Here is a 115343-nt window from a genome sequence, read left to right as displayed (position 1 = left end):
TCGACTGTATATCGTTCGATTATTGAACAGCCTTCCATCGCCGGAATCGAATTTGAAGCACTCCGCCTTCCTGAAAAAGATTTGTATAAACATACTATGATTGAGCCAGTAACAATGATGAAACAAGATCGACAATGGGTTGAAATGGCTGGCTATATGGTTGCCTGGTTTGATCCTTCTGGCAGCGGATCCAGACTGTTTTTCTTAAAAGAAGCAGATTTGCCCCTTTCGCAACAGCAAGCATGAAGAACAAAAAAGCAGTGAACCCGAATTGGATTCACTGCTTTTTCATTATATATTTGTTTCTTCAATACCCTTTTGCGGGCCTTTACTGCGGGCGACTAAGTAACCACCCACCGCGAGAACGATTAAGACAACCCAAAAGACCGTTTTCCACGGTGTTGATTCCGGGAAATGCTCATCGAGTACGGCAAGTGAAGGATGCGAGAGTGTAAAGACGGCAAGCTTTACTCCTACCCAGCCAACAATCAAAAACGCTGTTGTTTCAAGTGTCGGATATTTTTGCAGCAACTGGACAAACCATGTTGCTGCAAAACGCATAATGACAACACCAATGAAACCACCAGCAAACATAACAAGGAATTGACCTGAATCAATACCGCCAATGTGCCCCCATCCTGTTTCAGGAAGTGTAACAGCGAGTGCAACCGCTGCAAGCATTGAGTCAATGGCAAAAGCGATGTCCGCAACTTCAACTTTCAAGACCGTCATCCAGAAAGAAGAACCTTTGCTTTCTTTTTCGATTCCATGACCTTCAATACCTTCATCTTCGCCTTTTTCTTTCCACTTTTTATACAAGTGGTTAAAACAGATGAAGAACAAGTAAAGTGCACCAATGGCCTGTACTTGCCACACTTTGACGAGAAATGAAATGAGGAACAAGGCACCAAGACGGAACACCAATGCCCCCAATAATCCGTAAAACAATGCTTTTTTCTGTTGTACTTTCGGTAAATGCTTCACCATCACGGCCATAACGATCGCATTATCAGCAGCTAAAATCCCCTCAAGAACAATGAGGACACCGAGTACCCAGGCGTATTCAAGTAATAATACTGTATCCATTTTCCCTCTCCTTCTGGTAATCACGTACCCATTTAAACTGAAACAAGAACGTGCATCAAAGAACACAAAAAGCGAGACCTTTGCCTTTTATTAGGCAAAGGTCTCGCTGAGCATGTCTCGTCTTCATGCCAACAAAGCCGGTGAAATACTATCCACGAATTGACGACTTTGTTTTAGGTTTACACCTAACGCTACTCCCCTTCGACTTGCGTCAAAAGAAAATTCAATTTTTATACTCTTTTATTATAACGAATTATCATTTGTTTGTAAACCATTTTTTTTGCGCGTATCGCGGTCAAAAAAGCTGTATACAACAGGAATGACGAAGAGGGTCAAAAATGTACTTGAAAAAAGGCCTCCTATCACGACAACACTCATCGGTTGATTGATTTCGGTTCCATCACCGATACCCGAAGCAAGAGGGATTAAACCTAAAATCGCAGTCAAAGCTGTCATTAAAATCGGTCGTACCCGATCTTTCACGGACTGCACAATGGCCTCTGAACCGACGTAACCAGAACGTTTTCTTAGCAAGATGGAATCAACCATAAGAATCGCATTTGTTACTACAATACCAATCAGAATCAATATACCGATGATTGCCGGTATACTGATCGGTAAATTCGTGACAATGAGTGATAGCGTAACACCTATAATCGCGAGCGGTACTGTAAACATAATGACAAATGGGTATATAAAAGATTCATACTGAGCTGCCATGACAATATAAACGAGCACAATTGCCAGTACCATGGCAAGGATCATATCTCCCTTTGAATTTTCAAGAAGTTCCTGTTCTCCACTGTAGGATATTTCTGTTTCATCAGACAAGTTAAGTTCGGCTATTTCTTTATCCACTTGAGATGAAATATCACCAAGATTCGAATCAGCGGAATAATTGAGCGTAAATTGAACAGCATCTTGACCGCTAATGCGCCGAACGTTGACAGGACCATCTTGTATTTCAACATCGGCAATATCTTCAAGTTTTATGAAATTGCCGGCTGGTGTCTTTACAAGCATAGCACGAAGACCATCAACATTTTCCGTTACGTCTTCATCATACTTCACATATACCCTTTTTACTTCCGATGTATTTTCATCCAAGAGCTGTGTCGAAAAAACACCACGCATTGCATCCGTTATGATTTTCGCTACTTGAGCAGGAGCCATCCCGGCTTTTAATGCTGCTTCACGGTTAACAGTCATTTGAATTTCTTGCACTGTTTCATCAAGATTGGTCGACACTGCTGTGACATTGTCAATTGTTGCTGCCGACTTCTCAATATCCCGAACAGCTTCGTCAAGACGCTGTTTATTTGCGTCCCGTACACTAAACGTGAGAGTCTGTGGTGCCGTTCCAGAAGCGGATTGAAGGTTGAAGTCTACTTCTGCTGTTCCATTGACATTCTGGGCAGCTGCTTCCGTTCTTTCCTTGACATCATCAACGAATTCAAAAATAGTACGGTCGCGTTCCTCCTTCATTTTCACATACATTTCCGCAGTATTGGATTCACCGGTGCCACGAAACGAATCTTCCTGCGTTGATCCAATTAAACTGACGTATACTTTTACATCTTTTTCATCTGCCAAAACATCTTCAACCGCCTGTACAACGCGGTTTGTCTCTTTAAATGGTGTTCCGTTCTTCGTTTCTATTCGAACACTGACAAATCCTTCATCTGTTGGCGGCAAAAATTGTGTACCTACTTTAGTCAAACCGAATATACCTACAGCAAGCAGAACAAGCGCAATAGATAATACTTTCAACCTATTCCGAAGTGACCATCTAACCGCTTTTTCAAATATCCGGAGACTACGTGAATTTTGACGTTTCAATTCTATATCAGACGGTACAGCTTCCAGCCAGCGACTCGCCATCATCGGAATAACCGTTAGTGCCACGACGAGCGATGCAACCATGCTGAATCCGATGGTCAACGCGAACTCTTTAAAAATTTGCCCGAGGATACCGGAAATAAAGATCACTGGCAAAAAGACGACAACGGTCGTAAGTGTCGAAGCAATAATGGCGGCACTGACTTCTTTCGTCCCATCGTATGAAGCTTGCTTCGGTTTTTTCCCCATCGATAAATGCCGGTAAATATTTTCAATAACAACAATGGCATTATCAACAAGCATGCCGATTCCGAGTGCAAGTGCCCCGAGTGTCATAATATTCAAATCGAACCCGGCAAAAAACATAAGCACGAATGTCATCACGACGGAATATGGAATCGCTACCCCGATGATCAGTGTGCTTTTTATATTTTTTAAAAAGAGAAAAAGAACAGCCATCGCAAGCGCGCCGCCAACAACAAGAGAATTTCCGATATTGCCGATTGCAAGGCGTATATAATCTCCCTGGTCAAATAAAATATCCGCTTTCACGCCTTCGTATTGATCTTTTGACAATGCCTCATTCATTTTTTCTTGAAACTGCTCTGAAACATTCGCTGTATTGGCATCTGATTCCTGCAAAATACTAAGCAGGACTGCCGGATTTTCATTTGCCCGAGTGATTGTATTTTCATTAAGCGGTTTCATTTCAATAGACGCAACTTCTTTTATACTTACCTCATCTCCGGTGAGCGGATTGACAGTAATCATTAAGTCACCGATGTCTTCTAGTGAAGTAAGCTGACTTGAAACACGGGTAGTGAGCGTTTTCCCTTCCGATTCAACCGTACTCCCCGGCATCGATATATTATTTGCCTGAATTAACTGCACAACATCTGACTGGCCAATTCCGTATTCTGTTAATTTTCCCTCATTAAGCTCAACAACCACCTCATCAGCTGTGATGCCGGTCACGCTAATGTTTGCTATCCCATCAACAGATGAGAGATCTTTCTGGAGCTGTTCAGAAAGCTGCTCTATATCGACCTTTTCCTCTTCTGCCTGTAGTGACAGCTGAATAATCGGAAACTGTGACGGATCAAATTTCAAAAACTGCGGCTCACCGGCGCCTGTCGGCATTGGCGTCTGGCCGATTCGCTGCAGGACATCGTTTTGAACATCATCAATGTTTGTGCTCCATGAAAATTCAAGCAAAATAAAGTTGGAGCCTTCCTGTGATGTCGATGTAATCGTATCAATTCCTGGAAGCGTCGATAAACTGGCTTCGAGCGGCTTCGTGACTTTCTCCGACACTTCTTCCGGTCCTGCTCCGTCATATGTTGTCACGACAACCGCAATGGGCGGGTTCAAATCTGGAATGAGTTTCAATGGAATACGCATCAATGACACGATGCCTAGAATGATCACTAAAAACATTAAAACCGTCGTAAAAACCGGCCGATCAATGGAGAATTTACTGATTTTCAATCTTTTTCCCCCTCTGCGGTTTGCACTGCTGTCTTTTAACTATACCTAATATTTCCTCACGTTAACAAATTCAAACGTGTCTGGCTCCACAATAAAACCGACCTGTTAAGGAACAGATCGGTTTTATTTCGATATCGTCTAGCCAGTGTATCTATACAAAATCGTCAATAGTGGACTGGCTAAGCAAATGACGTTTCACTTTATCCTATTAAATTGTACAGACGGATGTTTTCGTGTTTATCCTGGAACCAGCGCAGCGCAAAATCATTTTCGAATAAAAAGACGAGTTTGCCTGCACGATCGCGAACGAGCGTGCTTCTCGATGATGACATGGAATCTTTAATGTCTTCTTCATTTTCTATCCAGCGTGCAATTTTCGATCCGATTGGTTCCATCCGTACTGCCGAATTGTATTCACCTAGCATGCGGTGTTCGAACACTTCAAACTGAAGCTGGCCGACCGCACCGAGAATGTATTCTTCTGTACGAACCGTTTTGTATAATTGTATGGCACCTTCTTGAACGAGCTGATCGATTCCCTTATGGAAACTTTTTTGTTTCATCACATTTTTAGCGGCTACTTTCACGAACAATTCCGGTGTAAACTGAGGCAATTTTTCATATTGAAAAATCGGTTTACCACTAGTGATCGTATCACCAATCTGATAATTACCTGTGTCATACAACCCAATGATGTCGCCACTTACTGCTTCATTGACCGTACTCCGGTCATCCGCAAGAAATTGTGTGGACTGGGATACTTTCGTCGTTTTTCCCGTCCGTGCAAGTGTCACAGCCATCCCACGCTCAAATTTGCCTGAGCAAATACGTAAAAAGGCAATCCGGTCACGATGAGCTGGATTCATATTTGCCTGTATTTTAAAAATAAAGCCCGAAAATTGTTCATTTAACGGATCAATTTCACCGATGTCGGCTGTACGCGGCTGTGGCGCCGGCGCAAATTGCAAATACGTTTCTAAAAACGTCTGCACGCCAAAGTTTGTCAAGGCGCTGCCGAAAAATACGGGTGACAATTCACCGGAATCAATTTTTCCCCGTGAAAAATCATTTCCTGCTTCATTAAGCAGCATAATATCGTCCATTGCTTCTATATAATGGGATGTTTGTTTAATCGGATGATCTTCGGCAATATGTCCCTCTTCATCAAGCGATAAAAAACGATCGGCTTCTTCTGTCCGGAACTGTTCGACCCGTTTGTTATAGCGATCATAAATGCCGAAAAACTCTTTTCCCATCCCGATCGGCCAGTTCATTGGATACGACTGAATGCCGAGAACTTCTTCTAATTCTTCTAACAGTTCAAGCGGCATTTTCCCCTGACGGTCAAGCTTGTTAATGAATGTGAATATCGGAATGCCTCGCATACGGCATACTTTAAATAATTTTAATGTCTGTGCTTCAATTCCTTTCGCCGCATCGACAATCATGACCGCACTATCTACAGCCATAAGCGTTCGGTACGTATCTTCACTGAAGTCTTGATGCCCTGGTGTATCCAAAATATTGACATTAAAATCTTTATATGCAAACTGCATAACAGATGATGTAACTGAAATACCACGTTGCTTTTCAATTTCCATCCAGTCAGATGTCGCAAATTTCCCTGACTTTTTTCCTTTCACCGTTCCCGCATCTCGAATTGCGCCTCCAAATAAAAGCAGCTTTTCGGTCATAGTCGTTTTCCCAGCATCCGGATGAGAGATAATCGCAAATGTCCGTCTTGATAATACGTCTTCTTTAAATGATGTCATACTCTTTCTTCCTTTCCATTCTTACACATTTATAGTCTGTCAATTCAGATAACATATATAGTAAGTGTTTTTACTTTTTACGTCTTTTTCAAACAGTTCAATAGCCGACGGATTTAATTATAAACTAGACAGATGTTTTGTGTAACTAAAAATTAAGGAGTGGCCTTGTTGACGTATGTATGGGGATTATTCGACATATGTATCGTTCTTGAAATCGACTTTCTTTTTTCAACGAATGGATATCATAATTAATTGGCCGTTTATTTTTTTAAATATTCAGAATATATTTTCATTGACTTTTTTGGTTTTTTATTTAGGATAGCGGGAATACATAAACCAACACAGTATTACAATTTAAATTTTTAGGAGGAAAAAATCATGGGCTTTATTATGTTCTTAATCGTCGGTGGAATCATTGGCTGGCTTGCAGGACTTATTCTAGGTAAAGACATTCCGGGTGGAATCATTGGCAATATCATTGCAGGTATTATCGGCGCATGGATTGGTGGCGCACTCTTCGGCAATATGGGTCCAGACATTGGTGGTATGGCGATTATTCCAGCTTTAATCGGTGCGGTTATTCTCGTTGCTATCGTAAGCTTCATCCTTAAAAGAATGCGTCATGCCTAATCACAAAAAAGTGTCACTCCGCTCAGGCGGGTGACACTTTTTTTATGTTAATGTTTGAAATGCTTGGTCAAAGTCACGGATTAAATCATCCGGCGATTCAAGACCTACTGACAAACGAAGAAGACCGTCTGTTATGCCACGTTTATTCCGTTCTTCTGGCGGCATCGCGGCGTGAGACATTTTTGGCGGATACGATAAAATTGATTCAACCGCACCAAGACTTACGGCAAAAACCGGAATCTTTACATTGGCGCTAAACTGACGAACAGCGTCTTCATTTTCAAGTTCAAATGATAAAACAGCGCCTCCCCCTGATGCCTGGCGGAAATGTATAGAATGACCTGGATGAGCAGCCAGACCTGGATAATACACATTTTTCACGCGCGGATGCGAAGCTAAATAATTTGCTATTTCAGCCGCACCTTTTTGTGATTGTTCTAGCCGGACAGACAATGTTTTTAATCCACGCAGTACGAGCCAGCAGTCCTGTACTCCTAATACGGCACCAAATGAGTTTTGAAGCGCATAAACCTTTGATGCGATGTTTTCATCCTTTGCGACAGCAAGACCTGCTAACACATCGCTATGGCCCGATAAGAACTTCGTTGCACTGTGTAAAACAAGGTCGACTCCGAATTCGATTGGACGCTGCAATACAGGCGTTAAAAACGTGTTATCAAGGAATGTTAGACAGTCATTTGCTTTCGCAAGTTTGACGATCCCTTCAATGTCGGTCACTTTTAAAAGAGGATTGGACGGTGTTTCCATGTAAATAACTTTCGTATTTGGCTGAATCGCTTTCGCAACTGCATCGAGATCCGTCATATCAACGAATGTATGTTCAATACCGAATCGTGTCAATACCGCTGTTACCATGCGGAATGTGCCGCCGTATACGTCTTCTGTTACGACGACATGATCTCCTTTAGATAATAGAAGAAACGCGGTTGAAATCGCCGCCATGCCGGATGCAAACGCAAATCCGCGTACGCCTCCTTCTAGTTCCGCAATCGCCGCTTCAAGTGTTTCACGCGTCGGATTTCCAGACCGGCTGTAATCGTACTGGCCAAATGAATCAAAATCGGATTGGTGAAAGGTTGATGCGTGCTGAATCGGTACACTAACTGCCCCTGTATGCGGATCAAATTTATGGCTGTTATGAAGCAATTTTGTTTGAAATGTATAGTCGCTCATCTAATCATCCTTTCATCTTTTCAAATGCTTGCGTTAAATCCCCCATCAAATCTTCCACGTGCTCAATACCGATTGAGAAACGCAGAAGCTTATTACAGATACCATTTGCGATTCGTACATCTTCAGGAATATCCATATGTGTCTGCGTCGCAGGATACGTAATGAAGCTTTCTACGCCCCCAAGGCTTTCCGCAAATGAAATTAACTTCATATTTCGCAAAAATGTATTGACCCATTCTTCCGATTTTAAACGAAATGAAAGCATCCCACCTTGTCCGGGATATAACACATCTAAAATATCATCGTGTGTTTCTAAAAACGCAGCGATTTTTTGCCCATTTTCCGTGTGCTGCTTCATACGCAGGCTGAGCGTTTTCATCCCGCGGGCAAGCAGCCAGGAATCAAACGGTGACAGCACCGCACCAATCGCATTTTGAAATTCAAATACTTTTGCCGAGAGCTCTTCTCCTTTTACTGCGATAAGTCCAGCAAGTACATCATTGTGACCGCCTAGATATTTCGTCGCGCTATGGAGAACGATGTCAGCCCCTTGCTCGATCGGACGCTGCAGCACCGGTGTATAAAACGTATTATCAACAATTAAAATTAAGTTATGTTCTTTTGCAAAAGAAGCAACTGAAGCAATATCTGTTTCCTTCATTAATGGATTCGTTGGTGTTTCTAAGAAAATGGCTTTCGTTTTATTTGAAACGTGCTTTTTCGTTTTAGTCAAATCCTCAAAGCTGTCGTATGTAAATGCCAGGCCGAACTTTTTCCATCCTTTTTCAAACAGACGGTATGTGCCGCCATACAGATCAGCTGAAACGAGAAATTCATCACCCGGCTCAAATAAAGATAGCAGCGTATGAATGGCTGCCATGCCAGATGAAAAAGCAAAACCTGCATCCGCTCCTTCCAGGTCTGCAATCGCTTTTTCAACGACTTCACGTGTCGGATTGCCAGTACGTACATAATCGTACCCCGTTGACATACCGATCCCTTCGTGACGGTACGCTGTAGAAAAATAAACAGGCGGATTAATTGTACCTGTTGGATTATTTGTCCGGTTGCCAATTTGCGCTAATTTCGTTTCAATATTTGTCATCACTATCGCTCCTTTTCATAAAAAAACAAGCCTTCATGGAAGAAGGCTTGTTTTTACACTTCTTCTCATCTCCCGGACGGTGTCGGTCCGCTGGATTTAGCACCTTTGCCCTGCGAGGCCGGTTGCTGAAGCATCATCGGGCCAGTCCCTCCGCTTCTCTTGATAAGGTATGTTTAATTAGTCTTATTTTTTAAATGTACAGGAAAATGAGCTCAATGACAACCTTTTTATTGTATAAATTGTTTGTCAATCAATGCAGCAAATTCCTTTACCACTTCTTCATTAATATCTGCTGTATACGTAATCCGTTTCCATGCGCTGTCAACGATATCTACAGGCAGTTCCTGTTTCGTCGTTTCTTTAATATCTGCAATCGTTAACGTTTTTGTTTCATCCGGGTTACTATTAATAAAGTCAATCGCTTTTTCATGGACACTAACAATTGATTGAACAAGCTCAGGGTTTTTCTCTATTTTATACGTGTTATACTTTGAAATTGTCAACAGCTGTGACAATATCGAATAAAAAACTCATCTTTCTCAATTCTTTATGTATAAACAAAAGTTTACAGCATATAAATATGGAGATTATAAATTTTCTTTAATTAAATATTAATCTTTTGTAAATTTTATGTTAAGATATATACATAAGTATTGACAAATGGATTGGAGGAAGGAGTGTCATGTGTTATGACAGTAGCTGAATTTTTTGGAGGAGTCGAATATTCTGTTACACAATTTGCTGTGCAGCTTACGAAAGAAACAGAGGAGAAAATCGCAAAGCGCGAATTGTTTTACAAAGATCAGATTACCCGCTACATTGATCACCGCGCAACATTATTCATCCAATCATTACCCCTCACTTTGGCCGTCTCAGCGGTAATGAAAAAAGAAATAAAAACACATGTTCTTTTTAAGCTGAAACCGGTTATGAACCGTCATATCGTATTCCAGGTAGTAAACTAAAAAAGAGACGCTTCGCAAATTGCGAAGCGTCTCTTTCATGTTGTTAAAATAAGATGGAGTGCTTTTGCATGAACAGTAACTTGAACCGGGGTTGTACCGATCTGTTCCCCATCGACCATAATGGAAATCGGTCTATCAGTATCGATTTTCACGACTTTCCCTTTTTTATAGGTAACACCCTGCTTCAAAACAGGGGTACCACGCAATAGTGCCGGGAACAGCTGAAAGAGAATATTTCTCCGCTTCACTGTATGAAGCATCGTTACATCTAATACACCGTCTATCGGGTGTGCATACGGACAAATAACGAGTCCCCCGCCGTAAGATGATGTGTTTCCGCAGGCAAGTAGCCACGTTTCATCTGATACGAACTTGTCATTGTCAATCATGATTGTGCTTTTAAATGGTTTAAATAACAGTGACGATAAAATCGTTCCGATCATATAAGTAAATGAACCGGCCCCTATCTTATTAAACCACTTTTTATAAAATGCTCTATTTATACGCTCCGCAATATCTGCGTCAAGTCCTGCTCCTGCGACCGTTAATCCATAGCTCGTATTCACTTTCATTACATCAATCTGTTTTCGTTTGCGGGCGGTAAGCAACTGATCTACAAATTGACCTGGATGATCCGTTAAACCGAAAATGCGGGCGATATCATTTCCTGAACCTGCTGGTAAAACAGCGATCGCTGTATCCGTATAGACAACATCCTGCAAAATAGCATTGACTGTTCCATCACCGCCAATGACCACTACGGCTTTTACTTTAACTTCCTGCATTTTTTGCCAGACAAATTCACGTGCCGATGCTTCCGAACCGCCGATCAGTGCATCGTACTGGACGTGCTTCTTTTTTAAGTGCCGTTCCACTTTTGTCCAAAGTGACCGGGCGTTCCCACTTCCTGATGATGGGTTGACAATAATAAGGTAAATATGGACCACTCACTTCTTTATGACAAGTATGACTTGAGTTGTTTATTATTTCACATCCACTTGATGCTCTTCATGTTCATGTAGTCCTTCGTCATTTTCAACATGAACTTTCACGGTGAACGCACCTGCTTCTGTAAATGTGTAGGCAGCTGTATATTCGCCTGGACTCGTTTCTTCCGCATCAGCCCATGTATGTTTTTCAGTATTGCTGTTGTTCCAAATCTCATAGCGGACTTGGGCTTTTTCCAATGGAGCTCCTTCATTTTCCAAATGGGCTGTTAGAATCGTTTCTTTTTCAGCTTCCACACCGTCAGGCTCCATAAAATGCATAGAAAAGCCTGTCTCACTTTCTCCATGTTCATGCTCATGAAGCTCTTTTTCTTCCTGAATAGCTTCATCATGAGCAGCACCCGTTCCAACCGTAACGGACTTTTTCGGCATCGTGTGAAGCCCTCTTGCTGTTACGTGCACTTGCACTGTAAAAACACCATCACGGTCAAATGTCGTTTCCGCTTCATACGTACCATCATTATTATTTTTCGCTTCAATCATATTGCTTTCTTCTTTTGCTCCTTCTTCCCACACTTCAAACTCCACTTTATCTGCATCTGCTACTTTTTCGCTTCCCTGTGTCACAACTGCTTTCATTGCTATTTTCCCATTTACTTCAACAGTTTCTGGAACTTCAAGCTGGACCTCAATCGCCTGTGGTACTTCAGATTCCTCCACTTTTCCTTCTTCTCCGCTGCACGCAGAAAGCACAGCTATGACTAAGGCCAACATAATCATCCAATATTTTTTTTGCATATGTACCCCTCCCCTGCTTTTATTTATCTCTATTTTAAAGGCAGCATCAACCTTACCTATTTTATCTCATTTACCAACTAAAATCTCTATCATTCTATCGTCTTACTTTTAATGTTTCATAAATCGATGATGATAAAAAGAAGGAAGCACACATGAACATTCTTTTTCCTCCCAAGGGTCTAACACTTTGTTTCCAAAATGAGAGGTCATCTTCAATCCAAATTTGTGCATTCCTAACATAAAAATTCCTGCTAACTGTTGATCATACTTCATATTAAACGGAGATGGAAACAGCTCCTGAGCAGAAGATGAAGATGGCAGACAAAGTTCTAATGTGAGTTGCATAAGATTAGGATTACTCACCCCATCTATAAAAGCACTGAAAATGAACAGTAAACAAGCAGGCATTAGGATCATCCCGTTCAAAAATGCATATCGTTTCCTTTGACCTTTACAATAGCGTTGATTCGGATCTGGGGATGCAAGAGGCCACCACATACTAAAAGATAACGCTATTAGCAGCAACATATAGCCATTATGGAGAAAGGAATGTTGCAGAATCACATCTAAAACAATTGGTAAATGATAGATAAAAAATAATACAGCAAAAACAATTAAAGATATCATTGGTGGTAAAAAAAACTTACTTATTCCTCTAACGAGTGAAATTTTCCGTACTTTCTGAAATAATGATTCAGGAATCCCTAACAAAAAAACAGGAGGGATAATAAAATATAAAATACTCATCTGAATCATATGCATACTGAATGAGAGATGCCCCATTGCTGATAAAGGACTGGCAATAGTTACGTAAAATAGAAATAAACTGAAGAAAAAGAGAAGTGGTTGTTTTTGATACATTTTCGTTTTTGTAAAGGCTTTCATTAATATAATATATAGTACAGCTACACAAATAACGCCTATTAAATAGGGGGGATTCCATAACGATTGACCGCTAAACAATATTTCAAAAAACATGCTATCACTCCTTTTGTTCTAATCGTGTTAAATTTTGTTATCCTCTTATTCTATTAGCCTTGTTTATTTCTTCTATAACGTCGTTATATATCGATAATCGATCATCCTATAAAATGATGTCATTCATCTTACATACTAAAAAATACTAGTACTTATAGGTTTTTGTATAATGTCATCGATTAAGATTGATCATATTAAACTCTATGTTTTAAGTATTGTAAAAAACGGAAAGCTGTTATAAATGTTGTTAAACAACAACATTTATAACAGCTTTCATTGATTATACTATTCGAGCAGAAAGGGATGTTGACATTGAGCATTCACCGTCTTCATTTATAAAAATAGCCTTGAATTTCTCATTAGTGAGAAACATCAAGGCTTTATATCGTTCATTATTCTCTTTCTTTTTAATTGCTGCCTTCAACAGCCGCTTTCAGTTCTACAGCGGCCTGTTTTACGTCATCTGCAAGGCTAATCGTTGAAATCACCGAAACACCGTCTGCGCCAGCAGCAATAACGGGCGCTGCATTATCAATGGTAATACCGCCAATGCCTACGATCGGGATAGTAAGATTTTGGGCCCGCATCGTTTTAATGAGTGCCGTTCCTGCAACTGGCCCCGTATCGGTTTTCGTACCTGTCTGATAAATCGGACCGGTTCCGACGTAGTCTGCACCGTCTGCGATTGCTTTTTTCGCTTCGTCCATCGTATGAACGGATACACCAACGATGCCTCCGTTTATTTTTCCCCGGACGCTAGAAGCTGCTTCGTCTTCCTGTCCGATATGTACACCATCCGCGCCAATTTCAACGGCCAGTTCGATATCATCATTTACAATAAACGGAATATTTGCTTCTCGACAAAGAGCTTGTAGACGAACAGCCTGCTCTTTTTTTGCGCTTCCTGCCAATGCATCTTTTCCCTTTTCACGAAATTGGAACATTGTAATACCGCCGTCAATCGCTGCTTGCAATGTCTCTTCAATCGACCGTTTACAGTTAGGTGTGCCTGCGATAAAGTAAACGGCCAGTTGTTCTCTTTTCATTAGCATCCACCCCGCTGCCGGTACGCCCAGTGATTCGTCGGACCGTGCCCGCTGCCGATGTTAATTCCATCTTCAATCGCCGCCTGAATAAATTGTTTCGCCATTTCAGCTGCTGTTCGCACAGATGCACCTTTCGCTATCGCTGCTGTCATCACGGCAGAAAATGTACAGCCCGTTCCATGCGTATCTTTCGTGTCAATTCGCTTTCCTGTAAATGTGTGGAACTCTTCACCATCGTACAGCAAATCATATGTCACGGCTCCTTCGTCATGTCCGCCTTTAATGAGCACATTTTTCACACCGAGTGCCGCAATCACCTTCGCTGCCTCTTTCTTATCTTCCTCTGATCTAATCGTTCGCTTTGAGATCACTTCTGCTTCCGGGATATTCGGGGTCACGACGAGCGCAAGCGGCAGCAATTTTGTTTTTAATGCTTCCATCGCTTCTTCCTGTAATAGCGGCGCGCCTCCTTTTGCGATCATGACTGGATCCACGATAACATTTGTAAAATGATGTTCTTTTATTTTCATTGCGACTGCTTCAATAATGTCAGCCGAGAATAACATGCCCGTTTTCAATGAATCTACGCCAATATCCGACGCAACCGCATCAATCTGCTTCTCAATCGCTTCCACACTCATTGGGTACACACCGTGAACGCCAAGTGTATTTTGTGCAGTGACAGCTGTTAATACGGATGTGCCAAATACACCAAGCTCTTGAAATGTCTTTAAATCGGCTTGAATACCTGCTCCACCCCCACTGTCCGAACCAGCAATGGTTAATGCTTTACGAATCGTCATTGGTTCCATTCCTCCCATTTCGCCTGTTGAATGATTTCATCTCTTCCTGTTAACGATAATTCATTTAAAAACGCTGTGGCAAACGTACCTGGACGATTTGGCCCTGATGTTTCTACTGCGCGCTCGGCTGCTACCCCGTAAAAGATGAGTGCGGCGGCCGCTGCTTTTGCATAGTTTTTTTCGACTGCACAAAACGATGCGATCACTGAACCGAGCAGACAGCCCGTTCCTGTCACACTCGTTAAGATCGGATCGCCATTTTGAACAATAAATGATTCATTTCCTGCAACGACATCTTCCGCTCCTGTAATAACGCACGTGACGCCGAGCATTTTTTCTGCTTCTTTTGCAAGATGACGAACATTCGCATTTCCGCCGCCATCCACGCCTTTTACTTGAACCGATTGTCCACATAAAACCGCAATTTCACCGGCATTTCCACGTAAAATGTCCACATTTACTTCCGCTAAAATTCGTTTTGCACTTTCGGTCCGGTATGGTGTTGCACCTGCTCCAACAGGGTCAAATAACACCGGAACACCCGCTTCGTTCGCTGCTTTTCCTGCTAAAATCATTGCATCGACTTTCGATGCTGTTAACGTACCGATGTTTAACACAACTGCACCGGCGATTTTCGCCATATCAGCTGCTTCTTCCACTGCATCTGCCATGACCGGTGAGGCACCGAGTGCAAGCAGACCATTAGCCGTAAAGTTTGTGACGACTGTGTTCGTTAAATTATGTACGAGCGGTTTATTTTTTCTGACATGTTCAAGCAATTCTGCTGCAAATACATTGTTCATCTGTTTCCATCCTTCCTACTTTTTAAAAATGTTTGTTTTCTGTAACCGAATGGCTACGATGACACCAAGAATAGAGCCCGTTATACTGCTGATGAGAAAGGCTGGCATAAAAAAGAGGGCGGCTGCTTCCATTCCTAAAAATAGATTTGCTATTGGTACAGATACAAGAGATGCTATTACACCCGTTCCCATGATTTCACCCGCTGCCGCAAATGAAGGCTTCTGCCATTTCTTATAAGCATAACCTGCGAGCAGCGCGCCAATCATACTTCCAGGAAACGCAAGAAGCGAACCGATCCCTAACAAGTTTCGAACAACAGCTGTCATAAAAGCAATGACAAGAGCTGGACCTGGTCCAAGCAAGATCGCAGACAACACATTGATAGCATGCTGCACAGGATACGCTTTGGCCACACCCGCCGGGAACCAAATAAATGTGGCGCCAAGTACAGAGATGGCTGTCAACAGTGCCATGATCGCCATATTTTTCGGTGAAAACATAAAATTCCTCCCATACAAAAAACCAGATCAGCAATACGTCTGATCCGGTTTGTCGTCAGTGATTGCTACTTCCCTACGCCGGTATTAACCGGATCAGGTAGTTGGGGTTAGGATAAGAATTCCCTCTCAGCCATGATATTGGCACCCCCAGTAGTCCTGTTTATTTTTTCATTAATTTTTGTACGGTCACAATAAGTTCTTCAATGACTTCAAGATCGCCTTCTTGAATGCGTTCAGTCACGCATGTTTTTACATGCCCTTCTAAAAGCATCGCTGCTACACTGTTTAATGCAGACTGTGTCGCGGCAATTTGCGTAACGATATCATCACAGTACATATCTTCTTCAATCATGCCTTTTATTTCGGGAATCTGCCCTTCAATGCGGTTCAGACGTGTCACTAAGTTTTTCTTGACACTTTCGGGATGGTGGCTTTTCTGCTCTTCGGCGGCACATGCCGCGTGTTCTTCCATCATGGCCGTCAACTCCTCTTATGCCAACTATAATAACATAAAAAAGACCGGCGCGGGGCCGGTCAACATTGATTACGCTTCAAATACGGTTACTTTTTTCATTTTGTCGCCTTGTTTCATGTTTTTAGCTGTTTCTAAGCCTGATGTAACCTTTCCAAAAACAGTATGAACTCCATCTAAATGAGGCTGTGGCTCATGTACTAAGAAGAACTGACTTGAACCTGTATCTTTCCCTGCGTGAGCCATTGATAAGCTTCCTGCCTCATGTTTGTTAGGATTGTTGGCAGTTTCACATTTGATCGTAGTGCCGCTTCCGCCCATTCCTGTACCTGTAGGATCGCCGCCTTGACTAACAAACCCCGGGATTACTCTGTGAAATACAACGCCATCATAAAAACCTTCATTCGCCAATTTTTCAAAGTTAGCTACTGTGTTAGGAGCATCCCCTGGGAAAAATTCAATCTCAATTTTTTCGCCATTTTCCATTTCAATCGTACCTTTTTTAGCCATAACAAACATCTCCATTTCAGATAAAATTAATCAGTCTTCATGATAACATTATTAGCGTCATAAAAAAAGCAGAGAGCTTTTTATCATGCCTTTACCTTCTATGACTCATAATTTTTGTTTTTTTCCATAAACATTTTACTCCTACCTTTTTGTGAAATGTTTTCCGCTTTCAAGATGACTCTTTTTTTCATATAATAGAAGTATTCTAGAAAAGGGAGTGTGATAGTGATGAAGACACGTCCCGGATTGCTGTGGAAAGCAGCTGTATTGTTTTTACTGCTTGCAGCCGGTGTATTCTGGTATGTACAGAAAACAAATGTAACGACCGTTATTCCATTTTCGTCAGTGGAAAACATTATCCAAAAAGAAAAGGGACAAGAGGTCGGGCTAGAAGAACATCCAGATGGTACTCTTCATATTTCCACGAAAAGCGGAGAATATACGTCTTATATTTCGCCCGGAAGTACAGCTGTGGATCGATTGAATGAAACGTACAATATTCGCTACGAATATGTAAAAGCGGAGGCGTATGAAAATTGGATCGCCATTGGTTTCATTTTAATCATTGCAGGAATCGGGTTTTATATTTATCGCAAGAAAGGCGGCGTTGGTGTTGCCCATTCAATGAAAAATAGTGTCTCTCATGCCCGTCCACTGCCGAATATCACATTACAAGACGTTGGTGGTTTGTCAGATGAAATGAAGGAAGACATCTTGCAAACACTTTCCATATTGAAAGAAAAAGACTTGTCCACACGACTTGGCATCGAACCGCCACGCGGCATTTTATTGTACGGGCCACCGGGTACGGGAAAAACATTGCTTGCCCAAGCCATTGCTCGTGAAATGGGTGCTTCCTTTTTCTCATCAAGCGGATCAGCTTTTACCGAATTATTTGTCGGCGTCGGCGCATCACGTGTTCGCAATCTGTTTAAAGAAGCCCGGAAACAAAAACCAGCTGTCATTTTTATCGATGAAGTGGATGCGCTGGCTGGCCGCCGGAAAACAAATGGCGGTGAAGAAGGTGAAAAAACATTGACCGAACTGCTCGTACAGCTCGACGGCGGCCACGATAACGACGGGCTGCTCTTCATTGCTGCAACGAACCGGAAAGATATGCTGGATGAAGCGTTTCTTCGTCCCGGCCGCATCGATTTCTCGTTTCATGTGACACTTCCCGATGCAAGAGGCCGGAAAGAAATTATCGACATTCATGCGCGCGGCAAAAATATGGCGGACAACGCCGCCGCCATGCTACATGATTTAGCTGAAGCAACCGTCGGCTTTTCCGGCGCTGAACTGTCTGCTTTATTTGAAACAGCTAGCAGAAGTGCGATCCGGAGTGGCCGTGACACAATTGAAAAGAAAGATTTTGACTATGCGCTTGACCGGACCATTCTCGGCACGTCAACGCGTCCGCTCGCCGATCCAGCTACGAAACGGCGCGTGGCGATTCATGAAGCGGGACATGCTCTTGTTGCCGCACTCACAAAGCCAGGTTCCGTCCGAAAGGCGACGATCATTCCGCGTGGACATGCCCTTGGCTATGTAGCACCTGTTCCGAAAGAGCTTCACTTATCAACGGCAAGTGAACTCATTGACCAAGTAGCGATGATTTTATCCGGTGGTGTAGCAGAACGGCTTTATCTCGGTGAACATTCCATCGGTGTCAGCGGTGATGTGCAGCAAGCGAAACAAATTTTAGTACGGATGGTGGATACCGGTATTTTTCAAGATCGGTTTACCATTACATTCCGACAATCCGACAAAGAAACAAAAATGATTGAATTGTTTGAACTGGCATTAGCACGTTCCGAAACCCTTATTGAAGAACACCGAACGGCGTTTGACCGGCTCGTTGAAGCACTGATGACGCAGGAAACACTTGAAGGAATTGAAATCGAAGCGCTTATTCACCAATTTTAAAAAAGGAGGTCTCCGAGTGCCGGAGACCTCCTTTTTTCGTTAAAGTACTTTGCTTAAAAATGCTTTCGTTCGTTCATGCTGCGGCTTATCAAACAGCGCTGTCGGTTCATTTTGCTCGATAATGTAGCCGTTATCCATGAAGATGACGCGGTCCCCCACTTCACGAGCAAAGCCCATTTCATGTGTGACGACGATCATTGTCATTCCGTCTTTCGCCAGCTGTTTCATGACCTCAAGCACTTCGCCGACCATTTCCGGGTCAAGTGCAGAAGTTGGTTCGTCAAATAACATAATTTTCGGCTCCATTGCAAGCGCACGTGCAATCGCCACACGCTGCTTTTGTCCGCCAGAAAGCGACTCGGGATAAGCGGATGCTTTTTCTGCAAGACCGACTTTCTCCAGAAGCCCCATTGCTTTTTCTTCTGCTTCTTTTTTCTTCATCTTACGCACGTTCATCGGTGCAAGCGTAATATTATCAAGAATCGTCTTATGCGGAAATAAATTAAAGTGTTGAAACACCATACCAACATCGGTGCGAATGGTATTGATATTTATGTTTTTATCGGTTAAATCTTTCTCATCAATGAGGACTTGACCCCCGTTAATCGTCTCAAGCATATTTAAACAACGAATAAACGTTGATTTCCCGGAACCGGATGGCCCAATCACAACAACGACTTCCTGCGAATCAACATCCAGTGAAATATCTTTTAAGACTTCATTATCCCCAAACGATTTTTTTAAGTTTTTAACGGATATCATCAGTTTTCATTCTCCTTTCAACGTAGTTCATCAAGTACGTAAGAGAAAGTGTCAGCACTAAATAAATAAGGGCCACGGTCAGGTACGGTTCCCAAATACGAATATACTGCCCGGCTGCTGCACGGCCCCAATACATGAGCTCCGGCGCCGCAAGAACGGATCCGAGAGAGGATTCTTTTAACAGGACGATAAATTCATTGCCGAGCGGCGGAATAACGCGTTTCACTGCCTGCGGTAAAATAACAAGTTTCATGGCTTGCACGCGCGTCATTCCGAGAGAACGGGCCGCTTCCATCTGCCCTTTATCAATCGATTGAATACCTGCACGAAAAATTTCCGCAATGTACGCCGCGGAATTTAATGAGAGTCCAATAATGAGAGATACGAGTGGATCCGAAGGTGACATAAACATCGGCACAATCCCAAAATGGATAATTAACAATTGAACAAGTAATGGCGTCCCCCGAAAAATATTAATATAAATATTAAATGGCAGCCGAATAAGTTTATTCGAGGACATATTACCAAGAGCAATAAACAAGCCTAGAATAAGACCTATTAATATGCCAGCAAGCGACACGCCAATTGTTACGGCCATTCCTTTCAAGAAAAACGGCATGTAATCCTGAACGATTTCAAAACGAAAATCCATACTATTTTTCTCCTTTCTTCCGCCAAAAACGGCTGTCCATAAAAAAGGGACAGCCGTTTTTGATTTTTATTTATTGCACCGCTGCTTCTTTTAATACATCGAGGTTTGGCTCTTCGTCAAACCATTTTTTATAAATTTCCGTGTACGTTCCATTTTCATAAAGTGTGTTTAACGCTTCGTCAAACTCTGCTTTCAATTCGCTGCCTTTCGGGAAAACAATTCCATAGTATTCTGGCGTAAATTGCTCGTCACTGACTGTTTTAACGCCTGCATCTGGATTGTTTTTCACATATTCAAGTGCAACTGCAATATCCGTCACGACCGCCTCTACGTCACCGCTTTGAAGCGCCTGAAATGTCAGAGCTGCTGCTTCATATTTTGAAATAGAGCTGTCATTCTTACCGACAATCGCTTCTGCTGCAATTTGACCTGTTGTCCCGTTTTGAACACCAATCTTCTTTCCTTTTAAATCTTCTGCCTTCGTAATATTCGTACCCTCTTTAAAGACAATCATGCTGACAGATTCAAAATAAGGGCTTGAGAAATCATACGTTTCTTTTCGCTCGTCTGTGATGGTGACACCAGACATTCCGATATCAAGCTGATCACTTTGCAACCCTGCAAGCATCGCATCCCAGCCTGTATTTTTAATATCGACTTCATATCCCGCTTCTTCTGCCGCTGCATTAAGAAGATCCACGTCAAAACCGGATACTTCGCCTTTATCCATAAATTCAAACGGGGCAAAAGTTGCTTCCGTTCCAACATTTAATACTTTTTTATCTTCTGAACCGCTTTGTTGTTCGCCGCCGCTTCCACATGCAGACAAGAGCAGTGAACAACTAGCAGCTATCGCGATTGTTGCTTTTTTAATTGTGAATGTCATGATGATAACCCCTCTGTTTTTTTGTATACTAAAATAATAACGCGTTATCAATCGTATTTCAATCATTTTTCGCCGAAAAACTTATTTTTATGCATTAATATTCATTTAAATCGACATATTCCCGTTAATTTCCTTGATTGGATGAATAAATTTTGCATAAATAAAGAATTTTCAGATTTATAAACAGTCGTAAGCATGCAGGGATGCATCGTGAATCATTTTGACAAATGAGGGACCCACTCGATATAACGGTTTTCTACGTATACAAGAAGCATTAAAGGTTCTAAATGATACTATTGAAGAATAAGATAACTCAAGCCTGTTTTTTATTGACAATGATTATCATTCCCCTTAAAATGAGTGTAACAACAACGACGATGGAATGAGGGACGCTCGATGAATGGAATGCTGCATGGACTCAAAGATATCCATATGGTCATTGCGAACAGCCGTAAACTTGGCGGTGCTGCGGAAGCTGAGTCTATTACACTTGCATCCGGTGAAACATACATGAATCCGGTCTTTACAAATGTCGATTTGTCACAGGGAAAATATATTTCATTTAGCTTCATTGCAGAGAACGGTGAAAATGTCACAGCACATGTTGATCAAATTGGTGTGATGAGAGGACTTCGTCACAAGCTCATTTGCCAGCTTAAAAATGTGTCAGTCCGTGAAATGATGACAGAAGAAACACTCCGCTACTTACGTAAACTTTGTGAAGTGAATGAAGGATTTGTAACGAATTCGTTTAAAAAAGAAGCGCTTAAAATCGTTCGTGATGTGAGTGTTGATGAAATCGAAAAACGGGATGTCGTATTGCCGTTTACGGTCGAGAATAATCTTGTCCTGATAGACAAACGCCGCTACGCTTGACAGCTAACGATTCGGGGGCTTTCGATCATTGCATCCTGTAATACTCCACAGCTTCCTTTCCAATATTTAGACTTAACTTAACAAAAATCCGCCCATTATATCTAGGGCGGATTTTTGTTATTTCATCACGGCCTGGCAAGCAAGCCGTTTCGCCGACTGTCCAAGCTTTTTTTGTTCGGCTTCATTTCGCGATGACAGATGATCACTGTCCGACAATATATCAACTGTACAGACGCCGCATGTCCCTTTCCGGCATTTATATTTAATGCCACAGCCTTGCTCGAGTGCACCGTCAAGTAAAATGACGCCTGATTTAACCGGGACCGAGCAAGAAACAATGCCCTGCCGAATCTCAACGACCGGTGCTGTCTTGTCCACTTTTTTTTCTTCCACAACCTGGACAGGCACTTCCCGTACGGTTTCCATTCCTGGAATGAGCGAGCCGACTGTCCACTTCTTCTTATTCATCGTCTTTTGGATCAGCGAATGTACATATGGCAGACGGACGTTTAATGCGAAGTACAGCCGTCTCAAATACACGGAACGGATGATTCATCCCTTCTTCGCCGAGGTAGGCTGTTTCAAAGTCTTCTGAAATAGCAAGATCCAGAATGTTACGCCCTGTATTCACAAGCACACCTGTCTTCCCTTTTAGTACAGGCGACTGGAATACGCCGTCTGTCACAAGCTCACGCACATGCTCAATTTCAAGCACGTTTGTGTCGCGGTGAACACGGTGCAAGAGTGCATACAATTCCGGTGACAAAACGAGGGCATAAGGACCGTTATGGTTCAGCTCCATTAATTTCCCACGTGCATCTACAACATCCTGAAAGGCAGTTCCGGATTCGTACCAATTGCTAATTAAATGTGTCTGGCGTCCTTTAACATTCATTAATCCTGGTATACCAAATTGTTTCGCCCCGTGGAAAATCATTCCATCTTCTAGCAATGCCACATCGCGGGCGGCATTAGATGCGGATGAAAAATCTATTGGTATATCAAGCGTTTTCGCCTGCTCAATATCACGCCAGTATAAAACAAAATCTTTGTATAATAGTGGAATCGTGTAATTTACACGGCGTGCTGATTCAATCTCTGTATCAAATGAACCTTGAAAATCCATATGAGCCGCGCTTTTTTCAGCGAAAACGTCCGTGTGAATGCTTTGTACACCACGTCCAAGCGGGCCATACAATTCAATAAACCGGCGTCCTGTTAATTGTTTTTTCGCCGCTTCAATAATGATGCGGTCCAGTTCATCGAAATCACTTGCTGAAAGTGGTGCGTCCGGATACAAATGAGCTTTATTCATAAAAGTCTCTCCTCCTTATTTCGAGATCAATGATCCAACGGTAAATGAACGTTTCGTTTTTTGAATAGGAGCTTTAGCGGCCGGTGCGGCATGAGCATGATGATCTAAATGGTCACCATGTTCATCGTGATGTGCATGAGGGTCTGTATAACCGGTATCAAAACGGGCATTAATGCCAGCAAGCTTTTCTTTTACGAATTGATAGCTCTTATGGTTCGCACTACGCATTTCAGATAACTTTGCCTGTCTTTCTGCATCTTTGAACTGAAACAAGGCTAGATCAAGATGTTCAACAAAGTTGTGCAAACCAAATTTTTCTAAATTCAGTTCCTGCAGCAAACGGTTAAACGTATTGTTTGATGGGACGAAATCTCCGCCTTTCCCTGCCTGAAATGTTTCAATAAGCGGGATCATTTCAGCAAGACGCGAAAGCCGTTGCTCTTCTTCTTCATAAATATGATGGTAATAAAGCCGTTCATGGTCGTCATTTGCATGATTAATAACCGGATCAAGCATTGCCATAAAGCTCTCAATGTCTTTTTTCGTGTCAGTGAAAATGTTGTAAAATTCAGTTAATTCATCCTTCAACACGTACACCTCCTAATTAATTGCTATCCCTATTATAATCTGTGAAGTGCCCAGGTGGCAAAAATTACAGCAGAAAAGGACAAAAGGAGTTAGTCTACTAGGCCTTTCACTCTTCATTTATATTAAATACACACATTATTTTAAAAGATTAGGCCCGTTATCCAGTTCATTTTAATAGAGGTGAATATACATATACTAATAAATCGGACAAGGGGGGGCATTTGACTTAAGACCCTTTATAAAAAAGGAGAAAGTAAAATGAGCTTCGATATTGGATTGACGATTTTGGTGTTTATCATGACGATGGTTGTCATATTTTTACGGCCAGGGGGAATAAATGAAGCATGGCCCGCATCTATTGGGGCAATGATTATTTTACTGACAGGAAGGGTCTCTTATGAGAATATCACAGATATTATCAATAAAATCGGTGGCGCATCGATTACCATTATAGCCACGATTGTCATGGCTGTCATATTAGAAAGTTTTGGTTTTTTCCACTGGGCAGCTGCAAGACTTGCAAGCTTAGCTAAAGGTTCTGGTTACCGCCTCTATTGGTACATTCAGTTGTTATGTTTTTTGATGACTCTTCTATTTAACAATGATGGCAGCATTCTCATTACAACTCCGATTTTAATTTTGCTCCTAAAAAACCTACGGCTAAAGCCATATGAACAGCTTCCCTATCTTTTAAGTGGAGCTTTGATTGCAACAGCTTCCAGCGCACCTATTGGAGTAAGTAACATCGTCAACTTAATTGCCTTAAAAATTGTCCATATGTCTCTTTATATGCATACAGCTATGATGTTCGTGCCTGCTACTTTAGGGTTGTTGTTTATGTCCTGGTTAATGTTTATCGTCGTAAAGAAAAAGTTACCCAAAACCTTGCCCAATACGATATATGATGTAGAAGATATGTTTTTCACCAAACACTTCCATCCATTAAAAGGAACCCTTTCTGTTGATACGAAACGTAAACGGACAACATTTATGCTAAGGATCTTGTTGTTTGTCTTTGTGATACGATGCCTGCTATTTGTGGCCTCCTACATTTCTGTTCCAATTGAACTAGTGGCTGTTCTTGGCTCATTTGTCCTTCTTGCATGGAGATGGTACCATTTGCGGACAAATCCAATTGATATTTTGAAAAAGACACCTTGGCACATTCTTATTTTCGCCTTTTCAATGTATGTGATCATTTATGGGCTTCACAATGCAGGATTGACAGAGATACTTGTGAATTTATGTAACCCCATTGTAAACCAAGGATTACTTCAAGCGAGCTTTATTATGGGAGGATTAGTGTCTCTATTATCTAACTTGTTTAATAATCATCCTGCCTTAATGATCGGAACCATCACTTTAACAGAAATGGGACTGGACCCTATTACATTAAAAACCATTTACCTCGCAAATATTATTGGCAGTGACATGGGCTCTTTATTATTACCAATGGGAACGCTTGCTTCTCTTATTTGGATGGACATTTTAAGACGTAATAAGATTAAGGTAACGTGGAAGGATTATTTAAGTGTATCACTGATTGTCATCCCAATTACAACGATCGTCACATTGTTTTTACTATTTTATTGGGTTCAAATGGTTTTTACCTGATCGTTTCCTCCAACATACGAGGGAATTCATTTATCTTCACACTAAAACGTCCAAAAGAGTATTTTCTTTTGGACGTTTTTTTATATTCATACTCTTTTTTGAGCAGGGTATACTAATGCTGTACTTTTACTGCTTGAATGTTTTTCATTTTATTATCCCAACAGTTTTGGCTCAGATCAACCGGATATTCTTCCGGATTGAACGCCCGTTTATATTCATTCCAAAGCAGTTCAAGATTTTCACTCGTCAGCTGGCGAATCGATTCAATAGCGGGCAGATCATATACGCGTATGCCATTAAAGAAAATAAGCTCATGCAGTTCACGCGCTTCAAAATTCGTGACAAACTTGCTTACAAACGTATGAACGGGATGAAACATTTTCAGCTTTTCTTCATTTTGTGGAATTTCTTCGTCAAGCGCTATGTAGTCGCCTTCTGCTTTACCGTTCAATTTATTCACGATTCGGTATACACGTTTCAAGCCGGGTGTTGTTACTTTTTCAGGATTAGCTGACAGTTTAATTGTATCACTCATTTCTCCTGTCCCGTCCTCGATTGATACAAGTTTATATACTGCACCAAGTGCCGCCTGGTCATAGGCGGTGATCACTTTTGTGCCAATGCCCCATACATCGATTCTTGCACCTTCTGCTTTTAAATTCATAATGGTATATTCGTCAAGATCATTGGATGCAACAATTTGGGCGTCAGGAAAACCGGCTTCATCTAACATTTCACGCGCCTCTTTTGATAAATACGCCATATCCCCACTGTCGAGACGGATGCCGATAAAATGAATTTGATCGCCAAGTTCTTTTGCCACTTGAATAGCGGCCGGTACACCGGATTTCAATGTATCGTACGTGTCGACTAAAAAGACGCAGTCACGGTGACGCTGTGCATATTTATGAAAGGCGGTATATTCATCTTTGTACGTCTGTACGAGTGCATGCGCATGCGTTCCAGATACAGGAATGCCAAATAGTTTTCCCGCGCGGACGTTGCTCGTCGCATCAAATCCGCCAATGTACGCCGCACGTGTTCCCCACACCGCTGCATCCATTTCATGTGCACGGCGTGAACCGAACTCCATCGCAGATTCGTCCCCCAGTACTTGCTTGATACGCGATGCTTTCGTCGCAATTAGTGTTTGATAATTCACAATATTAAGCAGTGCTGTTTCAATAATTTGCGCTTCTGCCAGTGGTGCTTCGACACGCAAAATCGGCTCGTTTGCAAAAACAAGCTCGCCTTCTTTCATACTTTTTAATGTTCCAGTAAATCGCATTTCTTTTAAATACGACAAAAAATCATCCCCGTATCCGAGAACGCGTAAATACTCAATATCGCTGTCTGTAAAACGAAACTTCTCTAAATAATCAATAATTTTTTCAAGTCCGGCAAAAACACCGTAACCATTACCAAACGGAATTTTCCGAAAATATAATTCAAATACTGCTTTTTTTGTATGTGTGCCATCGTACCAGTACGTTTCAGCCATATTAATTTGGTAAAGGTCCGTATGCAAGGCAAGACTGTCATCTTCATATCGTGACATAATTACTACTCCCTTTTGCTTTTCCATCGCGCTTCATTCCTGTCATCTTACACCTTTTTGCATGTGGCGGCAACCGCTCCTGGGACATTTATTGTCTCTAACAAACAAAAACCCGCATTACACGAGTTTTTTTGCTTCAATATATACGATGTGATGTCCGTCCATTTCCGTCACTTTAAACACCCAATCGTCCTCTTCAATACTATCGTGTAATTCCGTGTCTATTTTGCCCGTTAAAAACCAGCCGCCAAGCGTATCAACGTCTTTATCATCTAGCGCCGTGCCAAGAAGGTCGTTTACTTCTCCAATCAACACTTTTGAGCTAAATAAATAATGATCCTCTTTTACTTTGCGTACTTCTGCAATTTCATCGGCATCAAATTCATCACGGATTTCGCCGACAATCTCTTCTAAAATATCTTCAACGGTCACAAGACCAGCCGTACCGCCATATTCATCAATTAAAATGGCCATATGCGTCCGCTCTTTTTGCATTTTCACAAGCAAATCATGAATGAGTATATTCTCAAATACACGAATAATCGGTTTGACAAACGGACGCAGCTGTTCGACTTTCGGAAGTGGTTCTTCTTTCACCGCAACAGTTAAAATTTCTTTAAAGTTGACCATACCGATCACATTGTCCTTATCCCCGACAATGACCGGATAACGTGTATATTTTTCTTCTTTGACAACCTCAATCACATCATTCATCGTGTCTTCAATGGACAGACTGACCATTTCCGTCCGCGGCACCATTATTTCTTTAGCCATGCGCTCATCAAATTCAAAAATGTTATTCACATACTTTAGTTCATTTTGATTAATTTCTCCGCTTTCATAGCTTTCAGATAGCAGCAGCCGCCATTCTTCTTCCGTATGAACAGATTCGTGTTCTGACGCCGGCTTCAGTCCAAAAACACCGACTAACAGACGGGCAGATCCGTTTAACACCCAAATAAACGGATACATGATGCGGTAAAACCAGATCAACGGAACAGCTAATGCCAGCATAACAGCTTCTGCTTTTTGGATCGCAACTGTTTTTGGCGCCAGTTCCCCGACGACAACGTGCAAAAATGTCACAACGGAAAACGCGATCACAAATGACAAAATCGTCGCTACAGATGGTGCTAGTCCAAATTGCTCAAACAGCGGGTGCAATAGCGCCTCAACGGTCGGTTCGCCTAACCAGCCGAGTCCAAGCGCTGTAACGGTAATTCCAAGCTGACAAGCGGATAAATACTCATCCAAATGCGTTGTGACACGCTCAACTGCTGCCGCACCTGGTTTTCCTTCTGCGACGAGTTGTTCGACACGCGATGAGCGCATTTTAACAACCGCGAATTCTGCTGCAACGAAAAATGCAGTCAGTGCGATTAATAGAGCGACTCCGATTAAATTGATTATCTCCAATGACAAGCCCCGAATAAACGAGGCCTACACCTCCTGTAATATAAAAATAAACCGTTTATTTTATCTTATTATACCACGTTATATATCCATTTAACACAAAATCCGGCTCAGCATCGCTGACCGGACTGTTAGTAAAGTTCGTCTACCGTGACGAGTTCATACCCTTGCTTTTGAAGATAAACGATCACATCTTCAAGGGCATCAGCCGTCGTTTTGTGAATATCATGCATTAAAATAATCGTGCCGTCTCTCGTATCCCGTTTCACAATATCATAAATGGCTTTCGGGTTGTGAGATTTCCAGTCAAGTGTATCGACAGACCAAAGAACAGGTGGTACGCCAATAATTTGATTGACTTGTTCATTCGTCGCTCCATAAGGCGGACGGACCGCAATCGGCGAGACACCAGCCGCTTGTTCAACAGCTTCAGCCGTCATACCAAGCTCTTTCTTTACCGCTTCCACTGTAATTTTCGTTAAATCTTTATGGCTCCATGTATGGTTGCCAATTTCATGGCCTTCCTGAACCATCCGATCCACAAGTTCCGGATAAAAATCAACACGGCTGCCGAGAACAAAAAAGGTTGCTTTCACATCATACTTTTTTAACACATTTAAAATAGCTGTCGTGCTGTCTGGATTCGGACCATCATCAAATGTAAGGGCCACTTTTTTTACATGATTACCGCTGGATGCAGCAATCGTTTCCTGAGCCTGCTGTTCTGCTTCGATATTTTTGGCAAAGCGTTCCCGCCATTCCTTTTTCAAATAAGGATAAACCTTTTTAAACGGTAATCTCGCCTCTTCTAATTCAACTTCATTAAAAGTGAAGACCACATTATGCTCTTCTATATACATATTTGACAGTGCCTGTTCACCCGCGAATTGTTGAGCGACTTGTTTACTTTGTCTTTCTTTTTCTGAAAGAGCATTTTGCAATGCACGTGCAGCTTTGTCCGGATTAATAAATAACTCCCGCGACGTGATCCACTTTTTAGCTGCCACATCTGCGATCCTTGTATCGCATGAAACAGTATTTTTACCCGTTCCGATATATGTGTCTGTCGTGAATAAAATAGAATAAAACCCTTCACCTGCTGGATTAAGACGGAATGTAAGGGTAAATGATGCTGGTTTTTTAGACATTCTACCTTTACTAATCGTATCCAATTCGTCAAAAAATTGTGTTTCTTTTGCCCGGACATACTTTTCTATCTGTTCATTTAAAGTCGATTCTGAAAAAACGGGATAATGAACAGCCATATTATAAAGCTTTTCTTCTGCCACTTTCGTTTTAATGTCCACACCGTCATATTTTGATTTTTTCATTTCTGTTGCCCAAACAATCGTCTCATCCCCGCTGTCCGTTCCTGTCACAAGGAGGTTAGCTGCGATCATAAGTATAAACAGCGTTATACCGCCTAGCGCCACAAGAATTGTTTTTTTTTGTTTCATCTTGCATCCCCTACTATTTAGCACATATTTTGGTTATCACTTCCATTTATCAATTTTAATTAATCTATGAAAATAACACAACCCTTTTCCTGAAATAATTGTTACATTTTTGTCATCGTTTGTCGCAGAATGCAAAGTGCATCTTTTTTAGTCAACGGAGTTTCTCCACATAAGCGTCCAATTTCGAATGCCCATGGAATGTCTAAAGCAGAGGGAAGAGGCTCACTGAAAACAACAGATGGCCGATCATGTTTTACTAGACTACCTTTGTTTAAAATCATATATTCATCCGCCCATTCATAGGCAAAATCAACATGATGGGTTGATGCGATGACGGTTTTTCCACGCTGATGGAACGTGTTAATTAGAGCGACAAGTTTTTGCACATTCGCGGGGTCCAGTCCAGCTTCTGGTTCGTCCAGAACGAATACATCCGGATTCATCGCTGCTACCCCGGCAATAGCGGCACGTTTTTTTTCACCTGCGCTAAGTGCATGAGGCGGTTTATGACGAAGGTGATCAATTCCACACGCCTTCATCGCTTCAGTTGCGGCTATTCTCGCCGATTCTTTCGTCCAGCCGAGCTGAAGTGGTCCATACATCACATCTTCCTCTATTGTCGGCGCAAACAACTGCATATCCGGGTTTTGCATCACAAAGCCGATTCTTCTTCTCCATTTTTGCAAATGCTTCCTTTTGTAGGTAAGCTCTTTCCCGTCCCATGAAATCGCACCGGCAGTTGGCTGCATTAATCCGGTTAAATGATGAAAAAGAGTCGATTTTCCGGACCCGCTTTCACCGAGGACAGCTATTTTCACGCCACTTTTGATCGTCGTATTGATTTGTTTTAATGCTTCTGTTCCATCAGGATAAACGGAACAAATACTTTTTAATTCGATCATTTCTTTTTCCTCCAGAATGATTGCCATTCAGACGATGGAATATAGTCCAAACCGCCACGTAAATCGACAGCATGCTGCCTCTCATTCATTTCCATTAATGTTGATGTAAAGATATGAACGGCGGCTCTCGCAGCCATTTGAATACCCGGGCGTCCGGAGCGCAGTGTCTGTGCCATTATCACCTCACTCTTTTTTTCCCATAATTGAAAAATAAAGCGATAGACGAGTGCCACAATTTCAATAAATAATGACGGCAGTTTACACACATTCATCAACCAGATGATTTGTGTAAACGGCGTTGTCAAAATAAATGCGTAGAGAGATGCCGCTCCAGCAAACGCCGCACAGGCTGTTGTCACAGCTTCTTGTATGGACTCTTTATTTGCGTATATAGATAACCAGCCTTCAAAAGAAAAAGCAATTGGCAAAACGCCGGCTAAAATAAACGCAGCCGGCGCCAGTAAAAGTCGAATATATAAAATGAGTGATACACCGCCCAAAAAAACAAATATGGAAGCCATGATCACAACCAAAAACGTTGCAGCTGGTTCTCGCCATATTAAAGAAAGAAACAGCAGCGGTAAACAGATAGCCGCCTTTTCAGCAGGGTGAATGCGAGCGAAACGACTGTTATATGCCGCGCGGTTGAGTACATTCATGATTTCTCTCTTTTCGAACGTGTGCGGATCGTCCCAATTACGTATCCGATTACGCCAGCGCCAATGGCAGCCTGCAATGAAAAAAGAAGACCCTCCGTTTCACCGCCTGGTGGTTCAAAAATGGGTGAGGCCCACGGTTTATAATCCGTTTGAATAGCCGTGATTTTTTCTTCTGCGAGACCGTCTGCTCCGCCAAATTCACTGTCCTGCCACATAAAAAGCGGAATGATAGCAATTGCCGCGGCTAACAAAAATAAGGTGATGTTTTTTTTCATGAGAAATGAACCCCTTTCAGCGATGTACGGTGCTTCTCTAACCAATTAACGGCAGCGGCTGTCAGCAATCCTTCACACACGGCAAGCGATACTTGTGTCACGGCGAAAATGCCCGCAAATTCAAGAAATGATGCATATACTCCGCCCGTTTCAGATGGAAAAGCAAGTGCCAGTTGCAAAGACGTAACTGTATAGGTAACGATATTTGCCGCAAAGGCCGTGAAAAAAGCATTCGTTCCCGCTTTCATTCCGGCTTTTTTCAACATACGGTACACGGCATACGCCGCAAATGGACCGGCAACCGCCATTGAAAAAGCATTCGCACCGAGCGTTGTAATGCCGCCATGCGCAAGCAAAAGAGCCTGAAATAGCAGAACAATCGTACCTAGTACGGTCATTGCTGCTGGTCCAAACATCATCGTGCCAAGTGCTGTCCCGACCGGATGCGAACTACTGCCGGTCACAGAAGGAATTTTTAACGCGGATAAAACAAACGCAAAAGCGCCAGCAAAACCGATCATAAGCTTCGCTTCCGGGTTTTCATCAACAGCTTTTTTTAATGTTTTTAATCCCCATAAAAAAAATGGTATGGTCACGATCCACCAGAAAACAGCCCATCCTATGGGCAAAAACCCTTCCATAATGTGCATCGCTGCCGGTTCTGTGTAAGAATTTAGCCAGAAAAAGACAGCAAGCAATAAAATGATTAATTTATTCATACAGTAGCCTCTTTTCGATTAATTGAACGGGCTGCAGCGACAAAAGCAGCAGCAAATTCTTTGTTGGATGGAAAATAAATGTGTATATCCGGTCACCGTATTAAAGGTTAAACAGCTATCCCGTTTTGCTCCGGACCGCTCTTCAGACTGATAAGCCCTCTGGAAGCCACACACCGGTTAAGGCGGTCAATTCAGTTGTGCACGTGTTGATTTCATTATGATGTGGCGTCGGATAATGTGCACAATATCACTTCTTTGCCAACTCTTCTCATGCATGTCGAACCATCGCAAATAAGAACGTGCCGATTCATTTCGGTTAATTTCTATGTTGACGTATGTCAATCACTCCTTTTTTTGGAAACGCAAAAAGCCCCCGCTTCTTCAATGGAAGCGGGGGCAGAAAATCGCAAAAAAGGCATACTTTATACGCATTCATCCCGTTCTTCCCACCGAAGAATAATGTTTAGGCATTAAAAGCAGGTCTCCTGGCTTGCGGTCCTTTTACTTTTGTCCCCCTTCCCGGTGTATTCACCAGTGGATATGGACAATTTCATCGCGCTTACAGTAGCGGGGGCTGCATCGGATTCACACCGATTTCCCTATTATCCCGGACGTTCAAACTCCGGGCACTTTCAATGTTTCATATTTAGTTTTGTTATTGTAATCAAGAATAGCAGGAAACCCACTATTTTGACAAGGGAAAATTAAGTATTTCAGTAAAAAACTGATTAGTCGTTCATAAACCAGGTAAAAAAAGCGCCAAAGTATCGCGCTTTTTCAATTTAATCATCTGTATCAGTTTCGCCGACTGTTACTTCACCGGTTGCACCGTGTACATACACGTCCGTTTCTGTTTTGCCGTTACGAATCTCAATTTCATAACGGCCGTCGTCAAGCTCGACATTCGTTACGTTACCTTTTACTTTTTTCTTCGCAGCCGCAATCGCTTCTTCTTGTGTAACCGTTACGTTCACCGCCTCGTTATTGTCGTCAAAATCGTCATTGTCGTCATGATCATCACGTTCTGTTTTCAAAATTTCCCCCGTGTTGCCGTCAATGTCGATATCCTCGCTATCTGTATCTACTTCATACACGATTCCATTCCATTCGCGCTCAAGTTCAATGCTTTTGACGACCGCTTTCGTTTCTTTTTCCGCGATCGCCTTCGCTTCTTCCATCGTCAATTTCACATCCACACTCGGCACTTCTGCTTGACTTTTATCTGTTTGAACACCCCACACAGCCCCTCCACCAATAAGTCCTATTGCTAATAATCCGCCTGTCATTGTACGTTTTTTCATGTTGTTTTCCTCCTTGTTTTTTGATCTTGCTTCTATCATAGCCGCGCAAGATGAGAAAATAAGGGTAGAAAAATGAGAGTTTGATGAGAGACATTAATCATCCCATGAAATGGACATAATCTCACCTGAAATAGCATTCACCTGCACGGTTGCCTCGTCACCGTTTGCAAGATCAATATCGACAATAAACGAACCAGCTTCGTCGTCGTCGCCCATTTCAATTTCGTCGATAATACCTGGCACTTCACCGAGCGCAATCTCTCCCGCTTCCGCTTCTGTCAACGGTCCTGATTCCTTCACCGGAGCTGTTTCTTCTCTATGTACATACTGTTCTTCAATCGCTGGCTCTAACATACGGGTCATTTCCTGCAGCTCACCCGTCTCACTGTCGACAATCACCTCATATTCACCTTCCGCCACCTCAATCGTATACACATACTGCCCGTTCCGCTCGGCTGATTTTGTCACCGTGCCGCTATACCTCTCGGCCAGCTGCTCACCCGCATCTGCCATCGTAACGTCCGGTGTCTGAACAGTTTGATATAAGAAGAAAAGAGCCGTAGCTGCTGTTAAGACAACGATTGTGATCCAAACTTTTTTCATTTCTCTTCACTCCGTTTTTTCATTCATTGTAGCCCGGTATTCTGAGATATCGCTGAGAGTGATGATTGCAGTCGTCCCTTTTCCTTCTTCACTTTCTATTTTTACATCTGCTCCGATCGCAACCGCTATATCTTTAGCCAGCGACAGTCCAAGACCGAATCCCCTCGTTTTACGCGAACGCGCTTTATCGACTCGATAAAAACGGTCGAAAATTTTATCGATGTCACTAGATGGAATGCCGATCCCTTTGTCGATGACATGAATTTCATTTTTTTCAACGAGAAGATGTATTTCGTCATCTGAATATTTACGGGCGTTATCGAGAAAAATATATAAAATTTGGCGTAACTTCGAACGATCAGTAATGATCGTAAAGGGTGCATGTACCCCCACATCAATACGTCGATCATACGCTTTTTCAAACGCTTCCGCGGCCTCCTTTACAAATGACGCCACGTGTACAGACTCTTTTTGAATATTCCATGATTCATTGCTCCGCGCAAGCGTTAATAGTTGCTGCGTCAACTCTTTCATCCGCACCGCTTCTTCATGAATTGCTTCAACAGATTCATCAAATAAATCTGGCCGGTCTTTCCCGCGTCGCTTTAACAAATTCGCATACGATTCAACGACCGTTAGCGGAGTCTTCAATTCATGCGACGCATTTTGTACAAACGTTTCCTGCTTCACATAGTTTTTTTCCAACTGCTCCATCATATCGTTAAACGTTTCCGCCATTTCATTTAATTCATCATTTTGTTTGCTATTCATTTCAATTTGTTCATACCGTCCGCTTTCTCGAATGTGGCGCATCGTTTGCGTCAGATTCACAATCGGATTGGAAATGACCGTACCAAGCACACGCGCTGATATGACTGCTGGAATAACGGCTAAAATGGAAGCGGCGATTAACACAATTCGCAAAATGTCGAGAATGCGGTCAGTCGCCTGCAAATTCTCCATTATTTCTAATGACGCTACGTCCCCATTTCGCCAAATGACAGGCGCAATCACACGTGCATAGCGTGCGCTTCCAACCTCAATCACATTCCGCTGTTCGGCCGTTTCGTATACAGCTTCAATATCACGCAAATCGATGGCTCCTGGGGAGGCAGAAACACCGTCCACTGTCGAATCAGGTAATATAATGCGCACCATCCCGTCCGCTGGCGCATATGCCCGAAGCAAATCAGCACTTGACACGGAAGCAGCTGGATTCAAAACTCCGGTCATAATCCGTCTCGCTTCTGCCACTGTCCTGTCAAGGTCTGCTTCTTTTAACATACTGCCTGCCGCAAAATAGACCGCTGTGTTCATGACGATGACGATCACAATAAGTAGCACACTCGTGCCGAGATGAATTTTATTTTTTAGCTTCATCAATCTTTTAGTACGTAGCCGACGCCGCGCACCGTATGAATAAGCGGCACACCAAACGGCTTATCTATTTTATTCCGCAAATAGCGGATATACACGTCGACCACGTTCGTATCTCCATAGTAATCGTATCCCCATATACCATCGAGCAGCTGTTCACGAGATAACACATGGCGTTTATTTTTCAATAAATAGAGAAGCAAATCATACTCACGCGGCGTCAAATCAATTGATTGACCGGCACGTGTCACGTCACGTGACTCTTCATTCACGAATAGATCAGCGGCTGTTAGAGCCTTCATTTGAACCGACTTGCGAAGTGCTGCCCGAATTCTTGCAAGTAGTTCGTCCATATCAAACGGCTTCGTCACATAGTCACTCGCGCCGATATCAAGACCTTCCACTTTGTCCACCACTGTATCTTTCGCCGTCAGCATAATAACGGGCACGTCGCTTCCTTGACGAATGCGGCGCAGGACACTCATGCCATTCATTCCCGGCAGCATGACATCAAGGAGAACAAGATCAAATGTCCCTTCACGAAAAGCCGCAATGCCATCAAGTCCGTCAAATGCTTTTTTCGTTTCATACCCTTCATGCTCCAGCTCCAGTTCAAGCACGCGAGCAATCCGTTCTTCATCTTCTACAATTAAAATACGCTGTACGCTCACATCCAGGTCTCCCCTTTCGTTACTACTTATTATCGTTGTGACGATACATTTTGTCCAAACAAAAGGACGGTCCACGGGGACCATCCTTTTGTTCATTCGTTTAAAAAGTCATGAATTAGCATCTTTAGTTCTTCATGTTCTTTTACATCGCCTAGTACCGCTTCAATAACACGGTGGCGTGGTTCCGTCGTCCGCAGTTCATCCTGTAAAAAAGACAGAAGTTCTTCTTGATCTGAGTCTCCCGTATCCTGCATCAAACCGATCTTCCGCATCAGTACGCTTTTCTTTTTTTCACGATTTAACGCTGTTTCTGGCATCCACCGTTCTAGAATACGTGAATCAAAAAGCTGATCATCTGTCTTCATTACATCGTTCACAGTTGACTCGACACGGCGCATCGCATAGCCGATAATAGTATCAAGCTCCAGCGTCTCTTCAACCGCCACAACAAAATGAACCATATTTTGCACCACACCGAGCAATGTAACCGCTAAGTCCGTTGAATAAGGCCGCACCTTTTCGCCAAACACTTCGATCATCCGCCTTTGTATCCATCGTAGTTCCTTTAAATGATGCTGTTTCACAAACTTTTTCAGCTCGACATCCTCCGACGCAAACACTCCTTGAAAAAGCACAAACAAATTATTCTCTTTATTCACTTCCATTTTCACTTTAATCTGCTCGATAAATACTTCTTTATCATGAACAGGCCGCCCGGCAAGCATATTTATCCGCCGTTCATCCGTTTCACTGTTAATTTTTTCAAAAATACTAATTAACAGTTCATTTTTCGACAAGAAATAATTATAAAACGTTCCTTTCGAAATGCCGCTTTCCTCTAAAATATCTTGCACGGATGTGGCTGCATATCCTTTTTCAACAAATAGAGCATGTGCTGCCACCATTACCTTTTTCTTTCGTTCATTCAATTCGTTGCACTTCCCCTAATTTGAACTCATAGTCTAAACACATACTAGCGGAAAATCCCTTTTATTTCAAGACTTTTAAAAATTGTTCATTTGATTTTTTATACTATTGGTATATTATAAAAATTTGTTTAATCAACTGTCTAGTAAATGAAAAAATAAAGTCTTCGAATGGAACGGGAGACCCTGTTTCTGTTTCTGATCAACTTTCATCTTTTCTGCGCCACTTAGCTTTTAAATGTTTCGTAATGAACAATCTCTTCAAACGGCACATGCTTCTTCGGTTTCGGTTTCGCATCGATGTGCCCAGTGCCGATGACTGCTAAAATGCGGCGATCTTCTGGTATGTCGAGTGCCTCTCGAACGTGCGACTCTCGTTTTGCGGACTCATCTGCATCTTCCGAATGATATATCGCTCCAAAAGCGGCGCCGAGATTCTCCTGTTCAGCCGCCAGCCAAATAAATGCAGAGGTGATGGAAGCATCCTGCAGCCAATATTTACTTACATCCGGACGACCGGTAATCACGATTCCGGCACCAGCAGTCGCTAGCCATTTCATAAACGGGGTAGCACTTGATAAATGAACTAACTTGTCCCGATCCGTCACGATGATCAGTTCACGCGACGGCAAATTATTCCCGGCGGGCGCTAAATACCCAGCGCGGATAATTCGCCCCAATGCGTCTTTGTCAATTTTCAGCGGTGCAAATGCCGTTATTTCCCGGCGTCCTTCAATCGCTTCATGTACATTCATTTCCATTCCCCCTTCTCATTCGATTTTATCAGATTTTTCAGACTAATCTAATTAGATTACTCTTACTGAATGATTTCATCGCTAAAAACGCCCTTCGTCTAAAATCGGCGAGGGCGTTTTTGCTTACTTCACTGCATTTGTTAATGATTTAATGATGCCAACATGTGTGCCTTCATGCCCTGTGACAAACTGAAGAATCGCTTCAACCGTCGCCATCTCAAATCCAGCAATCGTAAGCGGATTTGATGCTTCAGCACTTAGTTTCTCTGCAAAATGCGCTTCAATACGGCCTGCCTGCTGCTCAAGTGCCTTTACAATTTCCTCTGCTTCCGGCACGTCGCCTGTCCACTCAGATGGACGTGTTCCCGTCGCAAACATTGCACCCCACTTAGGACGCTCAATCTCATAGCTGTCATCCGCCATATGCAACAGCCCTTCTGCTGCAAAATAAATATGTCCCGCATTCCAATGAATCGTATTTGAATAGCCATCCGGCTGCTCGTCCCACTTTTCCTTCGGCGCCTGTTGCAGCGCGCCAATTGTAGCCGCACGTGAAAATCCAAATTGTTTAATTGATTCCATAAAAATCACTCCTTTATGTAAATACATATTTCATCATAATATATACTTCATGTCATGCATACTATTCCATTTCATTTTTCGTACAAACGACGATGCCAATTGGGTAGTGCCGCCCCTTCCTTCCAGGCACCGGTTCAACCAACACACCTCGTTGATAGTAGCATTCTACCGATTCATAACGATTAAATGTGCTGAAAAATTCATGTTCTGTCAACTGATGCACATGAAATTTTTCCAACGTCGGCTGGCCGCGTCCGTGGCCAAACGGCGTTGATATGATGAGTGTTCCCCCGGGTTTTAACATCGTATACAAATGATCAAGATACATTGTTTCATCTTGTATATGTTCGATCGTTTCAAAACTAAATATGGAATCGAACATCCCTAATTTCTCAGGCAGCATCGGATCCGCTGCATTCTGCGCTTCAAATGTAACGAGTGGATGATAATAGCGTCCTTTCGCATACACGATCGTCTCAACATCACGATCAACGCCAATCACTTCCGTCAGTCTCTTTTTCGCTGCTTTTGCAATAATCTGCGTGCCAAATCCGCTTCCACACGCAATATCAAGCACACGCCCTTTTGCATAGTGAATCGCAAACTGGTAACGCGCAATATGCTCAAGCAGCATTCCATTCATTGCGTTCATCTCATCCGGCCAAATCCGTTCCTCTGTCTTCTCCATAAATGACCGCCCCTTTTCGCGAACAATGCCTTTATCGCCGCTATCCGTTTATTTTATCATTTTTCGATATAAAAAACGCCCCTCTCTATGGATCCCATCAAGTTAAAGCAGCTTATTTTTTCAATTAAATAACAATTTTACAAATTTCTAAAGGAGTATCTTCTGAAAAGTCGAATACGTTAAGTACTTACAAATTCCAAAAGTTTAAAATCAGTTGCCCAATCAAGAAGAGCTGATCATTGACGAGATGCCACTCACATGGAAGTGCGTGCAATTTCACTTTAAATCTAGTTAGGAGGGTATGCCTTGAAGGCGCCTACGAAGCCATGGACATTGTTGTATAAAATACAACAAGAAGTGATTCCCGACGCTCATCATTATTTAAATGAATGGAGGGAGAAGGCTAATGAGATCCCGAATGAGGAATTACGAAAACAAGCGCTTTCCAGCATTAAAGAGAAGGCTTTCCACTGTGAGGGTGGAGCTGTTTATGGATTGCTTGCTGGAAAAGAACGCAGAAACATCATTCGATTTATTGTGGCTTATCAAACGATCAGTGACTACTTAGATAACCTTTGTGACAGGAGCACTTCCTTGGAAGAAAGAGATTTCCGTATGCTTCATCGGTCTATGCATCATGCCTTAACCCCAGGAATAGAGCCTGAAAATTATTATCAATATCGGAACGATCAAGACGATGGCGGGTATTTGGCTTCTCTTGTGTTAACTTGTCAAAATGTTTTGAAAAATCTCTCCGGATTTCAAAATGCACAGGACGCCATGCATCAATTAGCAGGTTACTATTGTGATTTACAAGTATTCAAACATGTTGAAAAAAATAAACGTGTTGAGTTATTAGAAAATTGGTTTGAGAGGCACAAGCACGAAGTACCTGCAATGACTTGGTATGAATTTTCTGCTTGTGCAGGTTCTACATTAGGCATTTTTTGCTTTGCTGCCTATGCGTCATATGGTTTAAAAGCAGAAGAAGTGAACATATTAAAAAATGGATATTTCCCTTGGATTCAAGGTCTTCATATTATGCTTGATTATTTTATTGATCAAGAAGAAGACCGGGAAGAGGATGATTTGAATTTTGTCTTCTACTATGAAAGTGAAGAAAAAATGGTACAACGAATTAGATATTTCAAAGAAAAGGCCGAGGAGAGTATTCGAAGTTTGCCGGACTGGAAATTTCATCAACTTATTAACAAAGGTCTGATCGCCATTTATCTAGCGGATAAGAAAGTTCAAGAAGATAAGGAACTGAAACGAACAGCTAAACGATTTATCCGCTTCGGTGGGTTGCCTACTCTATTTTTTTATCTAAATAGTTGGGTGTATCGCCAAGCATAAAATGCTGTTTCAAACAAAAAACCCCTCCCGAATAATCATTTCGGAAGGGATTCTTCTTATTTACCAATAAACATTTGTGTCCAGTGACCGTCTACGTATCCAACGCCAATGTGCGTGTAGTCTGCACTTAAAATATTTTTACGGTGCCCATCACTGTTCATCCAAGCATTCATTACTTCTTCCGGTGTTTGTTGTCCTTTTGCGATATTTTCACCGGCTGATTTGTACGTGATACCAAACTGTTTCATCATGTCAAACGGCGATCCGTATGTCGGAGACTGATGAGAGAAATAGCCTTTATTTTTCATATCTTGTGATTTTGTACGCGCAACATCACTTAACTTCGTATCTAGTTGAAGAGCTTTTACTCCTTGTTTCGCGCGTTCTTGGTTGACCAATTCAAAGACTTGCTGTTCAAATGCGCTGACGCTTCCTGCTTTTTGCTCAGTTTGCTGTGGCTGTGCTGCAGGTGCTTTCGGTTGTGCTGCAGGCGCTTTTTCTTGTGTTACTGGTGCTTTTGGTTGTTCTGCAGGCGCTTTTTCTTGTGTTACTGGCGCTTTTTCTTGTGCTGCAGGCGCTTTTGTTGTCTGTTCAACTAGTTTTTGAATGTCAATATTATATTTCTTTGCAAATTCATCTAGATTAACTTGTTGAACATTATATTTCTTTACTAATTCATCTACGTTGACTTGTTTAACTGTTTGTGTTGATTCGTTGACGTTACATGTCGGCGATGCTGCCTCCGCCTGACCTGCTGTGAAGAGTCCTAATGTAACAGCACCGGCGAGTGTCGCCATGCGAATATTCTTTTTCATACTGTAATTCCTCCTAAAAGTTTATGTTTTTCTTGATCTATTAATGTCTGGCCCCCTGCTGCCCATTTATTGTTGCACGATCTTTTACCGCCCCGCAATGCATTCTGGCGTGGCAAATTTCGCTATCTTTTGAAATTGATAGTTTCCTATAATCACCATCCGTTTAAACACTGACACAGTAACGGGTTGAACACGATTGATTTTTTCACTACTTTTTTCAGTAATGAAAGTGTAAATGCTATGTCATATTCGTCACATAAAAAAAAGCGCCTAAAAGGCACTTTTTTACAGACTATAGACAAAATCTTCATATTGAAGGCGATGTCTACAGGTTTTCACGATATATTACATATTTCCAAACTGTGCTTCATGAAGACGGCGGTAATGGCCGCCTCGCTCAAGCAGCTCGTGATGGCTGCCCTGCTCTTCAATACCGGCCGGCGTCACCACAATAATTCGGTCTGCATGCTTAATGGTCGCAAGCCGATGGGCGATAACGAGCGTTGTACGCCCGACAGCGAGCTCTGCTAGCGCCTGCTGAATGGCAAGCTCTGTTTCAGTGTCAAGTGCAGATGTCGCTTCATCCAAAATTAAAATCGGTGGATTTTTTAAAAAGATCCGTGCAATGGCCAGCCGCTGTTTTTGCCCGCCGGATAGTTTCACCCCGCGTTCGCCGATAACGGTTTCAAGTCCTTCCGGTAAAGAAAGAACGAACTCATCAAGACGCGACCGCTTCAATGCATCCATGATCGCTTCATCAGATGCCCCAAGGTCGCCATACAAAATGTTTTCACGAATCGTTCCGGAGAATAAAAAGACATCCTGCTGTACGATGCCGATCTGGCGTCTGAGAGAGGCGAGTGTCATCTTTTTCGTATCCAGTCCATCGATGGAGATATAGCCTTCCTCCACATCGTAAAAACGCGGCAGCAAACTGCACATCGTCGTTTTACCGGCACCAGATGGTCCGACAAACGCTACCGTCTCTCCTGCTTTAATCCACAAGCTAATATTGTTCAACACAGATGTTTTGCCTTCATAGCCGAACGTGACGTTATGGTAGCCAATATCACCGCGCACTACATCAATGTCGATTGCATTCAATGAATCGGCCACATCCTGTTCTGTATTCAGCAGTTCGACATACCGTTTAAAGCCTGCAATGCCTTTCGGGTAGCTTTCAATGATTGCATTGATTTTTTCAATCGGTCGGAAGAAAATGTTCGACAGCAAAATAAAGCCCACAAACTCTCCGTATGTCAACTCGCCTTGCATGACAAAATAGGTGCCACAAATCAGGACGAACAGTGTGACGGTCCGCATCAGCATATAGCTGATCGACATGTTGAGCGCCATGATTTTATATGAGAGAAGCTTCGTCAATCGGAAACGGCTGTTGTTTTCTTCAAACTGCGCTCTTTCATGTTTTTCATTGGCAAACGCCTGCACGACACGAATGCCGCCCATGCTGTCTTCAATACGGGCATTAAAGTCCGCAATATCACCAAACAGCCGATGAAAGGCGCCAGTCATTTTTTTGTTGAAGTAGATAGCCAGCCATAAAATAACCGGAATGATGATAAAGGTTAATACAGCTAGCTTCCAGTTAATATATGCCATCATCGCAAACGCGCCGGTCAAAGTCATCAAAGCGATAAACAAATCTTCCGGACCATGATGCGCCATTTCGCCAATTTCCATTAAGTCACTCGTCATCCGTGAAATAAGGTGACCGGTTTTCGTATTGTCAAAAAATCGAAACGACAGCTTTTGCACGTGGCCAAAGAGTTTACGGCGCATGTCTGTTTCAATGTTAATGCCGAGCATATGTCCCCAATACGTCACTACATACTGAAGACCGGCATTGACAATGTAAATAAGCAAAAGCCCGATGCTCACGGCCAAAATTAAATTCCAATCGCCATCCGGCAAAAGATCATCAATAAAATGATTAACAATGAGTGGGAAGGCGAGTTCCAAAAGCCCCGCCATCACTGCACAGAAAAAGTCCAAGAAGAAAAGTTTCTTATAAGGACGGTAATAAGAGAAAAATTGCTTAATCACATCTTCACCTGCTTTTTTAAAAATAAGAGCGTGTTTCCCTTTAAACCTGCCAGCACTTCCGGGGTTTGCGGAAAAATCGCTATTTGCTTGACCATCTCTTTTATGGACGGACGCTAAATATCCGATTCATTTAAATAAATGGTGCCGCTTTTCTGGTTTATCAGCCGGGCCATCGTTTTCGTTAAATTCTTGACAATCGTTGCCACGCCATAGCCGGTTTTCACGTGTTTCGTACGCGCAGTTTATTCATTTCATACATCACTTCTAATCATTTGATTTTATACCAAATTTTATATATAAAACAAATTACCGTAATTGATAATCACTTTCAATTAAAAATCTACCACAATTCTGTCTAATATGTCTATACTTTCATGAAAAAACGGACTATCTCATATGCTCTAATAATTGTAATTTATATTTCGCTGACGGACAGCTTCGAACTAGAAATTCACTTTTTTACGTTTTAAATGAATCTATAATCTATTAGCGCAAAAAAATAGCCTTCAATAAATAAACTGCACCCCAATTGTTAGACACCAGTCTAACAATTGGAGGTGCTTTTCTTTTGGATAAATTTACAAAAGAAGAAAAAATACAAACTGTTTTAAGATATCAAAATGGTGAAGAAGAGATAAATTCAATTGCCAAGTCCTTACCTGTTCAAAATGCTATGCTTCAAAGCTGGATTAAACAATATATTAATTACTATAATCACAAACGAATTAAGGCAAAACTAAAAGGCCTAAGCCCAGTGCAGTACCGGACTCAGACCTTACAAGCAGCCTAGCTAAATAAAGTGTCTAACTTTTTGGGTTCACTTCAAAGCTGGGGGCTATTTCCTTATTAAATTTTCGGGTGAACAAAATCGTGATTGCGCTTTAGCTTAGCTATCGTTGAAATCTTTTAAGTCATTTCAATCGTACATGGGCCCGATTCAAAGTGTTCCCCTAATAGAAAACCTTGTTCATCCGTATAATCAATGTGTATCTCCTCATTTAAATAACGCTTTGTGAAGTGATCGATTCGAATTTGAACACCTTTATTCTCCAAAATAATATCATGTCGCCGCGGCTCATCGAAAATAATGGAAAGATTGACGGCCAATCCGCATCCCCCAGATAGATTGGCGTCAATCCGTGGAAATTTCCCTTCATTTGAAACAGATGCTTTTAGTTTATTCACTGCCGCCTCCGTTAACGATATACGTATGTCTCTCCCTCCTCCCTAAGAGTATGCAGTTTATTCCTCTTTCGAATAACGCAATATGGGCTGTCTTGCCGCTTGTACTTCATCTAATCGTCCAATGATTGTTGTATGTGGTGCTTCAAATACGACGTCTGGATTTTCTTCTACTTCTTTGGCAATCTGAATCATTGCCTCAGCAAAAGCATCCATCGTTTCTTTCGACTCTGTTTCCGTTGGTTCGATCATCATGCATTCCTCTACATTTAATGGGAAATAAATGGTTGGTGGATGATAGCCAAAATCGAGCAGCCGTTTTGCCATATCGAGTGTTCTTACACCTAGCTTTTTCTGTCTGGACCCTGATAAAACAAATTCATGCTTACAATATTGTGAATACGGTGATTCAAAATAAGGCTCCAGCTTTTTACGCAGATAATTGGCGTGAAGGACGGCACTTTCGGATACTTGACGTAACCCAACAGGTCCCATTGTACGGATATATGTATACGCACGTACAAGAATACCAAAGTTTCCATAATATCCTTTCACACGGCCAATTGATAAAGGGTGATGACTATTCAATACATATTGATCGTTTTCTTTCTCAATACGCGGCACCGGCAAATACGGAATCAGTTTCTCTTTCACACCGACTGGACCTGCACCAGGACCGCCGCCACCATGAGGTGTTGTAAATGTTTTGTGAAGATTTAAATGGACGATGTCAAAGCCCATGTTCCCAGGTGTCGTTTTTCCTAAAATGGCATTCGCATTGGCCCCATCATAATACAGTAAGCCGCCTGCTTCGTGAACAACCTTGGCAATGTCAACAATGTCTTTTTCAAATAGCCCTAATGTATTTGGATTTGTCAGCATTAAAGCTGCTGTGTCATGACCGACATGCTTTTTCAATTCTGCCAGATCGACTAAACCATCTTCATTTGACGGTATGGTCACTGTTTTAAAACCTGCCACTGTTGCACTCGCTGGATTCGTCCCATGTGCAGAGTCAGGAACAAGTACTTTTGTTCTTTTTTCTCCTTTTTGCTCAAAGTACGCTTTGACCATCATTAGCCCTGTCCATTCCCCTTGCGCTCCAGCTGAAGGCTGCAGCGTCACGGCATCCATGCCCGTAACTTCAGCTAAATCTTCTTGCAACTCATGTAAAAGTTTGAGCGCTCCCTGCACCGTTTCAGCGGGCTGATATGGATGGATCCGGCTGAATCCTTCAAACCGTGCCACATCTTCATTAATTTTTGGATTGTACTTCATCGTACACGAACCGAGTGGATAAAACCCATTATCGATGCCATGGTTTTTGTTCGAAAGGGCTGTGTAATGGCGAATTAGCTGAAGCTCTGACACTTCTGGGAGTTCCGCTGGCATGTCTCGTATTAAATAGGCGGGCAGTTTATCATGTAAATCGACTTTATCAACGTCACTTTCCGGAAGGCTTGACCCGATTCTCCCTTGGCGACTCAATTCAAAGATTAATTCATTGTATTCAACCATTTTTCATCGCCTCCAACACCTTTACAAATTGGTCCATCTCCTCTTTTGTCCGTTGCTCTGTCACCGCAATCAGCATTTCGTTCTCAAGTCTATAGTCATTTCCTAAATCGAATCCACCGATCATTCCTACCTCTAACAGTTTTGCATTTACTTCTTTGACGGGTAGCGGAAATTCTACAATGAATTCATTAAAAAATGGTGCTTTATTTTTCACGTTAAAACCTTTCTTTTGAAGGCATTTAGCCATATAATCCGCTTTTTCAATGTTCAACTGTGCCATCTGACGGATTCCTTCTTTGCCAAGTGACGCCATACAAACAGCAGAAGCAAGTGCATTTAATGCTTGATTTGAACAAATATTAGAGGATGCTTTATCTCGGCGAATATGTTGTTCGCGCGCTTGCAGCGTTAAGACAAACCCTCGTTTTCCTTGGTCATCCGTCGTTTGTCCAACAATACGTCCAGGTACTTTGCGCATCATTTTTTTCTTCACAGCGAAATAGCCGCAATGCGGGCCGCCAAAAGACATCGGGATTCCAAGCGGCTGCATGTCCCCGATCACGATATCCGCACCTAGTTTACCTGGTGCCTCTAAAAGCGCTAAAGCGAGCGGATTGGCACTCACGATGAAAAGCGCGCCTTTCTCTTCTGAAATGGTCTTGATCTTCGTTAAATCTTCAATAGAACCGAAAAAGTTTGGATATTGAACAATGACCGCCGCCGTGTCTTGATCCATTTGTTCTTGCAGCTTTTCGAGATCTGTTATATCTCCATCTAGTGCAGCTTCTTCGACAGTATATTCTAGTCCGCCTGATACGGTATTTAAGATCGCTCTCGATTCAGGATGCACCGATTTAGATACAATCACTTTTGAACGTCTCGTTGACGTAATAGCAAGTGACGCAGCTTCTGCCAGTGATGTAGGACCATCGTACATCGAAGAATTCGCTACATCCATTCCTGTCAGTTCACAAACCATCGTTTGAAATTCAAAAATAGCCTGTAATTCCCCTTGGCTGATTTCCGGCTGATAAGGTGTATACGCCGTATAAAATTCAGACCGTGAAATGACATGATTGACGACGCTTGGAATGTAATGATCATATGTGCCAGCACCGAGAAAAATAGGATAGTGATTGGCATGTTTATTTTGTGATGATAGCTGATGCATTTTTTTCACAAGAAGCGGCTCTGGTACGGCATTCGGGATGTTGAGCTCACCTTCTAAACGAATTTCTTTTGGTACGTCTTCAAACAATTCATCTACTGAAGAAATCGTTAAAAGAGCAAGCATCTCTTCTTGATCTTGTTTTGTGTCTGGTAAGTATCGATAAGTGGACGTCATTTTATCGTTCCCCTTCTCTTTTGTAGAATGGTGTTTTGACAACATGGGCATCCACTTTCTTATGGCGAATTTCTACTTTTAGTGGCGTCCCCTCTTTAGTATGTTCCGATTTAATCAAAGCAAGGCCGAGGTTTTTCTTTAAAGTCGGTGAGTGCGTTCCCGATGTCATAAAACCAATCTCCTCTTCCGTTTCGGAAAATACTTTATACCCGTGACGTGGAATGCCTCTTCCTGTCACTTCAATCCCGACTATTTTTCTTGTTAACCCGTCTTCTTTTTGTTTTATAAGAGCTGATTTGCCGATAAAATCACTTTCTTTCTTCGTTTTTACGGCAAAACCGATTCCTGCTTCTAGCGGGCTGATGTCACGCGTGAGCTCTTGGCCGTACAAAGCAAGACGTGCTTCTAAACGAAGGGTGTCACGCGCACCAAGTCCGCATCGCTTTAAGCCCTCTGCTTTCCCAGCTTCTAGAAGGCTCTCCCAAAGTTTTTCCGCGTCACTTGCTTTTAAATAAAGTTCAAAACCGTCTTCGCCTGTATACCCTGTCCGGGAGACAAGCACGTTTTCCACACCGTTCACACGGACATTTTGCGCAAAATGAAAAAAGCCAATTTCTGACAAATGAACATCTGTTACTGTTTGTAAAATGCCTTCTGCTTTAGGTCCCTGGATTGCAATCAGTGCAATGTCACTTGATCTATTTTCAAGCTTCACACTTCCTTTCACGTGCTGCTTCATCCATTCGAAATCTTTTTCAATATTTGCTGCATTAATGACAAGCAAATATGTTTCGTTCTCTAACTTATAAATAAGCAGATCATCGACTGTGCCGCCATCTGGGTCACACATCGCTGTATACTGCGCATGATTGATCTGAAGCTTTGTCACATCGTTTGTGACGAGATGATTCAAATAACGTTCCGCATCTTTTCCTTCGACAAGGACTTCTCCCATGTGAGAAACATCAAAAAGTCCCGCTTTAGTCCGGACAGCTTCATGTTCTTCGATAATGCCTGTAAACTGGACCGGCAATGCCCATCCGCCAAAATCAATCACTTTCGCTCCGTTTTTTTTGTATGTGTCAAAAATTGGTGTTCTCTTTAGTTCTGTTTCCTGACTCATTCCTACACCCCCGTTTAAGATTTCTCGTTTGCTTCTTAATTTCGTCCATTATATCTTTTCATTCTTACGTGCTTTTTACTCATAGAAAAAAGGACATAGAAGGGCACACTGTCTCCCTTTATATATCCTTTTACTTGAGATTTTAACCTTGTAACGATGTCAAATTTTTCACAAAAAGCTCTTATAACGACATATTGTCCTCAATATGAAAAAATAAATACTTGATAGCTGGTGTATACGCAGGTGAACTCGTGTAACTCCAATGACGATTCCGGCTGTTGTTCGTATGGGCGTTAACAAAGGGCACACCGCCGCTCTTACTCGTCACAATCGTTGAATGATCCATTCGTCCATCCCCCGTAAAATCATAAAAAATAACATCTCCTAGCTGTAGCTGATCAAGTGATGATACTTTTTTTGCCTTTAATCCGTGCTTTGAGCCTTCCAAATACCACCTTAACGAATGAGACACACTCCAGCTGAAACTCCACGTGCCACCGGCGACCCACCATCCTTTTTCGCGATGGGGATACCCACGCTGCGGTGCCCCGCCTGCCAACAAACATTGCGATATATAATTGGTGCAGTCGACTTCAAAACGCGGAAAAGCCGGATTGTAGCTGTTCCACCATTGTTGTGCGTACGCAACCGCTTTTTCTCTATTGTACAAATATCACGCCTCCTTTTTACATTGTATGCAAAAAAGAGCATAGAAAAACCGGACTGATCAATCAGCCCGGTTTCGTTCATTCATTATTTTGTAACTCACAACGTTTTTAAGATGAAATCTCAATTCACCTCAAATTAAACCGCCGCGGTTCTATTCCACATCGTCGTTTATGATGTACCTAAACGACCTAAGCCCTGCCTTCTCTTAAGTCCTTGTGGCTCCGAAGCCACTCCAGTGTGAATAAGTTTTACCAACACTAGCAGAATGCCAAATTTTCTTATATGAAACGTTCTAAGTTACGATCTTCATGAGTTTTCAACTATATCATGAAACTCAATTTATGTCAATATCACATATACATAACCATCGCTGTGTAGAAAAAATCGGCGACGAGAATTTAATATCGATGACCTCAATCACTGAATCCGCTAAAAAATCATTTATTTTCCGATCAAACGACTCTTCTGTCCAGCGGATGATGAAACAGCCCCTCAAAACGCTCGTTTTCCTCGATCAGATTGATTTCATTCAATGCGAAAATGCTCCAATATGGAAACGCTGGTTCAAATGGCCTCGCTTCTTTATACTTCTCTTCTAGATTCACTTTTTCTTTCACACCGCAGCCCGCAATGAGAATGAGTGTGGCAACTTCGATTAATCATACTCTTTTCCCATCAAAACCGCCCCCTTTTCCTCATCATAGCGCGGTAATATGGGAGTTTACCGAGAAAAAACCTGTTTCATCCAAAAACCGGGCCGCTTATTTTTTCCACATCTTTTGAACAATCGGATACAACTTGATCATTGCAAAAAACACAATGAGAAAGACAATAACCTGCAGTACTACTTCGCTCATTTACATCAGTCCTTTCACTTTTACAGCCAGAATCCTCCATGCCACGAAAATCTTCTTTCTATAATTTTAATATAACATCTGAAAAAAAACATTTTACAAGGAGATCAGACCTCTCTTTATTGTTCTGTTTAAAATTCCCCATTTCGGAAATAATGAAAGTATGAGATAATAAATAAGATTGACCAATAAAATCGGGGGTGACGTTATGTCTTATTACAGCAAAAATCGTGCTGAGCCATTACCAAACGTTGACATTGAGACGTGGGAGTGTACAAAGGACGACTGTAATGGCTGGATGAGAAAGAATTTTTCCGAAGATGATACGCCTTCGTGCCCGTTTTGTGGAAGTGACATGGAAACCGGGAACCGTCTTACCAATTCCCTACAAAATAATACATTTCGTAAATCGGCTGAAGCCGAACAAAACGAACAAAAAAAAGCGTGATTCCCTTTGTGGAATCCGCTTTTTCTACTTACTTGATTCCTTTTCTCACAGCGAAATGATGGCTTCAAGAAAGAACCAAATAATCATCATTAATTGAATGACGACTTTTGCAAGTGTACCGCTCAAGAATGCAATGAGTGTTGCGTAGGCAACGAGAAAGGCCGTCTTCACATTTTTTTGAATGATGAGTTCAACGAGAAGTACCGCCGCAAACGGCACAATCAAAATTCCAAACGGCGGCATAATAAACGAACCGGCGATAATCGCAACGACCGCTGTCCATTCTCCCCATTTCGATCCACCATACTTTTTTACGAAATAGCTGTTAGCTAGGAAATCAGCGATGAAAGTGAGCACGGTAAATAAAAGCATCGCGATCCAGAAAACAACCGATAGCTCTTCTTTACTAATGCCAAAATAATAAAGGGCAAATCCCGCCCACAATACGAGTACGGATGGAACAATTGGAAAGATAAATCCAATAAAACTGACGATAAATAATAAAATAATTCCGGTCCATACTAAAATAGCCACCTATAGCCACCTCTTCTCTGTTATGATAATATTGTACCAATATGTGAAAGAATAGGAAGTGATTGAATTTGATTAAAATTGACATGCCACAGGCCGACTTCATTTTAATAAGAAAACGAAATCTGGAAGATACGAGCGAAGCCGCTATTGCCAAAGAATATGGCTTTACGGATTATCATAAAATTCCGCGTGACAAAGCGGGCATCTTTATGTTTTACGATGTAAGTGACAACTTACTGTTTGTCGGTAAAGCACGAAAACTCCGCATGCGCATCCGCAAACATTTTGAAGATAACGTCTCAGACATTAAAAATCACCGGGATGACGTTCATAAAATTGTTGTCTGTGTTGTGGACAATCCGATGGAACGCGAGATTTATGAAACGTATATTATTAATATGCTCCAGTCAAAGTATAATACAGAAAAAGCCTTTTTTAGATCTTAATCTAACACCCGACTATTTAAAAGTCGGGCTTTTTTATTTATATTTGTTCAACACTTCAACAGATGTTCCTTCTTTTTCTCCTTAAAAATCTCGACAAACATACAAGGTTATAAGAACTTTTGTCGAAACTATTTCTTTCTTTATTTTCATCACGTATACTAGTCCCTGATATGTTTCTAGCCTTTTAAAAACGATTATTTTGGAGGATCGTAAAGAATGAATAACCATGATCACTTTCATGACTTAATGATTCAAATTAAAACGGTGCGCAAGTTAATGATTTCAACTGGAACGGCGAAGGGACTCAGTCATACCGATACGATTAAACATAGTCAACATTTGGACAAACTATTGAATCAATTTCAATTGAAATGCAAATTTTAATTCCTATTCGCTTAGGGCGGGAATTTGATAAATATAAAGCAAACAACACGGCTATATAACACTCGCCGTGTTGCTCATTTGTTTTGATTACTTCAAGCCCTTTTCTTTTAATACTTCCTTCTGTTTTCTCGCTTTTTTGCTGACATACGTATTTTTCCATACAGCGTACAAGTTAATTCCGAGCGCTACTGATGCTCCACAGAGCATCATAAATGCATCGATACTTTGCTGCGTCAACCAGTCAAAAGAGACACCAATCGCTCCTAAAAACAAGAATAATGAAGTCAGGAACCCCCCTAATAAAGTGATAATATCTCGTTTCACTAGCATCTCCCCCTTCCATTACTTATTTTATACATAATGTATGTACATCTCATAAATTGTTTACAGACAAACCTGTTTACGCACAAAAAAATCAGTCCCTATAAGGAACTGATTTAGAAAGTTATCGTTAGACAAGCCGCCTTTGCCGTATGGATTACATAAGAAAGTTTTAAACCACCACTTCTCAAAGTGGGTGTTCGCAAAAACGTTCTTGCTTGTCCTCCTTGTCGTATCGACAGAGGCATGTCATTTCCGTTTTTATATAAAACTCCCGATTACAGCTTAAAGGTTAAAACTTAATTATTGATTACGTACAACGCAGCTTGTATTCGTATATTACTCCATTCGCTTTAATAAATCAACGGTAATGTTTTCCCCACCTGCTTAAGTACAGATAATGTACTCTTTCTGAAATCAAGTCATTTTATTTTGTCTCATGAAAAATTCCTGCTACACTAATACAAATCATTATAATATAGAAAGAAGTGTCCCAAACGATGTCTATCAACTATTCCGTTCTCGATCTGGCACCGATTACAGCAGGCGGGACGGCATCGGAATCATTCATTCATTCTGCTGATCTTGCGCAGCATGCTGAAAAATGGGGGTATAACCGCTATTGGCTCGCAGAACATCATAGCATGCCTGGTATTGCAAGCTCGGCCACAGCTATCGTGATCGGTCACATCGCTGCCGCAACGAATACGATCCGTGTCGGTTCCGGCGGCATTATGCTGCCCAACCATGCGCCGCTCATTATCGCCGAACAATTTGGCACACTTGAATCTCTTTTCCCTGGACGTATTGACCTCGGTCTTGGCCGTGCACCTGGCACAGACCAAGTGACAATGCGGGCATTAAGACGCCAAAACCAGAGTGATGGTCATGATTTCCCAGAACAGTTGGAAGAACTTCGCAGTTATTTTAAAACAGGCCGCAAACATGTGCGTGCTATTCCTGGAGAAGGGTTAAACACTCCGATCTGGCTACTCGGTTCAAGCGGGTTCAGCGCCCGTCTTGCCGGCGATCTTGGCTTGCCATTTTCATTTGCGAGTCATTTTTCACCCGATAATACGATGTCAGCCCTTGCCCTCTACCGCCGTCATTTCAATAATTCTGGCGTCATTGACAAACCGTATGCCATGCTCGGTGTCAATGTGATCGCCGCTGATACAGACGAGGAAGCGGAAAAACTTGCGACGTCGATGCAGCAGCAATTTTTAAACTTAATCCGCAACAATACTGTACCGCTTCAGCCGCCCGTTGATAACATGGATGAACTATGGAGTGATTTTGAAAAAGCAGCGCTTCAACAGCAGCTCGGTGCATCAATTATTGGCGGACCGGATACAGTGAAGCAAAAACTCAAGACATTTATCGAAGACACAGAAGCAGACGAAATTATGGTGAACGCGCAAATATTCGACCATGACGCTCGTTTACGCTCATTTGAAATTGTTGCTGATCTAATGAAATAAACGAGAGAGAGCTGTCCCTATTTCGGGACAGCTCTCTCTCGTTCCAAAATATAACCTACAGCAGATTGCTGCCAGGAAAGTTTTCTTTATTCCTCTTCCAAATACGAACAGCAATAATCTACTACTGTATGTACGTTTAACTGAAAGGACTCATTCGCTGGCACGTAAAAAACGCCGCTTCCGTCGATCGTTTCCCACTCGCCGCCTGCAAGCTTATACTGAAGCGTTCCAGCCGTAATATCCATCTCTTCTTTCAGCACAGTCGCAAATTCATATTCCCCAGGCATCATAATACCAAGTGTTTTTTTCGTTCCGTCTTCAAAGAAAACCGTCCGGCTTGTCACTTTCCCTTCAAAATAAATATTTGCTGCTTTGTCTACTGTTACATTTTTAAATTGTGTCATCGTCATCTTCCTCTCCTATTCATTTTTTTTACTGTACCACAAAATCTAAATATTGAAAAAGACACCCGATTGGATGCCTGAATTATTCATTCACTGTGTACGTTAATTGGTACTTACTTTCACATTGTATTGTTCAAACCATTGATTCATCTGTACAAAATAAGCAAGCAGCTGCGGTCCCGTCATTAGCTGGCCAAACCATGGCACTTGAAACGATGCCCCTCCTGATTCTGTGATCTCTTGCAATGATGATCGTGAAAAAAATTCAAGCAGCGGCGAATCTTTGGCAAGAACGTCATTCATCATCCCGCTGACCAGCTTCGTATAGCCCGGATGATGTGTCTTCGGATACGGACTTTTCTTCCGGTACAACACCTCTCTCGGTAGAAAGCCGTCAAGCGCCTTCCGCAAAATCCCTTTTTCCCGGCCGTCCGCCATCTTCATCTTCCATGGAATATTCCACGCATACTCAACGATCCGGTGATCCGCAAACGGCACCCGCACTTCGAGACCCGCACCCATACTCATCCGATCTTTCCGCTCAAGAAGAGCCGTCATAAACGACACCATATTCACATAAAACATTTCCCGGCGGCGGCGATCGATTCCGCTTTCCCCGTCTAATTGGGGCGTTTCACCAACAAGATCGTTATACCGTTGTTCCCCATACTCTTCTAATGGAAGGGTGTTTCGCCATTTTTCATTTAGTAAAAGCGTCTTATCCGCTAACGACTGAATCCATGGAAAACCGCATCCATTCAACAACTCTTCCCTGTGAAACCACGGATATCCGCCGAAAATTTCATCCGCACACTCACCGGACAACCCGACTGTAAAATCGTGTTTGATTTCTTCACAAAACCATAATAAAGACGAATCAACGTCCGCCATTCCCGGCGCATCACGGGCAATCATCGCAGCCTTTAGTTTATCCGCAAGCTCGTCATATTCAATGATCGATGAATGATGAATCGATCCGATATGTTTTTGCATTTTATCAATCCATAGCTGATCTTCACTTGGCTGAAAGACACTTTTCTTAAAATATTGGCTGTTTTCCGCATATTCAATCGAATAGGTGTGAAGAGAACCACGTCCGTTTTTTTGAAAATAATCCGATGCAAATGCGCTGATCGCACTCGAATCAACACCGCCGGATAAAAAAGTACAAACGGGCACATCGGCTGTCAACTGACGCTCAACGGCATCTTTTAATAAAAATCGAACCTGTTCCGCTGTTTCATCCATCGAATGAAGGTGCTTCTTGCTTTCCACGTTCCAGTATCGCCATATGCGACGTCCAGTTCGATTCAACGTAAGCGCGTGAGCCGGGCGCAATTCATGGATCCCTTTAAAAATACCATGCCCCGGCGTCCGCCCCGGTCCGAGCGTGAACAATTCCATTAGTCCTTCACGATCGATTTCCGCCTTTACATGACGATGCGCCAGAAGCGCCTTTATTTCCGATCCAAACAAAAAAGAATCGTCCCATTCGGTATAAAAGAGTGGCTTTACTCCGAGCCGATCTCTCGCCATAAACAGCTCCTGCTGATTTTCATCCCATACACCGAATGCAAAAATTCCATTTAGACGATTTACACATTTCTCACGCCATTCAATAAAGGCCGTCAACAGCACTTCCGTATCGGAATGTCCTTGAAACGTATATCCCTTTTTCAACAGCTCCTGCCTAATTTCTTCCGTATTATACAGCTCACCATTATACACAATCGTATACGGACCGCATGTCATCGGCTGCCTGCCGCCTACCGGATCGACGACGACGAGCCGCGTGTGACCGAATGCTGCATGATGGGTTGCCCACACACGAAAGTCATCCGGACCACGTTTTTTAAGCGTCGCCGCCATCGTTTTAACCGCCTCTTGTTCATTCCTCATATCGCGTGCAAAATCTACCCATCCCGTTATTCCGCACATGTAGATCACCCTTTCCTGCATTAATGTATTCAGGCAGGAAGTGAATCATTCCAAGTGAACATTGACGGATTACATACGAATGAAGAGAGATCTGATTTTCGCTCATCATGCTCCTTTTTCAGAAAGACTCTGTTAAACAGCATTGTTAATCATCGTACTAATCAGGAACAATCTTATTTAATTTAAGCACAAGTATATTTCACATTATCAACCTCGATACTATTTTGTGAATTTTATTATGCAGCTAATGAGGCAAACAGTGTGGTAAGCGTTGAGAAAATAGATGGTTTTAAAATCGTTAAAGAGAAGTTTCAAGCTCTGCAGAATATAATGAATAAAAATGTATTTACAATTCTTAAATCAATAGAAAGAATTTTTCTGATTTTTTAAATTGATTATGGTTTATCTTTGACAGTCTTTTCATTTTATAAAGGAGTAAGAGGTATTAATGGCTCAACGTGAGATTACCCCTCAAGAAATGTGCGAGCTTAGCTGAAGACAGGAAATATCTCTTTCGTTTTGCTGAGTACGTACCTTCAAAAAAACTAGCACAAGTTTACACCCTTAATTTAAGGGGTTATGGTATGTACCCTAAACGTAGAAGGGACATTGATTACATTGATCAAATAGATGATAATTTGGCGGATCTAATGAATTGGATTAGGAGAGATAATCCCAATACTAAGATTATTCTTGCAGGACATTCCTTTGGAGGTGCATCAGTGCTTCGTTTTGCAGGGAGTCAATATTCCCAATCAGGTTGATACTTATCTTTTCTTAGCACCCTTTATTCACCCTAATGCCTCAAAGCGACAAAGGCGGACATACAAAAGTATCTTTGTTTAAGCTTATCCTTCTTTGTTATATTAAATATAAGCATATTATTGCTGATTTTAGATATTAATATGCTTGATTGAAAAACTGTCATACGGCATCTCCAACTATTTCTGCCTTGATGAGCAAAAACATTCAACGCTCCTCTATCTGAACATTGTAAAGCGCTGATAAAAGCACAAAGCTATGATCAATGAATGCCAGACAAAACGTCTCATCCAGAATGATCTTGTCTCTTTGGTCTATCATTACATACTCCATATCGGCAATAATGTTTCTTAATTTCCGCTCTGACCTGAATGCACTCACATCCCCGCCACTATGGACCAAACAGTTCCGTATCCTATTCGTGTTTTGGATGAATTTCCACGCTGGTGTATCAACCGGAAACTCCACGTTCAACTCGGTTATTAAATAATCTCTCGCTTTATTAATCAACGGTTTCCGGCTGCTGTTTCTCTCACTAAAAGTTCTTCCTGATTCAGTAGGGTGACAGAGCGCCACCAATTTACTTTCTACAAAAGAGTACATGCTCGTTAAAAGGGAGCTTCTTAAAATATTGGGGAAATCACTACGGTAAAGGCTAACTTCATCCATATGCCAATCCCAAAAGCCTTCTTGATCCTCCCCATCGAATTCTGCTGCCATTTTTTCATACCTGCCTACCTCACTTCTTAGTGAGCGTTCTATAAATTCAGCATACTGTTCGAACTGATTTAAAGGATGCTCAACATCGAACAAATACTGTAGTTTGCTGGGCGTCATCCTCTCTATCCCATTCCCCTCCTTTGAAGCATAAATTCTTCATGTAAGATGTGAACCTTCTCGCCATTCCACTCTGGAACTGCCTCCACAAGCCAAAACCAGTGAATATACCATTCAAGTATATTCGTTAAGAGTTGGCATAACACCAGTACTAAAAACATATCTGCTAAAAAAGCTATGTATAAGGCATTACCGCAAGTTAGAGACGACAAAAATAGTGCTGGAATCAGGATCTACTCCTTACGGGCATTTTTTACAACAAAAAGACCGACCTTATCACTCAGCCGGTCGGTCTTTCTCTTATTCTATTTATAACTTCCTTACAATTGTCATTTCTATTTATCCAATTCTGTTCTAATGGGTTGTAATTCCTTTTCTCCATCATTTTCAACCATATGTTTAAGCATTGACAATTTATTATTCCAAAATTGTTCGTAAAAAGAAAGCCACTGCTGTAATTCTTCTAATGGTTCTGGCTGCAACCGATAAAGTTTTTCTCTACCTACCTTTCGTCCACTGACTAATTTTGCTTCTGAAAGGATATAAAGATGTTTTGCAATGGCGGTACGGCTCATGGGAAAATGTGATGTTATTTTTGAAATAGGTAATTCCTTTTGAGCAAGCAATCTCAGTACTTCTCTACGAGTTGGGTCAGCAATAGCTTGAAATACATCATATTTTATTGCTGATGAAGTCATTTAACCCTCAACAACCTTTTTAAGACGTTCATTAACAATCGCTACCCAACCATTGTCCATTCTATCGCGAATAACGGAACTTTTCTCCTTCGCTTTTGGAAGAACAACATCAGGATGTTTCCATCCACTATGAATAAGAATAAACTCTGTCTTGTCACCCAACTCTTTTAAAATAAATGTAACAACCCAGCCATCTGTATCCCACGAAAAAGAAAGCCGATGAGGTTCATCAATTTCTAATACTTTACATGGAGATGGTCCAAATGGTGATTGTAAATGGAATTCGTATCCTTCTTTCCGTTCAAAATCATTTGGCATAAACCATGCTGCAATGCCCTCCGAAGTGGATACTGTGTTCCATACTTTTTGAATAGGCGCTTCAATAATAACCGTTTGTTTAATATCTTGTAGTATGTTTTGATTATTTGTTTCCATCATATTCTCCTTTACCTTCATTTAAATATAACACCTTTTAGTTTCATGCCTTCATAATATAACACCTTTTGGTTTCATGTCAATTTAGTTTTGCCTAAAAACGAATTATCGTAACTAAAAAGAAAACCTAAGTAATCCATTTACGCCTAGGCCCTTCTGTTCCTGTCATTTTCATCGCTTTATCTGTTAATAAACTTAAAATACTTCACCATAAGCCCTGGAAAAGTAGTAATGAGGTATTCCCTTAATTCCATCATTTTGTAAACCCCACTCTTTTTACTCATCTTTTCCGTACTGACTTTATTGTACTAGACTGCCTCGCTAATTCAATAAGACGTGTTACAAAAAAACGCCCAGATCTTAGAGTCTGCGGCGTTTTTAATACAACATAATACCTCTTATGTTGATTTAGAATTAAAAAATTTTGAAATAAAATTCATTCAAGTGTGTAGATAAATCATACTGAACTCTCGCCTATCTGTATAGCCATACCCGTATGATTGAAAATAGCTGATCCAAATTTACTGGTTTACTAATATAATCGGATGCCCCTGCCTCAATACATTCCTTTCGATCATTTTTCATCGCTTTAGCTGTAAGAGCAATGATCGGAAGACTTTGAAATTCAGGTAATTGACGGATCTCTCGAATCGTCTCAAATCCATCCATTTCAGGCATCATAATATCCATAATAACCAGATCGATGTCTGGGTTTCCTTGCAAAACGGTAATCCCATCTCTTCCGTTTTCTGCAAACATTACTTCAACTTGATAGCTTTCAAGCGCTGTTGTTAAAGCAAACACGTTACGCATATCGTCATCCACTACGAGTATTTTCTTACCTTCTAGCAACGCTTTCCTTTCAGGTATTTGTTTCCAAGAATCCCCTGCCTGGAATGGGTACTCAGCCGAAACAACAGGTACGGTGCTTGAATTTTCGAGATGCGTTGTGGCTGCCTCTGCTTCAGAATGGGCTATTTCCTTCCTTGCTATGTTTTCATCTTCTTCCTTTACGATGTTTTGGTAATGAGACAAATATAACGTAAAGGTGCTTCCATAGCCTTCTATGCTTTCGACTTCAATGAAACCACCTAATAACTGAGCGAGTTCTCGGCTAATGGAAAGCCCTAATCCCGTTCCACCATATTTTCGGCTGATTGTCCCATCCGCTTGTTTAAACGCGTCGAAAATGATGTCCTGATTTTCTGCTGCAATCCCAATTCCTGTATCTTTAACGGAAAAGACAAACTCTATATTTGAATGCGTGAAAGCATCCTCTTTCTCTTTTGAAAACATCCCTTTTTCCGCTTTTTCTATTGTTAATGTGACAGCACCATGTTCGGTGAATTTAAATGCATTGGATAATAAATTTTTCAATATTTGCTGTAGTCGCTGTTTATCTGTATGAATAACCTCTGGCAAATCAGAAGCGAGCTGAACATGCAATTGAATATTTTTCTTACGAGCGACAGGAGTAAATTGCGCCTCCACAAATTCTTTCACGTTAGTCAGTTCCACATCTTTAGATATGACCTCTGTTTTTCCTGCTTCAATTTTCACGATGTCTAAAATATCATTGATTAAATGCAATAAATCATTCCCTGACGAGTAGATGGTTTTCGCGTAACTCACCTGTTTATCCGTCAGATTTCCATCGACATTATCCGTGAGCATTTGAGCGAGAATTAACAAGCTATTAAGTGGCGTTCGCAGCTCGTGGGACATATTAGCCAAGAATTCCGATTTATATTGCGAACTGAGCGTTAACTGCTGTGCCTTTTCTTCCAGAATATCTTTTACTTTTTCGACTTCTTTTGTCTTCTGTTCGGAGTGTTCATACTGCTCTTCCAGTTGTTCATTAACGTTTCTTAACTCCTCTTGCTGAGATTGAAGTTCTTCCGATTGACTCTGCAATTCTTCCGTTAAAGCCTGTGATTCTTGAAGCAGTTTTTCTACTTGCATATGTCTTAAAATACTTTTTATGTTCGTACCGAGATTGCTTATTACCTCTTTTAGCAGCATTTCCTCTAGGTCATTAAACGGTTCAAATGAAGCTAATTCAATCACAGCCAATACCTCTCCTTGGAATTCTGCTGGAAGAACGAGTACATTAGACGGTCGGGCTGAACCTAAGCCAGACGTGATTTTTATATAGTCTTCTGGAACTTGATTGAGTGAAATGATGCGATTCTCTAGTGCACACTGACCAACGATTCCTTCTCCTAAACGGAAGCTGCTAGCACCAACCTCTTGTTGATTATCATAATGATCTGCATAGGCAGCAAGCTTCTGGAAGCTTCCGTTGTATCTCGTATCCTCCTTTATATAGATGACGCCATACGCTCCCCTCACCATAGGAGTAACTTTTGTGATGAAGATGTGGGCTAACGTCTCTACATTATCTATTCCAGGATACATGGTCGCAATTTCAGCAATTTTCGTTTTTAACCAGCTTTGTTTCTCTGCCGCATTTTTTAATTCTTTCTCCTGCCTTGTATGTGTTTCAAGAGCTTCCGCCATTTCATTGAATGAAATAGCAATTTTTCCAATCTCATCTTTTGTTTTAAGATGTATACGAGGTAATTTATCCATGTTATTAAAATTAACTTTCGACATGACGGAACTGACCTTATTCAATCTGCCCGTCACATTCCACAGAATAAAAAGTAACATTGTTAATCCAAGCAAATAAGAGACAGACACATAGGCTTTAGTTATTGTAATAACTTGATTATACGTCTTGTTTATTTCGATGGCATTTTCGGTTGCTATACTATTTTCCCTATTTTTTAGTTGAGAGGAAACTTCATTCATATTGTCCATACTTTCTCGAGCCTTATACCAGTACAGTTGAGTTGCTTCCTCATTTTTTCCTTCTTGTATGAGTGTAGACATTTCTTTATCTACTTCAGCATATGTTCTCATCGTTGCCTTTAAATTCTCTACTATTTCTTGTGATTCTTCGTATTCCCCCAACTTTTCCAGGGAATTGATTGCTAGATTCACATCTTGAAGGTGTTTATCCCTATCTACCTCAATTGTACCTTGAAGGTCTTGAGGTGGATTCGCGACTAGATCTCTTGAGTCTTTACTGTAATCATTCAATCCATCTTGAATGATGTTCGCATACATAAGTACCTCATTGCTTTCGGTAAATTTCCCCATTTCTTGGTTAAAGTTATCCATCCTTGTCCCAACATAAATATGAAGAAGAGCATCTACTGCATAAATAATGCCAAAAGCTAAAAATAGTTTCTTTTTAAATGTCATATAACTCCTCTTTTCTGGTCTATTCTATTCCTACCAAGTATCACTTGCTAAGGAATAGAATAACGTTCTTTTACTGACTAGTATCACTGCCATTATGATAAAAATAATTATGGGTGACGTTTTTATTATAATTTAAAAATTTTCAGAATTAAATTATAAATTGTAATTAATAAATATTTTATTTCGCGGGTGTTGATTATCCAAAATTAGACTAAAAATTTCTATAATTTTCAAAATAATTGTGCGGAAATAACGCTATTTCATCAGCACATACGCAATTAAGGACACAAAAAGCTAGTTGTACACGACGTTTTCAGTCTGCCAAATAACACTGGCACATTTCTTTCTCGTCTTTTCGTTTTTTGAACAGCCACCTGTTTTGTCCTCCAAATCCCCCGATTCCTACAATTAAAGCTAATAGATGGAACAACTCATCCACTCCAGTCCCCTTCAGCTTGTTAGTCATTTTATTATAAAATTCCCTTTGAGTGATGATTTACTAAAAGGGAATTATGATCTTAAGTAAAAAGAAGAAGAGTTAGGCTACTTCCCTAACTCTTCTTGACCGTTAGCTATTCATTATCATCCATCATGTTGTATCTCTATCAAAAAAGCTCAAATATAATTGTAGAAAAAGTCTTCTATTAATTAATATTCTAATGAGCAAATGACTTTTTTAGCGATCTTTATTATTAAATATATAGTTAACTTTTATCTCACCCACACGGTTATCCTGTTCATATATTTTAGCATCTGTCGGATATCCTACTACTAGCTCGTTCTGGTTCCATTTGACATCAAAATTCTTGTCAGCGTGAAACGTATTACCGCCCTTATTTTTTAACTTCTCATCACTGTCTCAAAAAGACAGGATTCATTTAAACTTATTCACTGACTAAATTGTACAAAACCGTGTTTAATACCAATAAGTCCCCCAGGATTTAGTAAAAACCCTGGAGGTGTTCATGCAACAAAATTCACTTTTTTCATTATACGAAGCGAGATTGTTATTTCTCACCGAATTTAACAAACCTCATTTCATCTTCAATTAATCCGCAGGCAGCACATTGGATTCTCCGTTTTGGACCGTTGTAAACGGTATGGAAAGGACCTTGGTCAGCCGTACCTTCAAACCGTTCAATGACTTCTCCTGTCTGAGGATCTAATTTGACTGCATGGGCAACCTGTTCAATAATGTTGAATCTAGTCCGATTCGTTTTGCAGTTTGGGCAACAATATCGAGTACTCATAAGAACCCCCTATAGTAGATGATGTCCATTATGATATCCAAAAGCAGCCATTATTATTAATAAAATGAAAGCGCTGGAGACAATTAGTCTCCAGCGCTTCTTGATCGTTCTTTCAATTTTCTGTGCAGACCATTCAAGTTTTTCATTAACTGCTCGTATTCATCGCGTTCAATTTTGCATAAATTGATTTCTTCCGCGACACGTTTCGTAATGTGTGGCTGTTCCATTCGTGCTTTTGTTTTAAGATAAATGAACACTTTCCGTTCATCTTCTTTCGACCGTTCTTTTCGAAGCCATCCGTTCGCTTCCATTCGTGAAATCATTGGCGTAAGCGTACCTGTGCCAAGATTCAGTTTGGCGCCGAGTTCTTTCATCGTTACTTCATCTTTTTCCCACAATGAAAGAAGCACGAGGTATTGCGGATAGGTCAATTCGAATGGCTGCAGGACGCTCGTATACAACTTATTAAACTCGCCAGCTGTTTCATACACCGCAAAACATAGTTGTTTATTTAACGTTAAAAAATCATTCATTACAATACGTTTTTCAAATCCTCTTCCATTTTTTCCGGATCTGTCGTCGGCGCATACCGTTCGACAACCTGTCCATTTTTATCGACTAAAAACTTCGTAAAATTCCATTTGATTTTTTTTGATAAAATCCCTTTTTTTTCTGTCGTCAAATGTTTAAAAAGCGGGTCCGCCTCGTCCCCATTTACCTCCACTTTCGCAAACATCGGGAACGAGACGCCATAGTTTCGCTGGCAAAACTCGGTCGTTTCGTTAATGTCATCAAACTCTTGATTGTTAAACTGATCGCACGGAAAACCGAGCACAGTCAGTCCTTCATCTTTATATTTTTCATACAGAGATTGCAGCCCGCCAAACTGAGGCGTGAATCCGCATTTGCTTGCAGTATTGACAATCACTAACGTCTTTCCTTCATACTCTTTCAACGACATCACTTCACCATTCGGCTTCTTCACTTCGAAATCATATACACTTGTCATGCTTGATCATCTCCGCTTCTCAAAATTATATCTTCCACGATTTAATCGTATACGATACAATTACTAAATACAAGTTTTTTGCACAAAGAAGCCACTCTTAAAAAAGTGGCTTCTCTGCATATAAGGGGGATGTTTTGGTCAGCGCTTTTTTCTTTTCAAAAAAGGAATCCGGCCATTTCATCATTCCGTACGCCTGGCATACTGAATTTATGCCGCCGTCAATGCCTTTTCCAGACGTCTTAAATGTCCATCCATCTTCCGTTCGGCACACTTCACCAATCACAACAGCTGTTTCATTCGAAAAATCTTTTTCCAGCTCGTAACAGGCGATTTCTTCTTTCGTTTCATCACTGACAATACGAACAAAAGCATCATTCACTTCACCAAATGTTTGACCGCGCTCATCCGCCTCATGAATGACAATTGCCACCACTATTTTATGAATCGAAGCAGGTACATACGATAATTGAATGAATAATTGTTCATCATCGCCTGTTCCGGCACCATTTTGATTATCATTTGATAAAACAACCACTCCATCAAACGCCGTTAACTGATTGTAAAACACAACATGTTCCTTTGAACGAATGTTGCCTGTTTCATCCACTAATAATGCCAATGCGTCCAAATCAAAATGGGATGCTGAATGGTCACTGATTGACCAACCGAGACCAAGCCGAATGGATGTCACCATAGAAGAAGGCTTCGTTAACTCTACTTTTTGTCCGTTAACCAGTTTAACCAACATGATTCCTCCTGCCTAAAATAACTTTTCTTACTCTCATTATAGTAATTAAATCGTACCACACCGTCCTATCTCTCTTCAATTTTGAACCCTTTTCACCCCAGTTTCTCTCCCCTTGGTTCATCAAAAAGACAAAAAAAGCACCCCCAATGGATGCTCCTTCATTAACGAACCTCTTCCGTCAACGTGAAATCCCCTGCTTCATTAACGTCTACGTTCAGTCTATTTGTTGCATTTAAATACCTTAATATCGTAATGAACCGTGCTTGCCCAATCCCCTGTTTCTCTAAATCTGATTGCATATTAGTGAAGGCTGGAAGTTCCTTCGTCTTTTCTTCTGCCTCCACATACGGAGCAAAGTAATGAGACACTTTGTTCACTTCTTCTTCAGTGATAAAATTCAAGTGTTCAAACTCATTGTTTAACGCTTCTTCAAAACCGTTTAACAACCCGAAAATGTGGCCTTCATCCACTTTCTTAATCCCTTGTTTCTTTTGTATTTCGTATAATTCACCGAAAGCTTTCCCTAAGACTATTTTTAAATCTGTCTCCACCTTATCTCCTCCTTTTTCGATATCTTTTGCAAACGAAAACATTTTATCCGGGAGGGAGGTTTAATGTTGTTCTATTAAAGTTCTCGTATCATTTTTTAATTGGATCAACATTTGTTCAGCAATCGCATTGTACCCGCGCGCGTTCGGATGAACTCCATCATAAGAAAGATATTGTGGCTGCTCACTATTGATCACATCCGCCGTTTCAATCACCAATGCATAGTCCACTTTGTCTGCCAGTTGATAGAGCTTCAAGTTCCATTTAGGTAGTATTTTGTCTGCTAAAGAATAAAATTCATTTTCTTGATCCAATGGGTTGTATAACTCCAACAAAAGAACGGTCGCATCAGGATTAAGCTCGTTAATTCGATTCATCGTACTCGATAGGTTATGGACAAAATCGGTTTGAAGTCGATCAAATGATCGAATTGCTTCATAAAAGCCCTCCTCAAAACCGAGGCGCAGTATATCATTGCCCCCAATATTAATAGTGACAATATCCGCGTTTTTAATTTTCTCGTCAAATTCTCCCTTTTGAACTAACTCGTTTAATTCTTCACTTGTGATTTCATTAATGCCCTCATTTTCATAAAGAACCTCTTTTTGAATATCCTCTTCCAAATTCAGCGAAAACGATCTGACTAAATTCTCATTCGAACTAGCCCCGAAACCTTTTATAATCGAATCGCCTAACGCTAGATGATGAAGGATTGGTTTATCGACAGAACGGTAATAATCCGTATACGAAATGTGATGTTCACTCGCCATTGTATGTGAAACAGCCGCCGTTTCTTTTTTCACCTTATCGATTTGATACTGCGGATAATAAATCCAAATCGATACACCTAATACGCCTACTCCTAAGAGACTGAGTACATATCCAATGACTTTCATTTTTTCGTCTTACTTCCTCCTTTTATATGCAAACACATTCAATTATCGTCCAATTAATAACAAATTATACGTAATACATCGTCGTATCAATCATAAAAAAAGCTAGCACTCATAAACTAAAAAGTCAAATAATGAATACGCCAATAAACCGTAATGGAGTGATAGGAATATCCGTGAAAAAACATGGTCAATGAAACCTTTTTATGTCATCTTTTTTCTCGTTTATCTGATTTATGTAATTGGCATCAGTTCGTACCTGTTTAGTCTTACGCCCGGTGATATCCCACAAGACTATAAAGGAACGACAGCAGATCCTGCTGCCTTTTTAACCTCCGCTCAAATCGAAGAGTCCCATCAGCTTGATTTGATCGGTTATTTTACTTTTTTTCTAAAAACACCACTTGATTTTTTCCTTTTCATTGCCGTTCTTTCCTTTTCCAAACGGGTGTGTGACCACGCCAAAAAAATCGCCAAACGCTCCTTCTGGCAATTTTCTTTTTACTATTTCGTCCTTTCGCTCATGCTCGCAGCCATTTATCTTCCTCTTGATCTGTTCTTTTTTTATCTCGGCCATCATTATGATTTGACGAGTCAAAGCCTGTACTCTTGGTTAAAAGATTTTCTCCTTGATCTCGGCGTAGACTTACTCATCATGACGCCTCTCTTATTCGGTGCTTTCTGGCTCATCAGAAAACAGCCGAAAAAATGGTGGCTTAGCATGTGGGGCTTTTGCCTGCCTCTTACCGTTCTAATGATGTTTCTTGTCCCTCAGTTTATTAGTCCACTCTTTAATGAATATAAACCGCTTGAAGACAAAATCGTTCGTACTGAAATTGAACAGCTTGCTGTGGAAGCAGGGATTCCGGATGCAAAAATTTTAGAAATGAATATGTCTAAACAAACGAACCAGATGAACGCATTTGTCACAGGGATCGGTTCGAACATGCAAATTGTTCTTGGAGACACAACAATTGAAAAATTGACGATCGATGAAATTCGTTTTGTGATGGCACATGAAATCGGCCACTATACGTTGAAGCACATGTACCACGATCTTTTCTTAAATGTGTTCATGACCTTCTACGTCGCATTTGGTACGTACTATGTGTACCACTTTCTTTTACGTAATGTCGGTTCACGGATTGGCATTAAAAAAGCCGACGATTTTGCGGCTCTTCCCCTGCTTTTGTTGGCAGTATCAGTCGTCAGTTTTCCCCTTTCTCCTTTGGAAAATGTATATTCAAGATATATGGAAACACAGGCGGATGAATATGCGTTGAACATGACAAAGGATAAAGAAGCCGCTATTTCAAGTTTTCAGAAGCTCACGAAAGATTCCAAAACAACCGGGTATGATCCTGATGTGATTCATTTTTTCCAAGGTTCTCATCCCCGTCTCATTGAACGGATTGATTATGTCGAACATTATCAGATTCCAGAGGATAAAGAATAGAGCATAATCTGAGGCCCGATCTTTCAATAGACGGGTTTTTCCATTACATATTATCTCTAAAGTTGGTAACATTTTTTTATTGTCGTATACTGTAATTTAATAGATTTTAATCATGTTTTTGATTTCATCTTAACTATTAGGAAGGAGCGTGTTTGATCGTGAACGCTGCAAAAGTGACATCAATATGGAGATACCCTGTTAAATCGATGATGGGGGAAGAAATGAATGCGTGCGACATAACAAAAAAGGGACTATTAGGGGACAGAGCATTCGGCGTCATCGACATGTCCACAAGTAAACTCGCAAATGCAAAAAATCCACTGAAATGGCCGAACATGTTTCAATACCGGGCAGCTTTTACGGAGCCGCCACAACTGTTATCGTCTACTCCGCCTGTCCGAATTACGTTTCCTGATGGCACAGCGATTCTAAGTACAGATGAGGAAAAGAACACAAAGCTTTCTGAGAGCTTTAATCGAACGGTACAGCTGTCGAGTCCTTCATCACTCGATGTCGAATTTGAAGGGTACATTCCTGAAGATATAGAGGAATTAGAGAATCCAGGTTCCATTTTCACTCGAACATCACCTGAAGGTACTTTTTTTGATATTGGAATCGTTCACATTATTACGACGTCAACGATCAATACGTTAAGAAAATCGATTCCCGAGAGCAGAATTGAACCGAGACGATTCAGACCGAATATCATCATTGATGTTCCAGAAGCAGAAGGGTTCGTAGAGAATGAGTGGATTGGTAAAACATTGACGATCGGTAGCCATGTGCAGCTAAAAATTTTGCAGCCGACGAAGCGGTGTGTCATGACGACACTTGCACAAGGCGATCTTCCGAAAGATCCCGCTGTTTTAAAATCCATCGTCAAAAACAATGCCGGCAGTTTCGGTGTTTATGCTGAAGTCGTGACAGATGGAAAGATACAAGCTGGAGACCATGTAGAAATTAAATAGAAGAAAAAACACACAGTCCGGAAAAGCATTTCTCTTTCGGACTGTGTGTTTTTATGAATGTTCATGAAGTATCAAGGACAGAATAGTGTAAACAATGTATTTTGTGAATGGATTGTGATCTTAATTTTACAGGCAGGGAGTTGAAAAAGATGAAAAAATTTTTAGATCCTCCCAAAGTTCTCGTACTGGGCTTTTTGACGATTTCTTTAATTGGAACATTCCTGTTATCCCTGCCTTATGCGACAGTCGATGGAAAAGGACTTTCTTTTTTAAATGCTTTATTTACGTCTACATCCGCCGCTTGTGTCAATGGTCTCGTCATTGTAGATACAGGCACTACCTTTACCCTGTTTGGGCAGCTCGTCATTTTATCGCTCATTCAACTAGGTGGACTCGGGTTTATGACGTTTGCTACCTTTTTTGCTGTTTTGTTGGGGAAACGAATTTCTTTAAAAGAACGGTTGCTGCTTCGTGAATCGACAAACAGCTCGTCCATTTCAGGCGTTGTGACGTTAACGAAAAGAATTATCCTTTTTAGCGTTACGATTCAAATCGTTGGAGCAATCCTTTTAGCGTTTCGTTTTGCTGCTGAGATGCCGATTGGAAAAGCGATCTATTACGGGGTTTTCCATTCGATTTCAAATTTTAATAATGCAGGTTTTGACTTAACCGGGGGATTTAAAAGTTTAGCCCTTTATGCAGAAGATCCAATCTTAAACCTGACGGTTTGTGCGCTCATTACAGTAGGCGGGATTGGTTTTATTGTCTTGAATGAAGTGTTCGAATACCGGGAAACCCGCCGTTTATCTTTACATACGAAAGTTGTACTCGCTACTAGCTTCGTCTTAACGTTTGGCGGTACAATTTTCATTTTACTGTTAGAGTTTGGAAACCCGAAAACATTGCAGCCCTTATCTTATTCTGGAAAAGTGTTAGCCGCACTTTTTCAATCTGTTACGACACGATCAACTGGTTCCAGTACATTGAATATTCCCGATTTATCGCATTCTACTTTATTCCTGCTTATTTTTCTTATGTTCATCGGAGCTTCTCCCGGTTCAGCCGGGGGCGGGATTAAAACAACCACTTTCGCGACTTTATTAGGGGCTGTCTGGTCACAGATAAAAGGCAAAGAAGATGTTGTATTCTTTCGCCAATGCATTCCTTTTGGCACCATCTATAAAGCTCTTACCATCACGATCAGCGGGCTATTTTTCGTTATCATCCTTACGATGCTGCTGACGATTACAGAAAGTGGAAAAGACTTTTTAATGATTTTATTTGAAGCCGTTTCTGCCTCTTCTGACGTCGGTTTATCCATGGGGCTGACCCCTGAATTATCACCGGTTGGCCGTATACTCATTATTTTCGCCATGTTTGCAGGGAGAGTGGGACCTTTAACGATTGCCTATGCCGTTGCGACAAGAGAAAAACCGAATGCGTTCCGTTATCCGAAAGGAAAAATAATGATTGGCTAATGAATTTGTAAGGAGTGTGGCGACAAGATGCCAAAAGAACAATTTGCGGTCATTGGGATGGGCCGATTCGGAACGAGTATTGCAAAAAAACTGAACGAAACCGGTCATGAAGTGATGGGTATTGATATAAACGCGGACGAAGTCGAAGATGCTGAATTATTTATTACGCATGGAGCTGTAGCCGATACGACTGAAAAAGCAACATTAAAATCCATCGGTATTAGCAATTTTGATTGTGTCATCGTCGCGATTGGGAGTAATATGCAGGCAAGTATTTTGACCGTATTGCTCTTAAAAGAATTAGGGATTAAAAAAATTATCGCCAAAGCGCTGAGCGAGCTACACGGGCAAGTGTTAGAAAAAGTCGGAGCTGATTGGATCGTCTATCCGGATAAAGATATGGGCGAACGTGTTGCCCATCAGCTGTTGTCACCTAATGTCTTAAACTTTATTGAGCTGTCGAATGAGTACAGCATAGAAGAAATAAAAATCCCTTCAAGCATGGTGAGTAAAAGCCTGCGGGATCTTGGTATACGAGCAACGTATCATTTAAATGTGATTGCGGTCATGAGTCATGACGAAATGACCATCTCCCCTTCACCTGACCACGTCATGAACGACGGTGATGTTTTAATCGTAATCGGCAAAAAAGCAGATCTATCGGCATTTTCCAATACAGAATAGCCCCGTTTGTTTTGGATATGCCGATCATGTGCATTACATGTCGGAGGAGTTTTTTCTTTTCTGACGCTTTTTCTGGTATCGCTGATAAAACCAAATCGCGATCGCAAGCCAAAATCCACCTACTAAATAACCGCTTATAATATCTGTTGGGTAATGCACACCTAAATAAATACGGCTCGTTCCAATCATCATCATCATCATGGTACTGATAACAATTAAGACCATTCGGCCCCATCTCACTGGTATATGACGCCAAAGCAGAAAAGCAAGAATGCCATAAAGAGTAATGGCGTTCGTCGCATGGCCGCTTGGGAAACTATATCCTCCCACTTCGATGAGCCGGTGAAAATCCGGGCGCGCTCTATGAAAGAACCATTTTAATGATTTAAAGAGAATGTTCGAACCTAGAACGACCGCTATAAATAAAATAAGTTCTGAGCGGTGTTTGAATACGCTGTAAAGGAAAAATAACACGAGAAGGGAAAGCACTACAATGGAATACGTTGAACCAATAAGCGTGAAAAACTTCATAATCGCCGTCAACATCGACGATTCCAATCCTTGAATAAACGAGATCACAGTCTGATCAAATTGAATAATCTCATGGCTGCTCACTAAAAAAGCCATAAAGCCAAATCCAATTAACGAAACAAGACTGATGATAAAGGCAATGGAAAGCTGAAACTTTAAGTTCATAGCAACAAACACCTCGAGTTTATTATCAATTTGTATCGGCTGTTCATTTTATCACACTTAAAAACACCATTCAAAAAATCGAATGGTGTCAGCAGAAGAACGTTCTATTACATAGGATCTTTTAATCTTTCCGGAGGCTTCATTTTCGCATTGGGCAAATCCAGTTTGACCGTATTCAACTCTTCACCAAAGATCGCCACATGTTGGCGGTCTGGTGCAAATTCTCTTCCATTCCATTTAAGTATATTCTCCATATAGCCAAGTCTATCGGCGTTATATCGGCCGGCGATGTTTTGAAATGTGTTCAGTTCATACATGCCATCCCTGTCAAAATCAACGGGATACAGTCCCGACAAAGGAGATACCCAGCCTTCGATTGGCTCTTTCAGCGTCCCATCCGCGTTATAGATCTCCGCTAAATAATCAGCACCTTTATACATGAGATCAATTGTATACTTCTTCTTGTTGAAGCTTGTCACAATGGCCTTATAATGATCTTTGTATACCACATTATACGTATATTTTTCATTAAATGATTCAGAATCAAAGATCTGACGAATTTCCCCATCTATAAACGAAAACATATACGCATAAATCGTTCCACCGCTTCCCCCTGTATTGATGACAATGAGAATATCCTCTACTTTGTCACCTGTGAATTCACCAAGAAAAATGGTCGGATTATAACCGGCATTTTCTTTCAAATAAATTTTTTCATACTGATTGGTTCTTCCATCTCGAACGACAAGAGTGATATTTTGCCAAAACGGACTGTCCGGCGTTTGATCTGCTGTCAGATAGACTGTATCAATGGTGCCATCCCCGGTAACGTCTCCTCGCTTCACTTGAACGACTTTATTATTTTCTGCCTGCAGCTGCCGCTTCATCTCAAGCAGTTTTTCTTTAGACGGATAAGGAGTCGATGAGGACAGCGCTTTATGAATGGTCGTTAAAGCTTGATCCAGTAATCCTGCTTTCATTTGCGCATCAGCTAAATAGTACCAATAAACAGGAGAATCCATCTCTTGAAGTAAGGCTTTATAGTAATTCGCTACTTTCTTGAAGTAATAAGGGTATACGTCCGTTGCTTTAACGAGGTCGTCTGTGCACCAACGATAGATGTCTATTTGATAGGCATTTCCTGTGTCATGATTCCAGAGGGCAATCTCATACGTGCCTGGACACTCATTCATCTCTTCCACCTTCATTTTGCTGTAGACCTTTTTATTGGGTGTCAAATGCTTAAAGCCTTCTGGCGTCCACTGCAGTAAGTCGAGCTCCGACCAAATACCCGCAATCTGCCAGCCAATGAGCAATGTGTTGATCGTACTGTCCACGACAGGAGCGGCCAATAAATCCGTTATGCTGTACCCGCTCCCTTTCATGTGAGCCACTTGATACCACGTATGATCGTACTCTTTTAGTATGATGATATAGTTTTCACCATGATCTTTATAAGCTCCCACTAATTCTAGACATTGATCTCCGTCTAAGTCAGCCAGCAAGATCGCAGGACGTTTTTCTGGCTGCTGCAGCTCCAGAACTTCGACTCCTCTAGGTAAAAACGCCTTTAAGAGTAGTACATAGTCCGTTATCATTTTCTCCATATCACACACCTCACCTGCTTATATTCTCCATAACTAATATATGCAGAGCGCACCTGTTTGGATAGTGTGACGAGATAAAGTGAATCTTCCATCCGTGGGGGTTTAGGCCCGCAGGATGTGGGTCATGCAGACGTTGTCACAGGATGTGACGGTCTTAGTCTGCACTCCACTCCTCTAAGTCTTAAAGTGGGGTCTTACTGCCCGTTAATCTGCGATAAAGTGAATTTTTATTCTTTTATCCATTCACGCAATTTCGTTTTGGAGAAATACACTTGCCCATTTAATTTAACGTGAGGAATATCGGGGTGTTCTTGAATTAACACTCTCGCCTCTTCTTTCGTTATGCCCAAAAAATGATGCACGCTGCTCTCTGCCAACAATTCACGTTGATCATTTTTTTTAAAATAATCAAAGAAACTTTTTTCTGTTGGATTTTGGTAATTCCGTAATCCATCACAAATAAAATAACCGGCTATCGCCAATCCAACGCCTATGAACAAATCCATCTACTCCCCTCCTGCTTTTTCATCACACTTGTCCATCATATATATGTGTCATATGAATCCAAATTCCTCTAATATCCGGATTAAGTATAAAAAAGAAAAGTGAAAATACGACGAAAAAAGCCGCCTGCGTTTATGGCAAGCGGCTTTTCTTATTTACTTAAACCATCCCTTTTCTTTCGATTGAGAAATGGCTTCGATTCGATTTTTCACCTCGAGCTTATCAAAGATAGTAGAAATATAGTTTCGCACCGTTCCATTCTTAATCTGGAGTTCTTCAGCGATTTGTTTTGTATTTTTCCCATCAGCTACAAGCTCTAATACATCTTTTTCCCGTTCAGTCAGTGGATTTTCTTCACTGTAAAAGTCGTCCATTAATTCAGGTGCATACACGCGTCTTCCAGCTATAATGCTGCGGATGGAGCTAGCGAGCTCTTCACTCGGGCTGTCTTTCAACAAATAACCGCTCACTTTCGCTTTGATCGCGCGCTGGAAATAGCCGGTTCGGGCAAATGTTGTTAAAATGATCACTTTGCAGTCACAGTCTTTTAACTCTTCTGCAGCGTCTAGTCCTGTCTTTAATGGCATTTCAATATCCATAATGCACACATCCGGTTGTAACGTCTGAACGAGTGCAACCGCTTCTTCCCCGTTTGCTGCTTGTCCGACTACTTCCATATCGTCTTCTAAACTGAGCAGCGAGCCTAATGCCCCGAGCAGCATCCGCTGATCTTCGGCAATAACGATTCGAATCATTCATATTCCCCCTCATCACGCTGTTTCACGTCATTTGGCACATTCATAATAATCATCGTTCCACTATCTGATCGTATATCTAGACTACCATTCACAAATTCAAGCCGCTCTCTCATTCCGAGAAGGCCGCTTCCTTTTCCAATATCTTGCCGGGTCATCCCAATCCCATCATCTTTTATAGTCAACTGCAGCCCGGTTTTCGTCTGCTTAATGCTAATATGACAAGAAAAGGCCTGACTATGCTTGACAATATTGGTCACAGCTTCTTTCATGCACATACTGATAATATTTTCAACAAAAAGCGATACGTTGTTCAATTTAAATTCTTTCTCACCCGTATATTCGATTTGTGCCGCTTTTAACAGTTGTTGAATGAGCGCAATTTCGTCGTTAATCCGAATGCCGCGCATCGATGAAACTAAATTCCGCACTTCATTTAATGCCGTTCTGGCGGTTTGCTGCACGTCGATTAATTCCTCTTTTGCCTTTTCCGGATCTTTATAAATAAGCTTTCTCGCAAGGTCACTTTTCAAGCCGATGAGAGACAGCCTTTGTCCGAGCGTATCATGAAGATCACGGGCAATGCGCTGCCGCTCTTCTTGTTTGACCAATTCAGAAATGCGATTGTTCGCCGTTTGTAGTTCCTCTTCAAGCTTGTCCTGTTTTTTTCGATTATATAGATTAAACGGCAGCAATATGACACTAATAAACACAATCACGATGAGCGGCAGCTGCTGAATAAAGAACGGATCTTTCAGAACAAAATTGTAATTGATCGAAAAGGCCGTGCCGACTAAATGAATGACATAGGCTGTAATGAATGCCCCTCTCTTTTTTATATTGCCGTTATAATACGCAATATAAAAGGCAAAATAGATAAACTGAAAGAGTATCGTCATGATGATCGATATGCCTACTAAAATACAGATCCATACATAAGCAGGCCAATTTTTAGATAGAAACGCGAACCGAAAGCTAACATAAAAAAGTATCGTCAGCGTGATCCCGAAGATAATTTCCTTCGTCGAGGAAGACTGGAATATAAAATAAAAGGGCAAAAAACTTAAAATACTCCATATATATGGAGACATGCCTGAACTTTTTTGAAAGACTGTCGTTCGTTTTTTCATCGTTGTTCCTCATTTTTCTTATACTTGCTTCTTATTTTAGCACAATCATCCCACATTTCTGTAAAAAAAACCATATTCCCGTTGAGACGGAAATATGGTAATGGACATATTTTTATACAATTTATTCACTCATGACGCTTTTCTTCAACGATTTAACAGATTGATTCGCATCTTTAAATGTAACAAACTTATTACTTTGCTCATCCCACAAACGGAATTTTACGGACTGAATACTCGTCCAGAGCGTAATGGTCGGTACATTTTGCAAAGGATCTGCGTTGTTGTGTGCCGCTTCTAATTGATAATTCGGTACACGTGGGCTTAAATGATGCACGTGGTGAAAGCCGATATTTCCTGTGATCCACTGCAACGGTTTTGGAAGCTTGTAGAAAGAGCTGCCTTCCACTGCTGCTTGCACAAAATTCCAATTTTCATCTTCTTCAAAATAAGAATCTTCGAACGTGTGCTGTACATAAAAGAGCCAAACACCCATTGAACCGGCAATCCAGAACATTGGACCATGTACGAGCAGGAATGACTGCCAGCCAATCGCCCAACAAAGCAATCCAGCACTCCCAAAAATCAGGATGTTCGTGAGATACGTATTCATACGCTCTTTCTTTCTTGCTCCTTTTACGTTAAAGCGATTCGTAATGAGGAATACCCAGATGGGCCCAATGACGAACATAACGAATGGATTCCGGTAAAGACGGTACGCAATACGTGTTTTTAATGGAGCCGTTAAATATTCTTCAACCGTCATCATCCACATGTCACCTGTTCCGCGTTTATCCAAATTACTGCTCGTCGCGTGATGGATATTATGGCTGTGTGCCCATTGATCATAAGGGAAAAACGTTAAAACGCCTGTAAGTGTTCCGACAATTCGATTCAATTTTCTATTTTTAAAGAACGAGTGGTGACAGCAGTCATGAAAAATAATGAAGATCCGCGTAATAAATCCTGCACCAATAACCGATAAACCTAACGTTAGGAAATAGGAAATGGACAAGCTTTGATACGCCAGGTACCAGATGACGACAAACGGTACAATCGTGTTAATGAGCTGCCAAATACTCGCTTTCGTATTTGATTTTTCGTATGGAGCAACTTGTTTTCGTAAAACTTTTGCTTTTTCTTTTTCTTTGCTCATATTATTGTGTTCCCTCCGCTAATTGATGATGTACCTTATTATAACGAAGGGATTTTTACTTATGCAGTAGCACCCGTCACACCCTGAGTATGACAAGTGTCATATTTTGAAAACTTTATCTAAATTTCATTCCATACTCAGCTTGAAACGTTTCGCCCACTTCAAGCATATTAATACCAAATTTGTCCTTCAGCTCTCCCGATGTCTCGTGCGTGTCTGCAACGCCATACCACGGTTCAATGCAGATAAACGGGGCGATCGTGCCATCTGCTTCATCGTATTTAGACCAAATCCCGACGAATGGAAAGCCTTTTAACGTGACGTCTATGCCATAGCTTGTTGTATTGGATTCGAGCGTGACATAATTAATATTGCTGTAAATAGACGCATCATTTGCGAATAAGGACGGGGTTAATGTAAAAGCTTGAACACCGTCAGCTGGACCTTTCTCCTTAATGAGAGAATCTGTTAGTTCGTATTCCATTGCTTTCTTATTTTCAGCAGGAATCACTTTTACTTTGTAATCCTCGACTGTTTCATTTTCTAAAAGTGGGATCCGAAACGCCGGATGCGCACCGATCGAGAAATACATCTTTTCTTTGTTTTCATTCGTTATTTCCCAGCGAACGGTAAGTGATGCCTCATCTAGTGTATAATGAATAACTGCCTTGAATTCGTACGGGTATATGTCCGTGAATAAACCAGCCGATTCAAATTGAAAAGAAGCTTTGTCCACTGTTTGCTCGGCAATTTCAAAGTTAACGTCGCGTAGAAAACCATGTTGGGACATCGGATAGCTCTGTCCATCCACTACATACTGATCTCCTTTTAAACGCCCAACAATAGGAAACAAGACTGGAGATACACGTCCCCAATACGCGCTGTCACCCGTCCACATATAATGTAGCTCGTTTTTCTTATGGTACACTTCTCGCACTTCCGCTCCTTCCGTTGAAATGCTTACTTTTAACCAATCGTTTTCAATCATAATCATCGTTTCTTACTCCTCATCTTTATAAAATTTCTCCTTCTTATTATGACGGATCTATTGAGAAAAACAATCATCTTTCCCTTTAAATGACGCAAAAAGCTCAGCATAATTTCTGCTGAGTTCTTCTTATTCATTTTCCAAATCATCCAAATCAACTACATGAAAGGATGGGTTTTCACACTTCTTTATTCCCGCTGCTTTTACATTTAAAATGGTACGTAGGCCAGCGATGACCGTTTTAAGATCTGTTACAGAGGTGCTTTTATTCTCTGTAACGATATCTTCTACAAGTGGTTCAAGCCCCTTTATTTCCCCTAATTTACTTTTTAGCTCCGTAATTTCTTGATGACTAATGTTATATTTTAGCCGGTGAGCATATTTGTTTCGCAGTTCATTAAATTCAAGCAGCATCTCGCATTGATTTTGATCAATCAGGTTAAAGGCAGACGCTATTTCCGTCTTGGTCCGAAATCGTTCTTTATACAGTTCTAATATATCTGGATTTGGGATAAAACCTTCAAGCAATTTGTTTAATTCATTTTCAATATAAAGATGGCCTCTTAAAATTAAATATAATTTGTCATTTTGATCATCCAAATCGTCTATGAAAGACTCTCTGTCCGATTTAGGTTTCATACGTTCACTCCTCATCATTTACAATCATTTACCTTGAAATGAAATATCAAAAAAGACGAGCAATTTAAACTCGTCTTCCTTTCATGATACACATTTACTCAAAGTCGTCAGGATTTTTATCTTCTTGCCCTGACTTTTTTGGATCTCGAGCTCGTTGTGGCTCAATATCCTGTCCTTTTTCTTTTTTTACCTTTTGCTCGATCGAGTCATTACGTTTTACACCTTTTTCTTCTGTCATGAAACGTCCCTCCTCTCACAAATAGTTAACATGTATTCATTTATCCTGTTTTATTAAATATAAACACGGCGCATTGCCGTAATTGTTTCCTTTGTCTAAATACAAACAGACCTGGAGTACCAGGTCTGTTTTTCACATTGTTCATTATGCCTTACTTACATTTGTTGCTTGCGGGCCACGTTGACCATCTTCAACTTCAAAAGTCACTGCCTGGCCTTCGTCTAATGATTTGTACCCCTCGCCCTCAATGGCAGAGAAATGTACAAATACATCCTCTCCCCCTTCACGTTCAATAAACCCAAATCCTTTTTCACTGTTAAACCATTTCACTTTACCGCTTTCCATTTTGTTCCTCCTAGCATAAAAAATACTTCATATCGCAATTTCAGATTGCTTATGTATTATCTCTGTTTAACCGTTCCTTTATACATATTCAAACAAGTTCTTCGATTTCAATGAAAATAAGGGAACTATTTTCCAAATTTTAGATTGTTTCCATGTATTTGTTCCTTTGACAACAAACACACGTTTCTATATAATGAATGTAGAACAAATTTTCGTCATTGATATATGAGCCTTTCCTGGAATGTGTTTCGCATTATAATGAAACAATAATGGAGAGCGTTTTTCTTTCAAGAGGCGCTTATTTTTGGGAAGGATGATAATAATGAGTGCAGATAGACAAGCAGCATTAGATGCTGCATTAAAGCAAATTGAAAAGCAGTTTGGCCACGGGGCGATTATGAAGTTAGGTGAACAGGCCGACAAACGTGTGAGTGCCGTTTCCAGTGGATCTATTCAAGTCGATAAGGCTTTAGGGATTGGCGGATATCCGAAAGGTCGTATTATTGAAATATACGGTCCGGAATCATCTGGTAAAACGACGGTCTCTCTTCATGCTATTGCAGAAGTGCAGGCACAAGGCGGGACGGCAGCCTTTATAGACGCGGAACACGCACTTGACCCTGTTTATGCGGAAAAGATCGGTGTAGACATTGACGAACTCCTTCTCTCTCAGCCAGATACTGGCGAACAGGCGCTTGAAATTGCAGAAGCACTTGTGCGAAGTGGAGCGGTTAATATTTTGGTTATCGATTCAGTCGCTGCTCTCGTTCCAAGAGCAGAAATCGAAGGAGAAATGGGCGCTTCACATGTCGGCTTACAAGCTCGACTCATGTCACAGGCGATGCGCAAATTAAATGGCGCGATTAGTGAGACGGGCACGATTGCCATCTTTATTAACCAAATAAGAGAAAAAGTAGGGGTCATGTTTGGCAATCCAGAAGTGACACCTGGAGGACGCGCACTCAAATTTTATGCATCCGTCCGGGTCGAGGTTAGACGTTCTGAACAAATTAAGTCCGCAACAGAAATTCTCGGAAACAAAACGAAAATCAAAATCGTCAAAAATAAAGTGTCACCGCCTTTCCGTACAGCAGAAGTAGACATTATGTATGGAGAAGGGATTTCAAAACAAGGGGAAATCATCGACTTAGGTGCTGAAACAGAGATCATTGAAAAATCAGGTGCATGGTATTCATACAATGGAGAACGTCTTGGACAAGGACGGGAAAACGCAAAAGTCTTTTTAAAAGAGAACAAAGCCATTTCCGATGAAATCGAAATGAAGATTCGAACTCATTTAGGCATTAATTAAAGAAAATGACTCCGGTCTCAAACCCGGAGCCATTTTCTTTCCTCTTCACTTCTATCATTCTTTTCCCAAAAGGACAAACGAATCGATCTCTATTTTTTCAACGACGAAAAACTTCTTATCATCGATCCAGCAAACATTATACATGCCCCGCCAACGAGCAGCGTGAAAAACGTTGGTTTATCCATCACGTCAAGCGGATAGAATACGCCGCTTAAAATCGCAATAAATCCGATCACCGTTAATCCCCAGCCTAGTTTTTGCATACATAAAACACCTTCTATCTATCACTTTTTCTCCATTATACAACAAAAAACCGTTGCCCCATCTGTCTTTATTTCACTGAAATCCCAAAATGACCGTCCCATCAACACAGCTAAGCTCCATTCCATCCGTTTATTGACTATTTTCTCCATCTACATTCACAAGTTTCATTGAATTCACTAAAAAAAAGCAGTACACTTACGCTACCGAATTCTTGCTAAAGGAGAACTGTCTGATGATTCATTTTGTCGCATTAGATTTTGAAACCGCGAATGCGAGCCGGAGCAGCGTTTGCTCCATTGGCCTTGCAAAAGTGGCTGGCAGTGAGATTACAGATACATATTATTCGCTTGTCAATCCAGGTGAACAGTTCGATAGCCGCAACATCGCGGTCCATGGTATCCGCCCGGCAGACGTGCAAGATGCTCCGACGTTTCAGGAGTTGTATGAGGATGTGTTCGCCTTTATTGGCCATGATCCAATCGTTGCCCATTTCGCCCAATTTGATATGAACGTGCTGCGCGGCACGGCCGAAAAATATGCGCTGCCGCTGCCGGACAATCCATATTTCTGCTCTTGCATGCTCGCGAAAAAATTGCTGAAGCTGCCTTCCCATAAACTGAACGTCGTCGCCGATCATTTCGATTTCCAGTTTGAGCATCATAATGCACTTGAAGACGCCATAGCCTGCGCAACGATTGTCATTCATATGACAAAAGAACACTCGTCCCTTCATCATTTACTTAGCGAAATCGACTACTCATTCGGCTATTTGAACGGGCCGGCTTTCCATAAAAATAAAGCACCCCGTAAAAAAACACCGGTAAAAGTGGAGCTAGACAAGCACCATCCTTTTTACGAAAAATCACTCTGCTTCACCGGTACACTCACATCTATGAAACGCGCAGACGCCATCGAACTCGTGACGAAACGAGGCGCGCATGTCCACACGTCTCTTAAAAAAGACACAGACTACCTCATCGTCGGCGAATCAGACGCAATAAAATACCGAAAAGGACAAGTATCGTCTAAAATTCAACAAGCAAAAGAGTGGCAGCAAGCGGGATATAAAGTAAAGCTTGTATCAGAACATAAATTTTTCGGAGCGGTTTTTAAATGATAAATTGAAAACAGCGGACACCACCCTGCCTTCGAGGAGACATGACTGTTGTCCGCTAATTATAATGTTATACAAAAAGGACACTGGAAGACGCCCTTCATCAAGATGTTTCTCGATGATCTGTCTCTACAGATGTGTAGAAGGAATTTTGTTTTTAAACGAACATATCGAGCAGTAAAACGGATCCGAAAGCGATAAATGAAAGTAATGTCTCCAATACCGTCCACGTTTTAAATGTTTCTTTCACGGTTAATCCTAGGTATTCTTTTACTAACCAGAAACCAGCATCGTTTACGTGTGAGAACATTAGCGATCCTGCACCTGTCGCGATAACGAGCAATTCTAAGTTCACACCTGACATGTGCTCAATAATTGGTGAAACAATACCAGCCGCTGTTGTTAATGCGACCGTCGCTGAACCTGTCGCAATTCGAATTAATCCGGCTACCATAAATGCTAAAACAATTGGAGATAGGGATACATGCTCAGACATTTGAGCAATGGATGTACCTACACCACTCTCGATAAGAATTTGTTTAAATCCACCGCCAGCACCGATGATTAAAATAATCGAACTAACAGGCAGTAAGCATTCGTCTGTCAACTTCTTAATTATATTTTTATCCATACCTTGACGCACTCCAAGGAAATAGAATGCTGCGAAAGAAGAAACTAGAAGTGCAATTACAGGACTACCGATGAATACGAAAAATTTCATCAAGCCACTAGGTAATGACATATACGGTGCAACAACCGATAATATCATTAATATAACAGGTAATAAAATAATGAAGAATGAAATTCCTGTTCCTGGTAGTTTTTGTGACTCCGTTTTTACACGGATCAACTCTGGCTCTCCTTCAGGAATCACACGTTTATGCACCCACTTTGCAAATACTGGACCTGCGATGATGGCTGCAGGCAGCGCAATGATGAGGGAGTAAATAAGTACTTTTCCTATATCAGCATTATAGATACCTATCGCGGTCATTGCCCCTGGATGCGGTGGCACAAGACCATGAACAATGGATAATCCAGCAATTACAGGTAATGCGATTAATAAAATGTTTTGTTTCGTTGTTTTATGAATTGAAATAACTAAAGGTAATAAAATCACAATCCCTACGTCAAAAAATACCGGGATTCCAATAATAAAGCCTGCAAATAACATTGCCCATGGCAATCTCTTTACACCAAAGAATCGAATGAAGAAATTTGCCACTTGCATGCCAGCACCTGAATCTGACATCAACTTTCCTAAAATCGTACCTAACGCTAAAATTCCAACTAAATGCCCTAAAACACTTCCAACCCCTGTTTCATAGGCAACAACGATTTTATCCATTGATAATCCAGACATAATCGCTAAGAACAAACTCGCAACAGTTAAACTAATAAACGCATGCCATTTCCACCAAGCTACCCCTAAAATGACAATCACAATTGCTAACAATGTAACCATTAATAGATACAAATCCATATCCAATTTCCCCTTCTCTTTATCTAGTAAACGCTTTCAAATTGTACATGAGAAAAGGATCATATACCGTTTTCTCGCTATTTCTTATACATCATAATTCACAACATAATCCTGCATTTCCGTGTTGTAGTATCCTTCGCTGTATTCGATCACATCACCCGTTTCATCATAGGAATAACGCGATCGCTTTAATAAAGGTGTTCCTTTTTTTACACGTAATATATCCTCCACATGGAAAGGGGCAATAGCAACAGCAAACTCATCTCGAAACTTTTCTAAAGAAATCCCTTGCTCTTCAATCAAATCGTAGAGTGATTGAAAATTTAAATCCGATGGTTCAGTATCTGCCATTCCCTCAGTTAAATAATGCGTGTAATGGATATACGGTACATCATCAAGATAATAAAGACGTTCTATACGGAGACAATACTCTCCGAATAATCGATACGGTTCTGTCCCCTCTTCATTGCACACCACTTCTGCTTGTAACAATTGTTTTTGAATTTTATGCCTCTCTTCTACTAATACTTCTGTAAATCGTTTCCCTTTGGAAAGTTTTGAAATAGAAGTATTTCGAATGACTTTCGTCCCTTTGCCGCTCTTCTTTTCAAGATAGCCTTCTTGAACAAGTTCTTTGATTGCATTGCGGACTGTAATTTTGCTGACATGAAATTCATTTTCCAATTGTGGTTCTGAAGGTATATTTGTCTCAATGGGATACACACCGTGTAAAATTCGATCTTTCAAGATCTTCTTTATTTGCAAATATAATGGTCCTTTTTTTCGAGATACGTTCACTGTTACATTCACTACCTTTCTATATCGCCCACTGATTCTGTCACCGCTCGGAGTATATCACTCTCCGATGACATTGGGGTATCGCCTACAACCGTATGTGCAAGCATTCCTGCCGCTGCAGCAAACGCGACTGTTTTTTCTGGTGAAAATCCTTTCATCTCACCATGTACGATACCACTCGTATAGGCATCACCTGCACCTATTCTATCATAGACAGAAAACGTGATGGTTTTTGAGAATGTGAATGTTTGGTTCTTAAAAATAAACCCTTGCAATGAATGCGTATTGTCACCGTTGATTGAACGATGCGTGCCCGCTATGACAGAGATATTGTATGTTTCCGCAACGGTTGGAATCAGATCCATGAGCTGCTCTTGACGTTTTTCTTTCTCTGTTTCCATACCAAGGACAAATATTGCGTCTTTTTCGTTCATCATGACGATATCGGCTAAATGCAGCATTTCCTCATAATGTGATTTTGCCTTTTCATATCCCCCTTCACCCCAAAGCGAAGGACGATAGTTGCAGTCAAAGACTACTTTACCGCCATGTTCTTTTACAGCTTTTGCAAAAGATTTCATGTGTTGACGTACAGAATCATTCATCGAAAGCGTGATTCCGCAAAAATGAACAACATCAATTTTCTTTGCAATTTCTTCAAAATCATACGTTCCTTCAGGTACTGTATTGAAGCTGCTTTCTAGTCGATTAGAATAGGTAACGCGACTAGGTCGCGCACCGAATCCATTTTCTAAAAAATACATTCCAACATAATTCCCGCCTCGAATAATGAACGATTGTGTAATACCTAGTTTTTGAAGATACGATACTGCAGCATCACCAACTGCATTATTCGGTAATCTCGATACAAGGTACCCTGTATACCCAAACCGTGCTAGAGCCGAAGCTATATTCACTCCCGTGCCAGAAAAAGAATAGTTTAATGTGCTTGCTTGTGATAAGAACTCATATCCTGGCACTTGCAAGCGCATCATCACCTCTCCGAATGCTGCAAAATTCTTAGCCATGGTGATCAACCAATTTCTTCATCGTTTCAAGTAATTCACGTACATCTTCGACATTTGTTTTCCCTGTTTCTTTATCGATAATCGATGAATACACGTGAGGAATGACTTGTGGCACGTTAGCTTCTAAGGCAATACGCAAGATTGCTTCAAAATTTTCTTTGTCGATTCCGCCCGTTGGCTCCAACGCAAATCCTTCTTCTCCACATGCTTGTGCAACTGCACGGAACTCGTCTTCACGACTTAATCCTTGCATTGGGAAGTATTTCAATGCATTACCGCCCATGTCGCGTACAAGCGCAATCGCTGTTTTAATTGGTACAATCGCTTGTTCTTCTTGAGCAGCGCTGACTGGACCTGTTGAAATGTTCACATATCCAACGCGTCCTGTCGGAGACACTAAACTGTTAATCCAGCTATCATTTTCACCAAGGTTAGCACGTGTTGCACCAACAGCAGGGAATACTTGGTTAATATGACTACCAGGGTAGTATTTCGCAATTTCTGCTACAACAGCAGCTTGGCGATTATCACCAGCGCCTAATCCAATCGATACCGCTTCATCAATTTCTTTTCCGTACTCTTTCATTGCTGCTACTGCTTCTTCTACCGTTGGATAGTCTTTTGAAAGAACACCGACTAAAACATATCCTTCTGCCGCTTCAAATGCCTCTTTGGCATTCTCTACACTATTTGCTAATACATTTAATGCGACACGGTCTTTGTAAAAACGTTTTGTGATGTTTGACATATTATTTTCCTCCTACTAATTCGCGTATTTTAGATTCAATAACGTGGATATCATCACCTTGAAGCGGACGTGGATCAATATCGAAATAGCCTTGTCTCACACCATAATCGCGTGTGTAGATGGCGATTTCACCTTCGCGCAGTCCCGTCACGACATCTTTTGCTGTTGTGTTTGTTAGTTGTGGATCAATATGAATACGTGCACGGAATATCGCTCGACCGGCTTCATCCTGTACAATCGTCACATTGACACCTTCCATTTCCTTCAATGACATTAACACTTGTAAAGTTTCTTTTTCTTGTTCACTTTTATCTTCTTTTACACCGTACTCATCGAGTGCTTGAAGTAATCCAAACGTTGTTTCTTTACCGACTTTCATACTTCGTCCAATACAATGCAACTGTACTTTTACCCATTCAATATAGGTTCGCTTACCGCCAATGATTCCTGAAGTTGGACCTTCAATTGCCTTTGAACCACTATAGATAGCAAGGTCTGAGTATTTCACATACTTTTGAATATCTTCTTCTGCCGCAGCATCCACAATGAGTGGAACACCATTTCGTTGTGCAATTTCCCATGCTTCCTCAACAGAGATCATATTTTTTTGGACTGCATGGTGTGATTTCACATAAAGAATGGCTGCCGTATTTTCGGAAATGGCATCTTCGATATGTTCTGCTTTACCTTCATTGGCGTAGCCAACTTCAACGAGCTTTCCACCACCCAAATAGATCATTGTTTCAACTGGTGCCCCGTATTGTACGTTGTGACCTTTCAGCATGATTACTTCGTTTTTGGGAATGTCTTCTTGATGCAGACGTTCACTCTTGCGTCGATTCCCTTGTGTCACTAGCGCCGCAACCGAGAGTGCAATACCACTTGATGCCGAGTTAACGATAACGGCTGCCTCTGAACCGAGGATGCGTGCTACGTAATCACCTGCTTTATCGACTAAATCTGCAATCTCCACATAATTTTGTCCGCCTTGTTTCATTGCGTCCATCACCGTATCCGTCGGAGCTGACACACCAAGGATACTCATTCGTCCACTGACATTAATTACACGTTTAAGTCCATATTTAGCATTTAATAAACTCGCCATTTGCAACCACTCCTTTTGTTTCTATTCTTCTTTCTGCAACACGCTTGTCTCCTTCAGAATCGATGAGTACAATGGATTCATTTTGAACTGTAAATAATGTTAAATTCGCTGCGTCTCCAACCTTTATTCGGCCAAGTTCTGGTTTTTCAAGCCAGCTTGCTGCATGAGAGGTAACCGCTGCGATCACATCTTCAAGCGAGTACCCTAGGTAAAGGAATTTCGAGAGAACATTCGTCATACTATATACCGGACCGTTTAATCGGTTCTTGCGGTATATGTCTGTGCTGATTGTATTTAAACCGATACGATGTCGCTTTGCTGCTTCTGCAACCTTAAATGAAAAGCTTGCAGTCCCATGACCAACATCCAAATGCACACCACGTTCAATAGCATCCATGAACATTTGAAGGGGGTTTCCTTCTGCATCAAAAAGATTATTTTGTTTCCCGTTAAGATAATGAGTAATGACATCTCTTTTTTCTAAAAGTGGAATTACCTCCTCAATACTCGGTGGTCCGGAACCGATGTGCACCATTAATGGCAGTGATGTTTCACTAGAAAGTGTTCGCGCAATACGTAAAGGTTCAATGCCACTGTCACAAACAACACTTTTACTAATCCGTGCCTTTAATCCAACTATGACATCTTTATACTCATTTACTGCCTGCACGACCTTCTTTTTATCTATCCATTCTAAATTGGATAATTCATCTACTCTTTTTAAACCAATTCGCGAAATGTTCAGAAATGCAAACAAGTTTGTTTTGGCTTGTTCTCTACTTGCAACCAAATCGGCAATTTGATCGGCTCCGCAACTTCCAGCATCCACGATGGTCGTTACACCCTGTTTTACTCCTATTTCATCGATTTCATCGCCATACGGATCAAATTCAGGAAATGCATGGACATGTAAATCAATCCAACCACTTGATACGTACACACCAGAGTAATCGAATACCTGCTGTCCACGTCCATTCCCAGCCTTTGTCACCTCGGCAATTTTACCGTCTTCAACCACGATATCGATTTCTTCTTCATTTACGCGCTTTACATTCCGTAATACGAACCGCTCTTTCATTCATTTCACCTTTTTCCGTAACTATATAAATTCAGTTTGATAAATCGACATAACTAGATTTCAAAAAATATGAGTAATACAGCTTTCAAGAATTAAAGAATAGACTGTTCATATGTTGAAAAATTAATCTGAAGTTATATATATTTAAACACGCTTACAATTCATTAAATCCTTATTGCTTTCTCACAAATGTAGGAAGCGTAGAAAATCGATAAACTTAATATAACGTTATAATGTTATATCGTTAAGATAACACAGAAAATTAATAAAGTAAATATAAAGTTATCTCGTGAATGACCTCGGCGTGGCACTTGCCTCTATAAGAAATCTTCTCTTAACCCGTCATCATTTGAGCCTGGGTTATTCATCTGTCCTAAATATGTCATTACCCTTTGATCTCTCATTTCGTCGTAAAAGGACTGATTTCTGTACCAATGATCATAGTCCAGATCATTTTTGCTGGAGTTGCATGTGCTACAAGCGGGGATAATGTTTCCCTTGCCAAAGCTGCCGCCTTTTGAAAATGGAACAACGTGTTCGAACGTTAATTTTTCTTTCTTTCCGCAATAGGCACATTCATTGTTAAAATGATGGACGGCGTTCTCCCATTCAGCATCCGTCAAAGAAAAATCTCCCCGATGCCGATGCCTTTTTTCTTGTGCCACTATTGCGCCATTCTTCACTTTCTTTTGCCTAGTTGCAGCGTGCTCGTATAACTCATTAACGTCCAGCAGTTCTTCAAGACCCATAAGCTTTATTGTAGGATTGATCGCCAAAATGGAATACGCCACTCGTTCTCTTTTGTCATCATCATTCGCTTCCAAATACAGAACAACGAACACTTCAACCATTTCTTCAATTGTTGCAATCGAATTTTTTTCATCTAAAGTGGCGTAATAATGATCAATAAACGCCTTTTGCTTTTCTGTTAAGTTCATTTCACCTAACCTGCCTTTAGATTATTTTTACGGACTTTAGCTGTGCTCATTCTTTTCTTTTTATCTTTTCCTATTTTCATTCGGTATATGACCATTCATTATGCCTTCTCCAAATAAAAAAGCACCCGCTAGGATGCTTTTTGTTTAAACGATCATCAAGACCTCAATTTGTAGAATCTTTTTTAACTTCGCAACGGAAGGCTCACTAAAAAAGTAGTTCCTTCGCTTGAGGTGGAAACCAATTCGATTTTCCCTTCATGGTTTTGAACAATTCTTTGCACAAGTGTTAAACCTAAGCCGGTTCCGTTTCCTTTAGATGTTGAAAACGGATTATATAAAGATTGTTGCATATCAAGAGGGATTCCTGTGCCCGTATCTTTAATATAAATTTGATAAAAGCCGTTTTCTTTAGTTGAATAAATATATATAGTCCCCTGTTCATTTATCGCTTCTTTACTATTACGAATTAAATTGTAGAAGACTTGTTTCATTTGATTCATATCAACGAATACAGGCACTCGCTCTACATCAATGATAAATTTAATCTGATCCTCTTTTAATGAAGATTGAGTAATTAAAGGCAAAATGTCATTAATAATCTCTTCTATATAGGTTTCGTTTAAAATAGGCGCTCCAGGCTTAGAAAGAAGAAGCATATCCTCAACGATGATATTAATTCGGTCAATTTCTTTCATGACTAGCGGCAAATAGAATCGTTCTTTATCCACATCAGGGATCGCGTCGTTCATCAATGATAGAAAACCTTTGATGACCGATAGTGGATTTCGAATTTCATGAGCTGCCCCTGCAGCTAATTCGCCTACAAGAGCTAACTTTTCTGATTGATGGATTCTATTTTCTAATTCTTCCGTTTTCGTTATATCGATGAAATAAAAGATTCTTCCGATTACTTCTTTATGTTGATTGATTAACTGTGATTGAGAAACTAACAATTGATAATGTTCCCCATTGATTTTCAACGGAACCTTTATATTTTGACAAATTCGCTTCGATAACAGAATATCCCAAAAGGGTGTGTTTTGGGCGTATACTCCGTTCTTAATAAGCGTTTTCACCTTTTCTTCATCTATATCTAATACATTTTTAGCTGACGTATTGAGTGAATAGAACGTTGTTTGATTATCGCTTGTAATAATGCCCACGGGTAATGAATTTAAAATTTCATCTAGATAGATCTTATCAGCTAAAATCTTGTTAAATGACTCTTTTAATCGGAGTGACATCTGATTAATCGAATCCGTTAAGTGCTGCAATTCAATTTGATTCGTTTCATTGATGGTTAAACCATATTGACCATTCGCTATATCATTTACGTTGTGAATCATTTTTTCAATCGGTTTTGTTAAGCTGCTGCTAATTTTATACGATGCATAGATAGATAAAATGACAGCCCCGCACGTCATTAAAATTAATAGTACTAATGAATCTTCAATGATCGTTGAAAAATCATTCGTATGATCATTTAAAGATAAAAAGGTTTCTTCCTCTAAATCTTCCAATTCTTTCTTTAATTCTTCCATTTTTGGGAGATATTGATCTTTAATATATTTTTTAGCGGCCTCTTCATCTCCATACACTATAAGGCCCTGTACATTGTTGACAATGATAAAATCCAATAAATTCATTTCACGTTCAATGCTTTCCATTGACTTTGGTATTTCCACCTGATTTTGTTTTGCAAATTGAAATTTTTTCATTTCTTGTGATGTATACATTTCAATAAAGCGATCACTGGTGTTATGTAAGAGATAGCTTTCAACTATATATTGTTTAATACTTAACTCTTCTTCCCAATAAGAAATCCAGACGACTCCTGGAATGTTATTATCTTTCACTTTTTTACTCACTTGATTGATATCTTCGATCGAATGAACAAAGATGAGTGAAAAGCCGCTTAACAATATTGTATTCAAGAGGAGGACCAGTAATATTTTATTGCGAAACGGCATTTTCAAAAAGCTCTTATTCATCACATTCTTCCTTATCTCCTACTGTTCAATAAATTGATCTCTGAACGGATATATTGTTTTTCCTCTTCTGTATACATCGGACCAAATGGAGCCAGATTGTATACTCCATCTTTTTCATTCAATACGACTTTCCCTTGAGGGATCCCGTCCTCACTAAAGAAGTCTTTCATCACAGCAATATACGCCTGTGGAACATCATTTACGACACTCGTTAACACGTGTTCTTCACCCATATAGGATTGATCATCCAAATAACCGATCACAAAAATGTTTTTCTCTTTTGCATAATCAATCACATTTCGATTATAGCCATTCCCTTTGGTAAAGATCACATCGACACCTTGATTCATCATTTCTTTCATCAATTCCACCGCTTTTTCTCCGTCATCCCTGCTATTCACAACGCTATAGTATAGTACGGCTTCCGGTTTATACTGCCTCATCCCTTGTTCAAACCCGGGGAGCCTCTTTCTCGCTTCATATGCATCTAGTATACCGATCTTATTGCTTTTTGTTTTCAGAACGGCTGCCAAAGCCGCCATGTATTCAATCTTATTTTGATCAAACGTGTAAACGGTTTGATTCGGGTGTTTTGAGGTCCCATGAATCGTGACAAAATGAACGTCAGGATAAGTAGTTGCGATTTTTGTAAAAAAGCTTGAAAACTCGCGGCCGTGGCCAATGATCACCTTAGAGTCTGCTGCAACAGCTTTCGTTATTGTGTCCTCCATCTGTTCCTCTGTTTTGATCTCACTAAATAATTCAGCGGATACCGGGAATTGCTCCTCTATTTTCATTTTGCCCTTATAAGCGAGACTTCCCCAGCTTTGATCTTCAATGACATCAGAAGTTATAATCGTCATCTTTGTTTTTTCTATTTGACTATTTGTTTCAGTATTGTCTAAAATCGTCTCTGTTTTAAACAAAATAATAGAGATAAACGTGAATATGACGATTACGGTTACCCATAACAGTAATTTACTCTGATTCTTTTGCGGCATTACAGCTCCCCTATCAAAAAAGTATTTCTACTACACCTTAAAAAAGTATACGTATCGACCAGGATTTCACAAATATCAACCAGCAAGTAATATTATCGATATTTATTAGCATCATTTGCTAAAAAGATAAACAGAAGAATTTGTTTCAAATCTTACAAAATCATACATATGCATCATGAATAACTATTTGCTCTTGTTGACGTACTAAATCCTTCATTATAAGTATTATACTCTCTATAATATATTAAAAAAAGAGGAGACTAGAAACTGTTCGTTCAAATTAATCAATTATTTACTATCTGTAGTCACTGTACTGCTGGCAAGGATTCCTTTTCATTACTCATGGACACTTTTTCCTTTTTAGACTGATTTATATACATTACATAATTTTTCACCAATCAATCATGACCCTGACGGTATGCCTAGGACTTTTTTATATAAACAGATGCAGGCTTTACAACGATTCATCTATTGCTTCACCAGTTCTAGCGCAGTACTTTTCATTCAGAAATTTCTTCCATATGACTCAAACCATTTTTATTGGGTAGCCTATTCTTGTAGCTTTTTTCATTTTTTCTAAGGAGGAAATGAAAAAGACCTTATCAATACGCAAGGTAAAGGACTGAAAAATATGTTAACAGAAGATCAGCTAGCCCATTTTCGTACAGAGTTAATGAACAGGAAGACTGAATTAGCCTCTCATTTTGAGGATAATGATCATTTCGATTTAAAGAGAAGCCTATCTGATTCCATAAGTGAATTATCCGTATACGACAACCACCCGGCGGATGTAGGTTCAGAGTTATTTGAAAGAGGGAAAGATGTAGCGCTCAATGAACACGCTGAGCTGGAACTGCAAAGTATCGATAAAGCATTAGAAGCGATGAAGGACGGAACGTACGGCATATGTGAAACGTGCAAAGAAGAAATACCCGTTGAGCGTTTAGAAGCCTTGCCAACAGCCCTGTACTGCATTGATCATTCTCCGGACCAGAAAATTTCCCGCGATCGACCTATTGAAGAAAACGTATTAACTTCGTTTGGAAAGTTTGATATAGATACAAAAGATGAAAATGTCGCCTATGATGCGGAAGATTCGTGGCAAGATGTTGCACAATATGGAACGTCCGAGTCACCATCTGATTTTGCTAATCCACCGGAAAATTACGACGACATGTACGTCGAAGCGGAGGAAAACGTTGGGTACGTGGAAGATTACGAAAACTTTGTCGGGGTGGACATTACCGGAAAAAATATTACGGTCTATCCGAATAAACAACATGAACATTATGAAGATGGATTAGATGAAGAAGGCATAATGACTGAATTTGGTGACTTACCGGCATCGGAGCAAGATCCTTATACGAAGAAGAAATGATGGAATCAGGCAGCTGGAGTCCCTAGGATAATGAAATCCAGCTGTCCCTTTTCTTTTGTACACGCTTGTCATAACCAAAGTTATTTTTATTTTCCGGAATTTGCGATATCAGATATGTTTTTTCCTGCCAGACGTTCGGCCCTTCTTACATCCATCTTTCGCTGCTGCAAACATTTCGCAATTTGAACGTGTAATCCTCTGCTCGGTTGCTTCATTCCGCTTATCCCTCCTTTCATCCTTTCCTGTTTTTATTATTTCCACATATGGCGTTGCTACTCTGTCTCAAACCAATCCCAGTAAATTGGATTAAAGGTGCCATACGCCTGGAATTGATCATTTTTGTGAAACTCCATAAACCCATACCGTTCTAACCAGCGGTAGGCACTTTTTCGTTTCTCGTCATCAAAAACGACAAACAAATATTCATTTCGTTTTAAGCGATATCTGAACTGAAGAATGATGTCGATCGCTTTTTTCAGACCTTCGAGCCCGCATTCTCCGGTTGACATGTCTTTTTTGCCTTTCGGACTATGATTTTTCCAATAATTCGCCTTTTTTCGGGTGTCGGTAATGATTATCCCGACATTCCATACATATACGATTTGATTTGAAATACTCTGTTTTTCACGCCAAAAGTAAATATGAAGTGCTTGGCCATTGCTTAATGGTTGGCAATATCGAACTTCACTTTTTCTCTTCTTCACTAGGTCACGCAGCACAATCACCTCTCCGTTATCTACGTTTTTTAAAGCAAAGAAAAAAGTACCCAAAAGAAGAGTACTTTACAAGTATTATTTCCATTTTGACCATTCATCTTTCATTTCTAGTTTGTCTTAGATGTATTTTTCTCTAAAAATTCCATCCCCGGCAACGTGAGAGAGAAGTCGTCATCCGTAAAGTAACCCATTATTTCTTTTCCTGTTTCAGTTCTTTTCACATTAATGCCTGTTGCTAAGTTATTTGAATCGATATACTGAAGAGCTTCCCCGAACTTTTCTAATCCAACTCCATAATCGTTCCAGTCTGGCTTCATCCCCATTTTAATGTTTCCAAGAATGTTGACTGCTAATTTTTCTACTTGCATCACCTGACCTCCTTATCATTTCAAGAAATTTTCACTGAATGCAATAGTCTACTCTCCCCTTTTTTCGTCCCCCATATGCAAAAATGATCAGTTTGGTTCCTTTCCTTCCATTCAGCTCATACTAAGAAAAAAATGGGGTGATGAAAATGATTAAGATGGATCAATATGTAGAACATATCCAAAAGCATGCTGTTCGTTTTATCAATGCGGCCGATTTAGAGCCGTTAATAAAAGGCGCAAGTCACGCTCAGTATGTCTTGCTTGGAGAGGCTTCTCACGGGACATCCGAGTTTTACACGACACGTGCTGAAATCACAAAAAAACTGATTGAAGAACATGGTTTTTCTTTTGTTGCGGTGGAAGGAGATTGGCCGGCTTGCTTTGAAGTTAATCGCTATATTAAAGGACATACCCCTGAGTATACGAATGCAGAGGCAGTGTTACATTCCTTCAACCGGTGGCCTGCCTGGATGTGGGCCAATGAGGAAGTCGCACATCTTGTTGATTGGCTTCGTGCTTTTAATGAAAACCAAAAAACCGCGGATAAACTCGTCGGATTTTACGGATTGGATGTGTATAGCCTGTGGGAGTCGATGGAAGCCATCATTCATTACTTGGAAAAGACCAAATCTCCTGATGTAGAAAAAGCGAAGCAGGTGTTTGAATGCTTTGAACCTTTTCATCGGCAAGCGGAAGAGTATGGAATTTCGGCTGCTTTTTATGGAGAAAGCTGTATCCAAGAAATTATGAGCCTTCTTCAAACGATTCATCAACATAAACATTCATATGACGGTGATCTCGAGTCCTCCCTTAATATGCAGGTGAACGCTCTCGTTGCAAGCAATGCAGAGGCTTACTATCATGCCATGGTCACGAACGAAAACGAGTCATGGAATATTCGGGACCGGCATATGGTTGAAGCTCTTGACCACATCGGACAATATTACGGCAAGGATGCGAAAGGGATCATCTGGGAACACAACACTCATATTGGAGATGCCCGTGCTACTGATATGGCAAACGGTGGAACGGTTAATGTTGGCCAGCTTACCCGTGAAAAATACGGAAAAGAAAACGTGTATGCCATCGGATTCGGTACGCACCATGGTACCGTGATCGCCGCTCAAAAATGGGGAAAACCTGCAGAAGTCATGATGGTTCCAAAAGCGGAGAAGGGAAGCTGGGAGGACTTGGTTCATCAAGCTGGGCCTTATAATAAATACCTTCTCTTTACGGAAGAAAACCATAATGTATTTCGGGATATACTAGGGCATCGTGCCATCGGTGTCGTGTACCATCCTTTAATGGAGCGGTTCGGTAATTATGTCCCTTCCCGGCTATCCGAAAGATACAACGCCTTTATTCATATCGAAGAAACAAAAGCTTTATCTCCCCTCACCTTTTAATCGAGGGAATTGGATAATAGTAAATCCAATGGAATATTTTATTGAAATTGGGGGAACAATATAAAGGGGCTACAAGGGCATTCCTTGTTCCAAAAAACGACCAATATATACTGCTCTGAGGAGGGTGAAGAATGACAAAAGATCAATCCAATCGTGACAATGAGAAAACGAATGTGGAAAATGAAGACACGCTGACGAACAGACAGGGACATCCTGTGACGAATAACCAAAATATCCGGACGGTCGGTAATCGTGGCCCTGCTGCGTTAGAAAACTATGATTTTATCGAAAAAATTAGCCATTTTGATCGAGAACGTGTTCCGGAGCGTGTCGTTCACGCACGCGGTGCTGGTGCGCACGGTTATTTCGAAGCGTATGGAACAGCAGGCGACGAGCCGGTTTCAAAATATACACGAGCAAAACTCTTTCAAGGAAAAGGGAAGCAAACACCTGTTTTCGTTCGTTTTTCAACTGTTATCCACGGAGGTCATTCACCGGAAACGCTTCGTGACCCGCGCGGATTTGCCGTTAAATTTTATACAGAAGACGGAAACTGGGATTTAGTTGGAAACAACTTAAAGATTTTCTTTATCCGTGATGCGATGAAATTCCCTGACATGATCCATGCCTTTAAACCGGATCCCATTACGAATCTTCAAGATGGAGAACGTTTTTTCGACTTTTGCGCAAGTTCCCCTGAATCGTTCCATATGGTGACGTTTGTTTATTCACCATGGGGCATTCCGGCGAACTACCGCATGATGCAAGGCTCTGGCGTGAATACGTATAAATGGGTCAACAGCGAAGGCGAAGCCGTACTTGTTAAATATCACTGGGAACCGAAGCAAGGCATTAAAAACTTGACGCAAAAAGAAGCGAGCGAAATTCAAGCGACCAATTTTAATCATGCGACTCAAGATTTGTATGATGCCATTGAGCGCGGCGATTATCCGGAATGGGAACTGCTCGTTCAAGTCATGAGCGATGATGAGCATCCGGAACTAGATTTTGACCCACTTGATGATACGAAACTGTGGCCGGAAGATCAGTTCCCGTGGCTACCGGTCGGCAAAATGACTTTAAATAAAAACCCGGAAGATTACTTTACCGAAGTGGAACAATCCGCATTCGGTACAGGCGTCCTCGTTGATGGTCTCGATTTTTCGGACGACAAAATGCTTCAAGGTCGGACGTTTTCGTATTCAGACACGCAGCGTCATCGCGTAGGTGCGAATTATTTGCAGCTGCCGATTAATGCACCGAAAAAACGGGTTGCGACGAATCAAAGCGGCGGACAAATGCAATATAAAGTAGACCGTGCCCCTGGTCAAAACCCTCATATTAACTATGAGCCATCGATTTTGGGCGGACTAAAAGAAGCAAAACAAGCCGGAAAAGAACATACACCACACGTTGAAGGCAAACTAGTGCGTGAGTCCATCGACCGGCAAAGCAATACCAAACAAGCAGGCGAAACATACCGTCAATTTGAAGACTGGGAGAAAGATGAATTAATTTCAAACCTTGTCGGAGACCTTTCTAAATGCGATCAACGACTTCAAGATAAAATGATCGCTCTGGCAGAAGAAGCAGACGAAGAATATGGCCGCCGCTTAAGAGAAGGCTTGGCGAATGCCTCAAAAGACGGATCTAGCCAAAAACCACTTGGCAACAAAGACGGCGATCAGGCACCGGAAAAAGCAGTGAAAAAAGGGCATAACGCTGAACCATATTGATGTCACATTATACTATTCAAAATAACCGGCAGCGGAATTTCCGCTCCGGTTATTATTTGTTATTTTGCTAAATAATGTTGAATGGAGTACGTCATCATATTGTGACCTTTTGGTGTCCAATGAAAACCTATTTCTTCGTCAACAAAACGATAAAACTTGCCATCCGTTTCTTCATCTTTTCCCATCCTTCTATTCCTATTGCTTAGTTCAGAAAGAGTATAGCCGATTCATAGAGGCAAAACAATGCATTTTGTCATGTAACTGTCCATGTCAAGCACACATAAAAACTCCGATTGCACATACACACAATCGGAGTTTTTATGATTTTCCCAAAAATGAACAGACGTTATCTATTCGGCAGCGAGAGCGATGCCCATGTGTTTTCAAGCCACTTTTTAAAGTCGGCTCCCATTTCCCCTTCGTACGTATCGTACACATCGAGTCTCATTTTTTTAAACTTCTCTTCAAATTCTTTAAAGGTATGATCTTCCGGCAAACTTTTCTTAATTCGTACCAAGATTTTCATGACGTCTTTAATCGCGTCACTTTTTTTCTTGGGCGGTAATTGAACATCTTCGCCCAACTTTTTAAGCTGACGGAAAGCAGCCTCTTGCACTTTATACACGGTATCGGTCATCATCATACGCGTTAGCAACTTAATGGTTTGTTCGTTTTTCCACTGTCCTAACTCTTCAACAGTGTCTAAACGTTCTCTCCAATTAGACGTTCGATTGGCTGATTTTTTTAATTCTTTAAAATGTGGAGGTAACTCACTTTTTGCTTCTTTATTATTCAAACGATTTAATCCCCTTCTATTTCAACATCTTTTCAATAAAATAAAACTTCATTCCAATCCGTATTGTACCATGATCTGTTGAAACACGTACTCTTTTTCAACGTTTTACACTTCAATGATAATTGGAACAATCATGGGCCGTCTTTTTGTTTCCGTATATAAAAATTTCCCGACCGATTCTTTTACGCTTTTTTTGATGACTTTCCATTGGTTTACTTTTCCGCCTTGTAAGTTGTGAACGGTCGTTGTCACGAGCTGATTCACGTCATTTAAAAGCTCTTCCGAATGGCGAGCATGGACGAACCCACGGGAAATTGTATCCGGACCCGAAACAATTTTGCCTTCCGTTTTGCTAAGATGAATCACGATGATGAGCATCCCTTCCTCAGACAGTTGTTTTCGGTCACGTAATACAATGTTTCCAACATCCCCAATACCCAATCCATCTACAAAAATGTTCCCTGAAGGTATTTTCCGCGTCTGACGGGCCACTTCGTTGTGAATATCGACCACATCCCCATTGTTTACAATAAAAATGTTTTCTTGCTCGACTCCAACAGATTCGGCTAATAAGCGGTGCTGATGCAGCATTCTATATTCACCGTGAATGGGAATAAAGTATTTCGGTTTCATTAACGTAAGCATTAATTTTAATTCTTCTTGACTCGCATGTCCGGAAACGTGCAGACCCGTTACACTTCCCGATCCATAAATCACTTTCGCTCCGAGAAGAAATAAATTATCGATAATCCGTGCCACATTCCGTTCATTCCCTGGTATTGGGCTTGAAGATAATATAACCGTATCTCCCGGCATAATTTCTACTTGCCGATATTTCGAACTAGATAGACGGGATAAAGCGGCCATCGGCTCCCCTTGGCTTCCCGTACAAAGAATCGCCACCCTCTCGGGATCCATTTGATTCACTTCATTTGCGTCAATTAACATGCCATCAGGGATCGTTAAATAACCAAGTTCCAATGCAACCGATACGACGTTCACCATACTTCGGCCAAGCAAGGCAAGCTTTCGATTTGTCTTTAGCGCGGCATCTACGACTTGCTGAACGCGATGAACATTTGATGCGAAAGTAGAGATAAACACTTTCCCCTGCGCTTTGTTGAACGCTTCTTCAATGTGCTCGCCTACAAATCTTTCAGACGGCGTAAACCCCGGACGTTCCGCATTCGTACTTTCTGATAAGAGAGCTAACACACCATTTTTACCGAGGTTGGCCATTTTATGAATATCCGGATATTGATCATTTACCGGCGTTAAATCGAACTTGAAGTCACCCGTATGGACGACTGTCCCTTCAGGTGTATGAAAAGCAACGCCTAGACAATCGGGAATACTATGGTTTGTTTTAAAAAAAGTTAAACGAATCGTTCCTAACTCAATACTCGAATCAGAGTCAATCGTGATAAGCTGCGTTTCCCGAAGAAGCCTATGTTCTTTGAGCTTCACTTCGATTAAACCTAACGTTAATCGTGTTGCATATATCGGCATATCTAATTGTTTTAATATGTATGGGATAGCCCCAATATGATCTTCATGTCCATGCGTCACAACTAAAGCTCGAATCTTCTCCTTGTTTTCCTGTAAGTAGGCAATATCCGGGATAATCAAATCAATGCCTAATAAACTTTCATCTGGAAATTTGGATCCACAGTCGATGACCACAATATCGTCTGCATATTGTACCGCATACATATTTTTTCCAATTTCATTAACTCCACCTAAAGCAACGATCGATAATGTATTTTCTTCTGCGTTCAACATTCGATTCCTCCCACTTTACATCATTATGCAAAGTGTGCCCTTTTAACGTCCTTTTATGCTTGACCTTAAAGTTTTCATCCGTTACTATGCCGGCTGAAGCGTAACGCAAATCAGGGCAGTACAATTTCTATTTTATTCCAATTTTATGTAATTGTATAGTTTAAAGGGGAAAAAAGATTGTCAGCACATTTCACTGACAATTTTGATTAGTCTATGCTCTTAAAAGCTTTGCGTTAATTGCAACAATTAATCAATTTCAATTGTACAAGCACTTGAGGCAAAACTTTCTCCCACAAGAAAGCCGTGTTCATCCGTATAATCAATTTGCGTTTCTATATCTACATAACGTTTTGTAAAACGGTCCATTCGAATGTGAATTCCATCATATTCAATAACCGTATCGTTTCGTCGTGGTTCATCAAAAACAAGCGTAAATTTAACAGACAGCCCGCATCCGCCAGCTACATCGGCGTCAATACGGGGTGACTGTTCCTCCTTGAAGACCATTGCTTTTAGCTTGTCCAATGCCGCTTCTGTCAGTATGATATCCATTGAACGCTCTCCTTCCCGTCAATATCCTATTATTCATGATCATACATTTGATTTTGCTGCACGGACCTGTTCATCAGCATGGTAGGAAGAGCGAACAAGTGGACCTGATTCACAGTGGCTAAACCCTTTGGACAAGGCTATTTCCTTTAATTCGTTAAACTCCTGTGGACTCCAATATTTTTGTACTTTTAAATGGTGTTTCGTTGGCTGTAAATATTGACCGATTGTCATGATATCCACATCATTGGCGCGGAGATCCACCATCGTTTCTATAATCTCTTCTTTTGTTTCTCCAAGACCAATCATAATACTTGATTTCGTTGGAATGTTAGGATTTAATTCTTTCGCTCGTTTTAAAAACCCAAGGGAACGTTCATATGTTGCTCGTGCACGAACTCTCGGTGTTAAACGTCTCACTGTTTCAATGTTATGGTTTAAAATGTCTGGTCTTGCATCCATTAATGTTTTTAAGTTGTCACATTCCCCATTCATATCGGATGGAAGAACTTCAATGCTGCAAAATGGATTGAGACGCCGCACTGCTCGTACCGTCTCCGCGAATACCCCCGCTCCGCCGTCTTTTAGATCATCACGGGCAACAGCCGTAATAACTACATGCTTTAAGCCCATTTGCTCCACTGATTCTGCCACACGTACTGGCTCTTCCCAATCAAGCTCTGTTGGGAGCCCGGTTTGAACAGCACAGAATCGGCAGGCACGTGTGCATACACTTCCTAAAATCATAAAGGTTGCCGTTTTGCGCACAGCCCAGCATTCATGAATGTTAGGGCATTTCGCTTCTTCACAGACCGTATGAAGTTTTTTTTCGCGCATCATTTTTTTTAAGCCTGTATACTGTTCATTCGTATTTAATTTAATTTTGAGCCATTCTGGTTTACGCACATACTCAATAGTCATATCATTCACTCCTATAAATGGACTGAAACCAGTCACAATCTTGATATATATCCAGTATTGATGTTCATTTATTGAAAACCGCCAAGAATGAAATAGTGAAAAAGTACATGCTCACTTTACTTTCATTCCCGGCGGTTCATTTTCAATCCTGAAATTAATTTATGATTTTACGATTTCTTTATCTATCTCCACCGCTTCCTCTTTTGTATAACGCAATATTGGCTGTCTAGCTGCTTGTACTTCATCCAATCGGCCAATGACCGTTGTATGCGGCGACTCTAATACAACGTCTGGATTGTTTTCTACTTCTTTGGCGATTTGAATCATCACATCAGCAAAGGCATCCATTGTTTCTTTTGACTCTGTTTCTGTCGGCTCAATCATCAAGCATTCCTCTACATTTAGCGGGAAATAGATAGTCGGCGGATGGTAGCCGAAATCGAGCAGACGTTTTGCCATATCAAGTGTTCTTACACCTAACTTTTTCTGTTTCGACCCTGATAAAACAAATTCATGCTTACAAACTTGTGAATATGGTGCCTCAAAGTACGGCTCTAGCTTTTTGCGAAGGTAATTCGCATGAAGCACAGCACTTTCAGATACTTGACGCAATCCAACAGGCCCCATTGTACGAATATACGTGTACGCACGCACGAGGATACCGAAGTTTCCATAATACCCTTTGACACGGCCGATAGAGAGTGGATGATCAGAGTTCAATTCATACTTCTCGCCGTCTTTTTCAACACGCGGTACTGGCAAGTACGGAATGAGTTTCTCTTTCACGCCGACTGGTCCTGCTCCTGGTCCGCCGCCGCCATGAGGGGTTGTAAATGTTTTATGAAGATTTAAATGGACGATATCAAAGCCCATTTTACCTGGCGTTGTTTTGCCTAAAATAGCATTGGCATTTGCCCCATCATAATACAATAAGCCTCCTGCTTCATGAACAACTTTGGCGATTTCCACAATTTCTTTTTCAAATAGACCGAGTGTATTAGGATTTGTGAGCATGAGTGCCGCTGTGTCGTGGTCCACGTGCTTCTTTAATTCTTCTACATCTACTAAACCATTTTCATTTGATGGAATGGTCACTGTTTGAAAACCAGCAACTGTCGCGCTTGCGGGATTCGTACCGTGAGCAGAGTCTGGAACAAGTACCTTCGTTCTCGTTTCTCCTTTTTCTTTAAGATACGCCTTCACCATCATGAGCCCTGTCCATTCGCCTTGAGCGCCTGCAGAAGGCTGCAGTGTCACAGCATCCATGCCTGTAATGACAGCTAATTCCTCTTGCAATTCATATAAAAGCTGAAGTGCTCCCTGTGCCGTTTCAGCTGGCTGGTAAGGATGAATGCGGCTAAAGCCTTCTAAACGCGCTACATCCTCGTTAATTTTTGGATTATACTTCATCGTGCAAGAACCAAGCGGATAAAAACCATTATCGATCCCGTGATTTTTATTGGAGAGTGCAGTATAATGGCGTACTAGCTGAAGCTCCGATACTTCCGGAAGTTCAGCCGGAATATCACGAATTAAATGTTTAGGAAATTTATCTTGCAGATCAACTTTGTTTACGTCGCTTTCCGGAAGACTGGAACCGACACGCCCTGAACGACTAATTTCAAAGATCAAATCATTATATTCAACCATTTATGCTCGCCTCCAATACATTTATAAATTGGTCAATTTCTTCTTTCGTACGCTGTTCTGTTACTGCAATGAGCATTTGATGGTCAAAGCCGTAATCATTTCCTAAATCAAATCCGCCGATGATTCCTTGCTCAAGAAGCTTTGTATTAACTTCCTTAACTGGACGAGGAAGGTCTACAACGAATTCATTAAAAAAAGGTGCTTCATTCGTAACAACAAATCCTTTTTCCTGCAGACGTTTTGCCATATAATCCGCTTTCTCTATATTCAGCTGTGCCATATCGCGGATTCCCTGCTTTCCAAGTGCTGTCATGCAGATGGAAGAAGCAAGAGCATTCAATGCCTGATTAGAACAAATATTAGAGGATGCTTTATCACGACGAATATGCTGCTCACGCGCTTGCAGTGTTAAGACAAATCCACGTTTGCCTTGCTCATCTGCCGTTTGTCCTACAATACGCCCCGGCACTTTGCGCATAAATTTTTTAGTAACCGCAAAATATCCACAGTGCGGACCGCCAAAGGACATCGGTATCCCTAATGGCTGCATATCCCCGACAACGATATCTGCCCCTAGCTTACCTGGTGCCTGTAATTGTGCCAGTGACAATGGATTGGCACTAACAATGAAAAGGGCCCCTGTTGTATCTGCGATATTTTTAATTTCTGCTAGGTCTTCGATCGATCCGAAGAAGTTTGGGTATTGAACAATCACAGCAGCAGTGTCTTTATCAATTTGTGCCTGCAAGCTTTCCAAATCTGTACAGTCACCTGCTAAATTTATCTCTTCGACTGTGTAGCCCGGACCTTCCGCAACTGTGTTTAAGATCGCCCGTGACTCAGGATGAACAGCTTTAGAAACAAGTACTTTCGAACGCCGCGTAGACGCAACGGCAAGTGATGCAGCTTCTGCAAGAGAAGTAAAGCCATCGTACATAGAAGAGTTGGCAACATCCATTCCCGTTAGCTCACAAACCATCGTTTGAAATTCAAAAATAGCTTGTAATTCTCCTTGGCTGATTTCCGGCTGGTACGGAGTATAAGCTGTATAAAACTCAGAGCGGGAAATCATATGGTTCACTACACTTGGAATGTAATGATCATACGTGCCAGCACCAAGAAAAATTGGGTATTCGTTAGCATTTTTATTTTGCGATGCAAGCTTATGCATCTTTTTCATCAATTGCGGTTCAGGAATGGCGTCTGGAATATTTAACTCTCCCTTCAGACGAATCTCAGGAGGGATATCTTCAAACAGCTCATCTACTGAAGAAATATCTAAAAAGGCTAACATTTCCTCTTGATCTTGTTTTGTATCTGGGAGATATCTGTATGTCTCTGTCATCTTAGGCATCTCCTTTACTAATAAATTCCTTGTAATCCTCTTCACTTAAAAGCGATTCTAATTCTTCTGGATTGGACATTTCCACTTCTACTAACCAGCCTGCTTCATACGGCTGTTCGTTAATTGTCTCAGGTGTATCTCCCAACTCCTCATTTACACCGACAACTTTACCTGATACAGGTGAATAAAGTTCAGAAGCGGTTTTCACTGACTCGATGGTACCCATTGTTTCATTCGCTGTTACTTCATCATCCATTTCCGCATTCTCCACAAAGACGATATCACCTAATTGCTTTTGGGCAAAATCGGAAATGCCGATACGCACCCGATTTTCGCCCAATTGTAGTACCCACTCATGATCCTTACTATATAACAAGCTTGAAGTCGCTTTTACCATTGTTTTCTCTCCCTTTCCCGCATTAATATTTCTGCAGTTTTTAAAATTTTTATGAGCCTTTTTTATAAAACGGTGCTTTTACAACGACAGCATCAATTCTTTTGTTCCGGATTTCAACTTGCAGCTGTGTTCCCAACTCCGTATGTTCTATCGATACTAATGCCAGACCTAAATTTTTCTGTATTGACGGTGAGCGTGTTCCGGATGTAATAGAACCAATTTCCTTTGCTCCGGAAAACACTTTGTATCCGTGACGAGGGATGCCTCTTCCTGTTACTTCAATCCCTACTAACTTTCGTTTTAACCCTTCTTCTTTTTGAGCTATCAGGGCTGCCTTGCCGATGAAATCACTTTCTTTGTTCGTTTTGACTGCAAAACTGATTCCTGCTTCAAGCGGGCTGATTTTATTTGTGAGCTCCTGGCCATATAGTACAAGGCGTGCTTCAAAACGAAGCGTATCACGCGCACCAAGTCCACACGGTTTTAAGCCATCTTCCTTTCCTGTATTTAGAAGTTTCTCCCAAAGTGCCTCCACCTTATCCGCTGCTAAATAAAGTTCAAAACCGTCCTCCCCCGTGTAGCCTGTACGGGATACGAGAACTTCTGTAATACCGTCTACATTGACATGTTGAGCAAAGTGGAAAACACCAATTTCAGATAAATTAGTCTCTGTGAGTTTTTGTAAGATGCCTTCTGCTTTTGGACCTTGAATGGCAAGCAAGGCAATGTCACTTGATCTATTTTCGAGCTTCACGTCTCCTTCTGCATGCTGCTTCATCCACTCAAAATCTTTTTCGATGTTTGATGCATTAATGACGAGTAAATATTTTTCATTTTCTAGCTTATAAACTAACAAATCATCGATCGTTCCACCGTCTGGATAACACATAGCTGTATACTGTGCTTGGTTGATCTGAATCTTTGTTACATCATTCGTTACCAAGTAGTTAAGGTAATTCTCTGCATCTTTTCCTTCTACGAGCACTTCCCCCATATGAGAAACATCAAAAAGCCCAGCTTCCTTTCGAACGGCCTCATGTTCTTCTAAAATGCTTGAAAATTGTACTGGAAGTTCCCAACCACCAAAATCAATGACCTTTGCTCCGTACTTTTTATACACTTCAAAAAGCGCTGTTCGCTTTAACACTGTTTTTGTACTCACTGCTACACCCCCGATTAAGTTTTCCTGCAAAATAACTCTTCTTTTACCCTTTTACCCGTTTCGGTCATAGCAAGGCCGCCAAGTGCTGTTTCTCTAAGTGTTCTCGGCATTTCCTTTCCAATCTTGTACATCGCCTCAATGACTTCATCGCACGGAATGCGGCTTTCGACACCCGCAAGAGCTAAATCCGCAGCTGCAAAGGCAATCGATGTACCAATGACATTTCGCTTAATGCAAGGTACTTCAACAAGTCCCGCAACGGGATCACAAACTAAACCTAAAAGTGATTTCATCGCAATAGCGGTTGCATGCACTACTTGTTTTGGTGTTCCGCCTTTTAATTCAACGATCGTTCCTGCAGCCATGGCTGTAGCAGAACCGACCTCTGCCTGGCACCCTCCTGCAGCCCCTGAAATAAACGAACGATTTGCAATCACATATCCAAGCATACTTGCCGTAAACAATCCCATAACTAAATCTTTATAGGAAGTGCCGTCATTTTTGTGAAGCGAAAACAATACGCCCGGCAAAATTCCTGCAGCGCCGGCAGTCGGAGTGGCTACAATGACCCCCATCCGTGCATTACTTTCAGACGTTGCCAGCGAGAAAGTCATCGCGTTACTAATATAATCGCCTGTAAGTGATTTCCCTGAACGTTCATAATCACTCATTTTCACGGCATCACCACCGGAAATACCGCTCGGTGCAGCAGAAGTGTCTTTTTTACCGTTATCAACTGCTTCCTTCATTTTGATTAATCGTTCTTCCATCAAGCTGATAATTGTCTCTTTATCTCTCCCTGACTTTTCCGCTTCCATCATCAGCATGATTTCACCAATTGTTTTTTGTTCACTCTCACAAGCTTCAATGAGTTCTTTCATTGACTGGATTTCCATCATACATCTCCCATAAGAACTTTTCTCATCCTATATTGTGGATATTTTTTGGCTATCACAGAAAGGTCTTCGCTTGTACTTAAACGTATATCTACCGTCTTGCCATCAATCATAAATACTTTTGATAAGCCTCCCCCAAGAGATGCTCCACCAACTTTCACAACATTTTCTCCCCGCCTTGCTGTCACAATTGTTGTATTTGGATGCTCAAAATATGCACAATTTTCTTCGAGATTTAAGGTATAGTCAAGCCCTTGTCCGTATGCCAGCTCAAGCGCGTATTTAATTCTCGGATCATCTGTATCCATCCCGAGCAGCCCGCCAAGCAAAGCCTTATCTGTCCCATGCCCTTGGTAGGTTTGTGCGAAAGAATCATAGAATATAATGTTCGCCTCTTTCGGACAACCGCCTAAGAGTTCATGTATAAACCTGCCAATAGATACAACACCAGCTGTATGAGAACTAGATGGTCCTACCATGATTGGTCCGATAATGTCAAAGCAACTTTGAAATTCCATGATGTTTCTCCTTTCTTACACATTAATCGGCTGTTGAAATAAGGGATACATCTCACAAATAGATTTTGTTGTTTCTTTTGCCTTTTCTAGAACAGCTGGATCCCCTTTGCTCTTCAAAACAGCCGCGATGACTCCCGCAATTTGCACCATCTCTTCCTTTTTCATTCCGCGTGTTGTTAATGCCGCTGTGCCCATACGGACTCCGCTTGTCACAAACGGGCTCTCCAGATCATATGGAATCGTATTTTTATTGACAGTAATTCCTGCTTCTTCAAGCAGCTTCTCCGCTACTTTTCCCGTTAAGTTCCATGGGCGTACATCCAGTAACACAATATGATTATCTGTTCCGCCGGAAACAAGGACAGCTCCTTCTTTCTTTAATGCTTCACCAAGTGCTGCAGCATTTTCAATGACTTGTCTGGCGTATTCTTTAAAGCTTGGCTGCAATGCTTCTTTGAAGGCAACGGCTTTAGCTGCAATAATGTGCATCAACGGTCCGCCTTGAATGCCTGGAAATACCGCTTTATTGATCGCTTTTATCATTTCTTCATCATTTGTTAAGATGATTCCGCCGCGCGGTCCTCTCAATGTTTTATGTGTAGTGCTCGTCACAACATCTGCATATGGTACTGGTGATGGATGAAGCCCCGCTGCTACAAGGCCTGCAATATGGGCCATATCCACCATCAATTTTGCCCCAACTTTGTCGGCAATTTCTTTAAAACGTGCAAAATCAATGGTTCTTGGATAAGCGCTTGTACCGGCAATAATTAGTTTTGGTTTTTCTTTTTTAGCGATGGCTTCAAGCTCATCATAGTCAATCAATTGAGTATCCTCCCTCACTCCATAGGAGACAATATCAAACCATCTCCCAGAAATGCTGACAGGACTTCCATGAGTTAAATGTCCACCATGTGAAAGGTTCATTCCCATCACTTTATCACCAGGCTGAAGCAGCGCATAAAAAACAGCGAGGTTTGCTTGGGCACCAGAATGAGGCTGAACATTTGCATACTTTGCATGAAACAGCTCAGTCAAGCGTTCAATTGCTGCTTGTTCTGCAACATCAACAAATTCACATCCACCGTAATAACGCTTCCCTGGAAGACCTTCTGCATATTTGTTCGTCATCACGCTTCCCATTGCTTCTAATACATCTTCGCTGACAAAGTTTTCTGATGCGATCAACTCGAGTGTTTGATGCTGACGATTTTTTTCCTGCTCAATCGCTTCAAATATTGTTGAATCATTTTTTTGTAAACTCACTCTTATTCCTCCTTATAGTTTCATTTTTCTCTAAATTGTTGCAGTAAACATTCATACACTATTCCTTTTCCGTATGTAAAAAAGGACAGAAAAGGGTAGTAATTCCTCCCCGTCTCTGTCCTTTTACCTGAGAGTTTGACTTCATTTACAGTGAAGTTTTCCCCTTTGGTGGCGTATTATAAACGCTCTCTCCAGAGGTGCGTCCTGTTGCAGTTCATCTACCTGAGAGATTAGTTCCAAGGGTCTTTTTGGAACTTGCTCCTTCGGTGGCATTACTTCTACGCTCTCCCACAACAATCATCCGCGCCATATTGAATTGTCATTATGTCCAAATAAAACAGAAGGATCTTTGTTAAATAAATTACTTGCGACTACTCGATTTATGAAATTTGTTCCTTTAGTTTCAATGTACCTATTACAGAATGTATAATTGCCTATCCCACTCATTATTCCCTGAGCGAGATCGAGTTGTTATAAATAAGATGGATTGGCCTCTACATTTTTAAAATAAACAGCTTCCCCATCACTTTCTCCATCAAAAATAACGGTTGTCTTAGGAGAGAAGATTAAAACGTCCCCCACTTCACCTACGTATTTATTTCCTTGGACATCACGCACAACCATTTTTCCTTTTGTCACTACTTTAATTTCGATAAAATCAAATTCTGCTGAATAATCTACTGAAGGTTGCAAGGCAAAATAACCCAATGTTAATACTTCTTTTTTGTCTGTGAGAGGCACATCCAGAATTTGTCCCTTTAGTTCCGGTGTTCCCCGCAGCTCACTTAACTCATTTAAATTGTATGTTCCTGCTTTAAGCAACTGAATTCCTGGCTTTTCACACAATAGTTTTGATTCGGTTTTTTGACTCATTTTATTATCCACCTTCTATTAGATAGTTGTTTTCTGCTTTAAAGCAGGTCGATTTATGGAAAAGATCGAAATATCATGTTCCGTTTTACCTGTTGTAGATAATTGGCTTAATGTTTCACCAACTACGCTTGAGAATTTAAACCCATGGCCAGAGAAGCCAGCAGCAATCACTACATTAGAGTGCTCTGGATGTACATCGATAACGAAGTGCTCATCCGGTGTTTTTGTGTACATGCAGACTGCGCCTCTTTTTAACTCACCATTTGCTCCTTGCATATACTCGCCCAAGAACTCGCGGAGGTTGTTTTCATCCTCTGGATAAACGCCAAACTCACGGTTAATGGTATCTGGGTCAATTTGCTGGCCATAAGTATGATAGCCTAGTTTTAATCCGCAGCCGCCGAAGCTCGGGAATCCATAATAGATGCCTTTTGGCACTTCAACCATGAAAGCCGGGAAGTCGATATCATTGCTGTATTTTGATTCGTCGGATTCAAAGAAACCTACAACTTGACGGTATGGCTGTAATGGAATGTTAATGTTTAGCTTAGAAAGAAGTTTGCTGTTCCAAGCTCCCATGCTGACGATTAATTTATCAGCTGTATAAGAGCCTTTTGCTGTTTGGATTTTTACTAAGTTCGGTGAAATTTCGAAATCCTCAACTGGTGTATAAGTTAAAACTTTGGCACCGTGCGCTTCAGCCAACTCGCGGTAAGCACGAATACAGTTTTCGCTGAACAATACGCCTGAGTTTGGCTCGAAGATCGCATTGTAATTCTCAGGAACAGCAACACCTGGCCAGCGCTTATTGATTTCATCACCTTCAAGTAAATCAACAGTCAAGGAATGTTCCTTTGCAGCTTCCATCGTTTCTGCCACGAAGTCCGATTCGCCTTTAGGTCCGAATACTAACACACCTGTTTTTGTAAAGATTTTATGGTGTGTTGCATTTTCCAGTTCATACCATAACTCTTGGGATCTTAAAGCAAATGGCACATACTCTCTTCCTTCACCGTAAGCATGACGGATAATGCGTGTGTCACCGTGATGGCTGCCATTTGTATGCGGTGGGTCAAATGAATCCACCAACAGTGTTTTAACTCCTTGTTTTGCTAAATAGTAACCTGCGGCCATCCCCATTGAACCGGCGCCGACCACAATCACATCAAAATGTGTACTCATAACAGTCCCCCCAAAGTTTGTTCGTCTAGTTATTAATTTTCTCCCTTGCAGAACCCCTGCGTTAAATGCAACTCATTTCACTGTTCAAACGACTGTTTTTTAATCGCTTACCGAAATTGAATTTTAAATATTCAAATAATTTATGGTATACATGTAGCATACAGCCTTTCATTATGTGTAACAATTGTGTATTTTTGCTTAATATTTTCGCTTTAAAAAAGAATTGTTGTGCATGGTGAACAAAAATAAGAATTAAGAAATAACATGCTGTTCCTTTCTTATAGGATAAGGCTCTAAACCATCCTATACTAAAGTAAACGTTCTTTCTTTCCATTTTGTGCTCCTATAGGCTTTTGCAATTCCCCACTGACGAATATTTTCTTTCGTTACTTCCCTTACTTTAATGGATACAACGGCAGGTGAGGATAAAGGAAAGGGACGCAGAGATACCTGCTTTGAATTGATCCAATTTGCGATGATCTTACGTCCATCTGTAAACGGGAAACTTTCCCGAAATCCATCTTTAAACCAAGGGATTTCTTCCGCCTTGGGGGTTCCAGGTTCTTGCATGCACAAATATAAAGAGAGAGCATCACAAAATTGGATCATTGGAAGTTGAATGTTTAATAGATCTTCTTTATGAGCTTCAAAGAGGTCCAATTGTTCCATCAAACGGTGCTGCCTGGCTTTTTCCTGTCTAGAGAATTCAATGGCGTCAATCTCCTTGGCCCCTACTAAAAAGAAACAATAATGCAGACTGCACAGCAATCCGGCATACGGGGACTGCCTTTCAACTTCATCAATTCCTTTTTTATAAAAGGTAAGCCGAGGGACTAGAGGAAAATCGATAAAGGAATACGGTTCCTTAACCTGATCATTCCAAAATGGAGTTTCATCCAGATCGATCCAACCACGGTCATGTTGAGCTATAGCAAACGTAACCTCATCCCATCGCTCGGTTTCTTTAATATAAGCAGGATTCCACTGCCTGGAGATGTCCCCTGAAAGTAAGCCGTGACGATGTTGTGGTGTCATTACCCAATCGTGTTCTCTCTCATAGATAATCAAGCTATCACTCCATTTTCTACAGTCTTTTATGTTGTTTCCTCTACTATATTTTGTATATTTACAAAGTTAACACTCACATAAGTTTTCTATTTGCAATCATATCCCCTCCTATCCCGAAGAAAAAAATCTTTACATCTACCTGTATAACCAGACCTGTATAATCAAAAATAGCTGTTTTAAATTGACTGGTTTACCAATATAATTAGAAGCACCTGCCTCAATACTTTGCTGTCGATCATTTTTCATTGCTTTGGCTGTCAGGGCAATGATCGGAAGACTTTGAAACTCAGATATTTGACGAATCACCCAAATCATCTCAAATCCATCCATTTCGGGCATCTTAATCTCCATAATAACAAGATCTATATTTCGACTTCTTTTGTCTTCTGTTCTACATTTTCATATTGCTCTTCAAGTTGTTCATTAACGGTTTTTAACTCCTCTTACTGGAATTGAAGCTTTTCCGATTGGCTCTGCAATTCTTCCGTTAAAGCCTGTGATTCTTGAAGCAGCTTTTCTACTTGCATACGCCCTAAAATACTTTGTATGTTGATACCAAGATTACTCATGACCTCTTGCAGCAGCATTTCCTCTAGTTCATTAAACGGTTCAAATGAGGCTAATTCAATAACAGCCCATACCTCTTCTTGAAATTCTGCTGGAATAACTGTTACATGGGATGGCCGCACTGAACCTAGACCAGACGTAATTTTTATATAGTCTTCTGGAACTTGATTGAGTGTAATCATACGATTCTCTAATGCACACTGTCCAACGATTCCTTCCCCTAAACGAAAGCTTTTAGTACCGACATCTTGTTGGTTATCGGCATAGGCAGCAAGTTTCTGAAAGCTTCTCTCATCTTCCTTTACATAGATGACGCCATACGTTGCCCGTACCATAGGAGTAATCTTTGTAATAAGTTGATGGGCTAACTTCTCTACATTATCTATTCCAGGATACATAGTCGCGATTTCAGCAATTTTCGTTTTTAACCCGCTTTGTTCCTCTGCGCCATCTTTTAAATTCATCAGTTCAATCTGTACTATTTCTAGTTCTTCCGTTCTCTCTTTAAGTTTACGAACTAATATTCCATTTTCAAAAATTGTAATTACTTGTCGAATAGTAATTAAACATAGAAGAACTGCTCCACCGATAAAAAAACTTAAAATGGCTTCTTTTTTGATCAATGCAAGAAATAATAAAATGATTAAGCTTAAGAATGGTAATATCGTTTGACTAATGTAAAATAGTTTTGTTAAGTTATTTTCTTTTTGAGGTACATCGTTAACTTTTTTACTAAAAAAACTGGAAAGGCCTATTAACAAGAGACAAACGTTCCATATCGGAGTTAAATATGTAATATCCCCATTATACGTGTGATATATAGACTGATATACATAATAGGTTTCAGCAATTGTATAAAAAGTTATTCCTGTCGTATTTAAAATTAATAATACATGTGGAAATAATGACTTAGAGGAGAGGAATAGCAAAACAATACCAAGTAATATACCTAAAATAGCTACTGGATAACTTAATGAAATGACAAGTTCAAACATTGAGGATGCTTTAGATAATAACGGATTTAAGAAATAAACCCAACTAATGGTTGTTAATACAGTCATCATTATAAAGCAGTCAAAAAAGACTTGAATCGTACGATATTTTTTCCCTGTTACATATACTTTGTAAAAAACAGCAATGCTATATATGAATACAAATAAATTATAAAACAAATTGGCCCATCCAGGAAATGGATCATCTATCCCCAAATAAAATTCACGGTATCTCCATATTAACTCACCAATAAAATAACTAAAACACCCCATAAAAACAATAACCCAAAAGTTTTTCTCTTCTTTTTCCTTTATCCGTTGTAAAGAGCTTCTTATAAATATAAGTGTAAGCAAAGGGCCTGTAACAGCTATAATACTCCCAACTAATTTCAAATCGGGCCATAGTAAAATCCATGTATAGTAAATAAGCACATACATTACAGCAATCATAATTGACTGTTTTTTTTGCAATGGAATCATTCGTCATCACCTTTCTATCAAGCTTTGTTCTGATAAATATTCGTTTAATTAATTATTAAAGACATCACGCGTATCGATTATGAATAATCTACCATAAACAAACGAAAAAAAGGGACGCACTCTTATAAAATGTAAGTACTACCAAACATTTAAAAAAGAGGCGTCCCCGATGAAACAGAATACCGTATTCCCAAGCTTAATCTAAAAGTTCCTCCATAATACTTTATTCACAAGAATTACACTTAAATCCAAATCTTCATTATTCACTATGCGCTCGAACGATCGGACATTCAAATTTATTTGCGTTACCATCAAACGGCTCTTCAGCAACTTTGACAGATTCCGTTGGGCATCCTTCAAATGCATCGATCATATCCTCATGAAGCATCTCAGGAACTTCAATCACCCCTTCATTGTCATCTAGTTTTACGAAAGCAATTCCCTCATCATCATAATCATAAATGTCAGGGGCAGCTGCTCCACAAGTTCCACAGGCGATGCACGTTTCTTTATCGATCATTGTGTACTTTCCCATAAAGACCCCCTACTTAGAATTTTAAAACTTCATCTGATTTAACTCGTTGTAGCTAAATTGGCTGTTTCCAAATTCATGGATGAACTATGACCTGGCTGTAATTTAGCTTCAGGATCGATATAGGCTTTTGCGTTATTAACCGCTGTAGGAGCTTCCCCGAATCCAACGGCAATTAACTTCACTTTCCCCGGATATGTCGTAATGTCTCCTGCCGCGTAAATACCAGGAATTGTTGTTTCCATTTTTGAGTTGACAACGATGCTTCCTTTTTGGATTTCTAATCCCCACTCTTTAATAGGACCAAGAGACGATTTAAAACCAAAATTAACGATGACCGCATCCACATCAATGATTTTTTCTTCTTGCGTTTTACTATTAGAGATAACTAACTTCTCTATACGTTCACTCCCTATAAGATCCTTTACTTCATAAGGTGTTAACATGTTCACATTCGAATTTCTAAGGTTCTCCACACTGTGCTCAT

Annotated in this window: 122 protein-coding genes, 1 other RNA gene, 1 pseudogene and 5 riboswitches (2 of these 129 running past the window's edge); of the genes and pseudogenes, 22 read left to right on the top strand and 102 right to left on the bottom strand. The window is 40.9% G+C overall.

Features of this window, described 5'->3' with window-relative positions:
- On the top strand, positions 1-246 hold the 3' end of the coding sequence (locus A3M5_RS0102530; protein ID WP_018392181.1) for a B12-binding domain-containing radical SAM protein. 1515 nt of this gene lie to the left of the window's left edge; 246 of the gene's 1761 nt are visible here — the last part of the coding sequence; its start codon lies off the left edge, out of view; its stop codon occupies positions 244-246.
- Positions 247-291: 45 nt separating this feature from the next.
- Here the strand turns inward: A3M5_RS0102530 and A3M5_RS22100 are convergent, their stop codons facing one another.
- From A3M5_RS22100 to A3M5_RS0102515, 3 genes are all read right to left on the bottom strand, one after another.
- Positions 292-1086, bottom strand: coding sequence for a TerC family protein (locus A3M5_RS22100; RefSeq protein ID WP_018392180.1), 795 nt, complete (start codon positions 1084-1086; stop codon positions 292-294).
- Between the two features lie 243 nt (positions 1087-1329).
- Positions 1330-4413, bottom strand: a complete 3084-nt coding sequence (locus tag A3M5_RS0102520; RefSeq protein WP_018392179.1) for an efflux RND transporter permease subunit — start codon at positions 4411-4413, stop codon at positions 1330-1332.
- Between the two features lie 200 nt (positions 4414-4613).
- Positions 4614-6185 (bottom strand): peptide chain release factor 3, encoded by a 1572-nt coding sequence (locus A3M5_RS0102515; protein ID WP_018392178.1) that lies wholly within the window; start codon positions 6183-6185, stop codon positions 4614-4616.
- A 378-nt stretch (positions 6186-6563) separates the two neighbouring features.
- Here A3M5_RS0102515 and A3M5_RS0102510 point away from each other — a divergent pair, with 378 nt between their 5' ends.
- The gene (locus A3M5_RS0102510) at positions 6564-6815 is read left to right on the top strand and encodes a GlsB/YeaQ/YmgE family stress response membrane protein (RefSeq protein WP_018392177.1); all 252 of its coding nucleotides are present in this window, start codon (positions 6564-6566) and stop codon (positions 6813-6815) included.
- A 42-nt stretch (positions 6816-6857) separates the two neighbouring features.
- Here A3M5_RS0102510 and metC read toward each other — a convergent pair whose 3' ends face one another.
- The 3 genes from metC to A3M5_RS0102495 all read right to left on the bottom strand — a co-directional run bounded on the left by metC (position 6858) and on the right by A3M5_RS0102495 (position 9629).
- Positions 6858-8009 (bottom strand): cystathionine beta-lyase, encoded by a 1152-nt coding sequence (gene metC, locus A3M5_RS0102505; RefSeq protein ID WP_018392176.1) that lies wholly within the window; start codon positions 8007-8009, stop codon positions 6858-6860.
- A 4-nt stretch (positions 8010-8013) separates the two neighbouring features.
- Positions 8014-9114, bottom strand: coding sequence for a methionine biosynthesis PLP-dependent protein (locus tag A3M5_RS0102500; protein ID WP_018392175.1), 1101 nt, complete (start codon positions 9112-9114; stop codon positions 8014-8016).
- A 62-nt stretch (positions 9115-9176) separates the two neighbouring features.
- A riboswitch (SAM riboswitch) is annotated at positions 9177-9283 on the bottom strand.
- 58 nt (positions 9284-9341) lie between these two features.
- Positions 9342-9629, bottom strand: a complete 288-nt coding sequence (locus A3M5_RS0102495) for a substrate-binding domain-containing protein (protein ID WP_018392174.1) — start codon at positions 9627-9629, stop codon at positions 9342-9344.
- 174 nt (positions 9630-9803) lie between these two features.
- On the opposite strand from A3M5_RS0102495, the gene A3M5_RS0102490 reads away from it, so the two are divergent.
- Entirely contained in the window at positions 9804-10079 is a 276-nt protein-coding gene (locus A3M5_RS0102490; protein WP_018392173.1) for a hypothetical protein, read from the top strand.
- Between the two features lie 35 nt (positions 10080-10114).
- On the opposite strand, the gene A3M5_RS0102485 is transcribed toward A3M5_RS0102490, so the two are convergent.
- The 9 genes from A3M5_RS0102485 to A3M5_RS0102445 all read right to left on the bottom strand — a co-directional run bounded on the left by A3M5_RS0102485 (position 10115) and on the right by A3M5_RS0102445 (position 16937).
- The gene (locus A3M5_RS0102485; RefSeq protein WP_082193827.1) at positions 10115-11026 is read right to left on the bottom strand and encodes a diacylglycerol/lipid kinase family protein; all 912 of its coding nucleotides are present in this window, start codon (positions 11024-11026) and stop codon (positions 10115-10117) included.
- A gap of 36 nt (positions 11027-11062) precedes the next feature.
- On the bottom strand, positions 11063-11824 hold the full coding sequence (locus A3M5_RS0102480) for a FixH family protein (RefSeq protein ID WP_018392171.1): 762 nt from the start codon (positions 11822-11824) through the stop codon (positions 11063-11065).
- 108 nt (positions 11825-11932) lie between these two features.
- Complete coding sequence (locus A3M5_RS22095) at positions 11933-12802, bottom strand: cytochrome c oxidase assembly protein (protein WP_018392170.1); 870 nt, start codon at positions 12800-12802, stop codon at positions 11933-11935.
- Between the two features lie 407 nt (positions 12803-13209).
- The gene (gene thiE, locus A3M5_RS0102470; RefSeq protein WP_018392169.1) at positions 13210-13848 is read right to left on the bottom strand and encodes a thiamine phosphate synthase; all 639 of its coding nucleotides are present in this window, start codon (positions 13846-13848) and stop codon (positions 13210-13212) included.
- The gene (gene thiD, locus A3M5_RS0102465; protein ID WP_018392168.1) at positions 13848-14651 is read right to left on the bottom strand and encodes a bifunctional hydroxymethylpyrimidine kinase/phosphomethylpyrimidine kinase; all 804 of its coding nucleotides are present in this window, start codon (positions 14649-14651) and stop codon (positions 13848-13850) included. Before thiD ends, thiE begins: the two co-directional genes overlap by 1 nt.
- Positions 14648-15454 (bottom strand): hydroxyethylthiazole kinase, encoded by an 807-nt coding sequence (gene thiM / locus A3M5_RS0102460; RefSeq protein ID WP_018392167.1) that lies wholly within the window; start codon positions 15452-15454, stop codon positions 14648-14650. The genes thiD and thiM overlap by 4 nt, the downstream gene beginning before the upstream one ends.
- Positions 15455-15469: 15 nt before the next feature.
- Entirely contained in the window at positions 15470-15955 is a 486-nt protein-coding gene (thiW, locus tag A3M5_RS0102455) for an energy coupling factor transporter S component ThiW (protein WP_018392166.1), read from the bottom strand.
- Between the two features lie 53 nt (positions 15956-16008).
- A riboswitch (TPP riboswitch) is annotated at positions 16009-16114 on the bottom strand.
- Between the two features lies 1 nt (position 16115).
- Positions 16116-16430, bottom strand: coding sequence for a metal-sensitive transcriptional regulator (locus tag A3M5_RS0102450; protein ID WP_018392165.1), 315 nt, complete (start codon positions 16428-16430; stop codon positions 16116-16118).
- Between the two features lie 69 nt (positions 16431-16499).
- The gene (locus tag A3M5_RS0102445) at positions 16500-16937 is read right to left on the bottom strand and encodes a peptidylprolyl isomerase (protein ID WP_018392164.1); all 438 of its coding nucleotides are present in this window, start codon (positions 16935-16937) and stop codon (positions 16500-16502) included.
- Positions 16938-17165: 228 nt separating this feature from the next.
- Here A3M5_RS0102445 and A3M5_RS0102440 point away from each other — a divergent pair, with 228 nt between their 5' ends.
- Positions 17166-18863 carry an AAA family ATPase gene (locus A3M5_RS0102440; protein ID WP_018392163.1) on the top strand — a complete coding sequence of 566 codons (1698 nt, stop codon included), beginning with the start codon at positions 17166-17168 and terminating at the stop codon, positions 18861-18863.
- 39 nt (positions 18864-18902) lie between these two features.
- On the opposite strand, the gene A3M5_RS0102435 is transcribed toward A3M5_RS0102440, so the two are convergent.
- From A3M5_RS0102435 to A3M5_RS0102425, 3 genes are all read right to left on the bottom strand, one after another.
- Complete coding sequence (locus A3M5_RS0102435) at positions 18903-19625, bottom strand: amino acid ABC transporter ATP-binding protein (protein ID WP_018392162.1); 723 nt, start codon at positions 19623-19625, stop codon at positions 18903-18905.
- On the bottom strand, positions 19612-20277 hold the full coding sequence (locus tag A3M5_RS0102430; RefSeq protein ID WP_018392161.1) for an amino acid ABC transporter permease: 666 nt from the start codon (positions 20275-20277) through the stop codon (positions 19612-19614). The genes A3M5_RS0102435 and A3M5_RS0102430 overlap by 14 nt, the downstream gene beginning before the upstream one ends.
- A gap of 70 nt (positions 20278-20347) precedes the next feature.
- The gene (locus A3M5_RS0102425) at positions 20348-21163 is read right to left on the bottom strand and encodes a basic amino acid ABC transporter substrate-binding protein (protein WP_018392160.1); all 816 of its coding nucleotides are present in this window, start codon (positions 21161-21163) and stop codon (positions 20348-20350) included.
- Positions 21164-21559: 396 nt separating this feature from the next.
- On the opposite strand from A3M5_RS0102425, the gene A3M5_RS0102420 reads away from it, so the two are divergent.
- Complete coding sequence (locus tag A3M5_RS0102420) at positions 21560-22039, top strand: hypothetical protein (RefSeq protein ID WP_018392159.1); 480 nt, start codon at positions 21560-21562, stop codon at positions 22037-22039.
- Between the two features lie 117 nt (positions 22040-22156).
- Here A3M5_RS0102420 and A3M5_RS23595 read toward each other — a convergent pair whose 3' ends face one another.
- Genes A3M5_RS23595 through A3M5_RS0102405 form a run of 3 tightly spaced genes read right to left on the bottom strand, consistent with a single transcriptional unit; the run spans position 22157 to position 23945 of the window.
- Positions 22157-22507, bottom strand: coding sequence for a 2Fe-2S iron-sulfur cluster-binding protein (locus A3M5_RS23595; RefSeq protein WP_018392158.1), 351 nt, complete (start codon positions 22505-22507; stop codon positions 22157-22159).
- On the bottom strand, positions 22500-23354 hold the full coding sequence (locus tag A3M5_RS0102410) for a family 1 encapsulin nanocompartment shell protein (protein ID WP_018392157.1): 855 nt from the start codon (positions 23352-23354) through the stop codon (positions 22500-22502). Before A3M5_RS0102410 ends, A3M5_RS23595 begins: the two co-directional genes overlap by 8 nt.
- Positions 23355-23369: 15 nt before the next feature.
- On the bottom strand, positions 23370-23945 hold the full coding sequence (locus A3M5_RS0102405) for an IMEF encapsulin system ferritin-like cargo protein (RefSeq protein WP_415874126.1): 576 nt from the start codon (positions 23943-23945) through the stop codon (positions 23370-23372).
- A gap of 255 nt (positions 23946-24200) precedes the next feature.
- Between A3M5_RS0102405 and A3M5_RS0102400 the strand changes: the two genes are divergently transcribed.
- A complete protein-coding gene (locus tag A3M5_RS0102400; protein ID WP_018392155.1) occupies positions 24201-25556 on the top strand; it encodes an arsenic transporter in 1356 nt (451 codons plus the stop codon).
- 112 nt (positions 25557-25668) lie between these two features.
- Here A3M5_RS0102400 and A3M5_RS0102395 read toward each other — a convergent pair whose 3' ends face one another.
- From A3M5_RS0102395 to A3M5_RS0102325, 15 genes are all read right to left on the bottom strand, one after another.
- Positions 25669-27141 carry a nicotinate phosphoribosyltransferase gene (locus A3M5_RS0102395; RefSeq protein ID WP_018392154.1) on the bottom strand — a complete coding sequence of 491 codons (1473 nt, stop codon included), beginning with the start codon at positions 27139-27141 and terminating at the stop codon, positions 25669-25671.
- A gap of 90 nt (positions 27142-27231) precedes the next feature.
- Positions 27232-28530, bottom strand: a complete 1299-nt coding sequence (locus A3M5_RS0102390) for a hemolysin family protein (RefSeq protein ID WP_018392153.1) — start codon at positions 28528-28530, stop codon at positions 27232-27234.
- Between the two features lie 128 nt (positions 28531-28658).
- A complete protein-coding gene (locus A3M5_RS23590) occupies positions 28659-29984 on the bottom strand; it encodes a polysaccharide deacetylase family protein (RefSeq protein WP_018392152.1) in 1326 nt (441 codons plus the stop codon).
- Between the two features lie 101 nt (positions 29985-30085).
- Positions 30086-30886, bottom strand: coding sequence for an energy-coupling factor ABC transporter ATP-binding protein (locus tag A3M5_RS22085; protein WP_018392151.1), 801 nt, complete (start codon positions 30884-30886; stop codon positions 30086-30088).
- Entirely contained in the window at positions 30883-31545 is a 663-nt protein-coding gene (locus tag A3M5_RS23585) for an energy-coupling factor transporter transmembrane component T family protein (RefSeq protein ID WP_018392150.1), read from the bottom strand. The genes A3M5_RS22085 and A3M5_RS23585 overlap by 4 nt, the downstream gene beginning before the upstream one ends.
- Complete coding sequence (locus tag A3M5_RS0102370) at positions 31542-31820, bottom strand: energy-coupling factor ABC transporter substrate-binding protein (protein ID WP_018392149.1); 279 nt, start codon at positions 31818-31820, stop codon at positions 31542-31544. Before A3M5_RS0102370 ends, A3M5_RS23585 begins: the two co-directional genes overlap by 4 nt.
- Positions 31817-32539, bottom strand: coding sequence for an energy-coupling factor ABC transporter permease (locus tag A3M5_RS0102365; RefSeq protein WP_018392148.1), 723 nt, complete (start codon positions 32537-32539; stop codon positions 31817-31819). Before A3M5_RS0102365 ends, A3M5_RS0102370 begins: the two co-directional genes overlap by 4 nt.
- A gap of 458 nt (positions 32540-32997) precedes the next feature.
- Positions 32998-33188, bottom strand: a riboswitch (cobalamin riboswitch).
- 133 nt (positions 33189-33321) lie between these two features.
- Positions 33322-33840, bottom strand: coding sequence for a PepSY domain-containing protein (locus tag A3M5_RS0102360; protein WP_018392147.1), 519 nt, complete (start codon positions 33838-33840; stop codon positions 33322-33324).
- Between the two features lie 93 nt (positions 33841-33933).
- On the bottom strand, positions 33934-34443 hold the full coding sequence (locus A3M5_RS23580; protein WP_018392146.1) for a PepSY domain-containing protein: 510 nt from the start codon (positions 34441-34443) through the stop codon (positions 33934-33936).
- Positions 34444-34449: 6 nt separating this feature from the next.
- Positions 34450-35823 (bottom strand): sensor histidine kinase, encoded by a 1374-nt coding sequence (locus A3M5_RS0102350; RefSeq protein ID WP_018392145.1) that lies wholly within the window; start codon positions 35821-35823, stop codon positions 34450-34452.
- The gene (locus tag A3M5_RS0102345; protein WP_018392144.1) at positions 35823-36491 is read right to left on the bottom strand and encodes a response regulator transcription factor; all 669 of its coding nucleotides are present in this window, start codon (positions 36489-36491) and stop codon (positions 35823-35825) included. The genes A3M5_RS0102350 and A3M5_RS0102345 overlap by 1 nt, the downstream gene beginning before the upstream one ends.
- A 92-nt stretch (positions 36492-36583) precedes the next feature.
- Complete coding sequence (locus A3M5_RS22070; protein ID WP_018392143.1) at positions 36584-37420, bottom strand: TetR/AcrR family transcriptional regulator; 837 nt, start codon at positions 37418-37420, stop codon at positions 36584-36586.
- A gap of 224 nt (positions 37421-37644) precedes the next feature.
- Positions 37645-38172 (bottom strand): nitroreductase family protein, encoded by a 528-nt coding sequence (locus A3M5_RS0102335; protein ID WP_018392142.1) that lies wholly within the window; start codon positions 38170-38172, stop codon positions 37645-37647.
- Between the two features lie 123 nt (positions 38173-38295).
- Complete coding sequence (locus A3M5_RS23575) at positions 38296-38754, bottom strand: DinB family protein (protein WP_018392141.1); 459 nt, start codon at positions 38752-38754, stop codon at positions 38296-38298.
- Positions 38755-38815: 61 nt separating this feature from the next.
- On the bottom strand, positions 38816-39442 hold the full coding sequence (locus A3M5_RS0102325) for a class I SAM-dependent methyltransferase (protein WP_018392140.1): 627 nt from the start codon (positions 39440-39442) through the stop codon (positions 38816-38818).
- Positions 39443-39748: 306 nt separating this feature from the next.
- Here A3M5_RS0102325 and A3M5_RS0102320 point away from each other — a divergent pair, with 306 nt between their 5' ends.
- Positions 39749-40798 (top strand): tetraprenyl-beta-curcumene synthase family protein, encoded by a 1050-nt coding sequence (locus A3M5_RS0102320; protein ID WP_018392139.1) that lies wholly within the window; start codon positions 39749-39751, stop codon positions 40796-40798.
- Between the two features lie 56 nt (positions 40799-40854).
- Here the strand turns inward: A3M5_RS0102320 and A3M5_RS0102315 are convergent, their stop codons facing one another.
- Positions 40855-41613, bottom strand: a complete 759-nt coding sequence (locus tag A3M5_RS0102315; protein WP_018392138.1) for a CAP domain-containing protein — start codon at positions 41611-41613, stop codon at positions 40855-40857.
- Positions 41614-41958: 345 nt separating this feature from the next.
- On the bottom strand, positions 41959-43677 hold the full coding sequence (locus A3M5_RS0102310; RefSeq protein ID WP_018392137.1) for an ABC transporter ATP-binding protein: 1719 nt from the start codon (positions 43675-43677) through the stop codon (positions 41959-41961).
- A gap of 688 nt (positions 43678-44365) precedes the next feature.
- On the opposite strand from A3M5_RS0102310, the pseudogene A3M5_RS24230 reads away from it, so the two are divergent.
- Positions 44366-44467: pseudogene (locus A3M5_RS24230) on the top strand (IS3 family transposase); the annotation flags it as partial.
- Between the two features lie 116 nt (positions 44468-44583).
- Here A3M5_RS24230 and A3M5_RS0102300 read toward each other — a convergent pair.
- The 6 genes from A3M5_RS0102300 to A3M5_RS25100 all read right to left on the bottom strand — a co-directional run bounded on the left by A3M5_RS0102300 (position 44584) and on the right by A3M5_RS25100 (position 50131).
- Positions 44584-44883, bottom strand: a complete 300-nt coding sequence (locus A3M5_RS0102300; protein ID WP_227431906.1) for an iron-sulfur cluster biosynthesis family protein — start codon at positions 44881-44883, stop codon at positions 44584-44586.
- A gap of 36 nt (positions 44884-44919) precedes the next feature.
- Positions 44920-46377 (bottom strand): aminomethyl-transferring glycine dehydrogenase subunit GcvPB, encoded by a 1458-nt coding sequence (gcvPB, locus tag A3M5_RS0102295; RefSeq protein WP_018392134.1) that lies wholly within the window; start codon positions 46375-46377, stop codon positions 44920-44922.
- Positions 46370-47722 (bottom strand): aminomethyl-transferring glycine dehydrogenase subunit GcvPA, encoded by a 1353-nt coding sequence (gene gcvPA, locus A3M5_RS0102290; RefSeq protein ID WP_018392133.1) that lies wholly within the window; start codon positions 47720-47722, stop codon positions 46370-46372. Before gcvPA (A3M5_RS0102290) ends, gcvPB (A3M5_RS0102295) begins: the two co-directional genes overlap by 8 nt.
- A 1-nt stretch (position 47723) precedes the next feature.
- Positions 47724-48845: a glycine cleavage system aminomethyltransferase GcvT gene (gene gcvT, locus A3M5_RS0102285; protein ID WP_018392132.1), complete on the bottom strand. Its 1122-nt coding sequence runs from the start codon at positions 48843-48845 to the stop codon at positions 47724-47726.
- A gap of 181 nt (positions 48846-49026) precedes the next feature.
- Complete coding sequence (locus tag A3M5_RS0102280) at positions 49027-49515, bottom strand: amidase domain-containing protein (protein WP_018392131.1); 489 nt, start codon at positions 49513-49515, stop codon at positions 49027-49029.
- Positions 49516-49966: 451 nt separating this feature from the next.
- Positions 49967-50131, bottom strand: a complete 165-nt coding sequence (locus A3M5_RS25100; RefSeq protein WP_018392130.1) for a hypothetical protein — start codon at positions 50129-50131, stop codon at positions 49967-49969.
- A gap of 445 nt (positions 50132-50576) precedes the next feature.
- On the opposite strand from A3M5_RS25100, the gene A3M5_RS0102265 reads away from it, so the two are divergent.
- The gene (locus tag A3M5_RS0102265; protein WP_018392128.1) at positions 50577-50816 is read left to right on the top strand and encodes a cold-shock protein; all 240 of its coding nucleotides are present in this window, start codon (positions 50577-50579) and stop codon (positions 50814-50816) included.
- A gap of 45 nt (positions 50817-50861) precedes the next feature.
- Here A3M5_RS0102265 and A3M5_RS0102260 read toward each other — a convergent pair whose 3' ends face one another.
- Positions 50862-51350: a DUF456 domain-containing protein gene (locus A3M5_RS0102260; RefSeq protein ID WP_018392127.1), complete on the bottom strand. Its 489-nt coding sequence runs from the start codon at positions 51348-51350 to the stop codon at positions 50862-50864.
- 68 nt (positions 51351-51418) lie between these two features.
- Here A3M5_RS0102260 and A3M5_RS0102255 point away from each other — a divergent pair, with 68 nt between their 5' ends.
- Positions 51419-51796, top strand: coding sequence for a nucleotide excision repair endonuclease (locus tag A3M5_RS0102255; protein ID WP_018392126.1), 378 nt, complete (start codon positions 51419-51421; stop codon positions 51794-51796).
- 216 nt (positions 51797-52012) lie between these two features.
- Positions 52013-52180, top strand: coding sequence for an aspartyl-phosphate phosphatase Spo0E family protein (locus tag A3M5_RS24225; protein ID WP_018392125.1), 168 nt, complete (start codon positions 52013-52015; stop codon positions 52178-52180).
- Between the two features lie 87 nt (positions 52181-52267).
- Here A3M5_RS24225 and A3M5_RS0102245 read toward each other — a convergent pair whose 3' ends face one another.
- On the bottom strand, positions 52268-52504 hold the full coding sequence (locus A3M5_RS0102245) for a phage holin (RefSeq protein WP_018392124.1): 237 nt from the start codon (positions 52502-52504) through the stop codon (positions 52268-52270).
- A gap of 129 nt (positions 52505-52633) precedes the next feature.
- A non-coding RNA gene (gene ssrS, locus A3M5_RS23995) (6S RNA) lies at positions 52634-52832 on the bottom strand.
- Between the two features lie 169 nt (positions 52833-53001).
- Between ssrS and A3M5_RS0102240 the strand changes: the two genes are divergently transcribed.
- Positions 53002-53982, top strand: coding sequence for an LLM class flavin-dependent oxidoreductase (locus tag A3M5_RS0102240; RefSeq protein ID WP_018392123.1), 981 nt, complete (start codon positions 53002-53004; stop codon positions 53980-53982).
- A gap of 86 nt (positions 53983-54068) precedes the next feature.
- Here the strand turns inward: A3M5_RS0102240 and ppnP are convergent, their stop codons facing one another.
- Entirely contained in the window at positions 54069-54386 is a 318-nt protein-coding gene (ppnP, locus tag A3M5_RS0102235; RefSeq protein ID WP_026221553.1) for a pyrimidine/purine nucleoside phosphorylase, read from the bottom strand.
- Positions 54387-54488: 102 nt separating this feature from the next.
- Positions 54489-56324, bottom strand: coding sequence for an asparagine synthase (glutamine-hydrolyzing) (asnB, locus tag A3M5_RS0102230; RefSeq protein ID WP_018392121.1), 1836 nt, complete (start codon positions 56322-56324; stop codon positions 54489-54491).
- Positions 56325-56782: 458 nt separating this feature from the next.
- Here asnB and A3M5_RS26535 point away from each other — a divergent pair, with 458 nt between their 5' ends.
- The gene (locus tag A3M5_RS26535) at positions 56783-57088 is read left to right on the top strand and encodes an alpha/beta fold hydrolase (protein ID WP_018392119.1); all 306 of its coding nucleotides are present in this window, start codon (positions 56783-56785) and stop codon (positions 57086-57088) included.
- 205 nt (positions 57089-57293) lie between these two features.
- Here A3M5_RS26535 and A3M5_RS0102215 read toward each other — a convergent pair whose 3' ends face one another.
- From A3M5_RS0102215 to A3M5_RS0102155, 11 genes are all read right to left on the bottom strand, one after another.
- Positions 57294-57923 (bottom strand): hypothetical protein, encoded by a 630-nt coding sequence (locus A3M5_RS0102215; protein ID WP_018392118.1) that lies wholly within the window; start codon positions 57921-57923, stop codon positions 57294-57296.
- 335 nt (positions 57924-58258) lie between these two features.
- Positions 58259-58621 (bottom strand): ArsR/SmtB family transcription factor, encoded by a 363-nt coding sequence (locus A3M5_RS0102205; RefSeq protein ID WP_018392116.1) that lies wholly within the window; start codon positions 58619-58621, stop codon positions 58259-58261.
- Positions 58622-59056, bottom strand: a complete 435-nt coding sequence (locus A3M5_RS0102200) for an SRPBCC family protein (protein WP_018392115.1) — start codon at positions 59054-59056, stop codon at positions 58622-58624.
- Between the two features lie 474 nt (positions 59057-59530).
- Positions 59531-62326, bottom strand: coding sequence for a response regulator (locus tag A3M5_RS0102195; protein ID WP_018392114.1), 2796 nt, complete (start codon positions 62324-62326; stop codon positions 59531-59533).
- A gap of 313 nt (positions 62327-62639) precedes the next feature.
- On the bottom strand, positions 62640-62792 hold the full coding sequence (locus A3M5_RS25090) for a hypothetical protein (protein WP_018392113.1): 153 nt from the start codon (positions 62790-62792) through the stop codon (positions 62640-62642).
- 541 nt (positions 62793-63333) lie between these two features.
- On the bottom strand, positions 63334-63576 hold the full coding sequence (locus A3M5_RS0102185) for a hypothetical protein (RefSeq protein WP_018392112.1): 243 nt from the start codon (positions 63574-63576) through the stop codon (positions 63334-63336).
- A gap of 83 nt (positions 63577-63659) precedes the next feature.
- Positions 63660-64109, bottom strand: a complete 450-nt coding sequence (locus A3M5_RS0102180; RefSeq protein WP_018392111.1) for a MarR family winged helix-turn-helix transcriptional regulator — start codon at positions 64107-64109, stop codon at positions 63660-63662.
- Complete coding sequence (locus A3M5_RS0102175) at positions 64109-64585, bottom strand: glutathione peroxidase (protein ID WP_018392110.1); 477 nt, start codon at positions 64583-64585, stop codon at positions 64109-64111. Before A3M5_RS0102175 ends, A3M5_RS0102180 begins: the two co-directional genes overlap by 1 nt.
- A 97-nt stretch (positions 64586-64682) precedes the next feature.
- On the bottom strand, positions 64683-65333 hold the full coding sequence (locus tag A3M5_RS22060) for a TerD family protein (protein WP_082193818.1): 651 nt from the start codon (positions 65331-65333) through the stop codon (positions 64683-64685).
- Positions 65334-65494: 161 nt separating this feature from the next.
- Positions 65495-65884 (bottom strand): hypothetical protein, encoded by a 390-nt coding sequence (locus tag A3M5_RS0102160; protein ID WP_018392107.1) that lies wholly within the window; start codon positions 65882-65884, stop codon positions 65495-65497.
- Between the two features lie 60 nt (positions 65885-65944).
- Complete coding sequence (locus tag A3M5_RS0102155; protein ID WP_018392106.1) at positions 65945-66778, bottom strand: GDSL-type esterase/lipase family protein; 834 nt, start codon at positions 66776-66778, stop codon at positions 65945-65947.
- 190 nt (positions 66779-66968) lie between these two features.
- On the opposite strand from A3M5_RS0102155, the gene A3M5_RS0102150 reads away from it, so the two are divergent.
- From A3M5_RS0102150 to A3M5_RS0102135, 4 genes are all read left to right on the top strand, one after another.
- Positions 66969-68231 carry a M48 family metallopeptidase gene (locus tag A3M5_RS0102150; RefSeq protein WP_018392105.1) on the top strand — a complete coding sequence of 421 codons (1263 nt, stop codon included), beginning with the start codon at positions 66969-66971 and terminating at the stop codon, positions 68229-68231.
- 158 nt (positions 68232-68389) lie between these two features.
- Positions 68390-69199 carry an MOSC domain-containing protein gene (locus tag A3M5_RS0102145; protein WP_155894654.1) on the top strand — a complete coding sequence of 270 codons (810 nt, stop codon included), beginning with the start codon at positions 68390-68392 and terminating at the stop codon, positions 69197-69199.
- A 149-nt stretch (positions 69200-69348) separates the two neighbouring features.
- Positions 69349-70677 carry a TrkH family potassium uptake protein gene (locus A3M5_RS0102140; RefSeq protein WP_018392103.1) on the top strand — a complete coding sequence of 443 codons (1329 nt, stop codon included), beginning with the start codon at positions 69349-69351 and terminating at the stop codon, positions 70675-70677.
- A 27-nt stretch (positions 70678-70704) separates the two neighbouring features.
- On the top strand, positions 70705-71361 hold the full coding sequence (locus A3M5_RS0102135) for a potassium channel family protein (RefSeq protein ID WP_018392102.1): 657 nt from the start codon (positions 70705-70707) through the stop codon (positions 71359-71361).
- Between the two features lie 33 nt (positions 71362-71394).
- Here the strand turns inward: A3M5_RS0102135 and A3M5_RS0102130 are convergent, their stop codons facing one another.
- The 10 genes from A3M5_RS0102130 to A3M5_RS0102080 all read right to left on the bottom strand — a co-directional run bounded on the left by A3M5_RS0102130 (position 71395) and on the right by A3M5_RS0102080 (position 79416).
- A complete protein-coding gene (locus A3M5_RS0102130; RefSeq protein ID WP_018392101.1) occupies positions 71395-72057 on the bottom strand; it encodes a phosphatase PAP2 family protein in 663 nt (220 codons plus the stop codon).
- Positions 72058-72164: 107 nt separating this feature from the next.
- Positions 72165-72944 (bottom strand): YybI family spore inner coat protein, encoded by a 780-nt coding sequence (locus A3M5_RS26760; RefSeq protein ID WP_415874101.1) that lies wholly within the window; start codon positions 72942-72944, stop codon positions 72165-72167.
- 947 nt (positions 72945-73891) lie between these two features.
- A complete protein-coding gene (locus tag A3M5_RS0102120) occupies positions 73892-74170 on the bottom strand; it encodes a helix-turn-helix domain-containing protein (RefSeq protein WP_018392099.1) in 279 nt (92 codons plus the stop codon).
- 153 nt (positions 74171-74323) lie between these two features.
- A complete protein-coding gene (locus A3M5_RS0102115) occupies positions 74324-74923 on the bottom strand; it encodes a response regulator transcription factor (RefSeq protein WP_018392098.1) in 600 nt (199 codons plus the stop codon).
- Positions 74920-76053: a sensor histidine kinase gene (locus A3M5_RS0102110; RefSeq protein WP_018392097.1), complete on the bottom strand. Its 1134-nt coding sequence runs from the start codon at positions 76051-76053 to the stop codon at positions 74920-74922. The genes A3M5_RS0102115 and A3M5_RS0102110 overlap by 4 nt, the downstream gene beginning before the upstream one ends.
- A 121-nt stretch (positions 76054-76174) precedes the next feature.
- A complete protein-coding gene (gene desA, locus A3M5_RS0102105) occupies positions 76175-77206 on the bottom strand; it encodes a Delta(5) desaturase DesA (RefSeq protein WP_018392096.1) in 1032 nt (343 codons plus the stop codon).
- Between the two features lie 115 nt (positions 77207-77321).
- A complete protein-coding gene (locus A3M5_RS0102100) occupies positions 77322-78200 on the bottom strand; it encodes an aldose 1-epimerase family protein (RefSeq protein ID WP_018392095.1) in 879 nt (292 codons plus the stop codon).
- Positions 78201-78323: 123 nt separating this feature from the next.
- Positions 78324-78833 carry a hypothetical protein gene (locus A3M5_RS0102090; RefSeq protein ID WP_018392093.1) on the bottom strand — a complete coding sequence of 170 codons (510 nt, stop codon included), beginning with the start codon at positions 78831-78833 and terminating at the stop codon, positions 78324-78326.
- A gap of 94 nt (positions 78834-78927) precedes the next feature.
- On the bottom strand, positions 78928-79071 hold the full coding sequence (locus tag A3M5_RS25085) for a hypothetical protein (RefSeq protein WP_018392092.1): 144 nt from the start codon (positions 79069-79071) through the stop codon (positions 78928-78930).
- 144 nt (positions 79072-79215) lie between these two features.
- On the bottom strand, positions 79216-79416 hold the full coding sequence (locus tag A3M5_RS0102080) for a cold-shock protein (protein ID WP_018392091.1): 201 nt from the start codon (positions 79414-79416) through the stop codon (positions 79216-79218).
- Positions 79417-79738: 322 nt separating this feature from the next.
- Here A3M5_RS0102080 and recA point away from each other — a divergent pair, with 322 nt between their 5' ends.
- Positions 79739-80728, top strand: coding sequence for a recombinase RecA (recA, locus tag A3M5_RS22050; RefSeq protein ID WP_018392090.1), 990 nt, complete (start codon positions 79739-79741; stop codon positions 80726-80728).
- 89 nt (positions 80729-80817) lie between these two features.
- Here recA and A3M5_RS25665 read toward each other — a convergent pair whose 3' ends face one another.
- Positions 80818-80991 carry a hypothetical protein gene (locus tag A3M5_RS25665; protein WP_018392089.1) on the bottom strand — a complete coding sequence of 58 codons (174 nt, stop codon included), beginning with the start codon at positions 80989-80991 and terminating at the stop codon, positions 80818-80820.
- Between the two features lie 233 nt (positions 80992-81224).
- On the opposite strand from A3M5_RS25665, the gene A3M5_RS23985 reads away from it, so the two are divergent.
- On the top strand, positions 81225-82109 hold the full coding sequence (locus A3M5_RS23985; RefSeq protein WP_018392088.1) for an exonuclease domain-containing protein: 885 nt from the start codon (positions 81225-81227) through the stop codon (positions 82107-82109).
- A gap of 154 nt (positions 82110-82263) precedes the next feature.
- On the opposite strand, the gene A3M5_RS0102060 is transcribed toward A3M5_RS23985, so the two are convergent.
- The 9 genes from A3M5_RS0102060 to A3M5_RS0102015 form a co-directional block, all read right to left on the bottom strand.
- Positions 82264-83589 (bottom strand): GntP family permease, encoded by a 1326-nt coding sequence (locus A3M5_RS0102060; protein ID WP_018392087.1) that lies wholly within the window; start codon positions 83587-83589, stop codon positions 82264-82266.
- Positions 83590-83673: 84 nt separating this feature from the next.
- Positions 83674-84399: a GntR family transcriptional regulator gene (locus A3M5_RS0102055; protein WP_026221551.1), complete on the bottom strand. Its 726-nt coding sequence runs from the start codon at positions 84397-84399 to the stop codon at positions 83674-83676.
- Positions 84399-85415 carry a sugar kinase gene (locus tag A3M5_RS0102050; RefSeq protein WP_018392085.1) on the bottom strand — a complete coding sequence of 339 codons (1017 nt, stop codon included), beginning with the start codon at positions 85413-85415 and terminating at the stop codon, positions 84399-84401. Before A3M5_RS0102050 ends, A3M5_RS0102055 begins: the two co-directional genes overlap by 1 nt.
- A complete protein-coding gene (gene dagF, locus A3M5_RS0102045; protein WP_018392084.1) occupies positions 85408-86163 on the bottom strand; it encodes a 2-dehydro-3-deoxy-phosphogluconate aldolase in 756 nt (251 codons plus the stop codon). Before dagF ends, A3M5_RS0102050 begins: the two co-directional genes overlap by 8 nt.
- A 1-nt stretch (position 86164) precedes the next feature.
- Complete coding sequence (locus tag A3M5_RS0102040) at positions 86165-87268, bottom strand: DgaE family pyridoxal phosphate-dependent ammonia lyase (RefSeq protein ID WP_018392083.1); 1104 nt, start codon at positions 87266-87268, stop codon at positions 86165-86167.
- Positions 87246-88346 (bottom strand): amidohydrolase/deacetylase family metallohydrolase, encoded by a 1101-nt coding sequence (locus A3M5_RS0102035; protein WP_018392082.1) that lies wholly within the window; start codon positions 88344-88346, stop codon positions 87246-87248. The genes A3M5_RS0102040 and A3M5_RS0102035 overlap by 23 nt, the downstream gene beginning before the upstream one ends.
- Positions 88347-88663: 317 nt before the next feature.
- Positions 88664-89284 carry an HNH endonuclease gene (locus tag A3M5_RS23570; protein WP_018392081.1) on the bottom strand — a complete coding sequence of 207 codons (621 nt, stop codon included), beginning with the start codon at positions 89282-89284 and terminating at the stop codon, positions 88664-88666.
- A gap of 182 nt (positions 89285-89466) precedes the next feature.
- Complete coding sequence (locus A3M5_RS0102020; protein WP_018392079.1) at positions 89467-91275, bottom strand: sensor histidine kinase; 1809 nt, start codon at positions 91273-91275, stop codon at positions 89467-89469.
- Between the two features lie 11 nt (positions 91276-91286).
- Positions 91287-92276 carry a BMP family ABC transporter substrate-binding protein gene (locus A3M5_RS0102015; protein ID WP_018392078.1) on the bottom strand — a complete coding sequence of 330 codons (990 nt, stop codon included), beginning with the start codon at positions 92274-92276 and terminating at the stop codon, positions 91287-91289.
- Between the two features lie 631 nt (positions 92277-92907).
- Here A3M5_RS0102015 and A3M5_RS0102010 point away from each other — a divergent pair.
- A complete protein-coding gene (locus A3M5_RS0102010; protein ID WP_018392077.1) occupies positions 92908-93654 on the top strand; it encodes a TraR/DksA C4-type zinc finger protein in 747 nt (248 codons plus the stop codon).
- A gap of 86 nt (positions 93655-93740) precedes the next feature.
- Here the strand turns inward: A3M5_RS0102010 and A3M5_RS26350 are convergent, their stop codons facing one another.
- From A3M5_RS26350 to A3M5_RS0101995, 3 genes are all read right to left on the bottom strand, one after another.
- A complete protein-coding gene (locus tag A3M5_RS26350) occupies positions 93741-93869 on the bottom strand; it encodes a hypothetical protein (protein ID WP_018392076.1) in 129 nt (42 codons plus the stop codon).
- A 57-nt stretch (positions 93870-93926) separates the two neighbouring features.
- Positions 93927-94373, bottom strand: coding sequence for a hypothetical protein (locus A3M5_RS0102000; protein ID WP_018392075.1), 447 nt, complete (start codon positions 94371-94373; stop codon positions 93927-93929).
- 104 nt (positions 94374-94477) lie between these two features.
- Complete coding sequence (locus A3M5_RS0101995; RefSeq protein WP_018392074.1) at positions 94478-94738, bottom strand: YjcQ family protein; 261 nt, start codon at positions 94736-94738, stop codon at positions 94478-94480.
- Between the two features lie 146 nt (positions 94739-94884).
- Here A3M5_RS0101995 and A3M5_RS0101990 point away from each other — a divergent pair, with 146 nt between their 5' ends.
- A complete protein-coding gene (locus A3M5_RS0101990) occupies positions 94885-96144 on the top strand; it encodes an erythromycin esterase family protein (RefSeq protein WP_018392073.1) in 1260 nt (419 codons plus the stop codon).
- A 131-nt stretch (positions 96145-96275) separates the two neighbouring features.
- A complete protein-coding gene (locus tag A3M5_RS0101985) occupies positions 96276-97880 on the top strand; it encodes a catalase (RefSeq protein WP_018392072.1) in 1605 nt (534 codons plus the stop codon).
- A gap of 59 nt (positions 97881-97939) precedes the next feature.
- Here the strand turns inward: A3M5_RS0101985 and A3M5_RS26345 are convergent, their stop codons facing one another.
- From A3M5_RS26345 to A3M5_RS0101880, 19 genes are all read right to left on the bottom strand, one after another.
- Complete coding sequence (locus A3M5_RS26345) at positions 97940-98065, bottom strand: hypothetical protein (protein WP_018392071.1); 126 nt, start codon at positions 98063-98065, stop codon at positions 97940-97942.
- Between the two features lie 161 nt (positions 98066-98226).
- Complete coding sequence (locus A3M5_RS0101975) at positions 98227-98676, bottom strand: HEAT repeat domain-containing protein (protein ID WP_018392070.1); 450 nt, start codon at positions 98674-98676, stop codon at positions 98227-98229.
- A gap of 105 nt (positions 98677-98781) precedes the next feature.
- On the bottom strand, positions 98782-100458 hold the full coding sequence (locus A3M5_RS0101970) for a ribonuclease J (protein WP_018392069.1): 1677 nt from the start codon (positions 100456-100458) through the stop codon (positions 98782-98784).
- A gap of 246 nt (positions 100459-100704) precedes the next feature.
- On the bottom strand, positions 100705-101010 hold the full coding sequence (locus A3M5_RS0101965; RefSeq protein WP_018392068.1) for a HesB/IscA family protein: 306 nt from the start codon (positions 101008-101010) through the stop codon (positions 100705-100707).
- Between the two features lie 39 nt (positions 101011-101049).
- Complete coding sequence (gene lipA / locus A3M5_RS0101960; RefSeq protein WP_018392067.1) at positions 101050-101928, bottom strand: lipoyl synthase; 879 nt, start codon at positions 101926-101928, stop codon at positions 101050-101052.
- A 159-nt stretch (positions 101929-102087) separates the two neighbouring features.
- Positions 102088-103578, bottom strand: a complete 1491-nt coding sequence (gcvPB, locus tag A3M5_RS0101955) for an aminomethyl-transferring glycine dehydrogenase subunit GcvPB (RefSeq protein ID WP_018392066.1) — start codon at positions 103576-103578, stop codon at positions 102088-102090.
- Positions 103571-104923, bottom strand: coding sequence for an aminomethyl-transferring glycine dehydrogenase subunit GcvPA (gene gcvPA / locus A3M5_RS0101950; protein WP_018392065.1), 1353 nt, complete (start codon positions 104921-104923; stop codon positions 103571-103573). The genes gcvPB (A3M5_RS0101955) and gcvPA (A3M5_RS0101950) overlap by 8 nt, the downstream gene beginning before the upstream one ends.
- 1 nt (position 104924) lies before the next feature.
- A complete protein-coding gene (gcvH, locus tag A3M5_RS0101945) occupies positions 104925-105320 on the bottom strand; it encodes a glycine cleavage system protein GcvH (RefSeq protein WP_018392064.1) in 396 nt (131 codons plus the stop codon).
- A 49-nt stretch (positions 105321-105369) separates the two neighbouring features.
- The gene (gene gcvT / locus A3M5_RS0101940; RefSeq protein WP_026221549.1) at positions 105370-106482 is read right to left on the bottom strand and encodes a glycine cleavage system aminomethyltransferase GcvT; all 1113 of its coding nucleotides are present in this window, start codon (positions 106480-106482) and stop codon (positions 105370-105372) included.
- Between the two features lie 14 nt (positions 106483-106496).
- Positions 106497-107378: an L-serine ammonia-lyase, iron-sulfur-dependent, subunit alpha gene (gene sdaAA / locus A3M5_RS0101935; protein ID WP_018392062.1), complete on the bottom strand. Its 882-nt coding sequence runs from the start codon at positions 107376-107378 to the stop codon at positions 106497-106499.
- Positions 107378-107896: a serine dehydratase beta chain gene (locus A3M5_RS22035; RefSeq protein ID WP_018392061.1), complete on the bottom strand. Its 519-nt coding sequence runs from the start codon at positions 107894-107896 to the stop codon at positions 107378-107380. Before A3M5_RS22035 ends, sdaAA begins: the two co-directional genes overlap by 1 nt.
- A gap of 15 nt (positions 107897-107911) precedes the next feature.
- Positions 107912-109162 (bottom strand): serine hydroxymethyltransferase, encoded by a 1251-nt coding sequence (glyA, locus tag A3M5_RS0101925; protein WP_018392060.1) that lies wholly within the window; start codon positions 109160-109162, stop codon positions 107912-107914.
- Positions 109163-109275: 113 nt separating this feature from the next.
- Positions 109276-109359: riboswitch (glycine riboswitch) on the bottom strand.
- A gap of 3 nt (positions 109360-109362) precedes the next feature.
- Positions 109363-109463: riboswitch (glycine riboswitch) on the bottom strand.
- A 170-nt stretch (positions 109464-109633) separates the two neighbouring features.
- Complete coding sequence (locus tag A3M5_RS0101915; RefSeq protein WP_018392058.1) at positions 109634-110035, bottom strand: cupin domain-containing protein; 402 nt, start codon at positions 110033-110035, stop codon at positions 109634-109636.
- Between the two features lie 18 nt (positions 110036-110053).
- Positions 110054-111217, bottom strand: coding sequence for an N-methyl-L-tryptophan oxidase (gene solA / locus A3M5_RS0101910; RefSeq protein WP_018392057.1), 1164 nt, complete (start codon positions 111215-111217; stop codon positions 110054-110056).
- A 303-nt stretch (positions 111218-111520) separates the two neighbouring features.
- Positions 111521-112285: a DUF3891 family protein gene (locus A3M5_RS0101900; RefSeq protein ID WP_018392055.1), complete on the bottom strand. Its 765-nt coding sequence runs from the start codon at positions 112283-112285 to the stop codon at positions 111521-111523.
- 135 nt (positions 112286-112420) lie between these two features.
- The gene (locus A3M5_RS0101895; RefSeq protein ID WP_026221548.1) at positions 112421-112624 is read right to left on the bottom strand and encodes a response regulator; all 204 of its coding nucleotides are present in this window, start codon (positions 112622-112624) and stop codon (positions 112421-112423) included.
- A 104-nt stretch (positions 112625-112728) separates the two neighbouring features.
- A complete protein-coding gene (locus tag A3M5_RS0101890) occupies positions 112729-114324 on the bottom strand; it encodes a GAF domain-containing protein (RefSeq protein ID WP_026221547.1) in 1596 nt (531 codons plus the stop codon).
- Between the two features lie 259 nt (positions 114325-114583).
- Positions 114584-114859 carry a ferredoxin gene (locus tag A3M5_RS0101885; protein ID WP_018392054.1) on the bottom strand — a complete coding sequence of 92 codons (276 nt, stop codon included), beginning with the start codon at positions 114857-114859 and terminating at the stop codon, positions 114584-114586.
- Between the two features lie 38 nt (positions 114860-114897).
- Positions 114898-115343: the end of an NAD(P)/FAD-dependent oxidoreductase gene (locus tag A3M5_RS0101880; protein ID WP_018392053.1), read on the bottom strand. 571 nt of this gene lie beyond the right edge of the window; 446 of the gene's 1017 nt are visible here — the last part of the coding sequence; the start codon falls outside the window, past its right edge; the stop codon is at positions 114898-114900.

It is taken from the genome of Bacillus sp. 37MA (assembly GCF_000372765.1).
Taxonomy (GTDB): Bacteria; Bacillota; Bacilli; order Bacillales; family Domibacillaceae; genus Domibacillus; species Domibacillus aminovorans.
This window is presented reverse-complemented; position numbering and strand designations above follow the sequence as displayed.

Bases quoted from the DNA above. Each gene is read 5' to 3' on its own strand.
- A3M5_RS0102480 (WP_018392171.1), bottom strand. From the start codon at position 11,824: ATGCAAAAAAAATATTGGATGATTATGTTGGCCTTAGTCATAGCTGTG.
- A3M5_RS0102040 (WP_018392083.1), bottom strand. From the start codon at position 87,268: ATGGCGAGTTTATTAAATGCTAAATATGGACTTAAACGTGTAATTAAT.
- A3M5_RS22100 (WP_018392180.1), bottom strand. From the start codon at position 1,086: ATGGATACAGTATTATTACTTGAATACGCCTGGGTACTCGGTGTCCTC.
- gcvT (WP_018392132.1), bottom strand. From the start codon at position 48,845: ATGAGTCAGGAAACAGAACTAAAGAGAACACCAATTTTTGACACATAC.
- A3M5_RS23580 (WP_018392146.1), bottom strand. From the start codon at position 34,443: ATGAAAAAAGTTTGGATCACAATCGTTGTCTTAACAGCAGCTACGGCT.
- gcvPA (WP_018392065.1), bottom strand. From the start codon at position 104,923: ATGACAGAGACATACAGATATCTCCCAGATACAAAACAAGATCAAGAG.
- lipA (WP_018392067.1), bottom strand. From the start codon at position 101,928: ATGACTATTGAGTATGTGCGTAAACCAGAATGGCTCAAAATTAAATTA.
- A3M5_RS0102150 (WP_018392105.1), top strand. From the start codon at position 66,969: ATGAAACCTTTTTATGTCATCTTTTTTCTCGTTTATCTGATTTATGTA.
- A3M5_RS0102200 (WP_018392115.1), bottom strand. From the start codon at position 59,056: ATGGAAACAAATAATCAAAACATACTACAAGATATTAAACAAACGGTT.
- A3M5_RS0102175 (WP_018392110.1), bottom strand. From the start codon at position 64,585: ATGACAAGTGTATATGATTTCGAAGTGAAGAAGCCGAATGGTGAAGTG.
- A3M5_RS0102445 (WP_018392164.1), bottom strand. From the start codon at position 16,937: ATGGCTAAAAAAGGTACGATTGAAATGGAAAATGGCGAAAAAATTGAG.
- gcvH (WP_018392064.1), bottom strand. From the start codon at position 105,320: ATGGTAAAAGCGACTTCAAGCTTGTTATATAGTAAGGATCATGAGTGG.
- A3M5_RS26350 (WP_018392076.1), bottom strand. From the start codon at position 93,869: ATGAAGCAACCGAGCAGAGGATTACACGTTCAAATTGCGAAATGTTTG.
- A3M5_RS0102370 (WP_018392149.1), bottom strand. From the start codon at position 31,820: ATGAAAAAAAACATCACCTTATTTTTGTTAGCCGCGGCAATTGCTATC.
- A3M5_RS25665 (WP_018392089.1), bottom strand. From the start codon at position 80,991: ATGCAAAAACTAGGCTGGGGATTAACGGTGATCGGATTTATTGCGATT.
- A3M5_RS0102110 (WP_018392097.1), bottom strand. From the start codon at position 76,053: ATGAAAAAACGAACGACAGTCTTTCAAAAAAGTTCAGGCATGTCTCCA.
- gcvPA (WP_018392133.1), bottom strand. From the start codon at position 47,722: ATGACGTCCACTTATCGATACTTACCAGACACAAAACAAGATCAAGAA.
- A3M5_RS0102265 (WP_018392128.1), top strand. From the start codon at position 50,577: ATGTCTTATTACAGCAAAAATCGTGCTGAGCCATTACCAAACGTTGAC.
- A3M5_RS22035 (WP_018392061.1), bottom strand. From the start codon at position 107,896: ATGGAATTTCAAAGTTGCTTTGACATTATCGGACCAATCATGGTAGGA.
- A3M5_RS0102195 (WP_018392114.1), bottom strand. From the start codon at position 62,326: ATGACATTTAAAAAGAAACTATTTTTAGCTTTTGGCATTATTTATGCA.
- A3M5_RS23590 (WP_018392152.1), bottom strand. From the start codon at position 29,984: ATGAAACAAAAAAAAACAATTCTTGTGGCGCTAGGCGGTATAACGCTG.
- A3M5_RS26345 (WP_018392071.1), bottom strand. From the start codon at position 98,065: ATGGGAAAAGATGAAGAAACGGATGGCAAGTTTTATCGTTTTGTTGAC.
- gcvPB (WP_018392134.1), bottom strand. From the start codon at position 46,377: ATGGTTGAATACAATGAATTAATCTTTGAATTGAGTCGCCAAGGGAGA.
- A3M5_RS0102350 (WP_018392145.1), bottom strand. From the start codon at position 35,823: ATGAAGCTAAAAAATAAAATTCATCTCGGCACGAGTGTGCTACTTATT.
- thiW (WP_018392166.1), bottom strand. From the start codon at position 15,955: ATGTTTTCACCGAAAAATATGGCGATCATGGCACTGTTGACAGCCATC.
- thiD (WP_018392168.1), bottom strand. From the start codon at position 14,651: ATGACGATTCGTAAAGCATTAACCATTGCTGGTTCGGACAGTGGGGGT.
- A3M5_RS0102360 (WP_018392147.1), bottom strand. From the start codon at position 33,840: ATGAAAAAACGTACAATGACAGGCGGATTATTAGCAATAGGACTTATT.
- recA (WP_018392090.1), top strand. From the start codon at position 79,739: ATGAGTGCAGATAGACAAGCAGCATTAGATGCTGCATTAAAGCAAATT.
- A3M5_RS0102400 (WP_018392155.1), top strand. From the start codon at position 24,201: ATGAGCTTCGATATTGGATTGACGATTTTGGTGTTTATCATGACGATG.
- A3M5_RS0102120 (WP_018392099.1), bottom strand. From the start codon at position 74,170: ATGGATTTGTTCATAGGCGTTGGATTGGCGATAGCCGGTTATTTTATT.
- A3M5_RS0102015 (WP_018392078.1), bottom strand. From the start codon at position 92,276: ATGCCGCAAAAGAATCAGAGTAAATTACTGTTATGGGTAACCGTAATC.
- A3M5_RS0102510 (WP_018392177.1), top strand. From the start codon at position 6,564: ATGGGCTTTATTATGTTCTTAATCGTCGGTGGAATCATTGGCTGGCTT.
- A3M5_RS0102205 (WP_018392116.1), bottom strand. From the start codon at position 58,621: ATGACTTCATCAGCAATAAAATATGATGTATTTCAAGCTATTGCTGAC.
- A3M5_RS0102060 (WP_018392087.1), bottom strand. From the start codon at position 83,589: ATGGATTTGTATCTATTAATGGTTACATTGTTAGCAATTGTGATTGTC.
- A3M5_RS0102035 (WP_018392082.1), bottom strand. From the start codon at position 88,346: ATGAAAGAGCGGTTCGTATTACGGAATGTAAAGCGCGTAAATGAAGAA.
- A3M5_RS0102130 (WP_018392101.1), bottom strand. From the start codon at position 72,057: ATGAACTTAAAGTTTCAGCTTTCCATTGCCTTTATCATCAGTCTTGTT.
- metC (WP_018392176.1), bottom strand. From the start codon at position 8,009: ATGAGCGACTATACATTTCAAACAAAATTGCTTCATAACAGCCATAAA.
- A3M5_RS25085 (WP_018392092.1), bottom strand. From the start codon at position 79,071: ATGACAGAAGAAAAAGGTGTAAAACGTAATGACTCGATCGAGCAAAAG.
- A3M5_RS0102240 (WP_018392123.1), top strand. From the start codon at position 53,002: ATGTCTATCAACTATTCCGTTCTCGATCTGGCACCGATTACAGCAGGC.
- A3M5_RS0102140 (WP_018392103.1), top strand. From the start codon at position 69,349: ATGAAAAAATTTTTAGATCCTCCCAAAGTTCTCGTACTGGGCTTTTTG.
- A3M5_RS23595 (WP_018392158.1), bottom strand. From the start codon at position 22,507: ATGAATAAGAAGAAGTGGACAGTCGGCTCGCTCATTCCAGGAATGGAA.
- A3M5_RS0101995 (WP_018392074.1), bottom strand. From the start codon at position 94,738: ATGCAAGTAGAAAAATTAGCAGTCAACATTCTTGGAAACATTAAAATG.
- A3M5_RS0102435 (WP_018392162.1), bottom strand. From the start codon at position 19,625: ATGATATCCGTTAAAAACTTAAAAAAATCGTTTGGGGATAATGAAGTC.
- gcvPB (WP_018392066.1), bottom strand. From the start codon at position 103,578: ATGGTTGAATATAATGATTTGATCTTTGAAATTAGTCGTTCAGGGCGT.
- A3M5_RS0102430 (WP_018392161.1), bottom strand. From the start codon at position 20,277: ATGGATTTTCGTTTTGAAATCGTTCAGGATTACATGCCGTTTTTCTTG.
- A3M5_RS0102395 (WP_018392154.1), bottom strand. From the start codon at position 27,141: ATGGAAAAGCAAAAGGGAGTAGTAATTATGTCACGATATGAAGATGAC.
- A3M5_RS0101895 (WP_026221548.1), bottom strand. From the start codon at position 112,624: ATGCCCGAAATGGATGGATTTGAGATGATTTGGGTGATTCGTCAAATA.
- A3M5_RS0102425 (WP_018392160.1), bottom strand. From the start codon at position 21,163: ATGACATTCACAATTAAAAAAGCAACAATCGCGATAGCTGCTAGTTGT.
- A3M5_RS0102090 (WP_018392093.1), bottom strand. From the start codon at position 78,833: ATGAAACCTAAATCGGACAGAGAGTCTTTCATAGACGATTTGGATGAT.
- desA (WP_018392096.1), bottom strand. From the start codon at position 77,206: ATGAGCAAAGAAAAAGAAAAAGCAAAAGTTTTACGAAAACAAGTTGCT.
- A3M5_RS0102185 (WP_018392112.1), bottom strand. From the start codon at position 63,576: ATGAGTACTCGATATTGTTGCCCAAACTGCAAAACGAATCGGACTAGA.
- A3M5_RS0102335 (WP_018392142.1), bottom strand. From the start codon at position 38,172: ATGAATGTACATGAAGCGATTGAAGGACGCCGGGAAATAACGGCATTT.
- A3M5_RS22095 (WP_018392170.1), bottom strand. From the start codon at position 12,802: ATGTTTTTTGAAATATTGTTTAGCGGTCAATCGTTATGGAATCCCCCC.
- A3M5_RS0102080 (WP_018392091.1), bottom strand. From the start codon at position 79,416: ATGGAAAGCGGTAAAGTGAAATGGTTTAACAGTGAAAAAGGATTTGGG.
- A3M5_RS0102515 (WP_018392178.1), bottom strand. From the start codon at position 6,185: ATGACATCATTTAAAGAAGACGTATTATCAAGACGGACATTTGCGATT.
- A3M5_RS0102155 (WP_018392106.1), bottom strand. From the start codon at position 66,778: ATGAAAGTCATTGGATATGTACTCAGTCTCTTAGGAGTAGGCGTATTA.
- A3M5_RS0102050 (WP_018392085.1), bottom strand. From the start codon at position 85,415: ATGGCTAAGAATTTTGCAGCATTCGGAGAGGTGATGATGCGCTTGCAA.
- A3M5_RS0102450 (WP_018392165.1), bottom strand. From the start codon at position 16,430: ATGATGGAAGAACACGCGGCATGTGCCGCCGAAGAGCAGAAAAGCCAC.
- A3M5_RS0102215 (WP_018392118.1), bottom strand. From the start codon at position 57,923: ATGACGCCCAGCAAACTACAGTATTTGTTCGATGTTGAGCATCCTTTA.
- A3M5_RS0102010 (WP_018392077.1), top strand. From the start codon at position 92,908: ATGTTAACAGAAGATCAGCTAGCCCATTTTCGTACAGAGTTAATGAAC.
- A3M5_RS0102180 (WP_018392111.1), bottom strand. From the start codon at position 64,109: ATGAATGATTTTTTAACGTTAAATAAACAACTATGTTTTGCGGTGTAT.
- A3M5_RS0102135 (WP_018392102.1), top strand. From the start codon at position 70,705: ATGCCAAAAGAACAATTTGCGGTCATTGGGATGGGCCGATTCGGAACG.
- A3M5_RS0102440 (WP_018392163.1), top strand. From the start codon at position 17,166: ATGAAGACACGTCCCGGATTGCTGTGGAAAGCAGCTGTATTGTTTTTA.
- A3M5_RS0101970 (WP_018392069.1), bottom strand. From the start codon at position 100,458: ATGTTGAACGCAGAAGAAAATACATTATCGATCGTTGCTTTAGGTGGA.
- asnB (WP_018392121.1), bottom strand. From the start codon at position 56,324: ATGTGCGGAATAACGGGATGGGTAGATTTTGCACGCGATATGAGGAAT.
- A3M5_RS0101965 (WP_018392068.1), bottom strand. From the start codon at position 101,010: ATGGATATCATACTGACAGAAGCGGCATTGGACAAGCTAAAAGCAATG.
- A3M5_RS23985 (WP_018392088.1), top strand. From the start codon at position 81,225: ATGATTCATTTTGTCGCATTAGATTTTGAAACCGCGAATGCGAGCCGG.
- A3M5_RS0102490 (WP_018392173.1), top strand. From the start codon at position 9,804: ATGACAGTAGCTGAATTTTTTGGAGGAGTCGAATATTCTGTTACACAA.
- A3M5_RS22085 (WP_018392151.1), bottom strand. From the start codon at position 30,886: ATGATCGAATTAAAAAGTATTTGTTCCGTTTATCCTGATGGAACAGAA.
- A3M5_RS0101915 (WP_018392058.1), bottom strand. From the start codon at position 110,035: ATGAGTCAAAAAACCGAATCAAAACTATTGTGTGAAAAGCCAGGAATT.
- thiM (WP_018392167.1), bottom strand. From the start codon at position 15,454: ATGAACAATGTATTTGCAGCAGAATTGCTTGAACATGTCAGAAAAAAT.
- A3M5_RS0102020 (WP_018392079.1), bottom strand. From the start codon at position 91,275: ATGAATAAGAGCTTTTTGAAAATGCCGTTTCGCAATAAAATATTACTG.
- A3M5_RS24225 (WP_018392125.1), top strand. From the start codon at position 52,013: ATGAATAACCATGATCACTTTCATGACTTAATGATTCAAATTAAAACG.
- A3M5_RS0102365 (WP_018392148.1), bottom strand. From the start codon at position 32,539: ATGAATAAATTAATCATTTTATTGCTTGCTGTCTTTTTCTGGCTAAAT.
- A3M5_RS0102100 (WP_018392095.1), bottom strand. From the start codon at position 78,200: ATGATTATGATTGAAAACGATTGGTTAAAAGTAAGCATTTCAACGGAA.
- A3M5_RS25090 (WP_018392113.1), bottom strand. From the start codon at position 62,792: ATGACTAACAAGCTGAAGGGGACTGGAGTGGATGAGTTGTTCCATCTA.
- A3M5_RS26760 (WP_415874101.1), bottom strand. From the start codon at position 72,944: ATGAAGCGGCAGCTGCAGGCAGAAAATAATAAAGTCGTTCAAGTGAAG.
- A3M5_RS23585 (WP_018392150.1), bottom strand. From the start codon at position 31,545: ATGAATGTACTCAACCGCGCGGCATATAACAGTCGTTTCGCTCGCATT.
- A3M5_RS0102420 (WP_018392159.1), top strand. From the start codon at position 21,560: ATGAATGGAATGCTGCATGGACTCAAAGATATCCATATGGTCATTGCG.
- A3M5_RS0102410 (WP_018392157.1), bottom strand. From the start codon at position 23,354: ATGAATAAAGCTCATTTGTATCCGGACGCACCACTTTCAGCAAGTGAT.
- A3M5_RS0101885 (WP_018392054.1), bottom strand. From the start codon at position 114,859: ATGGGAAAGTACACAATGATCGATAAAGAAACGTGCATCGCCTGTGGA.
- A3M5_RS23570 (WP_018392081.1), bottom strand. From the start codon at position 89,284: ATGAACTTAACAGAAAAGCAAAAGGCGTTTATTGATCATTATTACGCC.
- dagF (WP_018392084.1), bottom strand. From the start codon at position 86,163: ATGTCAAACATCACAAAACGTTTTTACAAAGACCGTGTCGCATTAAAT.
- thiE (WP_018392169.1), bottom strand. From the start codon at position 13,848: ATGAAAAGAGAACAACTGGCCGTTTACTTTATCGCAGGCACACCTAAC.
- A3M5_RS23575 (WP_018392141.1), bottom strand. From the start codon at position 38,754: ATGGAATCAATTAAACAATTTGGATTTTCACGTGCGGCTACAATTGGC.
- A3M5_RS0101890 (WP_026221547.1), bottom strand. From the start codon at position 114,324: ATGATTCCATTGCAAAAAAAACAGTCAATTATGATTGCTGTAATGTAT.
- A3M5_RS22060 (WP_082193818.1), bottom strand. From the start codon at position 65,333: ATGTTGGTTAAACTGGTTAACGGACAAAAAGTAGAGTTAACGAAGCCT.
- sdaAA (WP_018392062.1), bottom strand. From the start codon at position 107,378: ATGGAAATCCAGTCAATGAAAGAACTCATTGAAGCTTGTGAGAGTGAA.
- ppnP (WP_026221553.1), bottom strand. From the start codon at position 54,386: ATGACACAATTTAAAAATGTAACAGTAGACAAAGCAGCAAATATTTAT.
- A3M5_RS0102115 (WP_018392098.1), bottom strand. From the start codon at position 74,923: ATGATTCGAATCGTTATTGCCGAAGATCAGCGGATGCTGCTCGGGGCA.
- A3M5_RS0102500 (WP_018392175.1), bottom strand. From the start codon at position 9,114: ATGACAAATATTGAAACGAAATTAGCGCAAATTGGCAACCGGACAAAT.
- A3M5_RS0101985 (WP_018392072.1), top strand. From the start codon at position 96,276: ATGACAAAAGATCAATCCAATCGTGACAATGAGAAAACGAATGTGGAA.
- A3M5_RS0101990 (WP_018392073.1), top strand. From the start codon at position 94,885: ATGATTAAGATGGATCAATATGTAGAACATATCCAAAAGCATGCTGTT.
- A3M5_RS0102315 (WP_018392138.1), bottom strand. From the start codon at position 41,613: ATGAAAAAGAATATTCGCATGGCGACACTCGCCGGTGCTGTTACATTA.
- solA (WP_018392057.1), bottom strand. From the start codon at position 111,217: ATGAGTACACATTTTGATGTGATTGTGGTCGGCGCCGGTTCAATGGGG.
- A3M5_RS0102325 (WP_018392140.1), bottom strand. From the start codon at position 39,442: ATGGAGAAGACAGAGGAACGGATTTGGCCGGATGAGATGAACGCAATG.